The following is a 115,343-nucleotide window of genomic DNA, read 5'->3' as shown; positions in this document are numbered from 1 at the left end:
ACTTCTATAGTATATTCCGGGAAAACCGTTTCAGCGGCTCCGACAGAGTTCAGGATGCCAATCAAGTGACGGCCGCTTTGACCAATCGAATCCTCGATCCGCGAACGGGTCGTGAAAACATGAGGCTTAGCATCGGCGAAATTTTTTATTTCCGCGATAGGCTAGTGGAACTGGATAATATTGATCCTAGAACTGGCCTCCCAAGAGATCGCAATGATGCCGGTAATCCGCTTTTAGTCAACCAACAATCGACGACCAATAGTTTCGCTAATTTGATTGCCGAATTCAGTGCGCAATTGACCGAGCATTTGTCGCTGAGGACAACCGGGCAGTGGGATCATGCACAAAACGACCTAACCCGAGGCGAGGTGGTGTTGCGTTATACGAACAGGCCTGAGCAGTTGGTTAATTTAGGCTATCGTTTTCGCCAGGATTTAACGGAAGTGGCGGACTTCTCTTTTCGCTGGCCGATCTATGATAATTGGTATGCGGTTGGGCGATGGCAGTATTCAATGTTGTTTGATAGAACGGTGGAAAGCTTCGCTGGTTTTGAAAAAGAAAGTTGCTGCTGGCGTTTTAGAATCATTGGGCGGCGTTATATTAATAGTATTAATGTGTTTGCCGGCCAAGAGCCTACCGGTGAAGCGCAAACCGGCGTATTTGTTCAGTTGGAATTGAAAGGCTTAACGGCATTCGGCGACAGGCTGGATGAATTTTTCGAACGAAATATCTACGGCTATGTCAGACCGCAATAAATTGACTGATTGTTTACTATGAAAAAGCATTTTATCAGCGGCGTTTTGATCGCAGTAATCAGTATTTCCGTCCCGGTTTTTTCGCAGACACTGGATCGTATCGTTGCAATTGTCGAAGATGATGTGATTCTCGATGGCGAGTTGCAAGCGGAAGTCGATGTCATCGCGCAACGCATCAAAGCCAGTAACGCGGTAGTGCCGCCGTCGTATATTTTGCGCAAGCAAGTGCTTGAAAAATTGATTATCGAAAAGCTGCAGCGGCAGCTGGCAGAAAGGTCCGGCATCGCCTTGAATGATGAAATGTTGGCTAGTGCCGCGGCAGACATCGCGCGCAGAAATAATATGACGCCGGCAGAATTTCGTGTCGAACTGGAAAAACAGTCGATTTCTTATCGCAGTTTTTTGGAAAACCTGCGTAACGAAGTCATCATTAATCAGTTGCGGGGCAGAGAAATCGGCAGTCGCGTTAATGTTAGCGATCGGGAAGTCGAGCATTTTCTCGAAACCGAAAGTAAACTCGGCGGCGAAGCCACTCAATACCATTTAGGGCATATTCTGGTGGCCATTCCGGAAGGCGCTTCGTCGTCAGTGATACAGAAAGCCAAACAAAAAGCCGAGGAAATTATTCAGGATTTACGGGGCGGGCGGGATTTCGTGCAGGTGGCGATGAGTCGATCCGACAGCAGCGAAGCCTTGACCGGAGGCGATTTAGGTTGGCGCTCGATTAATCAGGTGCCCACTTTATTTGTCGATGAGGTCGGCGACCTGAAGCAGGGCGATGTTTCGGACCCGATTCGAAGTCCCAGCGGCTTCCATGTCATAAAAATGCTAGAGCTCAAAGGCGGCGATCAGCAGCATATTGTGACTAAGACGCATGTTCGTCACATACTGATCAAAACCAATGAGCTGATTGACGACGACGAAGCGAAAAAAAGACTGAATAACTTAAAGCGCAGAATTGCCGATGGCGATAGTTTCGATGCGCTGGCCAGAGCACATTCCGATGATAAAGGGTCCGCACTTAATGGTGGAAGTTTGGATTGGGTGGCGCCCGGTGCGTTGGTTCCCGAGTTCGAAAAGGCGATGAATGCATTGGCGATCGACGAAATTAGTAAACCGGTTCAAACGCAATTCGGTTGGCATCTGATACAGGTGCTCGGTAGAAAGCAGCAAGACGATAGTGAGGACTACAAAAAGGAACAAGTAAGAGAAGCGATTCGTAAACGTAAGATTGAAGAAGAAACCGAATTATGGCTGCGGCGTTTGCGCGATGAAGCTTATGTTGAGGTATTTCATGATAGGCTTTGATTCGATGAGGTTTGCTTTAAATTCACGTTTAGCACGATAATCGCAGGATTGGCATCGAGACCTGAATGAGACTTAAGGAAGACAGGATAATACAGTGTTTAAGGCGGGTTATCGAAACGCAAGCATTGCACGAAGAGCGACAAATGCTTCAGCAAATACTGGATGAATTAAACCTGGGGTTATTGGATTGCGCAGCTGCTTTGTTGCATCTGCAACAGCTTGAAGGCGGCATGCGAATGATGCCGGAAACGAATGTTTTGGATTCGTCTATTTCGGACATAGTTTCCGTTATACCCAAAATGGTTCGTTATCGGTTGTCGGTCGGTCATAAACATGGCGCGTCGAAAGAGATAATCAAAGATGTGTTGGTCGATGAATCCGGTGTCGAAAGGAAAATGATTCGCCTTGTCGATATACGAAACGAATTCACTATTGTGGAATTACCGGAAGGCATGCCGGAGGATATTTTTCAACATTTGAAAACGATTGAGATTCAACGGCAAAAACTGGATATCAAAAAAATAAACGCTAATTCAAACAAGAAAAGAGCGAATAATGCGCGTCGGCGAAAAAAGCGTATGTCTCGGTTAGATAGCAAGGACCCGGAAAAGCTTAAATGTAAAGAATTGGCTTAAGGGTTTTGTGAGTTACTCAGCAATTGCCGAGGAGCAAAAAATCTGTCCTGCCGCCGACACCTGCCAATCGAGTTACCGAGCCCTCCATAAAACAGGGAAGTTATACCTTTCGCACTTCAAATTTCGGCATTATCGCAGGAGGCCTTGGGGTGCTCGGTAAAGGCTTTGCCAGCATGGAGCTGGCATAGAGCCTACATGGACGTATTTACCCAGCACCTAAATTATCTATGTAATCAATCATGGCCAATAGGCTATGGTATTTAGGTGCTGGGTTTACGGCGTCCTTTGGCGGGCACCCCAAGGCCGAATTTTCATCTACGATGGGTATATTTACGACCAAACCCTTAATCGAGTTATAAATGATCATAGAGCGATAAATACTGTTTAGCGCTACTATTCCACGAAAAGTCTTTCTTCATGGCATTGGTTTGCAGTTGTGTCCAAATTTCCGGGACCCTATATAAAATCAACGCGCGTTTGATGGCTTCCAGAAGCGAACTGGGGGTCGATTCATTGAAGGTAATTCCGGTTGCCGTTTTGTTGTCAATCGTATGGGGTAGAGCATCGACTACCGTATCTGCAAGGCCGCCGGTTTTCCTTACGATCGGCAAAGTTCCATAGCGTTGACTATACATTTGGTTTAATCCGCAGGGCTCGAAGCGCGATGGCATCAAAAAAATATCGCTTCCCGCTTCTATCCAATGAGCCAATTGTTCATCGTAGCCGATAGTAATAGACATTTTTTCAGGGTAGGCTTCGGCAAAATTATATAAACGTTGTTCGAAGCTTTTGTTGCCGCTACCGAGTAAGACAAATTGTACTGGCATACTTAATAATTCCGGCAAGCATTCTAATAGCAAGTCGATACCTTTTTGTTCAACCAAACGGCTAATTAATCCGAAAATGGGAATGGACGGCTCGAGAGGCAGTGAGAGGCGTTCTTGTAATGCGGCCTTATTGGTTTGTTTGTGATGGAGCGTTTTATGGTTGTAGCGCTGGACGATATTGCTGTCGAATTCAGGATTCCAGTCATTGTCGGTTCCGTTGAGTATACCGCTTAGAAATTCCTTGCGATGGGTTAACAAGCCTTCTAGCCCGTAACCAAACTCGGATGATTGAATTTCTTTGGCATAGGTCGGACTTACCGTCGTTACTCGATCGGAACAAGCAATGCCGCCTTTTAAAAACGACATGTTGCCGTAATACTCAAGTGCATTTGGATTCCAAAGCTGTCTTGGAAGATTAAGCGCATTGTAGGTCGAATAAGGAAAAATCCCTTGATAGGCCATGTTATGAATCGTAAAAATGGTTGCCGGGCGATTGTATTCCAGCGTTAACAAGGCGGGAACCAGGCCGCTTTGCCAGTCGTTGCAGTGGACGATTTCCGGTTTCCAATCTAAGTAGGCTCTGTTCATCGCGACTTCCACGGTTATGCGGCAGAACAGCGAAAAGCGATCGGCACTGTTTGCCCAGGCATTACCGTATTCATCGTGATATGGATTGCCCGGGTAGTCAAAAAACTGGGGGCAATCGATCAGCCATACAATCACTTTCGAATCCGGCAAGCGGGTTTCGAGAATATTGACATCGCAATTATTGATTCTCAACGTACACCGATGTTGGACGTTTTCGGTTTTTTTTATAGCTTGATAGTTGGGTATGATGATACGGATATCTTGGCCTAGATCCGCCAAAGCCTTAGGTAAGCTGCTTGAAACATCTGCCAAGCCGCCGGTTTTTATTAAAGGATGTGCTTCACTGGTAACAAAAAGAATTCGTTTCATAATTAAATTTAATGGCAGTCAAAATTCGGTTCTAGGCATATCAAGGAATTAAGTTTATCGAGGTATATTTCACCAAAATAGTCGATTGAGGGTTTATTGGCTCACTGTCTGCTGTAGTAGAATCGTCCGGCTTTATTGAAGAATCAGTTTAAACCAGCTTTAAACAAATGTAGTGTCTACGGGATATGCTATTGAATCATAAGGATAAAAAAATGTACCGAAAATGGCTTTGTAATGCCGAAATATTAATTTTGTCATAATATTCAACAGCTTATGTTCGGCAGATGTTAAGGTTGGGTTAAGTTCATTTTTGGGGCTGCGGCAGCTCTATTTGGCGGATATTTTGCCCGTAGGTGCGCCTATCACGCATAAATATCGAAGCGAATTTTCTATAAGCTAGGCAAGTCGTCAGTTAATTTGCGATGCGCAACGGCACGCTGTGTTTTCTTTCTCAAACAGGACTCTATTTAGGGAGCAGAGTTGTTTATAACTTTCGTTTGCCGCGTCAAGATGATTCCGCCTAGCGGAGGTAAAGTCAAGTATATCGATTGTTGGTGTCCCATCCAAGGCTCCGGTTTCGAAAGTATCTCGCGGTTGCCGACGTTGCTGCCTTCATAATAGGCAGAGTCTGAATTAAAGATTTCAAAATAAACCCCTTCGGAAGGCACGCCGATATGATAGTTTTCTCTCACAATCGGTGTGAAATTAAGTATGATGATCAAATCATCATTGGTGCCTTTGCGGCGGTAGCTGATAACCGATTGTTCGACATCATGGCAATCGATCCAGTCAAAGCCGCTGTGATTGAAGTCGTATTGGTGAAGTGCGGGGTGGTTTTTATACAAATGATTAAGATCTTTGACCAAAGTTTGCAAGCCTTGGTGTTGAGGATGCTGAAGTAGATACCAATCTAAGGGTTGGTTGAAATTCCATTCGGTGCCTTGCCCGAACTCAGTGCCCATAAACAATAATTTTTTACCCGGGTAGGTAAACATCAAGGTATAAAGTAGGCGCAAATTCGCAAATTTACGCCATTCGTCTCCCGGCATTCTGTTGAGTAACGAGCCTTTGCCGTGAACGACTTCATCGTGAGAAAACGGGAGGACGAAATTTTCGGTAAAGGCATAAAGTAAGCCGAAGGTCAGTTGATCGTGGTGATAACGCCTGTGTATCGGGTCGCGGCTTATATAATCGAGAATGTCGTGCATCCAGCCCATGTTCCATTTCATCGAAAAACCGAGGCCTCCTGTCCAAGTCGGGCGGGTTACCTGAGGCCATGCGGTCGATTCTTCTGCCATCATGACCGTACCGGGGTGTTGTTCATGGGTTACGGTATTGAGTTCTCGCAAAAAAGCGATTGCCTCGAGATTTTCGTTGCCGCCATACATATTGGGAATCCAGTCGTTTTCATCGCGGGAATAATCCAAATAAAGCATTGATGCGACGGCGTCGACCCTAAGGCCGTCAAGGTGAAATTCTTCAAGCCAAAATATCGCGCTCGCCAGTAAGAAATTTTTAACTTCGTTGCGGCCGAAGTTAAAGATCAGGGTGCCCCAATCTCTATGCTCGCCTTTGCGGGGGTCTTCGTGCTCATAGAGCGCGCTACCGTCAAACCGAGCCAGTGCGAAAAAGTCCTTCGGAAAATGCGCGGGGACCCAGTCTAAAATAATGCCGATATTATTTTGATGGAAGAGGTCGATAAAGTACCTGAAATCGTCGGGCGTCCCATGCCGACTAGTCGGGGCGAAGTAACCCGTTGATTGGTAACCCCAAGACGCATCGAAAGGATGCTCTGTGATAGGCAATAATTCGATATGGGTAAAGCCCATGTCTTTGACGTATTGGATTAACTGTTTCGCGATCTCTCGGTAATTCAAGAAATTGCCGGCATCGTCCCGTTGCCACGAGCCTAAATGCACTTCGTAAATCGACATCGGTTCGTGTAGCCAGTCGCGGGTTTTGCGATAGGTCATCCATTTCGCATCTTGCCATTGATAGGCTTCTTCTTTGACGACGATCGAAGCGGTTTTAGGGCGATGCTCATATTGCTGGGCATAAGGATCTGTTTTAATTAAAATTTCTTGGCTTTGACGGTTCAGTATTTCGAATTTATATAAACAGCCCGCGTCGAGACTCGGAATAAAAAGCTCCCAGATCCCGCTGTTGCCTAGCACCCGCATTAAGTGACAGCGACCGTCCCAGCGGTTAAAATCGCCGACCACGCTAACGCGCGCCGCGTTCGGGGCCCAGACGGTAAATAATACGCCATCGATTCCGTCGATGTTGTGTCGATGCGCGCCAAGTTTTTGGTAGATATGCCAATGCTTGCCTTCGCCGAACAAATGACGATCGAATTCCGGCAATTGCTCGGGAAAGTCATAAGGGTCGTAATCGGTGTGTTGTTGGCCTTCTTTGTCGATCCAAGAAATTTGATAATGTTCTGGTAATTCGCCGGGCTGAGCGGTATATTCAAAAAAGTCAGTTTCTGCGAGTCGAAGTATTTCAGGGCCTTTCTCAGCAAAACGGACCGAATCGGCGTAAGGCAAATAGAGCCTTATTTTGGTCGGACTTACCTTGTTCAGGTTGTTATCGCTGAGTCGACCTAAAACGGAAAAAGGATCGTGATGTTTGGCTTCAATGATTTTGCATAAATCATCACACAGCGGCATATTGGATTGCTTTTTCACTTCGAAACGCCTCAATGTAGTAGAATGATTTTTATCGGAATGTTACCACCTAAGCAACAGATGTAATAGTCAATTCCAGAAGGGGATTAAAATGTCAGAGTCAATCAACCAACCTCAAGACAGGTTCGTCAGTCATCTAACTAGAAATACAATTGCCTTGATTCTTGCGGGCGGCCGCGGCTCACGGTTAAAAAATATGACTGATTGGCGCGCCAAACCGGCGGTTCCTTTTGGCGGAAAATTCAGGATTGTCGACTTTCCGCTATCCAATTGCATTAATTCCGGAATCCGGAAAATCGGCATTTTAACGCAATACAAAGCCGATTCTTTGATTCGACATATTCAACAAGGCTGGGGTTTTTTACGCGGCGAATTCGGTGAATATGTCGATTTGATGCCGGCTCAACAACGCCTCGAAACGTCTTGGTATGAGGGAACAGCCGATGCGGTTTATCAGAATATCGACATTCTTCGAACTCGCCGGCCGGAGTATGTTCTGATATTGGCCGGCGATCATATTTATAAAATGGATTACGGCGAAATGCTTGCCGATCATGTGGCCAATAATGCCGATTTGACCATTGGTTGCCTCGAGGTGACTCTAGAAGAGGCGACCGAGTTCGGAGTCATGGACGTCGATCAAAACCGACGGGTAAAAGCGTTTGTCGAAAAACCCGCCAATCCCCCATCGATGCCGGGTAAGCCGGATAAGGCTTTGGCTTCGATGGGTATTTATGTATTCAATGCGGCATTTTTATTCGAACAGTTGATCAAAGATGCCGATACCAAAGGCTCAAATCGGGATTTCGGCAAGGATATTATTCCTGCGGTTATCGAAAAATACAGGGTCAGTGCCTATCCGTTCCTGAATTTGCAAGGTGATCAAAGTTATTGGCGCGATGTGGGGACGATAGATGCCTACTGGGCGGCAAATATGGAATTAATCGGCGTCAAGCCCGATTTGAATTTATACGATAAAACCTGGCCGATTTGGACCTATCAAGAACAAACGCCGCCGGCAAAATTCGTCTTCGACGACGACAAAAGAAGAGGGCAGGCGGTCGATTCGATGGTATCCGGCGGTTGCGTTATTTCCGGCGCTAAGGTTAGGCACTCATTGTTATTTTCCAATGTCCGGGTTAATTCTTACACGACATTACAAGATGCCGTGGTGCTCCCTGAAGTTAATATTGCACGGCATTGCCGAATTACCAAGGCAATCATCGAGAAAGGTTGCGAAGTCCCTCAAGGCACGGTAATCGGTGAGAACATCGAGGACGATAAAAAAAGATTTCATGTCAGCCCGGGGGGAGTCGTATTGGTCACCCCGGATATGTTAGGACAGAGTAGGCACTATGTCAGATAAAAAACTGAAGCTGGTGATATGTTGGCACATGCATCAGCCAGAGTATCGTGATTTGCAAACCGGCGAATTTCAACTGCCTTGGACTTATTTGCACGTCATGAAAGATTATGTCGACATGATCGCTCACCTTGAAGCGGCGCCAGAAGCCAAAGCGGTCGTTAATTTTGCCCCGATCCTTCTAGAGCAAATCGAGGATTATGCGAGGCAAGTGGGTCGCTATCTGCATGATCGCATCTCATTTAAGGATCCGTTGTTGGCGGCACTGGTTGCTCCATCGATTCCCTCGGATCCCGATGCACGGCTAAAACTAGTCAAGGATTGCATGCGTGCCAATCGAGAGAGGCAGATCGGGAGATATCCGACTTTCCAGAAATTGGTCAAAATGGCCGAATGGATGGAGCAGAATCATGATGCGTTGAGTTATATGAATTCTCAGTTCATTAGCGATCTTCTGGCGTGGTATCACCTGGCTTGGATGGGCGAGAGTGTCAAACTGACTGATGTCAGAGTTAAGCGTTTGATCGCAAAAGGTTCAGGCTACACATTGCATGAACGGATCGAAATTGTCGAAGTCATCGGTGAGCAATTGTCCACAGCGATATGCCGATACAAGGCGTTGGCTAGAAAAGGACGTATCGAGCTTTCGGTAACGCCTTATGCGCATCCGATTATGCCTTTGTTAATCGATATTAAAAGTACATTGCAGGCAATGCCGGATGCTCCGCTTCCCGAACTGGATACTTATCCGGGGGGCGAGGAAAGAGTGAAATGGCATCTGAAACACGGTGTCGAAACCTTTAAGCGATTTTTCGGGTTCACCCCGAGAGGCTGCTGGCCATCAGAAGGGGCGGTTAGTACCGAGACATTGAAGATGCTCTCCGAGTTCGGGTTCGATTGGGCTGCGACCGGCGGTAACGTGTTGCATAACAGCTTGCGATTATCAGGTATCGATAGCGTGAGTCCGCATCATCCGTTTCGCGTTAGTGGAACCGGTATCCCTTGTTTTTTTAGGGACGATGGTTTATCGGATTTGATTGGATTTGAATATTCCAAATGGCATGCCGACGATGCGGTTGCCGATTTGGTCAATCATTTGGAGCAAATCCATAAGCATGATACTTCTACGGATAAGGTGGTATCAATTATCATGGATGGCGAAAATGCTTGGGAGTATTTTCCGCAAAACGGATATCACTTTCTCAGCGCGCTTTATAAACACTTGAGTCATCACTCCGAGATTCAGCTAACAACATTTTCCGAATGCCTCGACCAAGCCATTGAAATACAGTCGCTTCCGAATTTGATGGCTGGAAGTTGGGTATACGGAACTTTTTCTACCTGGATCGGCGATGTCGATAAAAACCGGGGTTGGGATATGTTGGGCGATGCCAAATGGGCGTTTGATAAAGTCGTGTCTACCGGGCGCTTGACCGAGGAACAGTTGGCTCTTGCCGAGCATCAGCTTGCCATTTGCGAGGGATCGGATTGGTTTTGGTGGTTCGGCGATTACAATCCGGGGGAAGCTGTAAGCAGTTTTGAAAAACAGTTTCGTTTGAATTTGAGTAATCTCTATCTGTTGTTAGGAGAAGATCCGCCGGCTTATCTGGCATTATCGTTCACTCAGGGATCCGGAGCTCCCGCCATGGGCGGTACGATGAGGCCGGGTATTGAAAACGTTTAGCCAGGGAAGTCGTTTGTGATTGATATTTTACATAGACGCCGTGCCGGAATTTTATTGCACATTACTTCACTCCCAGGCAATAGTGATAATGGTAATTTAGGGCCGGAAGCTTATCGGTTCGTCGACTTTCTAAACAGTGTCGGTGTAACGGTTTGGCAAACTTTGCCATTAAACATGCCTCACGATGATGGGTCTCCCTATCAGTGCATCTCCGCTCATGCAGGTAATACCGCTTTGATCGACTTGGATAAGTTGGTTGACAAAGGCTGGCTGAGCCGTGGCGAGCGTTGTCAAGAGTGTGGCGGCAGTCCGTCATTTGCAAGGGAGTGCTTACTCAATCACGCCTACTATGGCTTTAAGCTTCACGCGACCGAACACGAAAAAATCGAATTTACCAAATTTTGTATCGACAAAAAGTTTTGGTTGGATGATTACGCCTTATTTATCGCGCTGAGAAAAGAATTCAATAACCTTAGCTGGAATCAGTGGCCTGAACGGTATAAATCGCGCAATATTTCGGCGCTCAAAGAAGCTTCCAGACGCCTAAGCACTGAAATTGAAGCGATTAAATTCGAGCAATTCGTATTCTTTACACAGTGGCAAGAACTTAAAGATTATGCTGCGCGCCATGGTGTATTGTTGTTTGGCGATATTCCTATTTTCGTTTCTTACGACAGCGCCGATGTTTGGGTTCATCCGGAGGTGTTTAAACTGGATGAGCAGTTCGAAATGTCGGTAGTGGCGGGGGTACCGCCCGATTATTTTTCGGAAACGGGGCAGCGTTGGGGCAATCCGCATTACAACTGGTCATATCTTAAAAAAAATAGCTTCCATTGGTGGCTTGATCGAATCAAGACGCAAGTCGAAATGTTCGATATTATTCGTATCGATCATTTCAGGGGATTGGAGGCCGCCTGGGAAATTCCGGTGTCCGAACCCACGGCAATGAATGGTTGCTGGGTCAAGGCGCCGGGGCACGCCTTGTTAAAGACGATTTTCGATGCGTTTGGGCCTATTGCATTGGTAGCGGAAGATTTAGGCGTGATTACCGATAAAGTCGAAAAACTCAGGGACGATTTCTCTTTGCCGGGCATGAAAATTCTGCAATTCGCGTTTAGCGGCGGCCCAAGTAATCCTTATTTACCGGCCAATCTGGATAAAAATAGCGTTGTTTATACCGGCACGCACGATAACGATACTACCTTAGGATGGTACCGTCAGATCAGCGAGAAAGAGCAAGCTTATGTTTATGAATACTTAGGTCAGCCTGTCAGCTCGATGCCCTATACGCTAATACAAACCGCTTTAGCTTCGGTTGCGAATCTCGCTATCATTCCAATGCAGGATATTCTTGAGTTAGATACCGAACATCGCATGAATATTCCCGGTACGACCGAAGGGAATTGGCTGTGGCGTTTTACATGGGATCAATTATTACCATTGCACAGTCAGCGTTTGGCGCGTGCGATTAAACTTTACGGGCGAGATTAAACCGGTTGCAGTTTGCCTAAGATTTGTTCGGGTTTACCTTTTTAGCAAAATTAGCTGGCAAAAAGAGTATGCCCATCGTAGATTAAAATTCGGCGCCGGGGTGACCATTAAAGGACGCTGTGAACCTAGTACCTAAATTATCCTAGATGGTTAAGCATGGGCTATGGGCTATGGAATTTAGGTGCTGGGTGAATACGTCCATGTAAGCAAAGCCTTTGCCGATCACCCCGGTGCCTCCTTAAGCATCGCCGAAATTTTAGTGCAAAAGGTATAATTTAAATTGACACTTTAAGGCTTCAGTCAGGATAATCCTCTAATGATTCATGTCGATATGACGTTTACTTTTCAGTACTGCGGATGTGGCTAAAAGTTTTATGAAATCAGGAAATAATGAATGAGATATTGGCATTCCAGGCATAACCCTAAGCTCGCTCTATCGTCTCAAGAAATCCAACACATCAGTCAAACCATTAGTCATACCTATCATCCTTTGCAATTCAGTCAGGCTGAACCGCTTAATTTTCCTCCGCTCATTATTTTACCGATAGATCCCTATCATCTTCATGCCTATTGGCGTATTGCCGGCGTTACTCCTCTGCTGCAGGCGAAGAATAATCCGTTAATATTACGCTTGTTCTGGCAGCTTGATTGGACGGATAGTCAAGAGCATCAGCGTCCATGGTTTGATGCCGGCGAGGTATCCTCGTACGCCAATGCTAAAATTCAATTGCCGGTTGCCGGCGCAATTTATACGGCGGCGATTGGTCAATGCGACAGTAATGGAGACTTTATTGTATATGTTCGCTCGCTGCCTGTTAGTATGCCTTCTTCTGCGATGACGCCGGTGACCGAACTAACAAGGCCTTTAGTCTTTGATGAAGCCGATATTGACGCTAAAATTCGGCAAACATTAAGCGAGCCCGATGTCGAAGAAATCCCCTTTTCTCCGGCGTCTCCGATTCACTCGAGCCCAGCGGAACGATTTGAGCTTCATGATATGGATAGTTATTCGAGCGCCGGTATATCCTGCCTGCAGAATAGCAATAAAACTCACTTAGGAATATGCACAAAATAACTCTTACAAGTAATAGGCTTTGCGGCGGTTCGATGGCTCGCTTGACAGGATGTCGCAAGCCCATTCATGGGTGCTTGTGGGTAGCTCCATGCTGCCGAAACCCTCGCCAAGTATCTCCGACACCCTTTTTGATCCCCAAATTGGGAATTGCTAACCAAGCTCCCTTCCAACAGTTGTCGAAGTTATTTCATGCTCGTTCCTTAGGTACTTAAGATGGATAGGGGCGGTTTATGCATTGTATTACATGCCCATTTGCCTTACGTACATCATCCCGAGTATGAGCATTTTTTTGAAGAGCGCTGGTTATTCGAAGCGATAACCGAGTGTTATTTGCCGTTGCTTAACATGTGCGAGCGCTTGAATCGTGATCGTGTGCGATATCGACTGACACTGTCGTTATCGCCGACCTTGTTGACGATGTTGAATAATGAGTTATTGCAACAGCGCTATGTTCGCCATTTGCAAGGTTTAATCAGATTAGCCGAGCAGGAAATTTCCAGAACCCGCAAGCAAGCCGAATATCAGTATTTGGCTCGTTTATATCGACGTAATTTCAAGGCGGCATTGCAATGTTATCGGCAGGATTATGATTGTGATTTAGTTGCGGCTTTCAAAAAACAGGCTGAATTAGGCGGCCTGGAATTGATTACCTGCGCGGCTACCCACGGTTTTTTGCCGTTACTGAACGTTTCCGAAAGTGCGGTGCGCAATCAGATCAACATGGGCGTTGAAACCTTCAAACAGTGCTTCGGTTTTGTGCCTAAAGGATTTTGGTTGCCCGAATGCGGTTATTACCCTGGCTTGGAAATACAGCTTGACGAAGCCGGTCTGGGTTATTTTTTTGTGGATAGCCATGCTTTAACTCAAGCAAGACCGCAAGCTGAATGTGGCGTTTATGCGCCGATAGCCTGCGCCAACGGAGTCGCGGCTTTTGCCCGTGATCCCGAATCGTCGCGTCAAGTCTGGAGTGCGCAGGAAGGGTATCCAGGCGACGGCGACTATCGTGAATATCATTGCGATATCGGTTATGATTCCACTATTCCGGAGAGTTATCTCGCACCATATTTATTGGAAGAAACGATTCGCGTGCCCGTCGGCATCAAATATCAGCGAGTGACGGGAGGAGGTGGCCCGAAAGCGGCTTATCGGCCACGTCAAGCATTGATGAAAGCGAGGCAACATGCTCAAGACTTTTATTTGAAGCGACAACGACAGCTTGACGATCTGAGTTATCGGATGGGAAAAGCGCCGATTATTGTGGCCCCCTACGACGCAGAACTGTTCGGTCATTGGTGGTTTGAGGGGCCGCAATGGTTAGAATTTTTATTACGCCTAGTTGGCGGCAATAAGTCGGGAATGCAGTTGGTCAGTGGCAGCGATTATTTGTCGCGTTTTCAACACTTGCAAACCGCAACGCCTTCGGCATCGAGTTGGGGCGAACAGGGCTATTCCGGATACTGGCTCAATGAAACCAATGCTTGGATTTATCCCGTTTTACACAAATCGGCGATGTTGATGGAGGAGTTAGCCGAAGAGTTTCAACAAGTCCCCCGTTTGTCCTTGGAGGAGCGGGCTTTGAATCAGGCGGCACGGTCGTTATTATTGGCGCAGGCCTCGGATTGGCCGTTCATTATGAAGTCAGGGACGACCGTCGAGTACGCTAAAAAGCGTATTCTCGATCATTTGGCTCGCTTTAATTATCTGCAAGAAAGCGTTCGCACGCATACAATAAACGAACACTATTTGACGGCGTTAGAAGTGATGGATGATATTTTTCCGATGCTTGATTTTCGGACTTATAAAACACAACCGCGGACAACAGACTAAGCTAAGGATTCGGTCATAAGACTTCCCTAGTTTTTATGTAGGGTAGACTGGTTTGGTTGCTTGATAGGTGTCGATGGTGGGGCATCCTGTCAAGTGAGTTACCGAGCTCGCTACTCAGTTCATAGAGTCAGGAGGTTATTTGTCGCGAAATCCTAAGGGCGGCGGGAAAGTATATCTTTTAATTGGCATGATAGGTCTGATTTATGGCAAAGCAAACTACAACTAAAACCAGAAGCTCCACAAAAACAGCAACAACGAATAAGGCGTCCGAAAAGCCGACTACAGAGAATCAATCGGCGTTAACGCCTGAGGTGGAGGAGGAGCAGGCGAGTGCTGCTGCGTCGACGGTTAACGATGACCCTAAAGCCGAGTCTTTCAAAATGGAAAAGTCGACTCAGACAGATGATGCGCCGAAGCCTAATCTGTCTTCGGAATCCGAAACGGCAGCAAAATCTAAAACAGTTCCGAAAGCTAAAACGGCGCCGGAAGTTAAGTCTTCACCTAAAGCGCAGACTACAAAACCGGCTCAAGCAGAGCCTGTGAAAAAGGCCTCGTCAAAAACTGCAAATGCGGCAAAATCCCCTGTTAAGCCTAAGGCGAAAGCAGCTCCTAAAAACAAGCTTTCCGAAAAAACCAAGACTGTCTCTAGCGTCAATACGCCGACTCAAGCTAAGAAGGATGAAGAGAAGGCTAAAGCCGAAATAAAAGTTAAGGATTCTCCGAAAACTAAGTCTGCAGAAGAACTTAAGTCGGCGCCAATGCGTAATTCTGCGAACTCAAATTCTGATCAGCCGACTGAATCCGATCGGCAAAATAAAGCACCAGAAACAACAGCGCAGGAAAAGCCGAAAGCGGATTCGTTGTCGCCTGCGCCGGTTTTGCCTGTTGTTCCGCAAAACGAGATTGCGGCGGTAGAGAATGTTGCTTCGAAGGGGGCAGCGTCTAGTCAAGTTTCCGAAAAAGCCGCTCCTAAACAGTCCGGTACCGCCGGCGAAACCCAAGTCGAGACGTCTTCCAAGGGCGACGAATCTGTATACCGGGAGCCCAATACGGCATTTATCACACCTTTGCCCGAGGTTGCTCAGGCGACATCCATCAGTCCCGATGTGCCGTCGGAAAAGTTTCGGCGGCAACCCGATTATAGTAAGGCAGAGCCAATAGCGCCGCCCCCCGAGTCTTCGGTGCCGGAGCCCGTTGCCGACATGATGTCGCACCTCGAGCATGCGCCATACCACGACCAACCCGGTCCCGACTACCCGCATATGTTTGTCGTGCAGATTACTCCGGAATTGGCGCCCCTGGCGAAGGTCGGAGGTTTGGCGGATGTTGTGACCGGTTTAAGCCGCGAACTGGAATTGCGCGGACACAGTGTCGAGATTATTTTGCCCAAATACGATTGTATGCATTACGATCATATTTGGGGCTTATGCAAAACCTATGACGACCTTTGGGTGCCCTGGTATAACGGCCATATTCATTGTACGGTCTGGTTCGGTTTCGTTCATGGCCGTAAATGCTTTTTCATCGAGCCGCACTCTCCGGACAATTTCTTCAATCGTGGCACGATTTACGGCTTTAATGACGACGTGCTGCGCTACGCGTTCTTTTGCCGCGCCGCGTTGGAATTTCTTTGGAAATCCGGCAAACATCCCGATGTGATTCACTGCCACGACTGGCAAACGGCATTGGTGCCGGTGTTTTTATATGAGATCTATCAGAATTTAGGCTTCTGGCATCCGAGAGTATGTTTTACGATTCATAACTTCAAGCATCAAGGGTTGACGGGCGACTTCTTATTGAATGCGACGGGCCTGCATCGACCGGAGTATTATTTTCATCATGATCGCTTGTTGGATAATCGGATTCCGCATGCGTTGAATTTGATGAAAGGCGGTATAGTCTATTCCAACTTCGTTACGACGGTATCGCCGCGTTATGCCGGAGAAACCAAAGACGGCGGCCAAGGATTCGGTTTGGAACCGACCCTTCATGCGCATCATTATAAGTTCGGTGGTGTGGTCAACGGGATCGATTATGATGTCTGGAATCCCGAAATCGACCCGCATATCGCCGCTCCCTTTACTGTGGAAAAAGTAGACAATAAATATCTCAATAAACGGGCTTTACGCGATCGCTTGTTGCTAGCGGACAATGAAAAACCGATTATTGCTTTCGTCGGACGGCTCGATCCTCAGAAAGGGTTGGACTTGGTTCGTCATGCACTGTTTTATTCATTGAACCATCGGGCTCAGTTCGTGTTGCTAGGCTCAAGTCCCGAGCGGGATATCAATAGCTATTTCTGGGAGTTGAAGCGGCATTTAAACGAGAGTCCCGATTGCCATATCGAAGTCGGTTTCGACGAAGGCTTGGCGCATCTGATTTATGCCGGTGCGGATATGATTGTCGTGCCTAGCCTGTTCGAACCTTGCGGTCTAACCCAGTTGATTGCGATGAAATACGGCACGGTTCCGATTGTTCGCGAGGTCGGCGGTTTGGCCGATACGGTCTTCGACAAGGACCATGCTCATCACAAAGCCTTGCACGAGCGCAACGGCTATGTTTTTAGGGATTACAACAATGATGGGCTGGAGTCGGCATTGTCGCGCGCGATCGATTGTTATTATCAATTTCCGGATCATTTTCGGGAGTTGATGAAAAATGCAATGCGTTGCGATTACTCCTGGAAATATCCGGGACAACATTACCTGAATATCTATGATTATATTCGTAACAAATAAAGAGGCCGATTCATGAGGATGTACAACTTGTTCCCCCTGTTGGCAGGCCACTTCGGGCAGTGGGAGGCGCACTTGGAAAGGGCCGCGGCGATGCGGTTCGATTGGGTTTTTGTCAACCCGTTACAAAAAACCGGGGCGTCCGGCAGTCTATATTCTATTGCCGATTATTTTCAGTTAAACCCGCTGTTAGTCGATCCGAAATCCAAAAAGACCGCCGAGCAACAATTGCGGGCCTTGATTCAACAGGCTGAGAAAAAACACCGACTCCGCTTTATGACCGATTTGGTATTGAATCACTGTGCGATCGATTCGCCCTTGTTAAAACAGCACCCTGAATGGTTTGTTCGTGAGCATGGGCAGGTGCAGCGTCCTTTTTGTCTCGAAGACGGCGGCCATAAAGTGGTGTGGGAGGATTTAGCGCAACTCGATCATGGCCGCAGTCACGATAATGGGCTTTATGCCTATTATCGTAAAATCATCGAGTCATACATCGATCTGGGTTTTAAAGGCTTTCGTTGCGATGCCGCCTATCAATTATCGCCCGAACTTTGGCGGCAATTGATTACGGATACGAAACAAAAACATCCCGATGTGGTGTTTACCGCTGAAACGCTAGGCTGCAGCGCCGAGCGAACCAAGCAAACCGCGCAAGCCGGGTTTGATTATATTTTCAATAGTTCCAAATGGTGGGATTTCGAAAGTCCTTGGTTACCGGAACAGTATCAATTATTGCGCCAAGCCGCCCCGTCGATCAGTTTTCCCGAAAGCCACGATACGCCTCGATTATTTGCCGAAAGCAACGGCAATGCCGAAGCCCTAAAACAGCGTTACTTGTTTTCGGCCGTATTCAGCAGCGGCGTGATGATGCCGATGGGTTACGAATACGGTTTTAGCAAACCGCTGCATGTGGTGCATACGCGCCCCGAGGACTGGGAAAATACCGAGGTGGATTTGACCGAGTTTATTACTCAAGTCAACACCTTGAAAGCCGATTACCCTGTATTTCAAGAGGAGGGGCCTTTTAACCTAATCGGTTATCCGCAATCGCCGATACTCTTTTTCTGGAAAGCCAGCTTATCCGGACAACAAGAAGCTTTGATCTTGTTAAATAAAGACCCTTGGCAACGCCATGAGTTTTCGACGCCCGATCTATATCAATATGTTCAGTCGCGCGCGCCGTTTACCGATCTATCGCCGGAGTATCCGCTAGCTTATGTGCCGAGTCCCTATCATTTCGACTTATTGCCGGGTATGGTGCGGGTCATGGTCACTACACAGTAGACGGCTCGGTAAAAGTTAAGATTTTACAATTACAGGTGCCAGAATAACGACGCCGAATCAATGCTAAAACCAGGATAGCACATTAAAACAGGAGAGCGGGAACCGGGCTTGTCGAGGCAAGCTGAGCTATCCCCACCCGAATGATATACCTTTCGTACTTTTTTAAATTTCGGCATTAGCCTATGGAGGTGCCGGTGTGTTCGGCAAAGGCTTTGATAGCATGGATGCTATCATAGAGCCTACATGGACGTATTTACGGCGTCCTTTGACGGGCACCCCGGCACCGAAATTTGACAAGCAAGGGGTATAAATTCGCGGGCTTCCCGCAAAAGCAGATGAGTAAAACAAAACTATCCACAGAATTACAGAGTCTTGTCGATGCAAAATGCAGCGATCCCTTTGCCGTTTTAGGCCGTCATCCCAAGGATGATAAACAGGTTGTGGTACGGGCTTTTTTGCCCCATGCCGAAACCGTGGCCTTGGCCGAAGGAAACGTGCCATTGACTCGAATTGAAGGTACGGCTCTTTTCGAATGGCATGGCTTAGCATCACAAGTTCCTCCATGCTATCGGCTGATTTGGCGCGATCAAGACCATTACGAGCACATTGGTTACGATCCTTATTGTTACGGACCGCAATTACCGGATTACGATTTACATTTATTCAGTGAAGGTAAACATTGGCATGCTTACCGTTTGCTAGGCGCACGCGTACACGAAATCGAAAATGTCGCCGGCGTGCTGTTTTCCGTGTGGGCGCCTAATGCGGAGCGGGTCAGCGTAGTCGGCGATTTTAATCGCTGGGACGGCCGATGCCATCAAATGCGAGTGCATGGTAATGGGGTGTGGGAGCTTTTTATTCCAGGATTAGAGCCCGGCTTAGTTTATAAGTATGAAATTCGCGCGAAGAACGGCGATATTTTATTAAAGACAGATCCTTACGGTCGGTTTTATGAGGTTCGCCCGAATACGGCAAGCATTGTAACGGCAAACGATAAGTTTAATTGGCATGACCAAAAATGGTTGAAACAGCGTGAGAAGTTCGATTGGCAGCACAAGCCGATTAGCATTTACGAGGTGCATTTGGGGTCTTGGCAGCGAGGCTCCGAAGGCGAGTTGCTCAATTACCGGCAATTGGCGGTGGCCTTGGTGGAATATGCCAAAACTTTGGGGTTTACCCATCTTGAGTTATTGCCGGTTACTGAGCACCCCTATGATAAATCGTGGGGCTACCAAACGACGGGGTACTATGCACCAACTAGCCGATTCGGTAGCCCCGAAGATTTTCGCTGGTTTGTCGATTATTGTCATCAGCATGAGATCGGTGTTATTCTCGATTGGGTGCCGGCGCATTTTCCAAAAGATGCGCATGCGCTTGCATGGTTCGACGGCACATCGCTTTACGAGCATGAAGATCCAAGGCTCGGTGAACATCGTGATTGGTCGACATTGATCTTTAATTTCGGTCGCTATGAAGTTAAGAACTTTTTGATCTCGAGTGCGCTATTCTGGCTTGAGGAATACCATGTAGACGGTTTGCGAGTCGATGCGGTAGCGTCAATGTTGTATCTTGATTATTCCCGTGAGGAAGGCGAGTGGATACCCAATAAATACGGCGGCCGCGAAAATTTGGAGGCCATCGACTTTTTAAGATCATTGAACGAAATTACCCATCAGCAAGTTCCCGGCGTGTTGATCATGGCCGAAGAGTCAACCGCTTGGCCGCAAGTCACCAAGCCTCCGTATGTCGGTGGGTTGGGCTTCGATTTGAAGTGGAATATGGGCTGGATGAACGATACGTTGCGCTATATGGAAAAAGAGTCGATCTATCGCCAATACCATCAGGGAGAATTAACCTTTAGTCTGATTTACGCCTTTACGGAAAATTTTCTATTGCCGTTTTCTCACGATGAAGTGGTTCACGGCAAGCAATCGATGTTATATAAAATGCCTGGCGATGAGTGGCAGCGCTTTGCTAATTTGCGTTTGGTGTATTTTTATATGTTTACCCACCCCGGCAAAAAGTTGCTCTTCATGGGTTGTGAATTCGGTCAAGGACGCGAATGGGATAGCAGTCAAGTGCTTGACTGGTATGTGTTGGCCTATCCGATCCACCAAGGCTTGCAACATCTGGTTAAGACGCTGAATCACACCTATCAAAAGGAGACGGCTTTACACGCCAATGATTTTACCGATGCGGGATTTGAGTGGATTGATTGCCATGATGCCCATAACTCGGTGCTGATCTATATCCGCAAGGATCCGGAGACAGGCGCGTTTCTCATTGTGGCGTTGAATTTTACCCCGGTGCCTCGGGAGTATTATCACATTGGTGTACCGGCAGCCGGGCGTTATGATGAAATTCTTAACTCCGATGCGCAGGAATTCGGTGGCAGCGGGGTGATAAATTCACCGGACGGTATTTGGACTCAGGAACAAGCCTGGATGAATCGGCCTCACTCGCTCTATATCACTTTGCCGCCTTTAGGTGGGGTCGTCTTAAAACACAGTCAAACGGCACCCGGTCCGCAAGCGGTGTTAACGCCTCCCAAAAAGAATTAATCCTGAAAAAACCAGGCTAAATTCAAATGATTTAGCCTGGTGGATTTTATATCTGCATTTTGACTTTCGCGTCTAACTATAAAAGCCGAAAACTTGACCGCTCGAAGTGGAATAACATATCCGGCTGATTAGTTGGGAAGATAACGATTCATATTAGTCGTCATCTTTGCGGATTTTTTGTTTTGGAATCGGTAATAATGGGACTTGGTAGCCGGCGATAATTTTTTGAATGTCATCGAAATTTTCGTCAATGAGCCGGTTGAGCATTTCTTTTCGCGCCTTATCGCCGTATCGAACACCCATAGCTATCGAGAAATCGAATTTCATGCCCGGTGACGAGCTCATAGGGATGACAGTGAAGCTATCTTTGGGGTTTTGCGAGAGCACATGGCCCGCCATCGGCCCCCAGAGGACAGCCATATCAATTATTCCGGCTTTTAGATCCTTATTGATCTGCATAGCCACATTGTTTTCATTATCGCCGGTCATGGTTTGGTAAGGCACGCCTTGATCGAGTAAGCCCAACTTTTGCAGCCAAGCCGTACCCGGCCCCCTGTCGAACATCGCAATGCGTAACGATTCTTGACGCTGGAGCGGTATATCGTTTAATTGTTCCGCCGACTCGATATCGTTCCAGCCACGATTCTTGGCGATCAGTAAGACATAGGTCGAATGATAATAGGGGTTGGTTGTTAAAGTTCGATCGTAACCGGCCGGGACGCCTATGACGACATCGCATTTATATTCGTCTTCGGAATCGCCGACTGTTGCGGTCAGCGTGTTGCGGATAAAGCCTATGCGATTGGGAAACCAAGTGTACTCAAGGTCTTGCCCCAATTTCTTGGCGAATAATTCGGCAATTTTATTTTCGAAGCCATCGCCGTTTTTAGTGGAATACGGAGGATCCAACGGGTCTGCACAGACTCTGAATTTGTCTTCGGCATTGGCTGTGGAGGTTATGGCGGCACATAACAAAACGTTAAATAATAAAGTCCTGAGAGTCATTTTTTCTCCTGGTAGGTTCGAAACTAAGTCAGATAGTTTAATGTATCTGAGCCCTAAAGGCTAAGTTGCAACGCGGGCATCATCCTATAAAATGCATTTTATCCACGAAACACACGAAAATATCAGCAATTCCCAGTTTGAGCAGTTTCGCCGATTTTAAGGTGTGAGGTATGCCTATCGAGGAACGCCGTAAACCCTCCATGGGGGCTTGGCGCCAGCTCCCTGCTGCTGACTGACATCCTCGCCAAGCATAACCCCACACCCTTTTTGATCCCCAAATTGGGAATTGCTGCGAAAATATTTAAATAATTATATTTTCCAAGTTGCTCACCATATAGGTGATTCAAGAGAATTATTTAACCGTATGATTACTTTCGTGTATTTCGTGGACTGACTGCCGAATTTAGGATTATTGGGTTCCGGTTCTGTGGGGTGTGACGGTCAAAAAAAAACCCCGGTCGAAAATCGACCGGGGTTTGTTCCTATCTAAAAATCAGATATTTTCTTAATTAGGCAATGCAAATACAGTTAATGTGCCGCCCAATTTAGTGTAAGAGCTCAGACTTCTGTATGCGCCGACCGCTCCTAAACCTTCAGAGTTTGAAGAGTCAGATCCGTCGTCGAGTCCGGCCGCTATGCCGATACCGGCCCAGCCGCCAACGCCTGACAGTACGCCGACATATTGTTTCCCGTTGTATTCCCAAGTATTGACGTTACCGATGATACCGGAAGGCGTTTTAAATCTGTAAAGCTCTTTACCGGTCTTCGCGTCGACCGCTTTCAAGTAGCCTTCCAGAGTGCCGTAGAAAACGACACCGCCGGCAGTAGCCAACGAACCTGACCATACCGAGAATTGCTCTTTGTTAGACCAAATGATTTTACCGGTTGTAGCATCCCAAGCAGTGAATTGACCTAGGTTGTTAGAGCCGTCTTCTTTTCCTGTGATTGCATCTTTACCGGCTGGGAACATAGACAATGTCGCGCCAACATAAGGTTGGCCGGCAGTGTATTCAACCTCGAACGGTTCGTAGTCCATGCAAACGTGGTTGCCGGAAATGTAGAAATAACCGGTTTGCGGAGAGTAAGAGACAGGCTGTTGGTTTTTGCTTCCTAATGCAGCAGGGCAAACGCCTTGAGTGTTTTCGTCTTCACCGTTATATTCCGTGCTGTATTGAGAAACGACTTGCGGACGGCCGGATTTCATGTCGACATGAGTCGCCCAGTTAACCGCTTTGTCGAATTTTTCGGCAACCAACAATTCGCCGGTAACGCGATCCAGCGTGTAGCCGAAACCGTTACGGTCGAAGTGAACGGCGGTTTTGCGCAATTTGCCGTTGATTTTTTGATCGACTAGCGCGACTTCATTGATTCCGTCGTAATCCCATTCGTCATGCGGGGTCATTTGGTAAACCCATTTGACTTCGCCGGTGTCTGCGTCACGAGCCCACAATGACATCGACCATTTGTTGTCGCCAGGACGTTGTACAGGGTTCCAAGTCGAAGGGTTGCCCGATCCGTAATAGACCAGGTTCAACTCCGGATCATAGCTGTACCATCCCCAGGTGGTGCCGCCGCCGATTTTCCATTGGTCGCCTTCCCAAGTGCTGGTGCTCGAGTCTTTGCCGACCAGTTGAACTTTGCCGTCTTTCCAAGTTGTCGTTTTGCTTGAATTGATCAGAGTATCTGAATCGGGGCCCATGCTGTAGCCTTTCCAGTCCAACTCGCCGGTGCGGATGTTGTAAGCCGCCAAGAAGCCGCGCACGCCGAATTCACCGCCGGAGATGCCTGTGATGACTTTGTCTTTAACAACCAAAGGCGCTTGGGTGTTGGTCATGCCCAATTTAGGGTCGCCGTTTTGCACGCTCCATACGCGTTTACCGGTTTTTGCGTCCAATGCAGTCAAGACAGTATCGGATTGTTGCAAGAAGATTTTGCCGTCGCCGTAAGCCAGACCTCGGTTAACGGTATCGCAACACATCACAGGAATCGTGACGTCGGCGTCTTGTTGCGGAGTATATTCCCAAATGACCGCTTGAGACTTTTGGTCGATCGCATAAACGGTGTTAGGGAACGGAGTGTGAATATACATGACGTCATTGACAACTAGAGGGCCGCCTTCATGACCGCGCAGAACGCCGGTTGAAAAAGTCCATGCAGGTTGCAGGTTTTTGACGTTAGAAGTGTTGATTTGTTTGAGTTCGCTGTAACGGGTGCCGTGATAGTTACCGCCCCAAGTTGCCCAGTTCGCAGGGTTCTTGGTCAATTTTTCAACTTCGCTATTCGCTTGAGATACTGCAGGTACTGCAAGCAGGGCAGCGACAGTTGAGGCAATCAGCCAGCTTTTGACAGGCTTCTTCATATATTTCCTCCTGGTATCCTGTTACGCGACAGAATACGGGTTATGATTTTTAAGACTAATATTAGTTTTAAGTAATTTATGGGGCGACGATCATTCCCTCTACCGGAGAACTAACAAGTGCCGCGCCAGGTGTGTAAATTTAAGGATTTTTTCCTAAAAGTCAACTTTTAAGGCGGACGACAAGCCTTTAAATTACACTGTCGTTCGGGAATATAAGCTCAGGGTTCGGCTTATCGAGCTCATTGTATCAACAACCTTCTATTATGCAAATTTCCTACTTGCTTTCTGTTGTTTTGGTGTTTCTGACCGTTGCAATGGTGATTGCCGGATTGACCAAGCATTTGCGGTTGCCTTATACCGTTTTGTTAGTGTTAATGGGCTTGATGATTAATTTAACTAGCACGTTGACCGATCAAGTGGCCTTTGTGGGTGGGTTTCGATTGACTCATGAATTGGTGTTGTTTGTCTTTTTACCGGCATTGATTTTCGAATCCGCGATGAGTCTCGATGCGCGGGCCTTATTAAAAGATCTGGTTCCGGTTGTCGTGATGGCGATTCCGGGTATGTTGATTTCGGCATTTCTGGTTGGCCTTGGATTAGTGGTGTCGCTACAGCTCGATTGGCTTGTCGCGCTATTGTTCGGTGCACTGATTTCTGCAACGGATCCGGTCGCCGTGATTGCTTTGTTTAAGGAACTTGGTGTCAGTCGAAGGCTTGCTGTATTGGTAGAGGGCGAATCGTTATTCAACGATGCCACGGCGATCGTATTATTTAATATCGTACTCGGTTTTCTTTTGACCGGACAGTACGACTGGGCCGATTCGCTATCGGCAGTTCCGGCTTTTATTCGGGTGTTTGTCGGCGGCGCGGGAGTCGGTGTTTTCGGCGGCCTGCTATTTAGCGAATTGATAGTTAGGCTGGCTCAAAGCGGACGCAGTATTATTTTAGTATTTACGCTGATTATGGCTTATTCGGCGTTCATCGTTGCCGAGCGCATTTTCCATGTGTCGGGCGTCATGTCGGTGTTGGCTTCTGCGTTATGTTTTAAAATAGTCGGCTTGCCGAGGTTGTCGGGTGACATCGAGCATGTTGTCAAAGAATTTTGGGAAGTTATTGTTTTAATATTTAATTCGTTGCTGTTCATTATGATCGGCTTATCGGTGGATCTATTCTCGTTGCTCGGTAATTGGAACCCTGTTTTGTGGGCGGTAATGGCTGTGGCAATCGCGCGAGCCGTGAGTATTTATGCGTTCATGCCGTTTACGAACTATTTATTCGGGTTGCCTAAAATTTATCTTACTAGCCGGCATATCATGTGGTGGGGTGGTCTGAAGGGCGGTTTGGCAGTGGCGATTGCTTTCTCGATACCCGATACAGTGGCTGATAAACAATTATTGAAAGAGTTGACGCTAGGCGTTGTGATGGTGAGTATGCTGGTTAATGCATCTACGCTTAGGCCGCTGATGCATTGGTTGAAAATAGATCGCTTGAGCAATGAAGAGTGGCTCGAGTTACAGCAAGGCATGATTCAGCTTAAGTATTCGGTCGATGATGTTTTGCATAGCTTTGCTAATTTGCATTTACTTAACAGTGATATTCAAAATTCGGTTGTCTTCGATTTGCGCAAAAAATTGCCGTCGAGCGACAAGCCGATGTCCGAGGATCAGCAGTTAAAACAATTGCATTTGTTGGCATTGCAAGCCGAAACGGATGAGTTGGCGCGGTTGCACGATATCGGTCTGGTTAATTATTACACCTATTTTAATTTTCAGGATCTATTGAGAAAAGACCGGGCGAAAACGATAGAGGAGTTGTTGCTCATCGAATCCGCTAAAGATGAAAATAATCCGTTTTTGCGGTTTGAAATGTCGATGATCCACTTTTTAAGCAAATACGAGTGGACGCTCGGTTTGCTCATTAAATACCAAAGCGGCCGGTTTTCGAATCTCATTCGTCATGATATTGCCGGTGTATTGATGGCGCATGTCGCTTTGCAAAAACTTAAAACTGCCGACCCGAATTTATCCGGCGACAAATTAAATATCATTAAAAAAATATATCGGAACCGCTTGCATCGAAGGCAAGGACGTTTAAAGCGCTTCGGCGAATTATTTCCTGATTTTTATCGTCAATATGAAAACAGGCTGTTTCAAGAAGTGGCGCTGCTTTATTCGCATAAGCTAGTTGTTGAGGAATACGAACAAGGCAAATTGTCGGTTAAGGTCTTTCGGCGATTAGAACAGTGCTTATTCGATGCGCAAAAACAATTGCCGGCTATGACGGCAAGTTTGAGTCTGGCTAAACGAGATGATTGGTTTGATAGCGTCCCTTTGTTTTCCGGTTTGCCGAGGTTGGTAATCAAACGCTTAGCGGAGCAGGCGCGATATATTAGTTTCTTGCCTGGAGATACCTTGTTCAATGAAGGTGACAAAGGCGATTGTATTTATATATTAGTCAGCGGCAGCGTCAATGTATTCAAACAGGATGAGCAGGGGCAAAGCTTTCATGTCGCCGAATTACGTAAAGGCAGCTTTATCGGCGAGCATGCGTTATCAGCCAAGGCTGTCAGAACCGCGACGGTTAGAGCTAAAACGTATATTACCGTGCTGCGCTTGTCAGTCGAGCAGGTTGTTGAATTGTCGCAGCAAGCTCCCGATTTAGCCGGTCGATTACGGGACGCGGAATTTGGGTATTATGCTTGATAATGAAAGGTGAAAGAGGGGCGCTATTTGTTGGGATGTTAAATGGCTTCGAGGCGATGGCCTTGCTTGGTCCAGCATAGAACTTGTGCACTGTTTTTTTTCCAGTCGGGTAATACGAAGCGCTTCGCCTTTTGTCCGTCGATTTCGAATTCATGGATCGCCGGTCGGTGTGTGTGGCCGTGGATCAGTTGCAACACGCTGTGTTCGCGCATTATCTCGATAACGGTCTGTTGGTTGACGTCCATGATGTCTTGCGTTTTGCCGCGTTTGTGGAAATGGCTGCGCAAGCGGTACCAGCGGGCGGCGATTAGCCTTAGCCATAAAGGCTTGGAAAGTACACTTTGCTGCCACTCCGGGGTATGCGATTTTTCGCGGAATGCTTGATAAGGGAGGTCGTCGGTGCAGAGCAGGTCGCCGTGAGACAGCAAGGTCGGCGTTCCGAATAAATCGATCACGGCATAATCGCCGAGCAGATTCACGCCCGTTTCGTCGCAAAATCGTTGCCCGAGCAGGAAATCTCGATTGCCTTGCTGCAAATAGACTTGCGTGCAGGATGAGGTTAGTTGTTTGAGGTGCTTTCTGATTTTACCGTTCGGCGGCGTCGGATCGTCATCGCCTATCCAGGCATCGAATAGGTCGCCGAGAATGTAAACGGCTTCGGCGCGCGGCGCCTGACGTTCCAAATAAGATAGGAAACGCTTGGTGATTTCGGTTTTTTCAAGCGAGATATGCAAGTCTGAAATAAATTGGATTTCGCGGGGCATGGGCAAAAGACCGGCTTGTTGAATTGGGGGAAGGCGGGGTAGGGAATGGAGAACGGATGCGGCTAAGGACTTTGTAACAAAAAACTTCCCATTAAATTATTGTTCCCATGCTCTGCGTGGGAATGCATCCCGGGACGCTCTGCGTCCCCGATGACCGATTAAACAAGCAAAGGCCAACCCATGCACTTCCTAAAGTCTATCATGCAACCTAACTGTCGCAGTCGACGCACAGCGTCTAAAGCAGCGTTCCCACGCAGAGCACTCATCGTTATACATAAGTCAAAAATTACCTTTTCGCAATCTTAACCAACGAGACCTCAATACCATTTATTGTCACTTAACACTCGCGGATCACCTAGCGCTAGGCGATCCGCGTAGGGTACGCTGTGCGTACCATGGTAGTCCCGCAATGTTCATGTTTTGGTACGCGCAGCGTACCCTACAATTTATGTATAACGATGAGCACAAGGCATGGGAACGATAAGCTTGCGTGGGATGTCGACCGGCAGCATCCGTGTTCCATTGGCAAAAAAGTCTTATTCGACGATTTCGGCTTTTTCGATCACGATGTCGGTTTTCGGAACATCCTGATGCATGCCGCGGTTGCCGGTCGGTTGCTTGGCCATCGCATCGACCACGTCCATCCCCTCGATCACTTCGCCGAAAACGGCATAGCCCCAGCCGTTCGGAGTCGGACTAGTGTAATTCAAGAAGGAATTGTCCTTGTAATTGATGAAAAATTGCGCGGTTGCCGAATTCGGATCGGGCGTGCGAGCCATTGCCAACGTGCCGCGGTTGTTTTTTAAACCATTATCGGCTTCGTTTTTGATCGGTTCGCGAACGGCTTTTTGGTTGAAATCGGCGTCGAAGCCGCCGCCTTGGGCCATGAATCCCGGAATAATGCGGTGGAAGATCGTGCCGTTATAAAAGCCATCTTTAACGTAAGTCAGAAAGTTTTCGGATGAGATCGGCGCTTTTTCGTGATTCAATTGAATTGTGATTTCACCCAGTGTCGTGGTGAGTTTGACCTTATTTGCTTGTTCTGACATTGTATTTTCCTTTGCAAAAGAATGGGTTGTTGCTAGTAGCAGTATTGTAGCGGTAAAAAGAGTACGCATGGTTGATTCCCGTGAGTAACAAGTAACCAAGAATTCTATGTGTTTTTGTCTTGAAAGAGAAGTGCCGGCTTGGTACATTGCCCTGCTTTGTTGTTAACCCGCCTTATCTGTCATGTTGAAAATATATAACACTCTGACGCGCCAAAAAGAACTTTTTAAACCCCGTGTCGAAGGTAAGGCCGGTTTGTACGTCTGCGGTATGACGGTCTACGATTATTGTCATGTCGGGCATGCGCGTGTGATGGTCGTATTCGATGTCGTTTCGCGTTATTTGCGTTACTCGGGCTATAACCTGACCTATGTGCGCAATGTAACCGATATCGACGATAAAATCATTCAACGCGCACGAGACAACGGCGAAGATTTCCACGCCCTAACCGAGCGCTTCACCGAGGCGATGCATGAGGACGAGCGCGCGCTTTCAGTATTGCCTCCCGACATCGAGCCAAAAGCGACGCAATCAATTCCTGAAATCCTAGCAATGATCGAAAAGTTGATTGCGAATGGCTTAGCCTATGTCGGTTCTAACGGCGATGTATTTTATTCGGTCTCGAAATTTAGCAACTATGGCCGTTTGTCCGGCAAAAACCTTGCCGAGCTGCAAGCCGGCGAACGTGTCGAGATTGAGCAAGCCAAGCAAGATCCTCTGGATTTCGTGCTATGGAAAGCGGCCAAGTCCGGCGAGCCAGCTTGGGAATCGCCTTGGGGTCAGGGGCGTCCCGGCTGGCATATCGAGTGCTCGGCGATGTCGACCGGTTGCCTGGGTAATCATTTCGACATACACGGCGGCGGCATGGATCTGCAATTTCCGCATCACGAGAACGAAATCGCGCAATCGGAAGGCGCGACCGGCGAAAAGTTTGTCAATTACTGGATGCACAACGGCTTCGTGCGTATCAACGAAGAAAAAATGTCCAAATCGCTGGGTAACTTCTTTACCGTTCGCGAAGTATTGAAGCGCTACCGGCCGGAAGTCGTGCGCTTTTTCATCTTGACTAGCCACTACCGCAGTCCGCTAAATTATTCCAACGAACATCTGGACGAGGCGGCGGTCGCGTTGACCCGTCTGTATACCTCGTTACGTGGTATCGATGCCGGCGAGTTTGAAGTCGACGCCGATTACGAGGCGCGCTTTAAAGAAGCGATGGACGACGACTTCAATACGCCGGTCGCGTTGTCGGTGCTGTTCGATCTGGCTAGGGAACTCAATAAAGTTAAAGATTCCGATAAGCAAAGGGCGAGTCAATTGGCCGCCACTATACGGGCGCTGGGCGGTGTTCTGGGTATATTGCAAGACGATGCCGAGCGCTTTTTGAAAGAAGGCGATAACCAAACCGAAGGCTTGACGACCGAGCAAATCGAAACGTTGATACAGGCGCGAATCGACGCCAAAAAGAACAAGAATTGGGCGGAAGCCGATAAAATACGCGATCAATTGAAGCAACAAGGCGTGATACTCGAAGACGTTCCGGGCGGAGGCACTAACTGGCGTCGGGAGTAAACGTCGCCGAAGCGGCACGACTTTAATGACAAAATAAGCAAATCGATCCATGACCAATATCAAAGACAAATCGTTACAAACCTATCTCGATGAATTGGCCAGCAAGACGCCGACACCGGGCGGCGGCAGTGCCGCTGCGTTGATGGGCGCGCAAGCAACCGCGCTGGTTGGCATGGTGTGCAACTTGACGATAGGCAAGCCGAAATACGCCGAATTCGAAGCGGAAATGGGCGTACTATTGGACAGGTCCGAAGCGTTACGCGAACGGCTAACCGGCATGATCAAGGCCGACGTCGACGTCTTTGACCGGTTGATGGCCTGTTACGGCATGCCGAAAGAGACTGAACAACAAAAGGCGGTCCGATCCGAAGCCATACAGTCCGTATTGAAAGAAGCGACCGAAGTGCCGCTTGAATGCGCCCGAGCTTGCTTCGAAACGATCGAGCTATGCCGGATTGCCGCCGAAAAAGGCAATACCGGCGTCATTAGCGATGCGGGCGTCGCTGTCATGTCCGCTTACGCCGGTTTAAAAAGCGCGGCATTGAATGTCTATATCAATGTCGGTAGCTTGAAAGACAAGGAGTTTGCCGAACGTAAGACTCAGGAACTCGAATTGATTTTGGAAGGCACCGAACAAGCAGTCGATGATGTTTATCGCATTGTAAAAGAAAGGCTATAGAAACAAGCCGAACGCCGAGCGTTCGCCGTTATACACATCTCTTTGAGATAAGCTGTGCGTACCATGGCAGCCCCTCCAATATTAACCAAGCCCTCATGGTTTGATGTGGCTAGAAATTTGCTGTTTAACGGCATAAAGGTACGCGAAGCGTACCCTACAATTTATGTATACTCATCATAGATCAAAATTCGGCACCGGGATGTCCGTCAAAGGGCGCCGTGAATAACTCCCTGTAGGCTCTATGCCAGCTCCATGCTGGCCTCTCACCTAGCGTTAGGTGAGGGGCCGCACACCCCGGTGCCTCCTCAGTCAGGCGCTGCCGAAATTTGAAGTACGAAAGGTATATAACTATGAGCGCAGAGCGCGGGAACGATAATTGCCGGGGGACTGAATAGTTACCAATAACTTGTTATACGTTTGTATAGCGCTTTCGCTCACCAAAAAGGTTGGCGAGAATGTTTAAGGATTTAGTCGCAAATAACTTCCCTATTTTACGGAGGGTTCGGTAACTCGATTGGCAGGTGTCGGCGGTAGGTAGCGCTGCCGTTAAGCCCCCATGGACGGGGTCACGGCGTTCCTCGATAGATACATCCCATACCTTTTATTCTTAGACGGTTTTTCAATCAAAAGGGAGTAGGTTGAATTACTTTTTGAGTTTATTATTAAAGATTAAAAAAATCTATTGACGAAAGTCATGAGAGTCTTTATCATACGCAGCTCTTCACGGGTGGATAGTTAGACAAGATTCGAACTCATTCACGAAGGTCAATCGGGGTATAGCGCAGTTTGGTAGCGCGCCTGCTTTGGGAGCAGGATGTCGGGGGTTCGAATCCCTCTACCCCGACCATACTGCGCTTGTAGCTCAGCTGGATAGAGCATCGGCCTTCTAAGCCGAGGGTCGCAGGTTCGAGTCCTGCCAAGCGTGCCATCTCCTGTTGAAATACTTTTCTGTGGTGATCGTAGCTCAGTTGGTAGAGCCCCGGATTGTGATTCCGGTTGTCGCGGGTTCGAGCCCCGTCGTTCACCCCATCCAAATCTAACCCCTTCTCTCTCCCCTCCGCTTTCACATTGTCTACTGTGACACAAAACTGTGTCGACGTTGCGCCATTACAATGCCTTTCAAAGCCGGTTTTCTCGCTGTTAGCCTTATATCTGCGTTGTATCTAGATTTTATCGATCATCGTTTAGACGCCTTCTTTAGTTCTGCCGAAATTTAAAGTGCGAAAGCTATAATCTTGCGGTTGTCGAGGGTGCAGAATTTAGCCCTGCCTGGCGTCTATTGACAGTTCCCCCGCACCAAATTTTGATCTGTAAAGAGCAGTATATCGTTTTGGAGAAACAGGAGTTTTACTCATCTTCTTTCAACCGGTGCCCGCAATATTTACAATAGACGGCGTCGAAGTCGTGGCCGGTCGCGCCGCAATCGGGGCACGGTCTGTTGTCTATTCGGCTTTGCTTTTGGCTTTTCATCAGTTCCGCGCTGTAAATGCCAGTCGGCACGGCGATGATTCCGTAGCCCATGATCATGATAGTCGAGGCGAGTAATTGTCCTAATGCGGTTTGTGGCGAAATGTCGCCATAACCGACCGTGGTGATCGTGACGATGGCCCAGTAGACCGATCTGGGAATGCTTGTGAAACCGGCTTCGCTACCTTCGATGATATACATCAGAGCGCCGAATACCACGACCAGCGTCAAGACCGTATACAAAAATACCGCAATTTTTCGAAAGCTATTGTTTAGTGCAATCAGTAGAACGTTAGCTTCGCGCATGTATTCGGATAACTTCAATACTCTGAATATGCGCAGCAATCGTAAGATTCGCAATGTCAGCATATATCCGACGCCGGGAATCAGTAGTCCCAAATAAGTCGGCAGGATCGAGAGCAGATCGACGAAGCCGAAAAAACTACGTGCATACAGCAAGGGGCGGCGTACCGAAAGTAGGCGTAAAATATATTCGAGCGTGAATAACAGCGTAAAAAACCATTCCGATAAATAGAGCAGTTGTCGATATTGATTACGTATCGTTTCGACGCTATCGAGCATAACTGCGACGATGCTGAGTAAGATCATGATGATCAAAACAACGTCGAAAGCCTTTCCTGCTTTGGTTTCAGCGCCGAAAATGATCCGGTTCAAGGTTTGCCGCCAAGCCGAGGTAGGGCTTTCTTCATGGGGGCGAGGGCGTTTCGAAGGCGGTTGAATGGTCATGGCGGCGTTTTCGGGGTTTTAATAAATAAGAAGGCCTACTTTAGCCGCTAACGACAAGGCTATCGGTTGGAGAAAGAATTCGATTCGAATAGAAGGCGTTCGGACTTTATCTCGAAATAGCGGGCAAACAGCAAGATCAAAATACCGCTGATTGCCAGTAGATAACAATACTCTGCGAGGCTTTGCCGGGCTATCTTTTCGGTGTATTGAATCGGCTTGTTTTCCAGTCGTCCGATTTCGTCGATGACGTTTTGAAGGGCTTCCGGGTTTTGGGCTTCGAAAGCTTTATACGGAATGCCGATGCTTTGGAAAAACTGATGCAGAAAATATTCCGGCGAGGTGGTTTCGTTTGCATTGGCCGGCTTGCTATCGAGAGGGAGGCTTCTATCGTCGCGCAGATAAACCCAATACAGCATGACTTTGTATTGATGGAACAACTGGGCAAGCGTGCTTTGCGTTTCGAGATCGATGCGCGCGGCGCCGTCCGATACCAGTAAAATGACGCGCGATCCAGTCAACGGACGTTCCTGAAAATAGTCCAACGCCATCGCGAGACCCGGCGCGATGTTAGTGACGCCTCGGCCGCGCGACCGGGTCGCGTCGATCGCGGCCAGAGTCGCGGTTTTGTTTTGGGTCAACGGCATGACATGAATGGGCGCTGTGCTGAACGAAATCATGCCGAAAAAATCGTCTTTTCTGCGTGTAATGAAATCTCTGAGTAAGTCCCGGGCAATTGCGATCTTACTTTCTTTTGCCGCACCGCCGAAATAACGGCCGGCGAAGTTTTCGTTCATGCTCGCGCTTCGGTCGAGTAGGATGACGATTTCGGCGCCCTGGCCGAGTCGTTGCACGGTTTGCTCCTTGAGATAGGGCCCCGATAGCGCAATCAGCAACAACAGAATGACGCCGGCACCAATCAACTTCAATAGTGTAAACAACAAAAACGACAAAGGGTCGAACGGTAATATCGACAGGCTTGAGTAACGCAGTGCGGGTAAATGCTTACCGAAAAACGACAGTAAGGCCAGCGGTGAAAACAGCAATACCCACGGATGACTTAGCGCTAAATCCATCGATTACTCCTTTCGAGTTTCCGGTATAGCAAGCACAGTTTCTCGACTTGAGCCGGACTTATTGCCGATGATTCGCTAGCGGCATCGGCAAAGAAGAGTTGCCGCGAAATGGCGAATAAAGCTTCGGTCTTTTCTCGAACCGGTAAAAATTTCGGATGACGTTGAAAAAAGTCCGGCAATTGTCCGGCAAAGAGTGTTTCGCCGGCCAGTTCATTCAAGGCATGATGAAAGCATTGCAAGGCTTGTAAGCTGACCGCTCTCGATTGTGGCAACTTTTTGAGTTTTTTGATTTCCCGGCAGGCTTTGCCGAATGAGCCGCTGTAACGTTCGAGAAACGGGATTTTGCCGTAAAACCACACGATATAGAGCAATATAATCGAAGATACCCCGAGCAAATAAGTCAAGGCGCGGCGGTGCGAAGTCGTATCGATTAGGCGCGGCGGCGCTTCCGATTCGGGCTCGATGTCGCGATCCGCTTTGTTTTTTGGAATCAGCGGATGATAACTGAAAGTCCAAGGCGGAAGCGTTTCAATTTCGGGCTTGCCTCGGTGCATGAAGCGAATCGGCAATGGTGGGATCGTCAATTCCTCGGTGGCGCGCACGCTCTTGAAAACCTGATAGGTGATCGCAAGCGAGTAGTCTTTCCCCGATTTACTTGGTATTGATTCGATACTATAAAGTCTAAGCCATTCGTTGATCGGGCCAGGGGTCGGCAGAAAGCCGGATTCCAGTGTATAGAATAACGGTACCCCGATATGGGCCGTCAAGGTGATTTTGTCGCCAAGGCTGTAGCCGTAGTTGCGCGGCGTATCGAGTTCGATTTCAATGTTGGCCGCGTTTGCGGTTATGGCGCCCGATAAATACAGCAATAGCCATAAGTAAAAATGAGCTAAGGAACGAGCATGAAACAATTTAGACAACTGTTGGAAGGGGGGGCGGTGGCTCGATTGGCAGGTGTCGGCGGCAGGGATAGCGGCCGTCAAGCCTACACGGACGTATTCACGGCGTCCTGTCAAGCGAGTCACCGAACCTCCGCAAAGCCTGCTAATTGTAGAAGTTATTTTGTGCATATTCCTAGGTGTTTATTGTTCATAGAAATAATGGGTGAGCTGATCGGCCTGAAAGGTGTCGTCGAGAAAAAACGCTTGGCGGCCGTAGCGCATAAACAAATGCTTGAGCCGTTCTTGCCGGTCTTCGAATGTCGCGATGATTTTGCGTTTCAGCGTCGGACGCATCAGTAATTGCCGGTCTTTACCGGTTTCCGGGTCTGCCAGGCGTACCAGGCCCCATTCCGGCAGATTACGATACTCTTGGGGATACCATAATACGACCGGTATCACGTCGTGTTTCAACAGCGAATCGAAAATCTCGGCGGTTTCATGCAATGGAAAATGAAAGTCGGAGACTAGAAAAATCAAAGAGCGATGCCGAGGACAATGTTCGGCGATCGAGAGCAGGCTTCGGCAATGGCTGTCGTCGGGGTCGAATTGCCCGAGCCGGTCTACGAGTTCGGCGGCGCCGCCTTTATACCAGCGCGGCGGTAGATGAAAGTCCGGCAGTAAATCCTGTCCGCAGCCGAAAAAGCCGAAATGATCGCCGCTGCGATAGGCCGAATAAGCCGTCAATTCGGTAAACCGTGCCAAGGTTTTCATTTTGCCGTGAAAGCTCATCGATGCCGATAAGTCTGCAATGATGTTGACCGAAATCAAGCCGCGCTGGCGAAAAGTCCTGACCATGAATTGGCCGAACGGGTCGAGCAGACTGGCATGAATATCGATATTGTGCGCTTCGGGACGGGCAATCAACGGCGCATGCCCGTGAAACTCATGTTCGCCGCCGCTGTGTTTGCCGGCATGACGGCCAGGGTGCGCGCTCGCGGTGCGCCAAGGCAATTGATAATGAAATTCTTCGAGCATCGTCGGCTTGTGGTAGTAAGCGGTTAGTAGTGAGCGGTGAGCGGAAAGATAAATAATAAAATTCTTAGAACATCATCCGATTAAGTTTCGCGTACAAATGGACTTAAGCAAATTTTCTTAGGGTGCCGCTACTTGCTGAAGTATTTTTTGGCTGAGCTGTTCGGCGAGCTGTGTGCGTCTCAATTCGTAAGTCGGATTGAAAAACACCCGGTGCGCGATCGTTTCATGGAAAATTTCGCGGATGTCTTCCGGTAAGACGTGCGTACGGCCGTTTAGCCAAGCCGTCACGCGCGCCGCGCGCATCAGCATGCCGGCACCGCGTGCGCTGGCTCCCGCGAGGATTAGCCGGTCCATGTCGACGTTGTCCAATACAATCGAAAAGTCTTTCGGAAAGCGGGTCGCCTGCCAAAGTTGCAATGCATAATTTTGCAAGGTTTCGCTGGCTTGAATGTGATGCTGAATTTGCCGGCTGATATCGTTCAATTCACGGTAGGGGAGGATGCCCGGCTGTATTGTCTCGATCAATGCGTCGACATCGTAGAATCTCGGATTGAACATCAATTCGCGCTGCAGGGCCGGGTCTTCCGGTGTTTCGATTTTTAGCTCCATCATGAAGCGGTCGCGGGCCGCGGACGGTATTTCGAAGGTTTCGTCCTTTTCGACTCTGTTGCGGTCGGCGAAGACCTGTAAATGCGGGAAATAATGTTCGCGGTTGAACGCCGTGACCGATTTTTCGGCCATCACGCGCAGCAGCAATGAATGGACCTGGGGTCTAGCGCGGTTGACTTCGTTGAAGAAGAAGGTCGACAGCTCCTCTCCATGTTTTAATATCGGGCCGGGGTCGACCTGCGGTTTGCCGGCTTCATTGATGTAGGTGTGGTAGACCAGGTCGTTCGGCATTAGGTCGATCGTGCCTTCGATGCGTTCGTAGGCACCGCCGATGCCGCGTGCAACGGCTCTCAACAAGGTGGTTTTACCAACTCCGACATCGCCTTCGAGCATCGCATGGCCGCGCGCGAATATCGCGGTCGTGACGAGTCGTACCGGGCGTTCGAGTCCGATCACGGCTTTGTTGATTTCCTGTTCGAACAGTGCGGCGCGGTTATGCCAATCGGCTAGGTTTCGGTCGGTCATTGTGGTGTTTAGTTTAAGTGCTGTTGTTAGAATTAATTGGGCAAAGGTTAACCGGATATGGATTTTGAGTGAAGCTTTAGTTCCTTGGTAAGACGGAGTGCGCTGTCCTACACCTTTCGACCGTGGTCAAAACATATCGAAACGTTCGCGTCAGGAAGTGGAAAATAAAGCCATCAAAGCCTGTTTGTCAATGAATTGCTCCGGTCAATACCGAATTCTAACCGGTGCAATCGCAAAGAAGATAAGAAAACCGAAAAAAGAAACGATGGCCAACCATTTGGTGATGCCGTAAAGTTTGCGAATGCCCCGATTGGCTTTTTTGACGATTTCGAATTCCTCCAAGTAAACCGTTTCGCAGGCGCCGTTGCCGGTGTCGTTTCGGGTAATGCTGGTGCCGCGAAAGAAGTTATTGCTTTTGTTGGCATATTCGGCCAATACGCCCTTGAAACGGATATGATCGCCCGGCTCTGCGGACATCAGCGCTTTTTTGATGCGGTCGTCGTTGGTCAGTAAATGATTGTTCGACAGTGCGTTCATCTTGAATAAAGCCCCTGTCTCGTAGTCTTGCCAGGAAGCCCAGCATGTCCAGCTATCGTTATGAAACTTCATTTGCCGGTAAACGCCGGAACCGACATTTTTACCCCAGATCACGCATAAGTCGCGAAGGTTTATAAAATCATGCCAGCGTTTGTGGTGCCAGATGTTGGTGAAGGCATCGGCGTCGCTGTAACTGACGACGACGCCGTGTAGCTCATAGTCATACAAAGGCGTGATCGTATATTCCTGATCGTTGACTCGGCTCTTGAACGGCTCGGCCTTTATCTTGGCTTGAGCCGGTTCTTCGAGATAACCGAGATCGTAAAAATTCGGCTCCGGTAAATGGTCTTTTTTGAAATAAAGCAGGACTGTCAGTAATGCGCTGACGATGAAAACCCATTTGAATAGCTGCTCGAAAAAGGAACTGGTAGCCATGGTTCAGATTGGTCGTAAAAATTGAAATTATAGTCCAACCGTTAAAATGCCTGATATATAGAAGGGCTATTTTTTACTGCAACGGTTCCCATTCTAAAAGGCTTTCTTCAATAAGTCTCATTTAAACGATAGCGTTTGTTTATTGCGCACTCCAAGGCTTCTGTGTATGCTCCGTGCATGCAAATACAACTGATTACTATCGGCAATAAAATGCCGGCTTGGGTACAATCCGGTTATGATGAATACGCTAAGCGACTGCCGAGAGAGTGCGAATTGGTGCTCAAGGAGATTCCGCCGGGCAAGCGGGGTAAAAATAGCGATTCGGCCCGTATAGTCAAGGACGAAGGCGATAAAATGATCGCGGCAATCGCCAAAGACGCGCATGTCGTGACCTTGGACGTCCTCGGAATACCTTGGTCGACGCCGGAATTGTCGGTTGCCTTGAAACGATGGCTCGAAAGCGGGCGGAATGTCGCCTTATTTGTCGGCGGACCCGAAGGATTGTCCGATGATGCGAAACAATTGGCGCGCGAATCCTGGAGTCTGTCCAAGCTGACTTTTCCGCATCCATTGGTGCGTGTGATTGTTGCCGAACAGATTTATCGCGCCTGGAGTATTTTAAATAACCATCCCTATCATCGCGAATGAGTGTGCAAATCCTATTGGCTTCGGCGTCTCCGCGCCGTCAGGAACTGTTAACGCAAATCGGAGTCAGTTTTAAGGTGTTTCCGGTCGATATCGATGAGACGCCTTACTCAGGTGAGGCGCCTTTGTCTTATGTTCGACGTATCGCTGCCGAAAAATCGGCCGTAGCACTGGAGCGGAGTGGGGCAAGGCTGCCGATTCTGGCCGCTGATACGGCGGTGATCTTGGACGGACGGATTATGGGCAAGCCGAAGGATAAGGCCGATTGCCTGGCCATGCTTCGCATTTTGTCGGGACGGACGCATCAGGTCTTTAGCGCAATATCGCTCAGAGGCTTCGAACACTGGCAAGCCGTCAATGTTACCGAGGTCAGTTTTCGTGATATCAGCGAAGATGAAATCATCCGCTATTGGCATAGCGGCGAGCCAGTCGACAAGGCGGGTGCTTATGCGATTCAGGGTTTAGGCGGCGTGTTCGTCAAATCGATTACCGGCAGTTTTAGCGGCGTGGTTGGTTTGCCGCTGTTCGAGACGGCTGAACTTTTAGCGAAACAAGGGATAACGATTTTCAAATGAGTGAAGAAATTTTAATCAATGTCACGCCGCCGGAAACACGCGTTGCCGTCATCGAAAACGGAGTCTTGCAGGAACTGATTATCGAGCGTAGCCGACAACGCGGTTTGGTCGGTAATATCTATAAGGGTGAAGTCTGCCGAGTATTGCCCGGCATGCAAGCGGCTTTTGTCGATATTGGTTTGTCCAGGGCTGCCTTTTTGCACCTATCCGATTTATGCAGCAAGGATTTGGAAAAAAAAGGATCGGCGAATATCGAAAGCTATCTGCACGAGGGGCAACATATCGTCGTGCAAGTGACCAAGGACCCAATCGGCACTAAAGGCGCGCGATTAACCACCGAAATCTCGATTCCGTCGCGTTTTCAGGTTTATATGCCCTATGCCAATAATTGCGGTGTGTCTCAACGGATCGAATGCGATGCCGAGCGTGCTAGGCTCCGTGCTTGTCTTGAATCGTTTCGCGAAAAAAACCAATGTGGCGGATTTATTGCTCGTACGGCAGCCGAATGCGTCGAGGAAGCGGTTTTGTATTCCGATATGACTTTCCTGCTCAAGCTTTGGACGACAATTTCGGAAAGCATTAATAGCGCGCAACCGAAGCAGTTCATTCATAAGGACTTGCCGCTGAGTGTCAGAACGTTGAGGGATCTATACAAAGAAGGTATCGAGAGGGTGCGCGTCGATTCTAAGGAAACTTATCTCAAGCTGGTCGAATTCGCGAAGATTTTCGTGCCCGATATCGTCGATGTGATCGAGCATTATACCGGCGAGTGTCCGGTCTTCGATATTTACAGCGTCGAAGAGGAAATTCAGCGTGCGCTGGATCGTAAGGTCATGTTGAAATCAGGAGGACACTTGGTGTTCGATCAAACCGAGGCGATGACGACGGTCGATGTCAATACCGGCAGTTATGTCGGCGGGCGTAATCTTGAGGAGACGATTTTTAAGACCAATTTGGAGGCTGCTCAGACGATATCTCGCCAACTACGATTGCGAAATTTAGGTGGAATTATCATTATCGACTTCATCGATATGCAGAGCCATGAGCATCGCAAACAAGTCTTGCAAGCCTTGGAACGGCATTTGGAAAAGGATAATGCGAAGACCAAAATTACCGAGGTTTCTACGCTCGGTTTGGTCGAAATGACCCGTAAAAGGACTCGGGAAAGTCTCGAGCATATTTTGTGCGAACCCTGTTCGGCTTGCGGCGGGCGCGGTGTGTTGAAAACCGCCGAAACGGTATGTCTGGAGATATTTCGCGAGATTATTCGCGAGGTCAGGCAATACAAAGTTCGGAAGCTAATGGTACTGGCATCGAATGAAGTCGTCGAAATGTTGCTCGATGAGGAAGCCGATATGCTTGCGGAACTCGAGGCATTTTTGAATATTCAGATTAAGTTTAGGGCCGAGGGCGAATATAATCAGGAACAATATGACGTCGTGTTGTTATGATAGGCTGGTTAGCAGTTAGCAGTTAGCAGTTAGCAGTTAGCAGTTAGCAGTTAGCAGTGAATAGGGAATAGGGAATAGGGAATAGGGAATAGGGAATAGGAGGATTGTCCTGATGAATCGAATCATCGATCTTTTTAAATTGAGCCGTTTTTATACCCATCGTAGATCAAAATTCGGCACCAGGGTGCCCGTCAAAGGCCCATCCCCTCACCTAGCGTTAGGTAAGGGGCCGATCACCCTGGCGTCTCCTAAGGCGCTGCCGAAATTTGAAGTGCGAATGATATAAAATCGCATTAACGAGTTTTTAGCTAAGTGATTCATCACATTACGCGGGCCACGCGAATTCTGCTTTTTTGGTCTTTGATTGCTTCGGCATTAGGCTTGACGGCAGTCCGTGTATTAATGAGCGGGCTGGAAAGTTATAAGTTCGAATTAGAGCGAGAAATTGGGGCGCTGATCGATGCCCCGGTTCAAATCGGTCGAATAAAGACCGGTATGCGAGGCATCACGCCGACGTTAATGCTAAAAGATATCAATGTGTTGGATGAGGATGGCAAAAGCCTCTCGACGCCGGTTAATTTTGAAGAGATTCGCTTAAATATCAGTTTATGGCGTGTTCTTTGGACGCGAGAAATTTGGAGGGCATCATGGATATCGATTATCGGTGCCGATGTGTCGATACAGCGAAAACCGGATGGTAGTTTTACACTAGTCGGTTTACAAGCCGGCGGCGAGACCGATTATCCATTGTGGTTGCTGCAAGGAGGGAAATTTGAGCTGCTGCATAGCCGTATTGCTTGGCAAGATGAAATGCGTGGCGGCAAACCCATTCAATTCGAACGAGTCGATTTGGTGATCAATAACGACGGGAGTCGACATCAAATTCATTTGTTGGCGGGCTTACCCGAAAATTTAGGTCATACATTTCGCGTGTCGATGGAATTGAATGGCAATTTTTTCGAACCCGGTAAAATCGACGGCAAGGTGTATTTTGAAGGAACCGGGGTCGACGTGGCCGAGATTATGGCGGGCGAATCGCTATCGGATGTTAGTATTGAATCCGGGGTTGGCGATCTGAAGCTTTGGACGCATTGGCAAAAAAGTCAAATATCCGAAGCGGTCGCAGAGATTAATCTGTCGCGCGTGGCATTGCAGTTCAAGGAAAAGAATGCGTTAGTGCTGGATAGTCTTGAAACGCTCTTTAGGTGGCGCGATGATGGCCGAAGCTTGGCTCTGGATGTTGCTCGATTGGCTGTAGAAGATAATCGGCGGCCTTGGACCGACACGCAGTTCAGTTTGGCTGTTGAGCGAGATGCAGAAAGTGCGTTCAAGAGTTTGGCATTGTCGGCGCATCGTTTGGATTTGATGAATATTTCCGAGCTGATGGCTTGGCCAGGTTTATTGCCGGCTGAACAGGCGGAACGTTTGACGGCACTCAAGTTGTCCGGAAATGTGGAAGATTTTACGCTTTTTGTCGATATTGACAGTCAGCGCTTTGCCGCCGATGGTCTATTTTCCGATTTAGGATTTGCCGGGTTCGATTTCATTCCGGGATTTTCCGGTATAACCGGACATATCCGCGGCAATGACGAGCGAGGCATGGTGCAATTGACGACCGGTCAATCGCAGTTAGCGCCGAATGGAGTGTTTCGCCAAGCGCTATCGTTCGAACGTCTGCAAGGGCGATTCGACTGGCGGCAAACGCTCGATGCCTGGGTCGTTTCCAGCAAGCAAATAATGCTGGATATGTCGGACGTGTCAACGATTAGTCGCTTGTTTTTAACACTGCCAAAAAGCGAAGCCTCGCCAGTACTGGATTTACAAAGTACTTTTTCGGTTGCCGATCTTGGTCAGGTTAAAAATTACCTTCCGGTGGGAAGTATCGATCCCGATACTTTCTCTTGGTTAGACCGCGCGTTTATCTCAGGCAGTATTCCGCGAGGCGGATTGTTATTTTCCGGCGAGTTGGAGAGTTACCCCTTCGCCGAAAGTCAGGGCGTTTTCGAAGTCTTGTTCGATGTTTCCGATATGACGTTGAATTACGACCCGGAATGGCCGAATTTAACCAAAGTTGATGCGCAGGCGCTGTTTTATGGAGCGTCGCTCAAGGTCGACATCAAGAAAGCCGAAACTGCAAATTGCTCGATTAGGCAAGCCGAAATAACTATTCCGATGCTGAATGTTGAGCCCAATCTTTTGGTCAGCGGCGTCGCCGAGGGCAGTATTATTCACGCGTTGGATTTTCTACAGCAAACTCCGATCGGTTCACCGGTCGGTGCGTTGCGAACCGCAGTAACGCCTACCGGAAACACATCTGTTAAACTCGATCTCGATATCCCATTAGTGGGGCTGAAACCGGTTAAGGTCGATGGCGAAGCAACGTTCGATCATGCCTCGCTCGTTGTCCACTCATTCGATTTGCCGGTCGGCAATATCAAAGGGGTTTTAAGATTTAATGGACAGGGGCTTTTCGCCGACAATATACAGGCGGTCGCGTTGGGGAGCCCGATTCGAGTGAATATCGAAAGCGAACCGAAACAAACCACGATTAAAGTCGCGGGAGAAAGCGCCGTTGAGAATCTGAAAAATCAATTTAAGTTGCCATGGTGGGGGCTTGTTGAAGGCAATACCGATTACCGACTGGAATTGGTTTTACCGGCCGAAGACAATCGCACAACTCAAATGACGATCAATTCGGGTTTGAGGGGCTTGTCATTAATCTTACCCGACGGACTCGGAAAAGATAAAGACCAGTCGCGCCCCTTGTCGCTGGTTTTTGACTTGAGCGACGAGCGTTTGTTGCCGGTTAGATTAAATTACGATAATCAGCTGAATGCCGCATTTAAGATTGAGATAGCGGAGCAGGCATTGCATTCGGGGCATTTTCTGTTCGGGGTCGGTGTAGCGGATTATCCGGATGCTCCGGTTATTAAGCTAGAAGCGAATCGCGATAAAATGAATCTCGAAGAATGGCTAAGTTTTATCGATAGGGACGGTGTCGCAAAAGACGAGTCGATGCCTGTATACGAAATCAAAATAAGAACCAGTCAGCTAATAAATCAATTTATGGATTTGGGTAGGCTGGATTTAATGTTGACGCGCCGCGGCAATTTCTGGGTAGGTAAAATCGATAGTTCGGCGGCCAAGGGGAATTTGCGTATACCGGTTGACCGATCGGGCGAGGATAGCATACGGATGACCATGGAGTTTATCGATCTGACAGCGATGAGCCGCATTAAATTGGAAAGTGGTACCGATAACCTCATGGAAAAAGTACCGTTATTCGATATCGATAGCGAAAAAGTGATTTGGCGCTCAAGCGATATGGGGCGATTGGTGTTGCGAACCGTACGTATACCTCAAGGCTTGCATTTTCAGCGACTTACAATTTCCGATAGAAATGAAACAATGAACCTGACTGGGCGTTGGATCAATCAAGGATTTGGCTCAACAACTGAGTTAAAAGGTACTTTCGACGGTCGGCAGTTCGGTCGGTTGCTTAATGAATTAGGGCTATATGAAAGTATGAAAGAAACCCGTATTGCCGCAAAACTCGATCTAAAGTGGAACGCCGCTCCCTATCAATTTTCATTGGAGCGCTTGCGAGGTGAAGTGGATGTCGAGTTAAAGGACGGGAGATTGCTCAGTATAGAGCCTGGATTGGGTCGTGTATTGGGTATCATAGCGTTTTCACAGTGGGTTAAACGATTGCAATTGGATTTTCGCGATGTTTACGAGGAAGGGTTAACCTTCAATAGTATCAAGGGACGTATCCATTTAGCCGAGGGCATTGCCAGTACCTCAAATTTAGAAGTCGACGCCGTGCCGGCAAAAATAACGCTTTCCGGGAACGCCAATTTGAACGATAAAACGCTGGATCAACAAGTTCGGGTCGTGCCTAAAAGTTCCGATGCGGTTCCCATTGCTGGTACAATTGTCGGCCGTTTAGCCGGTTTGATTGCCAAGGCAGTGACGAAAGATTACCAGGAGGGCTTTTTTTTCGGGTCTCAATACCGAATCATAGGTTCTTGGGAAGAACCGCAGGTAATTCCTTTGCGTGAAGGCGACGGTTTGTTTAACAAAACCTGGCAAGGACTTACCGATTTTCCGTGGACGGAAAATAGCGATTAAGGATTTCGTGATATACGAGGAGTATAAAAACAGGGTAGTTATACCCATCGTAGATCAAAATTCGGCACCGGGTTGCTCGTCAAAGGACGTCGTGAATCCAGTCCCTTCTTAAGCATCGCCCAGGCTTGAAGTGCGAAAGGTATGTTTATGACCAAATCCTTTAAACTGCCGAATTTACTGAGAAAGTTCGCAGATTTGCATTCCTTATCTAATTTTTCGATATGCAAAACGCTGCTCTAAAAATGCTGGTTCCGAAGAAGGGGCGGTTGCTTGATCGACTGGCCTTCATGAACGTTAGGTTAATGTTCATAAGGGTCAGTATTGAACGAAAACATCAGCGCATCCTTATGCATTGAGCGATTCTAAATAAAAATTAAACTGAATAAAAATTAAAACAAGAGTCTTTAAATGAGTATATGTGCCGCCATACAAATGGCATCGAGTCCCAATGTGGGGGCGAATCTTTTAGAAGCCGAAAAATTGATAGGCGAAGCGGTAAATGCCGGAGCGAAATTGGTTGTATTGCCGGAAAACTTTGCCTTGATGGGGGAAAGCGAGACAGATAAGTTAACGATCAAGGAAGTCGACGGGAATGGTCCTATACAAGACTTTTTAGCGTCGACCGCACTCAAATACAAAGTTTGGGTTGTCGGTGGAACGATCCCCTTGGTCGGCGATAACGATAACAAAGTTAGAGCTGCCTGCTTGGTTTATAACGACCGTGGCGAGCGCGTTGCGCGTTATGACAAAATACATCTATTCGATGTCAGCGTACCCGATACCGAGGAAGAATACCGCGAATCGAATTCGATTGAGCCCGGACATGATCCGGTTGTTGTTGATACACCTTTCGGAAAGTTGGGGCTGTCGGTTTGCTATGATCTGCGCTTTCCCGAACTTTACCGTAATTTGGTGGCGAAAGGCGCCGAAATTTTGTTGGTGCCTTCGGCGTTTACCGCACAAACCGGTGCCGCGCATTGGGAGGTCCTATTGAGAGCGCGAGCGATTGAAAACTTATGTTATGTCATTGCACCGAATCAGGGTGGCTTTCATATTAACGGTCGTAAAACCTTTGGGCATTCGATGATAGTCGATCCGTGGGGAGTGGTTTTAGGTTGTCATAAGAATGGCGGCGGCTTCGTTTGCGCCGATATCGAACACGAACGCTTGGAAAAAGTTCGATTGTCTTTCCCCGCTTTACAGCATCGAAAAATTTAAATTTCGATTAGTTTTTGGTAAGCAGTCAGTGGTTAGCTGTGAACTGATAGGAATTATGTTCATCGCTTATCTTTCCCTCCGGCTTGGCGCTTAGAGAGAATATTCTTGAAAAATCAAATTTTAAGGTTACATTGCTTTAAATGTCATGAAGCCATCGAATAGAACCATCCTTAAATTTTGCGGGGTGTTGTTGTGGTCGGCGGTTCTGGCGAACTGTTCCGAAACTGAAGTCCGTTATCGGGACACCGGACATTTGGAGCGACCGCCGGAATTCGAGGGCGCATCGGGCGAGCAGAGTTTACAAAAATCGGTCGATCCTGTGTTGACAACGTTATCGATTCAACAAGGCTTAGGGGATAAAGTTGCGATCGAACAATCGGCGCTACGAACCAAGCTAATTATCAAAGAATCTTTTGAAAAAGCGTGGTTCATAATGGAGTTAGTCCTAAATCAGCAACGCATCGAAATTACCGATAGGGATCGCGATGCCGGTTATTACTATGTCCGCTTCGATCCCGACGAGAACGAGGCGAAAGGCATTTTGGGCTGGTTATTTAAAGACGACGATTATATCGAGCGAATTTATTCGTTGCAGTTATCCGAAGGTCAATCCGCGTCGGAAATTACTGCGGATATCGTGACTGAACAAGATGAAAAAAATCCGTCCATACCAGGTGCGTCAGAACCGCTCGAGGACATTAAAAAAGACGGGCCAGACCGGTTGCTGCAGATGCTCTATAAGAAATTGCGAGACGGCATACCGAAACATCAACGGCAATAATAGACAGTATGGAAATTTTAAATATAGCGAAACAAGCGATTCTTGCGCCGGCAGGCTTGCAGGAACAAGATATCGAGCGAGTCATGAGCAGTTTGCTCAGTGTTCCGGTCGATGCCGCCGATATCTATTTTCAATCCAGTCATTACGAATCCTGGGTTATGGAAAGCGGCATCATCAAAGAGGGCAGTCATAATATCGAACAAGGTGCCGGTGTGCGTGCCGTCGTCGGCGAGAAAACCGGATTCGCCTATAGCGATAAAATTGAATTGCCGGTCTTGCTCGAAGCGGCCGGTAATGTCAAAGCCATTGTCCGACAAGGACAAAATGCGCGTACGGCCATTTCCAAACAAGCCGCGTGGCCTCGATATTACCATTCTGTCAACCCACTCAAATCTTTAGCGGATCAGCAAAAAGTCGAACTGTTGCATAAAGTCGACCGAGAGACACGCAAGCTCGATAGCCGTATTGAAGAAGTGGTTATCAGCTTAGTCGGTCTTCATGAAAATGTTTTAGTCGCTAATCAAGACGGTACATTGGCTGCCGACATCCGTCCGTTGGTTCGTATGAACGTGAGTGTCATTGTCGAGGATAATGGACGCCGCGAACAGGGTAGCATGGGCGGCGGCGGGCGTTGCGATTACGGCATGTTCGTAGACCAGGATAAAGCACTGGAATACGGTCGAGAAGCGGTTCGGCAAGCGTTGGTTAATCTGGATGCCGTCGATGCGCCGGCCGGCAGCATGACTGTAGTCTTGGGATCGGGTTGGCCGGGCATCTTATTGCATGAAGCAATTGGGCATGGTCTGGAAGGCGATTTCAACCGCAAAGGGACATCGGCCTTTAGCGGACGAGTCGGCGAAAGGGTTGCATCCGATTTGTGTACCGTGGTCGATGACGGCACGCTCGAGGGACGTCGCGGCTCGTTGAGTATAGACGATGAAGGCACGCCTACCGAAAAAACTGTGTTGATTGAAAACGGCATATTGAAAGGCTACATGCAGGATAGATTGAATGCCAGATTGATGGGCGTATCCCCGACCGGTAACGGTCGGCGCGAATCTTACGCGCATTTGCCGATGCCGCGCATGACCAATACCTATATGTTGCCGGGGCCGCACGATCCTGAAGAGATTATCCGCTCGGTCAAAAAAGGTTTGTATGCAAAAAATTTCGGCGGCGGACAGGTCGATATCACTTCGGGAAAATTCGTGTTTTCAGCCAGCGAGGCTTATCTTATCGAGGACGGCCAGTTGACGCGACCTGTAAAAGGCGCCACGTTAATCGGCAACGGGCCGGATGTTCTGACTCGGGTGTCGATGGTCGGCACCGATTTGGAACTCGATAGCGGTGTCGGGACCTGCGGGAAGGATGGGCAAAGCGTTCCGGTCGGCGTCGGCCAGCCGACCTTGAAAGTCGACGCGTTGACGGTCGGCGGTACGAGTATCTGATGGTTAGTGAGCGGTAAGCAGTGAACGGTAAACAGTAAACAGTGAGCGGTAAGCAGATAGTAGGTCGCCCGCTTACCGCTCACTGCTTACCGTTGACTATATCGATTTAATTTTAAGTAGAGAATCATTTTGCAAAACCGGGAAGAAATCAGTCGATTGGAAAATTTGGTCCAAAGCATTTTAGATGAAGCGAAGCTGCAGGGCGCAACCGCTGCGGAAGCAGGTTTGAGTGTCGATAGCGGCTTGTCGGTGACCGCGCGTTTGGGTGATGTCGAAACGATAGAGCATCATCGCGATCAAGGCTTGGGCGTGACCGTTTATTTCGGACAGCGTAAAGGTTCTGCGAGTACCACCGATCTATCTAATGCTTCGATCAAGGAAACGGTGACCGCCGCATGCAGTTTCGCGCGCTATGGCAGCGAAGATCCTTATGCAGGATTACCCGAGCAAGACTGGCTTGCGACCGAATTTCCCGACTTAGATCTATTTCATCCTTGGTCTCTCGCTGCGGATCGTGCGATCGAGTTGGCGATAGCCTGCGAAGATGCCGCGCGTTCTTATTCAACCGAAATTACGAATTCGGAAGGCGCAACGGTCACCAGTCACCAAGGCATTCGGGTTTTGGGCAATAGTTTAGGTTTCTTGAAGGGTTCCGAATCGAGCCGTCACTCGATTAGTTGCGCAGTATTAGGACAACGCGGCGACAGTATGCAGCGCGATTATTGGTATAGCGTTGCCAGGAATCCTGACTTGCTCGAGGCGGTCGACTCCATCGGCAGAAAAGCAGCTGAAAGAACGGTTAGACGTTTGCAGGGGCGAGGCTTAAGCACGCGGCAATGTCCGGTTTTGTATTCGGCTGAAGTGGCTTCCAGTTTGTTCGGATCGCTAATCGGCGCAATTAGCGGCGGTAACTTATACCGTAAATCGTCGTTTTTACTCAATGCATTGGATACGCGGATATTTCCGGAATTCGTGCATATTCACGAACAACCTTATATGGTTGGTGCTCTCGGCAGTGCTGCTTTCGATGCCGAAGGCGTCAAAACTAGGGCTCGGGACATCGTTGCGGAAGGAATTTTAAAGGACTATGTGTTAAGTACTTATTCGGCGAAGAAACTCGGTCTTGCAAGCACGGGAAATGCCGGTGGCGTTCATAATCTGATCGTCGATAGCGGAAACGATGATTTTGCCGGCATGCTGAAAAAACTCGGCACCGGATTGCTTGTAACCGAATTGATGGGGCAGGGCGTTAAAATGGTGACTGGCGATTATTCGCGCGGCGCGGCCGGATTCTGGGTAGAGAACGGCGAAATTCAATACCCGGTCGAGGAAATTACGATTGCCGGAAATTTGAAAGATATGTTTAAAAATCTCGTCGCGGTCGGTAATGATGTCGATTATCGAGGCAACGTACGCACCGGTTCGGTTTTGATCGAGCGCATGTCGATCGCCGGGGAATAAGGCTTTCTATGAGTGGAGCGGTTATGATTGAAAATAGTGGATATACCTTTCGCACTTCAAATTTCGGCGATGCTTAAGGAGGCGCCGGGGTGATCATCGGTGCATAGAGTCTACCTGGACGTATTCACCCAGCACCTAAATTCCATAGCCCATTGGGAATGGTTAATAGCCTTAGATATTTAGGTGCGGAGCCTTTGGCGATCACCCCAATGCCGAATTTTGATCTACGATGGGTGTAATTCAAAATGCGGTAAAATCCCCTATTTTTTCAATCAAACCGATGGCTTCTAACGAAATTTTTAATCAAGATTGCAAGGATTGCGGACGCTTGGACGAATTTTTGTGCGAGGTGAAACGCAAGTATCCCGATTATCATGCCCGACCGGTTGCTCCGTTCGGTGACGAACAACCGAAATTGTTGGTGGTCGGGTTGGCGCCGGGCATGCATGGCGCGAATGCAACGGGGCGCCCGTTTACCGGCGATTATGCCGGAATCTTGTTGTACCAAGCGTTATACCAATTTGGTTACAGTAATCGCCCCATTTCAGAAGGCCGAAGGGATGGCTTGGTTTTAACCGCTTGCCGCATCACCAATGCCGTTAAATGCCTGCCACCGCAAAATAAACCGACCGGTTTGGAAATCAATACCTGCAATCGATATTTAAACGCCGAAATAGCGCAAATGCCTGAAGGAACGGTCATTCTGGCGCTGGGCAGTATCGCGCATCAGGCCGTCTTGAAAGCCTGTGGTTTAAAATTAAAAGATGCACCGTTCGGCCATAATCGCTTGCATCGTTTGCCTAATTCGCGATATCTGGTTGATTCTTATCATTCCAGCCGTTATAACGTGCAAACCAAGCGTTTGACCGAGGAAATGTTTCACGATGTTTTTCGCCGAATTGCCGGGTTGTTCGATCATTGAGTTTTGTTGTGCCTGTTGCCGAATTTGATGTAGCCGCCTTTTTGAAAACCCTGACCGGTCGGCCGGGGATTTATAAAATGCTGAATGAAAAAGGCGAAATCATTTATATAGGAAAGGCTAAAAACCTCAAGAACCGCGTGTCGAGTTACTTTCGGACGCAAACCGCATCGCCGAAACAGCAGGCGATGATTGCGCAGTTGGCGTCGATAGAAGTCATGGTAACCAACTCCGAAGGCGAAGCCTTGTTGCTCGAAAGCCAGTTGGTCAAACGTTTCATGCCCCGCTACAATATTTGTTTGCGGGACGATAAATCCTATCCTTATATCTTTATTTCCACCGAACAGGATTTTCCCCGGATTACTTTTCATCGAGGCGCGAAAAAGAAGAAGGGGCAATATTTTGGGCCTTATCCGAGCGCTGGCGCGGTCAAGGAAACACTGAAATTATTGCAAAAAATATTTCCGGTCCGGCAATGCGAAGATTCTTATTATCGCAATCGAACTCGCCCCTGTTTACAGCATCAGATTAAACGCTGCACCGCGCCGTGTGTCGATTTGATCGATACAAGCAATTATGCGGTCGATGTCGAAAATAGTATTTTGTTTTTGGAAGGCAACGGCGATTTATTGATTGGTCGTTTAATCGAAAAAATGGAAAATGCTTCGGCGGCCTTGGATTTTGAAAAAGCGGCGGGTTTTCGGGATCAAATTGCGCGTTTGCGATTGATTCTGGAAAAACATTTTGTGCATGGCGAGCGGGGCGATGTCGATATCGTTGCCTGCGCTACGCGAGCAGGCGTGGCATGCGTTCAGGTGTTTTTTATTCGCAAGGGCCAGAATCTCGGCAATAAGTTGTTTTTTCCGAAATTGTCCGATCAAGATGAGCCCGGCAAAATTTTGCAGGCGTTTATCGCACAATATTATCTCGACAAGACGGTGCCCTATGAATTGATCGTCAGTCACGAGCCGGAAGAAGTCGGCCTACTGGCTGAAGTTCTGGCCGCTTATGCCAAACATGCCGTTACAATTACGTCCAAGGTACGCGGTGAACGCCAAAAATGGCTGCAAATGACATCGACCAATGCCGAGTATTCGCTGCAAAGTAAATTGGCCGACCGGCAAGGTATTTATGCGCGTTTTTTGAGTCTTCAGGATGAATTGGGTTGCCGGGAATTGCCGAAGCGTCTCGAATGCTTCGATATTAGCCATACCCAGGGCGATCAAACCGTAGCCTCGTGTGTTGTGTTCGATAGGGAAGGGCCGGTAAAATCGGCTTATCGGCGTTTCAACATCGAGGGTGTGACGCCCGGCGACGATTATGCGGCAATTCATCAGGCGGTGACCCGGCGTTATAAACGGCTCAAGCAAGGCGAACATGAGGCTCCCGACATTTTGTTTATCGATGGCGGCAAAGGGCAAGTTGCCGAAGCGAAAAAGGCATTGGCGGATTTAGAGATAAACAATGTTATGATAGTCGGAGTTTCCAAAGGGCCGGATCGAAAAGCCGGTATGGAAAAACTACTGCTGACCGATCAGGTGGAGCCTTTGGATGTAACGCCCGGTGCGTCGGGGTTGTTGTTGATTCAGCATATTCGCGACGAAGCACACCGATTTGCAATTACCGGACACAGGCAGCGACGCGGTAAGACCAAAAAACAATCCGTTTTGGAGGATATTCCAGGGTTGGGACCGAAACGCCGACAATTATTATTAAAACAATTCGGTGGTTTGCAAGGCGTTGCCGGTGCCAGCGCGGATGCTTTAGCGAGTGTGGCAGGCATTAGTAAGGACTTGGCGCAACGAATTTACGAACAATTTCATAACCCAAATGGCCATTAAATTTAATCTTCCGACCTATCTGACTTTGCTGAGAATTGTTTTAATTCCGTTGCTTGCAGTGGTGTTTTATCTGCCTTGGGAATATGCCAACTTGGCTTCGACAAGCATTTTTATCTTGGCCGGTATCACTGATTGGTTGGATGGTTATTTAGCCCGTAAGATGAGCTTGGAAACGCCGTTCGGCGCTTTTTTGGATCCGGTTGCGGATAAATTGATGGTGGCGATCGTACTGGTTTTGATTGTACAACAAGACGGTTCGCCTTATTTAGCCTTACCTGCGGCGATTATTATCGGGCGCGAAATTACGATTGCATCGTTACGCGAATGGATGGCGGAATTGGGGCAGCGCGCTAAAGTCAAAGTTTCGCAACTGGGTAAATGGAAAACCACGGCGCAAATGACCGCGATAGGGTTTTTATTGTACGGACAGGATGTCGTCGGTATCCCCGTTAAGACATCCGGATATGTGTTGCTGTATCTGGCGGCGATATTGACGTTATGGTCGATGATTAACTATTTGAAAGCCGCGTGGAGTGTGTTTGGAGAAGGTTAAAAAAAATCTGTTCGCTATTAACGTAGCGGATCGAAACTAGAGTGTTGTAATAAACAACTGTTTGAGGTTTAATTTAAAACCTTATCTTCGTATGGGATATGATAATTCGAACAGCCGTCTTCGAAGTTTTTTGGCGATTTCTTGTTCGATAGCGGTTGTGGCGAATACATTATATGGCCTTAGCTTAACGACTGCCGGTTCCTGACGCAGTTTATCGCTGACTTTCCTTTAAGCGTCGAATGAGCTACATAGCCATGATAACCGCAAACATGGTCGATCGAAGTACACAGGTTTTTATGTAACGTTTCGGTGAGCAATATCGGGATTAATCAGCCTTGCCATGCTTCGCAGGTTCTCGAATGCATTGCCGAAACGATACGAATCATTAACTTTATAAAGGCAGCATAATGATATTGCTGTAAAAAGTGAAAATGGAAAAGGAAATAGAAAATAACAAAAATAAATTGGACACTCAGGATGAAATTCTCTTGGCGGCATTAAAGCTTTTCGCCGAGAAGGGGTATTTCAATACGTCTCTCGGTGATATTGCCGAAGCGGCCGGCATCAAGACCACCAGTGGCCTGTATCAATGTTTCAAAAACAAGCAAGCGATAGCCGAAGCCTTGTACGCGAATATCATCGATAGTCTGAGTATCTCGATCGATGATATTCGACGCCGAAATGCCAAACCTTCCGAGCAATTGCGCGAAGTCGTCGGCCTTTTGTTTAGGTTAACTCAGGAAGCGCCTGATGTGATGCAGTTCCTGTTAGTTATTAAGGTCCGCGAATTTTTGCCCGAGCAAAAGCCCTTCATGGAAACGCCGCCCTTCATCAAGATCATAAAAATCCTTCAGGCCGGTATTAAGGCTGAGGAAATCAAAAATATCGAGCCTATACTGGCTTATACCTTTTTTTTTGGGATCATCAATCAAACGCTACGTATAGCCTTGTCCGGCAGTCTTCCAAAGGATGTCGACGCGTATCAGTCGCAAGTTTGGCTTGCGGCTTGGAGCGTTATTTGTAAGAAATAGCATCCAAACTTCGGCATGGTTTCGTTGTCACTCGATAATGGCTTGGTAAGTGGTAAGTGGTAAGTGGTAAGTGGTACGCGGTAAGCTGGGAAAGGTGAAAGAGGAAAGATGAAAGATTCGATCGTCGACTGGCTTCGCTCTTTCTCCATTCTCCTTAAACGCCTAGCGCTTTCATTTACTGGGGTGGTTGCCAGGCTTTCATGAGTGTTACTGTGAAAGTTCTTGGGCGGCCAACACAATGGCCCGCAGCAGAATACCGCCCGCTCTCGCTGTTTCCTAAGCTCTGCTTGGGAAACGATTCCGCAAGCTCCGCTTGCCGTCACGGGAAGCAGAGCTTCCGAGACTGCCTTCCCAAGCCGAGCTTGGGAAGGAGCGAACCCGGCCACCGCCACGCACTTTCATTTGCCGGGGCGATGCTAGGCTTTCATGAACGTTACTGTGAAAGTTCGTAGATTTGGACTCATTATCTAATTTTTCGATATAAGAAGCTCGGCAGAGAAAATACCGGTTCCGAAGAGGGTGCGGTTGCTCGATCGACAGGCGTCGGCGGCAGGGACAGCCGCCGTCGAGCCTACATGGATGTATTCACCCAGCACCTAAATTCCATAGCCCTTTGGCTATGGTAACTATCGAGCATAATTTAGGTGCTGGGTTCACGGCGTCCTGTCGGGCGAGTGACCGTACCCTCAGCCACCGAGAACGTTCATTTGCCGGGGCGATGGCTAGACCTTCGTGGCCGTTAGGTTGAATGATTCTTCACGAATAAGGGCAATTAGTTAACCGGTTATTTTTCCGCTATGAATATAGCCCGTTTGGGTGCTGGGTGGCCTTCTAGCGTTAAGTTCCGGTCGTTCGGGTCGAGAAAATCCTTGAGAGATTTAAAATCCATCCAGTCGGTGCTACGTTGTTCTTCCGGGGTTGTTACCGTGACATCGACTAATCTAATGTTGCTGAAACCGCAGCGTTTCAGCCATCCCTGCAATGCTTCACAGCTGGGTATAAACCAAACATTGCGCATATGAGCATAGCGGTGCTCTGGCAGCAATACCTCATTCGGTCCGCCGTCGACGACCAGCGATTCGAGAATCAATTCGCCGCCGGATCTAAGGCAATCTTTTAACTCCAACAAATGATCGATCGGCGAGCGGCGATGATAGAGCACGCCCATGGAAAATACTGTGTCGAAAGCTTTTAAGCCGTTCGGTATTTGTTCGATGCCCATTGGCAACACGTAGTGCCGCGTGTCACCGGCCAGTTTTCTGATGAGGTGAAACTGCATTACATTTAACATCAACGGATCGATACCGACCACCAGGTCTGCGCCGGCACCGAGCATTCGCCAGCCATGATAGCCGTTCCCGCAACCTACATCGAGCACCAAACGCTTTTTTAGTGGACTGATATGGGCTTTCAATCGATTCCATTTCCAGTCGGAGCGCCATTCCGTATTAATAACAATGCCGAATAAGTCGTAAGGTCCTTTTCGCCAAGGGCTGAATGTTTTTAATACGGCTGTTAATTGCTCGCGGGAAATATCGCCTAAAGCGCTAGCAGTACCGATTTTGACGGTGTCTTCATTAAAAACGCGCTGCGAGAGAGATAGCTCAGGCAAGTCGCCTATGGTTTGGAGCCAGCGAGTCAACTGGCCGTGCCGAGTCGGGTTGAATGCCGACTGTAATTGTTCTGGCAGGATGTCGGCCCAAATGTCCGCGCCATGGTCCCTTAGTGTTTGGTAAAGTACTTGATAATCAATCATTTGAGAGCGATTATCGAGGCAAAATTGAAATATTGAAACCAGACTTCGGCGCTATTGAAGCCTGCTTTCAGTAAGCGTTGCCGGTGGCAAGCAAAAGTTTCGGGAATCAATACATTTTCCAATGCGGTCCGCTTTTGGCTGATTTCCAAGTCGCTGTATCCTTGCGTTTTTTTAAACGCGTGATGCATTTCGGTTTGCAATTGCTGTTGGCGAGGATCGTCGAATTTTAATTTTTCGGACAAAATCAAAATGCCGCCCGGTAATAGGGCCTGATAGATGTTGCGGAGAAAGTCGCTTCGGTCTTCAATAGGTATGAATTGTAGCGTGAAGTTCAAGACCACAACCGATGCGTTTTCCAGTCGTGTTTCGCGAATATCCTCGCAACGGGTTTCGACTTCGATTGGAGATGTGTCATTCGCCAATATTTTTTTAAAGCGGTCGATCATCGCCTCCGAATTATCCACGGCAACAATGCGGCAGTTTGGCGCTTCGATCTGATGACGCATTGCCAATGTTGCCGCACCGAGCGAGCAGCCTAGGTCATAGCAAAGGCTATTGGCTTGCGCGAAGCGCCCTGCCAACAAACCGATAGCCGATATAATGGAACGGTAACCGGGCACGGAGCGTTGAATCATGTCGGGAAATACGGCTGTTACCGCGGAGTCGAATTGGAAGCCCTCTAAGGACTCGACAGGGTGAGCGTATAGAGAATCTTTTTTAAAATTCATCCAGGGATTGGGTTAGTGCAGGCAAAAATATGAGTTGTTGCAGGGGTGTGGCGCGCTCTGTTGAGACGGAGCGCGCGTAGCGACGGTGCGATAATTTATGAATTATGCAGCGAGTTTTTGGACAAAGCTTCGGCATTTCTTGTTTTCAATGTTTCGATAACCGCTGACAACGAGCCGCTATTTCTGATTTCATTATTGAATGTCGTGCGGTAGTTAGTGACCAAGCTGACGCCTTCGATCAGGATGTCGTAAGCTTTCCATTTTTCTTTGATTAATACCATTCTGTAGTCTACAGCGATTGGCTGAATACCCGGTTGCAATATCTCTGTTTTAACGATGACTTTACTCGCATCCGATTCCATTTTTAAAGGTAAGAAGCGCACCGACCAGTCCTTGAATTCGACAAACGCGCGAGAATAAGTTCTGACCAACAGGTTTCGGAATTCATTATTGAATTGCGATCTTTCTTCCGGAGTGGCGTCCCGCCAGTATTTTCCGAGTACCAATGCCGAAATTCGATTAAAATCGACATGGGGGTAAATCGCCGATTCAACAAAATCCGTTATTTGTGCAAAATCCTTTGTAAATTCGGGATTTTGCATTTTTTCCTTTAGTTTGTCGGAAGCTTCGGCAATCGCTTGTTGGGGCAATAATAATTCGGCGGCAATGGCTTTGTTCAATGCGCTAATGCTTATAAAAAAGCTCAATATTGCCAACAGAAAAATGCGTAGGTATTGTGTCGTTTTCATAATGACCTCAAGTTCTTAGACTTATGTGCAAACACATGTCCGAGTCTTTTAGGGTTAAGGAAGACATGGTTTAGGGTATCGGAAGCGTGCTAATATTATCCGATTGATTTATATCTTGCAGAAAAACTATTTTGCAAGGTACGGCCCCCTTGCCGCACGGCAAACGAGATTAACCAAGACCTACGGACAAGATGACGCATAATACCACCAATTTCCCCTTAATACGCATGAGAAGAATGCGTTATCAATCTTTTTCACGTCGCTTGATGAGCGAAAACCGTTTATCCGTCGATGACTTGATCTATCCAATGTTTGTTATGGAAGGTAAGAATAACCGCGAAGCGGTGCTTTCGATGCCCGGCATAGAACGGCTTTCGTTGGATTTATTATTGAGGGAAGCCGGAGAAATATCGAGTCTCGGCATTCCGGCAATCGCTTTATTTCCGGTTATATCGCCCGATAAAAAATCCGACGATGCGTCCGAGGCTTTTAATCCGAACGGATTGGTTCAGCGAACTGTCAAAGCACTAAAGACGGCCTATCCGGAACTTGGCGTGATTACTGATATCGCACTGGATCCGTTTACCTCTCACGGCCAGGACGGGTTGATCGATAATAACGGCTATGTGATCAACGACGAAACGGTCGAGGTTTTGATCAAGCAAGCTTTGTCGCACGCCGAAGCGGGTGCCGATATCGTTGCGCCTTCGGATATGATGGACGGCCGGATTGGTTCGATCAGGCAGGCCTTGGAAAATCATGCTTACCGTAATACGCGTATTTTGGCGTATTCGGCTAAATATGCCTCGGCATTCTATGGCCCCTTCAGAGATGCCGTGGGCTCGGGCGCCAACCTCGGCAAAGGCAATAAATACAGTTATCAAATGGACCCGGCCAATACCGATGAGGCGTTGCGCGAAATCGAGTTGGACTTGCAGGAAGGGGCCGACATGATTATGGTCAAGCCCGGCATGCCTTATCTGGATATCGTACGCCGCGCGAAGGACCGCTTTGGCGTGCCGACTTTCGCCTATCAGGTCAGCGGCGAATATGCGATGTTGAAGGCGGCGTCATTAAATGGCTGGTTGGATGAGCGTCAAGTCGTGCTCGAATCGTTATTGGGCTTCAAGCGTGCCGGTTGCGATGCGGTGCTGACTTATTTTGCCAAGCAAGCCGCTATCTGGTTGCAAGAATAAATCAGGACGAAAAGTATTTTACCTTGACTGTTCGTAATGAAGAGCGCAATAGCAGTATTTTCGTGATCTTCAGTTTTTCATGGTAGTCGTTTTTTTTATACCTATCGTCGTAGATCAAAATTCGGCACCCCGGCGCCTCACTAAGGTACTGCCGAAATTTGAAGTGCGAAAGTTATAAAACCCAATTGCCTGCGTGTTTCTTAACAGACGGGTCTGTATTCTTAACTAAGCCAAACGGAGTGATCTCATGTCCGAAGATACGCTGTTTACAGAAAAACGAAAATTTCAGATCGAAGAAGGCATTCTGGTTTTGTTGCTGGCGCTTTCGATGACCGGTATCGGTATTACCGATTACTCTCCGGCCGACGGCTATGTCTATTGGTTGATCATGATCATTATTTTTGCGATCTCGGCAATGATTATCGCTTGGTTGCAATCGAAGCATAAAGCCAGCGACATCAAACATATCTTACGAGAGCAAACGCTGCATTGGGGCGTGTCGATGCTGATTGTCGCGGCAGCGTTTTCCATTCAGCAAACCGAAGTTTTCGATGAAAAAAGCGCCGGCATCGTCATTCTATTGATTTTGTCGCTGTCGACAATATTGGACGGTATCCGAATCGGTTGGCGTTTCAGTTTGGTCGGGATTTTTCTCGGCGTGTGCGCAGTCATGACATCATTTATGCAGCAGGCAATTTGGATAGAGCTGTTGACGGCAATAGGCATTGTGGCTATGACCATACTCTGGGAAGTTTGGCAATATAAAAGACATTTATAATGACGCAAATCGATCAATACGCCGTATTCGGTAGTCCCATAAAGCACAGTAAATCACCAACTATTCATCGAATTTTCGCCGAGCAAACCGGTCAAGAATTGGTTTATACCGCCCAAGAAGTAACGGCCGATCGTTTCGAATCGGCTGTTACGGAGTTCTTCCGCTTGGGTGGAAAGGGACTTAATTGTACCTTGCCGCTAAAGGAACTGGCATGGCAATTCGCCGATCGAAAAACCGAACGTGCGGAGTCGGCAAAAGCGGTCAATACGCTGGCGCTTCAGAGGGATGGTTCGATATTAGGCGATAACACGGACGGTATTGGTTTGGTAACCGATTTGGTCGTCAATCATAAGTTTACGCTGAATGGGAAAAAGCTATTGATTCTTGGTGCCGGAGGTGCGTCGCGCGGGATTCTTTCGCCGCTATTCGAGCAACAGCCGGCATGCATTGTGATTGCCAATCGGACGGCTTCTAAGGCCGTTAACTTGGCCGGTGAATTCGCTAGTCGAGGTGATGTTAACGGTTGCGGTTTTGACGAACTGGCCGGTTTGTCATTCGATGCGATCTTGAATGCGACCTCTGCCAGTTTGTCCAACGACCTTCCGCCGTTGCCGGAAGGTCTTTTGGCTTCGAATGGCGTTTGTTACGATCTCGCTTACGGTAGCGAGCCGACTGCTTTTGTTCGATGGGGCATCAGTCACGGTGCCGTTAGCAGTTTAGATGGCCTGGGCATGTTGGTCGAACAGGCGGCCGAAGCGTTTTTCATTTGGCGAGGCGTCAGGCCGGATACTGCGCCGGTTATTAAGTTATTGAATGGGGAAAGGTGAAAGATGAAAGGTGAAAGGTGAAAGGTGAAAGATGACCCCTTTGTTTAATATGACCTTAATGCATTAATTCAGCTCAAGTTTATCTTCCCACTCCACAATGTTTTACTAGCCTTTGGGAAAATCGATTGTTTCGGTAGCTCCCGGCCCGATAGCGAAGTTTTCAACAAATCAATGAGATAAATGAAATGGAAAGAATCAAGTATGGAATCATGTCGTTGCTGATGGTTATTGCCGTGATGCAAGGCGCTCATGCCGACGATAAGCCAATTGAACAGTTACGGGACTTTTTAAAAACGGCACATTCTTTGACCGCGGATTTCAGACAGGTCGCGATCGATGAAAGCGGACGCGCGCGGAAAGCCAGTGAAGGCGTGTTTTATTTGCGCAGGCCCGGTAAGTTTCGTTGGAATTATCTGAAACCTTTCACGCAAGAGATCATTTCCAATGCCGGTAAGGTTTGGTTTTACGATGAAGACCTGGAACAAGTGACGATCAAGAAGATGGATCAGTCGCTGGGTTCTACGCCGGCTTTATTGTTGAGCGGTGATATCGATTTAGAGGATAACTTTATTTTAGAAGGGCAAGGCTCCGATGAGGACATGACCTGGATTAAATTGTTGCCCAAAAACGAGGACAGCGGTTTCAAATATATTCTGATCGGACTGGATAAGGGCAAGCTTGGCGGTATGGAGCTCAGTGACAATTTCGGGCAATTAACGCGCATTTATTTTTCGAATCTTAAAATCAATACGCCGATCGATGACGGCGTATTCGATTTTATTCCGCCCGCCGGAGCCGATGTCTTTGAGGAATAAGAAGCGTGTTGCAACAAGCCCTAAGGCCTTTGGCTGAAAGAATGCGTCCTATGCGGCTGGACGACTATATCGGTCAGCAGCATATTATCAAGCCCGGTAAACCGCTCTATGAAGCGGTTGCATCGGGCCGCTTGCATTCGATGATTTTCTGGGGGCCGCCCGGTACCGGAAAGACCACGTTGGCACGAATAATATCGGTGCATTCCGATGCGCATTTCATCTCGATATCGGCGGTGTTGGCCGGCGTCAAGGATATCCGTGACGCCGTTGCCGAAGCAAAAAAAATTCGTGAAAGCGAAAATCGCCGCACGATCTTGTTTGTCGACGAAGTCCATCGTTTCAACAAATCTCAGCAAGATGCTTTCTTGCCGCATGTCGAAGACGGCACGGTATATTTTATTGGTGCGACCACCGAAAACCCGTCTTTCGCATTGAATAATGCATTATTATCGCGCGCACGCGTTTATGTTTTGAATGCCTTGCAAGCAGTTGACTTGGCGGCGGTTTTGGAAAAGGCGTTGACCGATCAGGAGCGCGGTTTAGGAGAGCAAGCCGTCGAAATGACCGACGATATCAAGCGACAGTTTGTTGATGCCGCCGACGGAGATGCTCGTAGATTGTTGAATTTATTAGAAATCGCGGCCGAGTTGGCGTCGGCGCACGGAAGCGGAAAAATCGACGAGATTGTTACCGGCGAAGTGCTGAGCGGCGGCGTGCGTCGTTTCGATAAGCAAGGTGAAGAATTTTATAATCAGATTTCGGCCTTGCATAAATCGGTGAGAGGCAGTTCCCCCGATGCTTCGTTGTATTGGTTGTGCCGCATGATCGACGGCGGTTGCGACCTGGCTTATTTGGCTCGGCGCATCGTGAGGATTGCATCCGAAGATATCGGCAATGCCGACCCGAGAGCCTTGCCGGTTGCGATTAGTGCTTGGGAGGCGCAAGAAAGGCTCGGCAGTCCCGAAGGCGAATTGGCGTTGGCACATGCAGTGGTTTATTTGGCCTGCGCGCCGAAAAGCAATGCCGTTTATATGGCATACAATGCAGCGATGCGCGATGCTCGAAATAGCGGAAGTCTCGGCGTGCCGGTGCATTTACGCAATGCGCCGACGGCATTGATGAAGTCGTTAGATTACGGAAAAGAGTACCGCTATGCGCATGATGAGCCCGATGCTTATGCCGCCGGCGAAAATTATTTTCCGGACGAAATGATCGGAACCCGTTATTACGAGCCGGTTAATCGAGGACTTGAAATTAAAATCGCAGAAAAATTAAAACATTTACGAAATTTAGATAAAATGGCCGTTTCAGGAAGGAATCAATCGGCTAGTCGCGGATGACGTTTTTATAATTTGAAAAATAAAACAGATACGACTGATAAACACGGAAAAACAGTTCGTTTTTAGCAAAGAAACTTTGCTGGCGCGTACGAAATATTTGAGTCGCTATGGAGTGCGATACGCAAATGCAAACAATAGAGCCCCGCGTCAATCCGTCTAATCGACGTCATCCGTATTCCATTCATTAAGCTTGCTTTTGTTGAGCAGTAACAATAATTCATATATACCATCATGGATCTAAAATTTCTTGACTTCGAACAACCCATCGCCGAATTAGAAGCGAAGATTAGAGAACTTCGTCGTGTCGAGTTTGATAACGATATTAATATTTCCGACGCGCTCGAGCAGCTCGAAAACAAAAGTAAATTATTGACCGAATCTATTTTTGCCGAATTGAGCGATTGGCAGATTTCGCAACTCTCGAGGCATCCCGGGCGTCCTTATACGCTCGATTATATCGATTTGATGTTTACCGATTTTCATGAATTGCACGGTGATCGGGCTTACGCCGACGATCCTGCAATCGTGTGCGGTTTGGCTCGGCTGGAAGGACAGCCGGTCATGATCATCGGTCATCAAAAAGGCCGCGACACGAAAGAAAAGATTTATCGTAATTTCGGTATGCCAAGGCCGGAAGGTTACCGTAAGGCGTTGAGAGTCATGAAGATGGCCGAGCGTTTTGGTTTGCCGATCATTTGTTTGATCGATACGCCGGGCGCTTATCCGGGAATTGGGGCAGAGGAACGTGGACAAAGCGAGGCGATTGCTCGAAATTTGTTTGAAATGGCGCGATTAAAGACCCCGATTATTTGTACTGTTATCGGCGAAGGCGGGTCCGGCGGCGCGTTGGCGATCGGTGTCGGAGACCGTTTGTTGATGTTGGAATACAGCACTTATTCTGTGATCTCGCCGGAAGGTTGTGCATCGATTCTGTGGAAAAGTGCGGAAAAGTCGCAATTGGCGGCCGAAGCGATGGGCATCACTTCCGACCGTATTCGCGAACAAGGCTTTCTCGATGAAATGGTGCGTGAGCCGGTGGGCGGCGCGCATCGAGACTTTCAAACGACGGCAATGCATTTGCGTGAGGCGTTGTTACGCCATTTGGAGCAGTTAAGGAACGAGCCGGTCGAACAATTACTGGCACATCGCTACCAACGAATCATGAATTTCGGCGCTTATATTGAAGAACCGGGTAAATAACCGCTTTTATCTTGATGGCTTTGAGATACCGTCGGCAAACTATACTCATCGTAGATCAAAATACCGGGGGGCCGTCAAAGGACGCCGTGAACCCAGCACCTAAATTCCTAGGTCTTTGGCAATGCTTCAAAATCATGGCTTATTTAGGTGCTGGGTGAATACGTCCCTGTAGGCTCTATGCCAGCACCCATGCTGGTCCCTCACCTAGCGTTAGGTGAGGGATCGAACACCCCCGGTGCCTCCTTAGGCACTGCCGAAATTTGAAGTACGAAAGGTATATTAAAGTAATTTCACCATGAAGGTTATAAGGCAATGATCAAAAAATCGATCGCTTAAGTCTTCTCGTTCTTTAAGGTAATTTCATTTATTTCGATCATTTTCCCGGTTCGGTGAGTCAGGAAATCAGATTGCAGCAACGCGTTTCCGAATAAAATTTTATTGAGATTGTTAATGAGTGCTCCGCATATAGGATTTATTAGTTTGGGTTGCCCTAAAGCCTTGGTCGACAGCGAACGGATATTAACCAAGCTTCGATCCGAAGGCTATGAAGTGTCTCCGAGCTACAAGGAAGCCGATTTGGTAGTCGTCAATACCTGCGGCTTTATCGACGCAGCGGTCGAAGAATCGTTGGATAGCATTGGCGAAGCATTGGCCGAAAATGGGCGAGTCATTGTAACCGGCTGTCTTGGGGCCAGAGAGGACGAGATCAGAGCCAGACACCCGCAGGTATTGAAAATTACCGGCGCGCATGCGCTGGAAGAAGTCGTTGCGGCAGTCCATGAGCATTTGCCGCCGATACACGATCCGTTTACCAGTCTTGTGCCGCCGCAAGGGATTAAATTGACGCCCAAGCATTATGCTTATTTGAAAATTTCCGAAGGCTGCAATCACCGTTGCACCTTTTGCATCATCCCGTCGATGCGTGGAGATTTGGTCAGCCGTCCTATCAACGAAGTCATGTTCGAAGCCGAACGCTTGGCAAATGCCGGGGTTAAGGAATTACTCATCGTCTCACAGGATACCAGTGCCTACGGGCTCGACCTGAAATACCGGACAGGACAATGGCGAGGCAGGGAGATTCGGACTCGTTTTTATGAATTGTCGGAAGCGTTGGGAGATTTAGGTATCTGGATCAGAATGCATTATGTGTATCCCTATCCGCATGTCGACGAAGTTATCCCGTTGATGGCTGACGGTAAAATTCTGCCTTATCTGGATATTCCGTTTCAGCATGCAGATAGTCGCATACTGAAGTTAATGAAGCGGCCGGCGGCTGCCGAAAACAATTTAGAACGCATTAATGCCTGGCGGAAAATCTGCCCGGATATTACGATTCGCAGTACCTTCATAGTCGGTTTCCCTGGCGAAACCGAGCAAGAATTCGAGCAATTATTACAGTTTTTAACTGACGCGCAGTTAGATCGGGTGGGTTGTTTCGCGTATTCGCCGGTTAAAGGCGCGGTGGCCAACGACTTATCGGGTCAGCTTCCTGAGGCGATTAAACAAGAAAGATTAGCTCGGTTCATGGAGCATCAGGCCCAAATTAGTGCTGCGAAATTGCGTAGGCGGATCGGGCGCGTCGAGACCGTTATTATCGATGAAGTCGTAGAAGAAGGTGCGGTTGCGCGAAGCAAAGCGGATGCGCCGGAAATCGATGGACAAGTTTTTATCGACGGCGCGGTACATCTAAAAGTCGGTGATTTTGCAGCGGTGGAAATGGAGGAATCGGACGAGCATGATTTTTGGGCGCGCTTAATATAATTGGGTGAGCCGGTTTTTAATGATTCATACGGTGTTTTTATCGAAAAGTTGATTAGTGTCACATCGTTTTTTTTAACAGTATCAAATTATTGGCTTTTTAGTACTGACGTACAATGGTTTTTGTTCTTAAAACGCATACAATGGATCGCAGTTGAAATAACAATAATGGACGGAGGTGTTATGCAATATAAAACCAGCAGATGTAAAGTATTGTTAGCTGCAATGGGTGTAATCCTGCTTTCTTTTGCAGGGCTGGGAGTTTCGTCGGCGAGTGAGGCGGTAATTATTACTCAAGCTAACGGGCAGTGGTCGTTGGCCGGGTGGTATGGTTTCAGCGTGATTTTGGCATTGATCGGCTTTATTGCCGCAAAATCGAAAAATTGATTTTCCATTTCGCAGGCGTTCTGTTGAACGCCTGCACTTTCTACTAAAGCAATTATAGTAATTGCTTCTTATATCTTTATTATTCACACCCTCCTATCGTTTTCACGCTCTAGCGATTGCCGTTATACACATCTCTTTGAAACACGCTGTCGGCTGTCCAGCGCGACGGCAACATCACGCACTCGCCGGAACTTTGTAGGGTAACGCTGCGCGTACCATGGCGACCATGAGTTTACTCCATAATCTGATCAAGCTGGCGCTTCTTAAACTTCATCGAACCCGGCTTAAAACACTCATGACGACCGTAGAGGGCGGCTTGAAAAGTATCTCGGTGTCGCTGACGGACTTAGGGCGAGCACTTCCCGGGCCCCGGCCTATCACAAACACAAAATCAAGCGCATCGACCATTTCCTCGGCAATCCCACTTTCTCGAGCGCAAATGCTGTTTATCAACTGGTGGACGTCGTGTTATGCAAGCTGGCAGGTTGATTAAAGATACCGGTTGAGGCGACCATCGGCCAATTAGAAACCCTTAATCATCGGTTACGCGCACGCATCTGGCGTAAAACGCAACGCGCCGGTGTCAGCCGGTATTGACCGGAAAATATAGGCGTGGAATCGCATGCCAAGCAACTATCCTGTACTGACTTAACGTCTGTTTCGCCCTCATTTTTTGGGCTTTCAGGATTTAGGTGCTATATAATTTGTTCATGGCCAGACCCTATTAGAATCGAATTTTTAGGAGCGTTCTATTATGTGACTTCCTGTGGTGTCCGCCGTCAAAACATTTTTACCTTTCGTACTTCAAATTTCGGCAGCGCCTAAGGAGGCACCGGGGGCTCGATCCCTCACCTAACGCTAGGTGAGGTGACCAGCATGGATGCTGGCACAGAGCCTACCGGGATGTATTCACCCAGCACCTAAATTCCATAGCCCATTGGCTATGGTTTACTACCTTGGATAATTTAGGTGCTGGGTTCACGGCGTCCTTTGACGAGTACCCCGGCGCAGAATTTTGATCTGCGATGGATATATGAAGATGATGAAGACAGGGTTCAATATCTTGATGTTTTGAAGCGTGTTGTAGAGGATTTTAAGTGGGTTTGTCATGCTTATTGTTTGATGACTAACCATTATCTATTCGGTTATAAAAACGCCTGGCGCCAATTTTTTGTCAACAGATAGCGGATTTTTTTTGAGCTACGTTTTACAACCGTCGGTAAAATTAGCAGGGCAGTTGGATCCGCGAAGCTATGAATGTTGACCTGCCCCTTATTCCGAAACCCAATGCTACAGACAGGCGATAGGCATGTTAAGATCTTTGAGCTCCGCTGCCGTAACAAAATTTTGCGCCCCAAAATTACGATCGAACATCGCGCCTCGTTCCATTTTGTTAGGTAGGCTAAATTCACTCATCCAAAATCGCCGTGTAGCCCTAGTACAAGCTCCTGCCGGCTTTGGAAAAAGTACATTACTAGCCCAATACTACGCTCAAATAAGAAGTCGTCCTCTTACGGAAACGATTTGGTTATCATTAGACGAAGATGACAATGACCCCAATAGGCTTTTCATTTCCCTAGTTTTGGCGATACGCAATATTCAGCTAACGTGGTCGGAAGAACCTCACATATTGGTTTCCCGCATGGACAATGCCCACGGGATTAGGGTCGCTGTCAATGGGCTAGTGAATGCGGTATCTACCTATCAAGGACAACATTTGGTACTGATTATGGACGACTTGCACCGTGTTAATGACAAGGGTGCTTTGAATCTACTGGACAACCTAATCAATCAATTACCGGTTAACTGTACATTCATTATTGGTTCAAGAACTCCGCCGAATTTATCTTTGCCCCGTTGGCGAGCAAATGGAGAGCTGGGAGAATTATTGGCAACCGATCTGCAATTTGATGAGCTCGACGCGTTAGCTTTCGGTGCCTCATTATTTGGAAAACCAATTTCTGAAGAGTTAGCACGGCAGGCATTAAAACACACTAAAGGCTGGGCAGCTGGCCTTAATTTAGTGTTTTCCGCAGCTTTTAATCAAGCCAAATTGGATTTCACTGTGAACAGAGCAAACCGACATCTGTTCGACTACTTTGCAGCGGAAGTATTGGCGGATTTGCCCTCAGAACTGCGTGAATTTTTATTACATTGCTCTATTCTCCCCGAACTCGACCCGCAACGATGTAAGGCTGTCACCGGCCTCAACGATACTCAATTTATACTGAATGAATTGTATCGGCGTAATTTGTTTTTGACTGCCTTAGATGACATGGCGCCTATCCTAAAGCTTCACGATCTTTTTCGTGATTACCTCAAATGCGAACTGGAGTTACGTTACCCAGGACTGAAGGAAGATCTGCATGCCAAAGCCGCAGTAGCCGAACCGGTTTTGCCCCTCGCCATCATGCACTGGCTTAAGGCAAAGCGATGGGATGAAGCCGTCACCTTGATTCAGAGCTGCTCGGCATCGTTGATGGCCGAAGGCGGTTATGCGTTACTGGAACGCTGGCTCAATCAGCTACCCGAACACATACAAAATGACCGGCCGGAAGTGGCGCAATTAAAAGGAATATGCAAGTGGGCGCGTTATGACTTTTTAGGTATGCGCGCGCCCTTGGAACTGGCCTGTGCGGGTTATCGCCGCCAAGGCGATACGGCCAGTTTAGCGTACACATTATTTATGCTAAGCCGCAGCCTGCATTCCGTCGGCGATCTAAAAAGCTGTAGCCGAGTGTTGCAAGAGGTCAATACCCTCAAAACCGAATTAGACCTACAAATGTCCGCTGCTCTCCATTCAGTGGGCGCCTTGCAGGCTTTGGCGATCGGTTGGCCAACACATGTGGCGCCGCACCTTGAAGCCATGGTAGCCGCCGCCGAACAAGACCTTGCCAACTTGTTTCCGGCCATCAGCGATGCTTTCAATAGTTTTTATTATGGCATGCCCAATACGCTAAAGCCCTTACGCCATCTACGAATGTTATGCTCCGCTTGGTGCGAATGGCAAAACGTGCATTGGATGGTAGAAGCCATGGCCAATACCGCATGGCCGGAATTCTGGTACGGTGATTACACAACAACGATGCAGGCCATGGAAAGGCAATCTCGCTTCCAGCAACGGATGGCGGCAGTCCCCGCTCTTTGGTTGGATTTTCATCAGCTCAACAGTCGGGTATTAGCCGCAAAAGGCGATTTCGAACAGGCGGTAGCGGCAGAACACAGCAACCTGCAAATCGTGGGCTCCGACGAATTTGGCGCGACGGCACGGGCATGGCGCAGACCTATCTTATTCAATTTGGCCTGTGTCTATTGGATGGCGCAAAACCAACAAGGCTTAGCCGAATTGATGCCGCATATGCAGCTTAAACGGCAACCGGAAGAATGGCCTTTCGTTGCCACCGGTCTGGCATTAGTCAAAGGCCGGCATGCCTTATTGTCAGGAAATTTACCTGAAGCCGAAATAGAACTGGTGCGCGCACAAAAGCTTTACCGGCATTGGCGCTATCCGGGCTTCATCGGCAATCCGTCAATCAGCTTGGCCTATTTACGGGTTGTCCAAGGTCAACTGGAAACCGCCTGGACCGAATTCAAGCCAGTGCTTGAGGAAGCCATCAATGAAGATAGCATTGGCCCGTTGTTGATGGAGCCACGCCGGTTGCTCACCGAATTGTTCGCACTAATCCCGCCGGACGAGCAGGCACGTTACCTTGATATACAGCACAGACTCGAAGGCTGGCAGCAGACATCGCCGTCATACAGCGCCAACCTGAACGAAAAAACACCGCACAACTTATCTGAACGGGAACTGGAAGTGCTTGAAAGGATAGCCGCCGGCGACTGCAACAAGCAAATTGCCAAAATTTTCAATCTAAGTCCCCACACCGTGAAACGCCACGTTTCCAATATCCTCAACAAACTAGACCTTTCAACCCGCGGGCAGGCTGCCGCCTGGTGGCGGGAACATATCGGCCGCACTGATTAACTCGGCACAACTTCTCCGTCGTCAACAGCACTAAATCGGGTCTAATGGCCCATTTTTTTATGGCGTATGGCTCTTTTGGGCCATGCCTCGCCCATCTTTCAAGTATAAACTCGACACAGCGTTGGTTGGGATATTAGAAATATACATCCATTCACACCATCAAGGTCTAAACCCGTAAGGCAATGGATTCGCCGATAAGCAGGCCGTAAGGTTCAATCGAGGAGCGACAATAGGCAAAGCTGTATTTGTACGAAATACGGGGTCAATATAAGCTCCCTGATACGTCTAAGCTGTAAGAACAGCTCAAATATCAATGAGGAGGAGAGGGATGATGAAGAAAATAGCGATGTTATTAGGCTTGCCTTTCTTAATGACAGGTTGTGCAAGTACAATCGAATCTTTCTATAACAGGCAGGTCGTAGAAGATCAGCTTATGCCTGATGATACGGGTGCACAAGAAATTGGCACTCTTGCTGTCACGGCACAGCGCAGATTGGTTGTCGGGAACCTAAAAACAGGAAATTTCTGTTCGGAGCCCCCACAGGAAGTGGCGGATTCAATAACCACAGCAATAGCTACCGCATTAAAAGCAAACATTTCTGCGGATAAGACTGCTAATGCAGAACTTGCTAGTAACTTTGCAAGGCATGTAAATCAACTTTACAAACGAGCACATACTGTGCAGCTCTTTAGGGATGCCTCTTATCATTTGTGCGTAAATTCTGTAAATAGTGCGAATGGAGACAATGGCTCTTATGAGTCATACAGGGCCGATATAACAAGCATGGTAACGAATATACTGCCGTACTTGGAGAAAGAGGTCGAGGCATACTATGAAGTAGAAAAAGTACGAGCTGAAAATCCACCTTCAGTTTCTCAGGAAACGATAATTTGTGATTCAAGCTCCAGCCTTGATAAGAAGATCGATGGTAGTGAAAATAAACTATCAACCACTATAAATTGCCGTCCGCTCTCTCAGAAACAAGAAGACAGCGGCACAAATGGTATTGATTTGTAAATACAACTAACAATGGCATAAACTCGCCCCTCCCGAAAAAAACAAAAAAGGCGTCGAATTTATTAAGTTCGTTTTTTTAACGTGTCCAGTTTTGGCTTTTAAGCTTGGTTAAGCCGAAAACCTATTACACACCGTCAACACCGAAGGCTACTAGGCCATTGTCCTACACGGTTACTTATAATACTTTTAAGTGGTGGATTTTTATGAATCGGCTTTATAAGTTTATAACTGTATTTTCAATGCTAATATTCACTAATATCATTACAATTACAAATGTAGAAGCTGCAATTATAAAGACTTTAAAAAACTACAGTTATTTAGAAGGCGTTTCCGGATATGATAATTTTTACTTTATGGATTTAAATAATAACGATTTAGATAATATTTCAAAAACACAATTAAACAGTCTAAACATAAATGATGTTATATTTAATATAAATCTTAAGGATGATTACGATTTTGAAGTGCATAATAGCGAAAATTATCATAGTGAATACGCGCTTATAAACAAATATAACAATGGAAGTTATTATCTAAACTATGAGTATGAATACCATTACATGTATTCTCCATGGGAGGAGCTACATATCAGGCCATTTGGGCAAGTAAATAACGAATGGTCAATATTTGGCTACTACTTCGACGATGGATGGAAAGTTTATCAACCTTTAACAAGGACTTCTAACGACGTTACTTGTACTTCCCGTAAGTTCATCCTTGTTAATCCAGAAGCAATAGGAAATAATGCTGGTTACTGGGTTTGTACTGATGGATATGGATTGGAAACCTGGACAGAAGTATGGTGGTATAAATATGTAACTATTCAGCCCCCCATTACAAAAAACATCCAATCAGTCATTAAAAAACTGTATTTTTAAGCCGCCAAGACGTATTCTGTGCGCCATGCAACTGAGCGATCATGACCTAAACCAACTGGATGAAGACAAGCTTCTTGACTTGCCGGAAGAGGATTTGCGTCGCCTTTCGATTCGCTTGCTCAACGATCTCAAGGAAGCACGCGAGCGCTTGAAGCAAAACTCGCGTAATAGCTCCCGGCCACCCAGTAGTGAAGCACCGTGGGATAAGGCGAACGATACAGCCAGTGATACCGATGCTATAGACGCTGGCGAAGACACGCCGGACCAGGAAACAGATAACACCTCACCCGAGCCACCTGCTAAAGAATCCAAACAAGATTCTCAAACCGACTCGTCTCAAGCTTCGGATAATGTGCGTAAACCTGGTAAACAGCCCGGCGCGCAAGGTTTCGGCAGACAGCAAGTCCTGCCAGTGACTGACTATCAAGATCATCGTCCCGAGCTTTGCGCGTGTTGCGGTACTGTGTTCACGGCAAGTCAGCAAAAAGCGTATACCGCTTTTGATACCGTTGACCTCACCTGGGCTGACGCGAACGATCCGGGCTTGAGATTGATCACGACGCGGCATAGCTATTATGAAACGACGTGTCACTGCGGCCATGTGACGCGAGACGAACCGTATCGTCACGTGACCCACGGCAGTTTGCCGAACGTCGTGTGCAGCGAATGGCGCCTGGTCGGGCCGGGTTTGGCCGCCTTGATTGTGTGTCTGGCCTATCGCATTCGGCTATCCCGAGAACGCATCCGCGAATTCTTGCAGGATTGGTTAGGGTTAAGTCTCAGTGTCGGCACCATCAACAACACCCTGCATGAAAGCGGCGCGGCGGCGCTGCCGATCGAAGACGAACTCATTGAGGCGGTGGTCAATAGTCAATTACTGCATGTCGATGAAACGTCCTGGATGGAACTGACGACCTTCTTATGGCTGTGGGTGTTCAGTACGGATAGCGTGACCGCTTACTGGATTGCCTACCGCAGCGCTGAATTGCTCGAGAACCTCTTGGGCGCGGATTACTTGGGCTGGCTCATGAGCGATGGCTACCAAGCCTATCGCAGATACCCGAATCGTGTGCGCTGCTGGGCGCATCTGCTGCGCAAAGCCCAAGGACTGGAAGAGAGTTTCGACCCTGTGGCCCGCCAGTTCGGCAAACACACACTGGCGTTGCTGAATACGCTGATGAACGCGATTCGAGAGACCCGTGTCGACCCACCCGACAAACCGTTGACGGAAACCTTTCAAGAAGCACTGGCGCTCTATCTAGCGCTATGCGAAAGCCTGCGCGAAGCAACGCATAAAAAGACGCGTGAGCTGGCCGGTGAAATGCTCAATGATTGGGATGCGATCTTTCAGGTCGTTGCGTCCTATCATTTGCCGTTGACCAACAACGAAGCCGAGCGGGCACTGCGGCACTGGGTGATTTTGAGACGCATCAGCTATGGCACGCGCACCGAGCAAGGCTCGCGGGTATTCGCCATTTTAATAAGCGTGATCGAAACCTGCCGTAAAAGACAGCAATCCCCTTGGCTTTATTTGGCTGTAGTCATTGATCATCAGCGGACCGGGCGGCCGATTCCAAAATTGCCTCCAGTGGCCTGGGGGTCTGAATAGTTACATAAATATGGTTATACTGTTGACGGCATATATACCTATAAACTAAGCGAAAGCTTAATTGATAGTCTTTTACTACGTGGTTATTGGTGGATGGATCTAGATGTTATGGGTGATGATCTAAGCATATTTGATTATAGTCTTACCATATATACTGATAATGATCATTATTCATCAACTTTATCACTCACAAACCCAATTAGTTACTCAACAGTACCCTTACACACAGATACAAATACTGAAAACACCAGTGGAGATGGAGCTTCTGTCCCAGAGCCGAGTACTTTTTTGCTGCTAGGAGCAGGACTAATCGGGTTAACCAGTGCTTCTCGTAATAAATTAAATTTTGGCCACAACTCGTAACCCGTAAGGTTAATTCGCGATAGCAATCCGCCATCAATCGAAGAAATGATACTGAACCCCACAGTTGGCTCTGCTGAGCGAGATTTTTTACAATGCAAATTTGCGATTTTTCCACTCTTGTTTGGCGTTTTGCTCCGCTTACACTCCGCGAAAACGCCCTATTGGGCGGGAGACATGGTAAATTTGCCATGATCATTAATACCTTTAAAAACAAAGAAATACATCAACTCCCGGATAACATTTGAAAACTGCAGACACCAATTGCTTAAATCGATTAAAATCAAATGGATAGAATTTTCATGTAACCCAAAAAACGCTGATTTTTCATGATTTTGGGGGTTAGCACAAATTTACCGTGGGCCCGGGAGATAGGTGTCGTCGCTAAAACGCAGAAATTATCTGTTTAGCACTTGATGTTTTGGCGTTATTCACATAGTTCTTGCACAAGTGTTTTTCAAATTATATTTTTTAAAGAAATTTCAAGGTCGATGCCATGAGAAAATCATTGAAACTAACCTGTCTTTTTTTCCTTACACTATTTTCTTTTAGCTCTAATGCAAGCTTACTTTCAAACCCCGGATTCGAGTCGGGTCTTACTTACTGGGAAAGTTCAGGAGGTGCGGCAATTCGCTCCAACGATGATCCATCGGCTTATGAGGGTCAAAACTATTTATATGGTTTCGATACCCCACTGTTTAGTGTATGGCAAGATGTCGATCTGATTAATAAAGGTTTTTTGCCATCAGAAATCGATTCAGGCAATTTCATAGTCGAGCTTGGCGGCTGGCAAAGCGGCTGGCATTCTCAGCAGGACTCCGGGCAAATCCATGTTCGCTTTTTTGATACCACAATGTCTCAAATTGGCACGACTGCTTTGCCAAGCTTCTACTCAAATAATACCTGGGAAGAACAGTCTGGTTTAACGAATCTGCTTGCAGGGACAAGATTTATTCGTTACGAATTTATTGGTACCCGAGTTGGCAGCGGATCAAATAACGATGCCTATTTAGATGCTGCTTATTTGAATGTTGCAGCAATTCCAGTTCCCGCTGCAGTTTGGCTATTTGGTTCTGGTTTGGTTGGGCTTATTGGAATAAGAGGAAAGCTACCGCCAAACGGCGGATCAGTCCATAGCGCGTGCTAACCCGAAACCCGTAAGGCGGATTCGCGTTAGCAATCCGCTATTAATCGAAGAAATGGTACTGAATCCCATGGTTGGCTCTGCTGGCCGAGATTTTTACAATTAAAATTGCGGTAGTTCCACTCTTGTTTGGCGTTTTGCTCCGCTTACACTCCGCGAAAACGCCCTACTGGGCTGTAATTCCGGAGGTTAAAGACCGTAAAGATCATATTTCAAAAACCATCGAACGGTTGAATTCAACCGATTGCCCAAACGTACAGCTTGACGCAGTTCAGAAAATTGCTTAAAAATGCTTTTCCTAACGGATTTGGTCGCCAGGCTGGGAAGCCCCAAAGCCCCGAAAGAGTTCGCCTTTGCGAATAGCTGTGAATGCATATTCTGGCCCAACCTGAACACCGATTCAGATTGCCGGAATCTTTCCTAACGCATTGTTTTTTAAACCTGAGTATCCTACATGGACGTATTTACGGCGTCCTGTCAAGCGAGTAATCGTACCCTCTTCAATGCTCAGTGTATCGGAAAGCAATCATTGACTATTTCCTAAATGGCTTATTTAGTAGGAAAGATAACCGTTTCAACTGCTAACGCGAACATAGCCCAAAGTAATCCTTCAACCTAAAAAGAGGAGTTGAATGACTTCATGAATTGTTGAGGCCCAATAAAATCAACTTCTACAGAGATTTAAATCCAACTGCGGAGTAGTTACTTTTGGGTGAATCTTCGATGTTGTTTTTGTTTAACCAGGACAGTTACTTACATAACTTTTTCTCGATTTTTGGCTTGTTGAATTCACTGTCTTTCGCTGAAAATCTTGGAAACGGAGCGCTAGCGAAGTGAAGATTTTTAGTCCCCGATAGCCGTAGCGCCGGGTGTTTTGCCGGAGTCTGCGCGACTAGCGCAGGCGGAGGCAAAATACAAGGCATCGCGACACGGCGTCAAGCCATTTGTGGGAGTGCTACGGAGCCGCATCGAGTTTACGAGGATGTGGCGTAGTGGCACGGACGCAGGGCGAATCGGGGCCGCCGAAGGCATTAGCAGTCGCGTAATTTTTGCTGATTTTTCAAGCAGGATGCCCGGAAAAATCTTTCGCAAAAATAGCGACTCCCCTGTGAGCTCAATGTCTTCAACCGGTTACCGGGTTAATCGTGGTTTCGACAGGCTAATGGGTGAATCGTATCGTACGCTATTGACTTAGCGGCTCATCTGAATCAGCTCAATATCCTTTTTCAGCAATTCATTCACGAATGTGGAGAGATCGACGCCTTTGGCATTGGCTAACGCTGCGAGGGTGTTTTGCACGCTGGTCTCCGGGTGAATCGGCTGTTGCAGTTGCGCGTTTTTACGGTATAAGCTTTCGAGTGTGCCTCCGGAAAAGTCGATTTCCTTCGGCTTGTCGTCGTGTATCTGTGTTGACATCATTTTCTCCTTATCTGGGTTCGTTCTCATATTGTTGATGTTTCCAGCGAGTTGCTTCAATTGCCGAGATCAGACGGATTTTTGCCGTAGATGTCTATCATTCGATAGGGTATGGGTCCCGCCAATATTAACTCAAGCCTATATGGTTAATCTGGGTAGGGTTTCGGACCTTAGGCACACGTAGCGTACCCTACAATTTATGTATAACAATGAGCACAGAGCTTGGGAATGCAGCCTGAGATGCTTTAGCGTCTCGTAACGCTGGAGCGGTACTCAGGCATTCCCACGCAGAGCACTCATCGTTATACATAAGTCAAGAATTACCGTTTTGCAATCTTAGCCAATGAGGCCTCGATACCATTTTTTGTCGCCCAACGTTCCCGACTTCGAAATCGCGATCTGGGGATCGCTCCCACAGAGCACATCCGGCCCCTTGTGGGAGCGACGCCTTCGTCGTCCCTCACCTAATGCTAGGTGAGGGAAAGCCACTGATGTTCAATATCCGCAGATTTATCAAACAGCACCGCTTCCAAGTATACGGCGACCTCTGTTTAGCAAATTTACCGATACTTGTGTATAACGGCGAGCGCAGAGCATGGGAACGAGAATGCCTTGGGACTGAATACATATACAGGCGCAGTTCAAAAACGCAGAATAGTTTTCTTATTTGTTGTTCACAGACTATCCTATGCGACGAAAAACTGTGTAATATGCCGGCTTGAATATAATTAATAAAATTGACGATGAACATGAGGATAATTAGCGTTTCATGAAAATTGCATTGCTTTCCAGAAATCCTAAGTTGTATTCCACGCGGAGACTGATAGAAGCGGCGGAAGCAAGGGGCCATCAAATTGAAGTTATCGACGTGTTGCGCTGTTATATGGAAATTACGTCGACAAAACCGGGCATTCATTATAAAGGTACGGTATTGGAGGGATTCGATGCGGTGATTCCTAGAATCGGCGCGTCGGTAACATTTTATGGTACAGCGGTGCTTCGTCAGTTTGAAATGATGGGGACTTATCCGCTCAATGAATCGGTTGCGATTTCAAGGTCTAGGGACAAGCTGCGTTCATTGCAATTATTATCCCGCAAAGGTATCGGTTTGCCGGTGACCGGTTTTGCACATAAACCGGACGATATCGAAGATTTGATCAAAATGGTCGGCGGGGCTCCGGTCGTTATTAAGCTTCTCGAAGGGACTCAGGGCATTGGCGTCGTATTGGCCGAAACGAAAAAAGCGGCGGAAAGCGTTATCGAAGCTTTTATGGGCTTGAAAGCCGATATTTTGGTTCAGGAGTTCATCAAGGAAGCTGCCGGCGCCGATATCCGTTGTTTCGTAATCGGCGATAAAGTCGTAGCGACGATGAAACGACAAGGTGGCGAGGGCGAGTTTCGTTCGAATCTACATCGAGGCGGGACTTCATCGTTAGTTCGGATTACGCCGGAAGAGCGCTCGATCGCGGTTCGCGCGGCCAAGACGATGGGATTGAATGTCGCGGGCGTCGATATGTTGCGTTCGAATCATGGACCTGTCGTGATGGAAGTTAACTCCTCGCCGGGGTTGGAAGGCATCGAAACGGCAACAGGCAAAGACATTGCAGGCATGATTATCAGTTTTATCGAAAAGGATAGCCTCGGCAAATCCACTCGGACCAAAGGTAAGGGCTGACATGGCGGAATTGTTCATCGGCGGCCAGAAAATTAAAGCCGGCGAACGCAGAACGCTGGATATACCGCTGCCGAATCTTTATACACATACCGTTGTTCCCATGACGGTACATGTGATTAACGGCCGGCAAAGCGGTCCAAAGATTTTTGTTTGCGCGGCGATACACGGCGACGAGATCAATGGCATCGAAATCATTCGCCGTTTGTTGCAATCGCCGGCGTTGCGGAGTATCAAAGGCACTTTGATTGCGGTACCGATCGTCAATATCTATGGCTTTGTTCGGCACTCGCGCTATTTACCCGACCGCCGCGACTTGAATCGAGTTTTTCCCGGATCCGATAAAGGCTCCTTGGCCGGTAGGTTGGCATCGCTTTTTTTTCATGAAATTGTCGAGCAATGCACGCATGGTATCGATTTGCATACCGGAGCAATTCATCGCGATAATTTACCGCAAATTCGTGCCGATTTGAATGAAGGCGAAGAGACCGAGACTTTAGCGAGGGCATTTGCCGCTCCGGTTATTTTAAATTCGGATGTGCGGGATGGTTCGTTACGGGCTATCGCCGCGGAACATAAAATTCCATTATTGGTATACGAAGCCGGCGAAGCCTTACGCTATGACGAACTGTCGATCAGAATCGGGCTGCGCGGCATCATCCGCGTAATGAGGCAATTAGGCATGATTCGCCAAGAAACAGCCAAGCGAAAAAGCAGACTTCCGGAACCTGTCATTGCGCGTTCGAGCTATTGGGCTAGATCTTCTAAAAGCGGCTTGTTAAGGGCGATGGTCTCGTTGGGTGCTAAAGTCAATAAAGGCGAAACGCTCGGTGCGGTTAGCGATCCGTTTTATCTTGAAGACGATAATATTACCGCTCAAAATTCCGGCATTATTATCGGCAAGACTAATCTGCCGATTGTTACCGAAGGCGAAGCGTTGTTTCATATAGCCAGATTCGGTAAAGCCGACAATGCCGCCGACGTCGTTGAGCAATATCAGCATGAATTCGATCCGATGAATGAAGCTTATGAGTGGTCTGAAGCTCCGATTGTTTAAATTTGGAAAATGTCATAATTAAGAAGATCGATTTTAGCGCTTTGATGAAACAAGCTAAGTTGATCAACAAGGGGGGTATTTCAAGTGATACCAATATATTATTGTATTACAACCATTTCTTTCGCCGGAAGAAAACCAACAAGCCAACTGCTGTAGCGATGCTAATCGACCAGAATACCGGATAAGACCATGCCCACTTTAGTTCCGGCATGTAGTCGAAATTCATGCCGTAAACGCCGGCCAGAAAGGTTAGCGGTATAAAAATCGTCGCAAAAACGGTCAACACCTTCATGACTTCATTCATTTTATTGCTGAGACTGGACAAATAGATTTCCAGCAATCCGGCGATCAAATCCCGGTAAGTGTCCAGTCCCTCGGCGACGCGAATCGTATGGTCGTAAACGTCGCGCAGATATACCTTGGTCGTATCGCGTATTAGGTCGGATTCCGAACGAAGTAGGCCGTTCAAAACCTCTCTAAGCGGTGAAACCGCTCGTCGAACGAAAATCATGCCTCGTTTCAACTTTTGAATCGTATTCAGCATATCGGGCGAGGGCGAAAGAAGCAATTGATCTTCGAGGTCTTCGACAATTTCATCCAGGCTGTCTTCGATCAAAAAATAGTGATCCACGACCAAGTCGATGATGCTGTAACTCAAATAATCCGCCCCCTGACTACGAAACCTTCCCCGGCTGTTTTGTATTCTGCGGATTATCGGGTGTAACAGATCCGACTCCGATTCTTCAAAGGTCAAGATAAAATTACTGCCGAGTATTAAGCTGAACTGTTCGTTATCGAAAGTCAGAGATTCCGCGTCGAATCGTATGACCCGGAGCACGATGAAAATAATATTGTCGAACTCCTCTACTTTAGGCCGTTGATGGGTATTGGCGATGTCTTCCAATACCAGTTGATGAATAGTGAACTCTTTCCCCAGTTGTTCGATCAACTCGACGTCGTGCAGACCGGTGATGCTGAACCATGAAACGGTGGGTTTGTCTTTCGGCGGAATCAATTCCGAAACGGTCTTGATCTCTTGTTCGATCAAGATGTCTTTACTGAATTCGATCAGTTTGATTTTGCCGGCCGTTTCCAGTCTTTCGCCGACATGGATGACGCTGCCCGGCGCAAGACCGAATTTTTCGGAAGAACTGCTTAACGAGAGGGGCTGGGTCATCGGCTATCGAGAGGATTCATCATGCGTTGTCTAAAGATTTCGTGACAAATAGCTTCCTGGAATCATGAGCTTTCTAGCGGGTTCGGTAACTCGCTTGACAGGACGCCGTAAATACATCCTTGTAGGCTTGGCGGCGGCTTTCCTTGCCGCCGACACCTGTCAATCGAGTTACCGAACCAGCCTACCCTAAATCAAAAAATAGGGAAGTTATTTATAACCAAATCCTAAATTAAAACTCAATGGTTTGTCCGACTTCGGGAAGCGAAGCGTCCCAGCCGGTACGGTGAAAACACGTGCGTAACGAATGCGAGGCGTTGAGTTCGCCGTGGATCAAATACAGCCGGGGCTTGGGTTCTTTGAACGCCGAGGCCCAGCGGAGCAGCTGGCTTTGGTCGGCATGCGCGCTTAAGCCGCCGAGCGTATGAATCGTGGCTTGCACATGGATTTTACTGCCTAGGATCTTCAAGTCTTTCTGACCTTCGACTAAGGTTCTCCCCAGGGTACCTTGAGCCTGAAAGCCGACGAACACGACATGCGCATCGCGACGCCAGAGGTTGTATTTCAGATGATGGCGGATGCGTCCGCCGGTACACATGCCGCTGCCGGCTATGATGATGCTGCCGCCTGCGATGCGGTTGATCGCCATCGAGTCTTCAGTCGATTCTGAATAGACCAGATTCGGCAGCCAAGTTTGCCAGCCGTCTTTGCGCTTGGCGATGTGTTTGAATTCGGGGTCGTCATCGTTGAACAAATGGCTATGATCGTCGTAAATTTTGCTGGCTTCGATCGCCATCGGGCTGTCCAGAAAGACCTGTTGTTGTGGCAACGCGCCTTCCCGATAAAGTTTACCGAGCCAATAAATCAAGTCTTGGGTTCGTCCGACCGCGAATGACGGAATGATCACATTGCCGCCGTTGCCTTGAGCCGCGATGAGTATTTCGCGTAATTCGTCGAGCGTCGTATCTAATGGTTTGTGATCACGATCGCCATAAGTCGATTCCAATAACAGGATATCCGCCTTGGTGAGTTGTTCCGGGTCATACAATAAAGGCGAATGCCGATTACCGAGATCGCCGGAAAATACCAAGGTTTTTTGCTGCGGGCCGTTGTTTGATTTCAATTCTACAATCGCGGATCCGAGAATGTGTCCGGCATCATGAAAGGTGACCGACAAGCCAGGTACTATTTCAGTGGGTTCGCGATAGGCGGTAGGCTTGCGAAGTTGCAGCAGAGCTTCGACATCTTCGAGCGTATAGAGCGGTTCGAGCAATTTTTTTCCGGAACGTTGGCGCCGTTTGTTTTCCCATTCAGTATCGCGCAACTGCAGTAAGGCTGCGTCTTTGAGTAATAGGTCGAGCAGATGAAAGCTGCCTTCGGTCAGAAAAAGATCGCCTCTGAAACCGTCTTTATAAAGTTGCGGCAGACGTCCTGAGTGATCCAGATGGGCATGCGACAACACGACCGCGTCGATGTCCGACGGTTTGAACGGGAATCGGGATCGGTTTTGTTTGTCGGCTGCTTTGCCGCCTTGAAATATGCCGCAATCGATCAAAATGCGCTTATTGTTCGATTCCAAGAGATAACAGGAGCCAGTCACCTGGCCGGTGGCGCCGAGAAAAGTGAGTTTATTCATAGCCTGCTCTGTATGGGACGATTATAGTCGGGATGGTCTAGGCTGAATCGGTGGACAGTTTGAGCAGTCCACCGGCTGGTGTTTTCGATTATTTCTTAATACGATCAATGATACGTTGATAGGCTTCGGTCAGTTCATCGGCAATGACTTTGGTCGCCGATATTAATTCCTCGGTTGTTTCCTTGGTATCGTCTTTGATTTCCTCGGCTTTGTGTTTTAATTCGGTCCATTTTTTTTCGGCATGCTCCCATTCGTCTTTCGCTTCCTTACCGGCAAGATTTAATTGAACAGCGATTTCATCGCGTTGTTGTTTGATTTTGTCGGACAGGCTTTCCAGGTCTTTTAAAAGGTCCATAATATTCTCCTCGTTGAGTAATGCGGTACTGTTTTGTCGTTATGTTTAACATGAGTTGCTCGGGCTGGTCGTGAGCATTGCTGAGTATAATCCAATTATTCGGCAGTTTGAGAAGGAATTTTGAAAGAGGAAAGGGGAAAAAGTGAAAGGTAAAAGAGGAAAGCTGCGTAGCCCGGATGGAGCGTAGTGCAATCCGGGGAGGTTCGAAGCCACGCCTTTTCCGTACTCCGCTATGAGGCATTCGGGTTATATGTGTTTACAGCGGGATGCGTATGGGGTGGAATCGGAAAAAATCCTAATGACTAGCAGGAAGTTTGCTCAGTGCCGATACTTAGCATTGGCCGATAATAAGCGATTTAATTTTTGCTTATTACCGACTATGAAACAGTTACTGATTATTCTATTCAATTTCCTAATTTTTCCTGCGGCCGCCTTGGCGCACGGACCGACACCGCAAAAAGCCAAAGAGAGTATTACCATCGAGGCGCCGGCGGACAAAGTTTGGGACGCGGTCAAGCAATTCGGTTCGATTGCCGATTGGCATGACGATGTCCAAAAAAGCGAGGGCGACGACAAGCATGAATCGGGTGGCAAACGCACGCTGACTTTTACCGACGGCGAACAACTCGTCGACGAGCTCGATTATTATAGCGACGAAAACCGGGAATACAGTTACCGCTTGAACAAGGAAAACGTCAAAGCGTTGCCGGTCAGTTCTTATTCGATTGAATTGCAGGTGACGCCAGGAGGGAACGATAGCAGTAGCCTCGTGACTTTGAAAAGCCGTTTTTATCGAGGTGACACCGGTAACACGCCGCCGGAACATCTAAGCGACGAAGCGGCGGTTAAGGCGATGACGCAGTATTTCAAAAACGGCCTGGCCAGCCTGAAAAAACACGTAGAGAACTGAGATTTAGAAGGCCGCTCACACGGCATTACGGAGCAGGAATACTATCGGATTTTTATTTCAGGGTATCAGCGTTTGTATATTCATCTCGTGTAAGCATTCAGTCCCACGGCCATTCTCGTTCCCATGCTCTGCGCTCATCTTTATACACAAGTACCGGTAAAGGTGCTGAACAGAGGTTATCGAATACCTGGGAACGGTACTGTTTGAAAAATCAGTGGATATTGAAAGTCAATGGCTTTCCCTCACCTAGCATTAGGTGAGGGACGACGAAGACGTTGCTCCCACAAAGGGTCGGATGCTCTGTGGGAGCGATCCCCAGATCGCGATTTCGAGGCCGAGAGTGTTAAGTGACAATAAATGGTATCGAGGCCACATTGGCTAAGATTGCAAAAGGATAATTTATGACTTATGTATAACGATGAGTGCTCTGCGTGGGAATGCCTGAGTATCGCTCCAGCGGTACGAGACGCTAGAGCGTCTCGGGCTGCATTCCCACGCTGGAGCGTGGGAACGATAGGGGGTGTGAATAATTACCATCTCGTAGATCAAAATTCGGTGCCGGTCTCCGTCAAAGAACGCCGTGAACCCAGCACTTAAATTATCTAAGGGAGCGAACCATAGCCAATGGCTTATGGAATTTAGGTGCTGAGTGAATACTTTCATGTAGTCTTGACGGCAGCTATTCCTGCCGCCGACACCTGTCAATCGAGTTACCGAACCTGCCTCCTTTGCATTTAAAATAGGGAAGTTATTTATGACCGAACCCTAAGGCGTATGTTCGCTCGAGTAGAGGTATTATTCGTTGATGTACTTTAGGTGATGTTTTTGAACCCGGTAACGCAAGGTTTCCCGGGTTGCTTTCAATAACCTTGCCGCCGCCGTTACGTTCATACCGGAGCGGTTCAGAGCCTCCTCGATGATTCGCTTTTCGATGTCTTGTAGAGACAGGCTGCCGTCCAGCGGAATGAATATGCCGTCTTCGCGTATGCTGGATTTCGTTGACGGTAAATTAGGCAATTGCAGCCAATGCTCGGGGAATACCTCACTATCGGAAAGCAGTACGCAACGTTCGATGACGTTATGCAATTCCCGGATATTGCCGGGCCAATCATAGGCTTCAAGCTTTCGCCAGACGCTTTCAGGGACGATGGCAAGGTTTTTTCCGGTTCGGGCATTGCCTTCGGCGATGAATTGCCAAACCAGTTCGCGCAGGTCTTCCTTCCGTTCGCGCAAGGGCGGAATATGCAAATTGACGACATTCAGACGATGATACAAGTCGCGTCTGAAATTGCCTTTTTCAACGCTTTCCAGCAAGTCCCGGTTGGTTGCGGCGACAATTTGTAAATCGACGCTGATTTCCCGCTCGCCGCCGACACGGCGAAATTTAAATTCTTCGACCGCTTTTAACAGTTTGCCTTGTAAATCGAGATCTAACTCTCCGATCTCGTCCAGAAACAAGGTGCCGCTGTTGGCTTGTTCGAGCAGGCCGTGGCGGCGTTTTTTAGCGCCGGTAAAAGCACCGGCTTCATGGCCGAATAGTTCCGATTCCAGCAGATCCTTTGGGATGGCTGCGCAGTTCAACTCGATCAACGGACCTTGTGCGCGTAGCCCCGAATAATGCAGCAAGCGAGTTACTAATCCTTTTCCTGATCCGGTTTCTCCGGTGATGACCAAACTGGAAAACCGCACTTTAGCCAATTGGCCGATCATCTCCTTAAGCGTTTGAATTTGAGGGCTTGAACCGATCAGTGCGTCGATCGAATAACGGTTGTGCTTGAGGTCGGTTTCCTGGAATAAACGTCGCTGGGCTCTGGCGCTTCGGGCGGCGCCTTCGACCAACATATTCAAACGGTCCAGGTCGCAAGGTTTTTCAAGAAAGTCGTAAGCGCCGAGGCGTAAGGCTTTGACCGAATCGGCTACGGTGCCGTATCCGGTTAGAAACAGCCACTCGGAATGAGCGATGTTCTGACGAACTTTTTCCAGAAAATCCAACGCATTGCCGTCGGGAAGATTCATATCCGATAACACGACTAGTGGTTCTAGGGCCAAGTCGATCAACTGATGCTCTGCTTTTGCAAGAGTGTCTGCAACCACCGCGTTCCAGGCTTGTTTGTTGAAAAATCGGGCCAGTTCGTTCCCGAGCAGTGCTTCGTCTTCGATAATCAGCAGATTGTTATTGTGCATGGTTCAGACCGGACAAGTTAATGAAGCGCAAGCGTGACCTTGCTCGTCGTTGCTTAAGGTCAAGTCCCCGCCCAACGATTTCGCAAACCGGCGCACCATCGACAATCCCAAACCGGTGCCTTGTTCATGCGTGCTGGCGAAAGGGCGTATTCCTTGCGTCAATAATTGTTCGGAAAATCCGGGGCCGGTATCTCGCACCTGAATGACCAGTTGACTGTCCTTGACGAATGCATTGACGGTAATCGTGCCGCCGGCATTGGATAATTCTTGACAGGCGTTGATCAACAAATTGAGCAAGGCCTGGCGAAGTTCCGTTTCCGGCAGCAAGGGCTTGATGCCGGTTTGTATGTTTAGGCGAAAGACTATGTTGTCAGCCGTTTGATATTTGATTAGCATCAATAATTCGTTGATGACGATTTCGAGGTCGACCCGTTTGGGCGTTTCCGGCGAATGTTTGGCTAAAGACAGTAGTTCGTTTAGTCGTTGAGTGATACGGTAGGCTTCATTAGCGACCAGTTGCAATCGCTCGGATAAGTCGGGATTCGTGCATTCGTTTTGAATGTTGCGCAATGCGGCTTGTATGCCGGCCAACGGATTTCGCAGTTCATGGGCAGTGCTGGCGGCTAGTTCGCCTACGACGGCTAATCGTTCGGATCGAGCGAGACTTCGGCTTTGTTCGAGCAAGGTATGGGTTGCATTGCGAATTTCTTGCTCTAGCAGTTGCCTGTGGTTTGCATGCTCGAGTTCTAATTCGGCAAGGCGAATGATCAAGCGGTTATAGTTGCTAAACAGCGATTGCAATGCCGGCTCGATATTCTGATCGTCGATCGGCTGAGGTTCGCCGTCCGCTAATAGCGACAGCAACTCTTTCAAGGCCTCCAAAGGCGCCAGAATTTTTCTACGTAAAAACCGTAAGTCGAGAACAAGCAAAGTTAAAAAAACCACGGCGGGAAAGATGATTGCGAAATTCAATTCCCATTCGCTGTCGGAATAGACTTGACTCAGCAATTGTTTTTCTTCGCGGATTTGTTGATTGAAAAAGCCCCCGGCAAGCTTAAGCGTGTCCATCAAGTCCTGACGATATTGACCGGGATTTGCATTTGACAGTCTTTTGCTTATTTCGATCAGCTCCAGCGTTTCGGGCGCGCCTGGATATTGTTGTTCAAGGTCGGCGATGATGCTATTCAACAGTTTGGGATCATGTCGAGCCGATGGTGAAGAGTGTGCAATATTATCCAATTGATGCAGATACAGTTCGAAGATTTTTTGTTGTAGTTGATGTCCGTAGGAAATATCTTCTTTAATGATATTGATTCGGTGCAAGTTGCGCCAAGTGATGCCGCCGAGAGCGATCAACTCGATCATGATGAACAGTCCCAACGTCGCCCCGATGATCGCAATCGGGCGGTATAAAATTTTGTTCATTCGTTTTCCCGACAATCTTGTTTAAAGGAAGCATTATAAAGTTGATAGCGGCATTGTCCGAAGCCTGGATGTATTGAGGCATGAATAACTGACGTCCAATCCAATAAACCATGGTTGATCGACTTAATGGTTGTAATGAATGTCGTCGCGTTGACCTCGCTGCATTGTCATGAATCTCAAAGTTTATCGTGTTAAACCTTTTACCGGTCAAATTTCGTCGCCCGGGGCGTCAATGGGAGTCGTTGACCCAGCACCACTTTAAATAGGTGATGAAATTTGATTGTGATAGGAGTAACACATTTTATATGCCAAGTCTGAATTGGATGATTCGGGGCGGAGTTGTTGAGCCATGGATAATTTTTCCGAATAAAGCCGTGCTGGTTTCATGCCTGGATGTTTCCTAATTATTTGAGTGCCGGTTGAAATGCACCGTTTTGATCGGTTGAAATGAACCAAATTATAAGCATGGGTATCAACCGAGTGTTTTATGGTGTGTTAAGTTCTGAGCGATTCAACGGATTATCATAATTGGCATTTGTATTGCTTTATGTTGATTGTTGAAGATTAACACCGCAAAGGATTCATCATGAGTACATCCATTCGGGCTGCCACGCCTAAGACAGGTATTCCGGGGCTTATTGAAAATTGGCGCAGTGATTTACCGGCCGGTTTCCTGGTGTTTTTGATTGCATTGCCGCTTAGTCTCGGCATAGCGATGGCTTCGGGTTTTCCGCCGATGGCGGGCATCATTAGCGCAATTGTCGGCGGCGTCGTGGTTTCCAGATTGAACGGCTCCTTTGTGACAATTAACGGTCCTGCGGCCGGTTTAATCGTCGTACTTGTCGACGCGGTACAATCGTTAGGACAGGGTGATGCTATGGCGGGCTATCGTTATACCTTGGCCGCAATCGTCATAGCAAGTGTGTTACAGGTATTGTTAGGGCTATTCAAGGCTGGCAAGCTCAGTGCTTTTTTTCCGATATCGGTCGTGCATGGCATGTTGGCTGCGATCGGCATCATTATCATGGGCAAACAAATACATACGCTGTTGGGTGTAAAGCCTGAGGCCGAATCGTTGTTGGGTGCCATTGCTGAAATCCCGAATTCTTTGGTCAATCTGAATCCGGAAGTGGCGTTCATTGGTTTTTCAGGACTGCTGTTACTCGTTGCCTGTACCTTTTTTAAAAAGCCCGCATTGAAAATGATTCCAGCCCCTCTTTTGGTCGTTTTGACCGGGCTGGGGTTGGGGCAATATTTCGATTTGGATCATGTACACCGCTACCTGTTTTTGCCTGAAACAGAGATTCTGCCGCATCATGTGTTTACGATCGGCCCCGCTTTTCTGGTCGCGGTTCCGGAAAATTTTTGGTCCGGATTTTATTTTCCCGATTTTTCGAAAATCGCAACGATTGAATTCTGGATCTCCGTCGTAGCCATCTGTCTGGTTGGGAGTTTGGAAAGCTTGCTGAGCGCCGCCGCGGTCGATAAGTTGGATGTTTATAAGCGAAATTCCAAATTGAATAAGGATTTAACAGCGGTCGGAATCGGCAACCTGATTTGCGGTTTGATCGGCGGTTTACCGATGATCACCGAAATCGTGCGCAGTTCGGCCAATGTCAATAATGGCGCGAAAACCGGTTGGGCTAATTTTTTTCATGGCTTGTTTCTATTGATTTTCGTCGCACTGTTCCCGAAACTGATCCATGAAATTCCGTTGGCTTCGTTGGCGGCACTGTTGGTCTATACCGGCTCTCGTTTGGCTTCGCCGAAGGAGTTTGCCAAGACGATTTCGATCGGCTGGGACAATTTCGCCGTTTTCGCGGCGACTATTGTCGGCGTGTTGGCAACCGACTTGCTGATCGGCGTCGCGATCGGTATTACCGTGGAATTGCTTATTCATATCGCTCGCGGATTGAAAATACGTCAAATATTGTCGTCTGCTTATCATGTGCGGCGGACAAACGAAAATACCTATCATATCGAGGTCAGTGGTGCCGCGGTTTTTTCGAATATCATCGGATTGAAAAGCTTGGCAGTCGGTTTGCCGGAACGAAAAACCGTTTATTTCGATCTCTCCGAGTCGGAATTGATCGATCATACCGTGATGGAGTTCATTCATCATTTTGCCGAGGAGTACAATCAGGCCGACGGACAATGCAAAATCGTCGGTTTGGAATATCACCGGCCTTATTCGAATCATCGTTTGGCAGCGCGCCGAAAAGTGATTTAATGAAAGCGGGTTACCGGTTCGATAAGTTTTGTCGCTCTATTAATCGCACCCGAAAAGGAGTGCTTGCCATGCTTTTTGTCCCTATCCGTCCAAATCCTTGCGATGATCAAGGCGCTGCATGCCGATGACCTTATTCTTCGCATTACTATCGGTCTTAATGGCTCTACTGTCGGCAGTCAGTTCATGGGCTTACAGCCGTCGAGCTCTTGTCGAATATTTACTGAACCGTATTTTTGCTTTCGATTCTTCACGGCTCGTCAAGGTGGCGTTATTTTTAGAGCCCGACTACTATGCGCGCGCGATGCGGATTGTGCCGTTTTGCTTGCTGGGCGTTTCCGGCGCCTTGGCGGTTTTGACCGGATTATTGCAATTGCTGGGCGCCGATTCGGCAGCGATGATTTTACCGTTCGGTCTGCCCGGCTTGTCTTGGCATGTCAGGCTCGATGCCTTGTCGGGCTTTTTTTTCCTGGTATTGGGAATGCCGCTGATTGCTGTCAGTCTGTTCGGCCCGGGATATGTCCGGGAGTTCGAGCATAAAAAATCATTGGCGGTGTTAGGGTTTTTTACCGGTTTGTTTGTCGCCGGCATGGAAATGGTCCTGCTCGCCGACGATACCTTCTTTTTTATGATCGCCTGGGAGCTGATGTCGGTTGCCAGTTATTTTCTGGTCGCTTTTCAACATGAACAACCGGAAAGCCGCCGCGCTTCGTTTTTGTATTTGCTGATGGCCGAGATCGGCGCATTGTGCATTATCTTGGGCTTCGGCGTATTGGTGACTTTTGCCGAAGGTTTCAGCTTCGGGCATATCCGAGGCGTCGCTCTGACGCCATTATGGGCGTCGGTTGCTTTTGCTCTGGGTCTGGCCGGTTTCGGGATGAAAGCCGGCTTGATGCCGCTGCACGCCTGGTTGCCCGAGGCGCACCCGGCGGCGCCGTCGCATATTTCGGCGTTGATGAGCGGCGTGATGTTGAAAATAGCGGTCTACGGCTTTATCCGTTATAGCTTCGATTTGTTGCCGCAAGTCTATTGGCAATGGGGCGTGATCGTCATGGCGTTAGGCGCGGTTTCAGCCGTGCTGGGGATTCTTTATGCCTTACAGCAACAACAATTGAAACGTTTGCTGGCTTATTCGTCGGTGGAGAATATCGGCATTATTTTTTTGAGCATAGGACTTGCGCTGGTCTTTTTCAGTACCGGCCAATCGCAATCCGGTGCGTTGGCATTGCTCGCAGCGTTGCTGCACAGCTTCAATCATGCGCAGTTTAAAACGTTGTTGTTTTTGGGGGCCGGCGCGATTTTGCATCAAACGCACGAAACCAGCTTGGAAAAGATGGGCGGACTGATCCGACGCATGCCCAAAACGGCCGCTTTGTTTTTAGCCGGAACGTTGAGTATCGCCTCGCTGCCGCCGCTTAACGGTTTCGTTTCCGAATGGCTGACCTTCCAAGCCGCGCTGCAAGCCAATCAGTTGCAAAGCGGCGTGCTGCGCAGTTTCGTTCCGACCGCGGCGGCGATGCTGGCGTTGACCGGCGCGCTGAGCGCAGCCTGTTTCGTCAAGGTCTACGGCATCGCCTTCTTGGGTTTGCCGCGCTCGCCGCATATCGCGCATGCCCGCGAATTGACCGATCGCGGCATGCTGGCCGGTCTTGCCCTGCCTGCGGCGCTATGCATCGTCGTTGGCATTTTTCCGGTGCCGTTGATCGACGGACTGCGCCGCGTGATAGAAAATCTGACCGGTGCAGTGCTGGCGAATATCACCGCTGCCGGTTGGTTATGGCTGACGCCGGCCGGCGCCGAAACAGCATCGTATTCGCCGGGTTTGGTACTTGCGGCATTTCTTGCGGCCGGCGCATTGGGCTATGTTCTGCTCTATCGGATTCGAGCTGTCGAATCGCGCCGCGCGGAACCGTGGGATTGCGGCTACGGCGGACTGAATGCCGGCATGCAATACACCTCCGGCGCGTTTAGCATGCCGATCCGGCGCATCTTCGACCCGGTTTACGATTTAAGGGAAACGCTGAACCAGGAAACCGGCGATTCGGCGGGTTGGCGAGTGACCGCCATTCGTTATCAGTTTCAAGCGGACGACAAGTTCGTCCGCTTTCTTTACACGCCGATCGGGCGCTCGGTCACGCAGTCGGCGTACCGTCTCGGCAGAATTCAGACCGGCAGCATCCGAACGTATCTGGCTTATTCGTTCGCGACCTTGTTGTTTTTACTTTGGGTGGTGAGTTGATATGGCTTGGTTAATGGCAATCGGGCAGCCCCTGCTTTTTATCTTGATCGCACCGCTTTTGACCGGTTGGATCAAGTTCGTCAAATGCCGGCTGCAAAACCGCAAGGCTCCGTCGCTGCTGCAGCCCTATCGCGATTTGCGCAAGCTATGGGTCAAGGAGACGATCCTGCCCGAGACGGCGTCGTGGATTTTCAGTGCGGCGCCGGTGATCGTGTTCGCGGCGATCCTATTGGCAGCGGCCATCGTACCGCTGGTCGCCGTGAACCTGCCGACCGCCCGGATTGCCGATGTCTTCGTGATGGTCGGATTTTTCGCATTGGCCCGTACTTTTTTGGTGTTGGCAGGCATGGATATCGGCACTGCGTTCGGAGGCATGGGCGCCTCGCGCGAAATGACGATTTCGTCGATGGCGGAGCCGGCGATGCTGATGGTGGTATTCACGCTGGCGATGAGCGCTCAAACCACCAATTTGTCGTTGGCGATGCAATACGTGCTGGACAGCGGCTTGGTGCTGCGGCCTTCGTTCGTCTTCGCCTTGGCTGCATTGATGCTGGTCGCGATCGCCGAAACCGGACGGATTCCGATCGATAATCCGGCCACCCATCTCGAGTTGACGATGATTCATGAAGCGATGATTCTCGAATACAGCGGGCGATCCTTGGCGCTGATGGAATGGGCGAGTCAAATCAAGCTGATGTTGTACGGCGTTTTGATTGCCAATATGTTCTTCCCTTGGCATATAGCCACCGATTTCAGTCTCGAAGCCTTGGCCGAAGGTCTGCTGGCGATCGTTCTGAAGCTGGCCGCGTTGTCGGTGTTGTTGGCGTTTTCGGAAACGCTGCTCGCGAAAATGCGCATCTTCAGAGTGCAGGAATTTTTGAGCTTCGCCTATTTGCTCAGCGTGCTAGGCATGCTCAGCCATATCATTCTCGAGGTGTATTATGGTTAATTCGCTCAGCGTTTATCAGCAAGCCGTGATGCTAATGGCGGCGCTGATTACGCTGACGTCTTTTTTGATGCTGGGTCAATCGCGCCTGCTCAGGCTGGTCGGCGTGTTCGCGGTGCAGGGCTTGCTGTTGTCGGCGAGCACCGCGCTGGTCGCGTATTCGATGGCGTTGCCGCATCTTTATATCTCCGCGGCGTTGAGCTTGGTGATTAAGGGCTTGTTGATTCCGGCCATGCTGTTTCGGCTGATCATGCGCATGAATCTGCACCGGGAAATGGACACCGTCGAGCATCCGGCGAGGGTCATGATCGGCGGCGCATCGCTGGTCGTGTTCAGTTATTACGTATGCCTGCCGATCGTTAAATTGTCCACGCTGATCACGCTCAACACGATTTCGGTCAGTCTCGCGGTCGTGTTGTTGGGCATGCTGCTGATGATCACTCGCCGCCATGCGGTCGCGCAGGTCGTCGGTTTCATGTCGATAGAAAACGGCTTATTCTTTGCCGCGGTCGTATCGACGCTGGGCATGCCGATGGTCGTCGAACTGGGCATTGCCTTCGACGTGCTGGTCGCGGCGGTCATTTTCGGCGTGTTCTTTTTTCAAATCCGCTCCAGCATCGATTCGCTGGATGTTGACCGGCTCAGCCAGTTGAGCGAGGTGGAGGAATGATCGCGGTCTATTTGATTCTGCTGATTCCTTTTTCCGGTTCGGTGATTCTGGCCCTGCAAAACGACCCCGACCGCAGTCGCCGCTATAACACGGGCTTCAATGCCTTGAGCCTGTTCTGCTCTATTTGGTTGGCGGTCGAAGTATTGCTCAAGGGCCCGCTGTTGTCCTCGGGCAAACAGTTCTATATCGACTCGTTCAATGTGTATCTGGTGGTGCTGACTGCGTTCGTCGGTCTGACGACGGCACTGTTTTCCGGGGCTTACATGCAACATGAATGGGAAGCCGGAAAAATCACTCCCAGGCGTCTGCGTTTTTATTATTCCGCCTATCAAGCCTTCATGTTTACGATGTTTCTGGTCTTGACGACCAATAACATGGGGCTTTTGTGGGTCGCGATGGAGGGCGCGACGCTGGCGACGGTGCTGTTGGTCAGTTTGTACCGGACGCCTGAAGCGGTCGAAGCGGCCTGGAAGTATTTCATCCTATGCGGGGTCGGTATCGCGCAGGCCTTATTCGGAACGATCTTGCTGTATTTCGCGGCGGAACAGGTCGAAGGTATCCGTCCCGACGAAGCCTTGTTATGGACGACTTTGCATGAGAATGCAGCCTTGCTGAATCCGGGCGTGATGAGCATCGCGTTCGTGTTTCTGTTGATCGGCTACGGCACCAAAATGGGTTTGGTGCCGTTGCACAATTGGTTGCCGGACGCGCATTCCGAAGGTCCTACGCCGATGTCGGCCATTTTGTCCGGGCTTTTGTTAAACGACGCCTTGTATGCCGTAGTCAGAAGTAAGATGCTGGTCGATCAGTCGTTGGCTTCGCACTTGCCCGGTTATCTGATGATGGGTTTCGGTCTGCTGTCGTTTCTGGTGGCCGCGTTGTTGCTGCATCACCAAAAAGACATCAAGCGCCTGTTCAGTTATTCCTCGATCGAGCACATGGGGCTGATGACCTTCGCGTTCGGCATCGGAACGCCGTGGGCCGTGTTTGCCGGGTTGTTTCACATGACCACGCATTCCTTGACCAAGTCCGCTATTTTCGTGACAGTCGGTCATGCGTCGCAGCTCGCCGGCACGCAACGCATCGACAAGATTCGGGGGCTTATCAATACCCAACCGGCCGTCGGTTGGGGATTATTGATCGGCACGCTCGCGATAGCCGGCTTTCCGCCGTTCGGCGTGTTCGCGAGCGAATTTTTGGTGTTGATCGCGACGATGCGGGATTATCCGTGGCTGACGCCCTTGTTGTTGATCGGTATCGGTATCGCTTTCGCCGGCTTGTTCCGGCATCTGCAGCCTATGGTATTCGGTCCTTTGCCGGAAGGCCGCCAGGCCATTCAAGCCAACATGACGCCGGTCGTGCTGCATTTGCTGCTGGTGTTGTGGTTGGGGATCAGTCTGCCGTTCTTTTTGGGCAACTGGTTCAATCAGGCGACGCAATTGATCGCCGGGAGTCTGCCGTTATGACCGAAACGACAAAGCCAAACGGCGCTTGGGACGTTTTCATGAGCGAATTGAATGCGCTAGCCGAGGATCAAGCCGATCGCCGGGCCTTATCCGGAGTCGACATGCTGATGCTGGCTCCGGAAAACTGGGGGAAGTCCGCGCAAATCGCCCGGAGTCACGATGCCCGCTGGGCCGGTGTCTGGGCCGACGATCTGTCCGGGCGTTTCAGAGTCGATTGTTGTTTCGAATGCCAAGGCCGCTACTTGATACTGCGGACCGCCGTTGCCGCGGAGCATCCGGAATTGCCTTCGCATGCGCCTTTCTATCCTGCCGCCGACCGCGCGGAACGGCATGTCCGGGATATGTTCGGGATACGTTTCATCGGCCATCCTTTGCAGGAACAGCGTTGGACCCGGCATTTAGCCTGGGCCGATGACGAATTTCCGCTGCGCAAGGATTTTCCTGCGCAAGGTTTTCCGCAAGCCTCGACGCCGCCGGACAAGGATTATCCGTTTCTCAAGGCGGAGGGTCCCAGCGTCTATGAAATACCTGTCGGCCCGATTCATGCCGGCATCATCGAGCCCGGTCATTTTCGGTTTCAGGCCGTCGGCGAAACCGTGCTGCATTTGGAAGAGCGCTTGGGTTATGTTCATAAAGGCATCGAAAAAATCGCCGAAGGCCGAGATCCGGTTTCGTTGGCCAAACTGGCCGGCCGAATATCCGGAGACACCACGGCCTCGCACGCCTGGGCCGCCTGCCGCGCGATGGAAGCGGCCGCAGGTTTGAGTTGTTCCGAACGCGCCGACTACATGCGAGGCATTTTGGCCGAACGCGAAAGGGTGATCAATCATCTGGGAGACATGGCCTCGATGTGCAACGATGTCGGCTTTGCGTTCGGTTATTACCAGTTCGGACGCCTGCGGGAACTGTGGCTAAGAGACAACCGGACGCTGTTCGCTCACCGTCTGATGATGGATTGCATCGTGCCGGGCGGCGTCGCAGTAGACCTCAAGTTCGACGACTGCGCCGCGATGAAAGAGACGATTGCAACGCTCCGCGCTGAACTAAGCGGGCTGATCAAAATCATCGACGCGAACTCCTCGCTCGAAGACCGCTTTTTGGCGGCGGGCGTGCTTTCGCCGGCGCAGGCTAAGGTCTTGGGCGCGCTGGGTTTTGTCGGTAGGGCCAGCGGTCAGGTCTTCGATGTGCGCAAGGCGCCGGGCTATCCGCCCTACGACAGTTTGGATTTTACCGTGCCGGTCGAAACGGACGGCGATGTCGCGGCGCGGTTTTGGCTGCGGTACAAGGAATTGCGTGCCGCTTGCCGTTTGCTGGAACAAATGCTCGAACAAATACCGGAAGGCGCCGTTCTCGCGGATTGGCGGACGCCCGAAGCGGGTGCCGAAGGCTTTGCCGCCGTGGAGGGTTGGCGCGGCGAGATTTTGTGTTATGTCCGATTTGACGAGGGGAACCGGATCGCCCGCTATTATCCTCGCGACCCGAGCCAAATCAATTGGCCGGCGTTGGAAAAAATTCAGATCGGCAACATCGTTCCGGACTTTCCGGTCTGCAATAAATCGGTGAACGGTTCCTATTCCGGACAGGATTTATAAGGAGTATTTATGTTACGGCTCTATCTTAAAGCATTGAGTACCGGCGTTTTGACCGAACCGGTTCGGTACATCGACAAAGACCGGTTCCTGGAAGCCGTCGGTCAGGAATTGAAAACCGCGATAGAGCGCAAATTCAGTCGAAGCCTGGCGATAAGGCACATCGATGCGGGTTCTTGCAACGGCTGCGAATTGGAAATTCATGCATTGAACAACGTTTATTACGATATCGAGCGTTTCGGCATTCATTTTGTCGCGTCTCCGCGCCATGCCGATGTGCTATTGGTGACAGGACCCGTTTCCCGGCACATGCAAGCCGCGCTGCTTCGTGCTTATGATGCGACGCCGGCGCCTAAATGGGTTATCGCGTCGGGCGATTGCGCCGCTTGCGGCGGCGAGTTCGGCGTCTCCTACGCCAGTTGCGGCGCCGTAAAAAACGTCCTGCCGGTCGATGCGACGATCGCCGGATGCCCGCCGTCCCCGCTGCAATTGATGCAAGGATTGTTAAACATTCTTAAAATATTATAATTATTGTGGAAATAGAAGTTAAACATATTATTAACTTGCTATTTTTCGTGGTTTGTCAAAATCATTTTAAATTATTCATATGAAATTATCGGTAGTCGTACCCGTATTCAACGAAGCGGACAATATATTGCCGCTCCTGCAAGAGATCGAAGCCGCGATGGTCCAAGTCGCCGCGGAAAATTATGAAATTATCTTCGTCGACGACGGCAGTCGGGACGAAACGCCGATAGTGCTCGAAAAAGCGCTATCGGCATTCAAAGCGCTACGCGTGATACGTCACCGTCGAAGCTGCGGACAAAGCACCGCACTCTATACCGGGATTCGCGCGGCCGTTTATCCGTGGGTCGCGACGTTGGACGGAGACGGACAGAACGATCCGACCGATATTCTGCATTTGCACCAAGTGTTCAAACACCAATTGCAAAATTTACCCGAGTTATGGATGGTGGCCGGATGGCGTAACCGTCGCCGGGACTCAGGCTGGCGAAAATTCACGTCGAAACTGGCTAACACCGTTAGAGATGGCTTGCTTGGCGATAAAACACCGGATACCGGCTGCGGCTTGAAACTGTTTTTACGAGATAAATATTTGTTATTGCCCTATTTCGACCACATGCACCGTTTTTTACCGGCATTGATTCTAAGGGCCGGCGGACAAGTGGTGTCCGAGCCGGTCAACCACCGGCCGAGGCTGAAGGGGCGTTCCAAGTACGGGACCTTGGACCGTTTATGGGTGGGAATCGTCGATTTGTTCGGCGTTATCTGGCTGCAGCATCGCGCCAGATTGCCTGAAATAAAGGAGATTTACCGTGGATCATGAAACACTGTGGCTGTCTGTCGGTCTGTTGGGGCAAGCGTTATTTTCGGCGCGTTTTTTCGTGCAGTGGTTGCAAAGTGAACGGCAGAAAAAAAGCGTGTTTCCGGTGGCGTTTTGGTATTTCAGCATCGGCGGCGGAATCACGCTGTTGACTTATGCGATACACAAGGAAGATCCGGTTTTCATCATCGGCCAGGCAAGCGGGCTATTCATTTATTTGCGCAATTTATATTTTGTCGTGTACGAAAGAAAATTAGCAGTGTAGTTGTTTAGATTGTGTTGAATTAAGCCGAAACAGCATTGACGGACATATTTGGCTGAGTTTTCGTTATCGACCAATCCGGCCCACAAAAATAAGCTTCTTTCTTAAACCCGGCGTCGTCCCCAACCTTCACAATTGACCGATGTATTCTCTACTTTCAACACGCCAGTGGCTTGTTTGGCTTTGGCTGATTTTAACGAGCGCCAGTTTGATCGATCGCCCGTTGTTTCCTATCGACGAAACCCGTTATGTCGGCGTTGCTTGGGAAATGTGGTCGCGCAACGATTTTCTGGTGCCCTATCTGAATGGCGAGCCTTACAGTCACAAGCCGCCTTTGTTGTTTTGGCTGATGCAGATGACTTGGGTCTTGTTCGGTGTCAATGAATGGTCGGCGCGCTTGGTGGCGCCGTTGTTTTCGTTGGCTTCGGTTTTTCTACTTCGATCATTGGCCGGAGCGTTGTGGCCGGAGCGCTCGAATCTTGCCGGAAGCGCCCCGTTCATCATGCTGGGTTTTGCTTTTTGGATGATCTACGGCACATTGACGATGTTCGATGTGCTGTTGGTGTTTTTTGTCCTGCTCGCCCTTCGGAGTCTTTGGCATAATGCGAATAAAAGACCTAGCGCCGGTCGTTGGGTTCTTTTCGGCTTGGCGATCGGCGGAGGCATACTGAGCAAGGGACCGGTAGTTTTATTGCATACACTGCCCCCGGCATTATTGGCTCCTTGGTGGGTCGGGCGCGATACGCGAACGATCAATTGGCTCCACTGGTATCTCGGCATTTTATTGGGCATTTCGGTTGGCGCCTTGCTTGCGTTGTCTTGGGCGGTTCCTGCTGGTTCCGCCGGAGGCGAGATTTATCGCGAAGCGATTTTGTTCGGGCAAACATCGGGCCGACTGATCAAATCATTCGCTCATCGGCACGCATGGTGGTGGTATCTGGCATTTTCGCCGGCCTTGCTCTTTCCTTGGTGTTTTTGGCCGCCGCTTTGGCGAAATCTGAACACGCTCTCCTTTCGGGATCACGGTATCCGTTTTTGTCTGAGCTGGCTGCTGCCCGTTTTCATCGCCCTGTCATTAGTCAGTGGCAAACAGTTGCATTATTTGCTGCCGTTGGTTCCGGTTGTAGCTTTGTTGATCTCCAGGGTTGCGGACAATGCCGGATTCGATGAATGGCGAGGATCGCAGCAGGTATTCGTCGTGGCGATCGCGCTCGTTGCCGTGGTCTTGATTGCTCTACCGATAGTCAACGACTATTTCAGTTGGAAAAAACAATGGGCGGATTATTCCACGGTTTGGGGCATGCTCTTGTTGCTAGCGGCTATCGGTTTATGGTTTTGTAGGATCGATTCCATAGCGGAGTCCGCATTCTATTTGAACGTGGGGACTTTAGTGACGATCGTGATACTGTCGTTGAGCGTGCTCGATATTCGTTCAGAACGCTTCGATGTTAGGGAGGCCGCGCAACAAACCTCGGATCTTTTCAAGCAAAATAGCGAAGTCGCTTACTTGGGTACTTACCACGGCCAATATAATTTTTATGGCCGTTTGGAGGCCGGATTGATCAGTACGATCGATCCGATGCATTGGGCAAAGATGCATCCTGATGGCTATTTAGTGATAACTTTCAAGACCAAACAAGCATTGCCCGATTCTCTGTTTATCTATCATCATCCGTTCCGAGGTCGGATAATGGCGATCGTATCGAATAAAATGTTAACGGAATTCCCACACAGAGAATGGGAACGATAGGCTTGTGTAGGATGTGCGCAAAGCGTGAGAGCCATTTAGGAAAGTTAGTTTGTATCGTATCCAAAACGTCTTCGTTGTCTTCAATGCATCAAACCGGCCTGGTCGGTTTGAAGAGCAAAGTTAAAGAACAAGCCATTCGCCCGGAGTTAAGTGTCCGGGCGATTTAAAGATAAGCAACTAGAAAGTCTTGGTTTTTCTCGATAAATTCAACAACGCTATGCCGCTGAGGAATAACCACAGTGCGGACGGCAAAGGTACGGTATCTCCTGAAGCAAAATTTTGTGTCCAATAGGCATAATAGGGTGCCCCTTGAGTGGAATCGAAAACCAAGCCTACGCCAAGATCGGTAAACCAATCCACCAAAATATTTTCACGATGTCCCGAACTGCCCATCCAGCCGCCGCCGTCTTCTCCTTTGAAGACGTCCCAAGCGTCCCAAGTCGAATTGTTCCAGCCGTTACCTACGTCAGTCCATGAATTGAAAGCTTGTAAACCGTTATTGGTAGAGAAAAGACTCAATTCATTTAAATCGGCCGAGCCGTACATAACCAGTCGCGCCGATTCTTGTGCCGGTAGCATGGTTAATTGGCCCTCGGAAAAGGTTACTCCGTATCCTGCTGCAATGTTTTCTCCCCAGCCGCCGCCCGGTTGATTCCAGTTATAACCGGTCGATAGCATTCTTTGGCCGGCATTGCTGTTATCGGAGCCGGTATGGCTGAAGAAATTATTGGCGGACATGTCGTGCGAGTGAGTTAACGCGGCGTCATGCAGTCTGCTGTCCGCAGTCAAATCATCCAAACCGTTTAAATTACGCTGCAAATTGACAAGAAAAAATACTTCCTGTTCGGGGGCAGACCAGAAATTAAAATTTGCCGCATGAATCGTCGGTACTGTTAAGAATCCCAAAAAAAGGGTTACGAGCTTAAATTTCAGGTTTTTCATAAGGTGTCTGGATTTGAGTTGTGATGATTGGATGAAAATGTTGGTAATTGAAAATTTAGCACTATTTATGAGGGGACAAGCGCTCTTCAATGTGAATTAATGTTTTAGTCTTTGACAGTGCTAGATAAAATAGAGTGTGGTTTGGACTATAACTTAAAAATGATTAATTTAATATTACAGGACCGAATAAAACCAAAGTTTCCTGAATAAGGTTAAGTGTTAGAGAAATTGTAATTGTTGATTTAGAATTCTGTCAAATTAAGTTTGCTTCGGCGTTTTGGATTAATGCGCTAGATTGTCTATGATGCCGTGCCGGCTAGCGAGTAGGGTCATCTCGGCGACCGATTTGACGCCGAGTTTGTCCTTGATCGCCGTACCATGGTTGCACACCGTCTTGTAGCTCAAACAGAGTTTCTCAGCCGCTTTGCGGGTTGTATAGCCTTTGGCCAATAAGCAAAACACGTCGAATTCGCGTGGCGACAGTTGTCTGATTTGTTCCGATTCGTCTTTTTCGGAGGCGATGTTGAAGGCCAACTGTTGGGCTAATTCGGGTTCGACAAAACTGCCGCCGCCGGCGATTTGGCAGACTGCCGCGACTAGCGTCTCGGGAACGCTGTTTTTAGTGATGAACCCTTTTGCACCGGCCTTGATCGCGCGGGTTACATAGACCAATTCATTGTGGATGCTAAACACCAAGATTTTGCAATTCGGATCGCGCGCTATCAGGCGTCTTATGCTTTCGAAACCGCCGATGCCGGGCATCGACAAGTCCATCACGACAATATTCGGTTGATACTGAGTGTAGAGTTGGCAAGCGGTTTCGCCCTTGTCGGCTTCGTAAATATCGCCGATTCTATTCGACAGTGAAAGGTAGGTTTTGTAACCGGCCCTAACCACGGCATGGTCGTCCACCAGCAGTACATCGATCTTATCCGACACGTTGTTACTTCTCCATACAATTAAATCGGGAATAATGTCGGATATTTAACGGTAAAGCCATGGGAGCTTTTCCCGAAATAAAGATGCGGGACAATTTCCCGGTTCTTTCTTAGCGCTTTTCCCGAGTTCTAGGTGCCGTATTCCGTAACGTTGCATACCGCTCCTTCCGTATGATTACCGTCCGTGCGCTGCCCTCTATGAATGATTCGTTATGCGCCTTGATCACGCTAAGCCGGTTGTAATAACAAACACCGCGATTATTAGAGGGCCGCGCCGACATTATGCGATAAATCAATCTGGAGGAATTATGCAACACCATAAAAAACGCGAACTCTGGGGCGCGGCGGCATTAGTGTCGAGTGTCTTGCTGGCCGCGTCACAGCCGGCGCAGGCCAATCAAGCGTTAGATAAGTTGTCTAAACAAAATACCAATTGGGTCATGCAGACCAAGGATTACAGCTCGACTCACTATAGCGAGTTGTACGATATTAATATTACGAATGTACAAAACCTGAAGCCGGCCTGGTCATTTTCAACCGGCGTTCTAAACGGTCATGAAGGCGGGCCTCTGGTCGTTGACGGCATTATGTACGTGCACTCACCCTATCCAAACAATGTATTCGCAATCGATCTGAATAACCCCGATAAAATTCTGTGGCAATTCAAACCGAAGCAAAACCCGGCCGCACGCGCGGTGGCTTGTTGCGACGTTGTCAACCGCGGCTTGGCTTATGCGCCGCAAGGCAAGGATTATCCGGCGACTATCTTTTTAAATCAATTGGACGGCCATGTCGTCGCATTGAATGCGAAAACCGGCGAACTGCTATGGAAAATGGAAAACTCCGACATCGCGATGGGCTCGACGCTGACTGTGGCGCCGTTCGTCGCCGAGGATAAAGTCATCGTCGGCACTTCCGGCGCCGAATTAGGGGTTCGCGGATACGCGACCGCCTACAACATCAAAGACGGCAAGCAAGCCTGGCGTGTCTATGCGACCGGTCCCGACGAAGACATCAAGCTGTCGAAAGACTTCAACAAGGCCAATCCGCATTACGGGCAGTTCGGTCTGGGGCTGAAAACCTGGGAAGGAGACGCGTGGAAGATCGGCGGAGGTACGAACTGGGGTTGGTATGCCTACGATCCTGACTTGAGAATGCTGTACTACGGATCGGGTAACCCGGCGCCGTGGAACGAAACAATGCGTCCCGGCGACAACAAATGGACTATGACGATCTGGGGCCGCGATATCGAGACCGGGGAAGCGAAATTCGGCTATCAAAAAACGCCTCACGACGAATGGGATTATGCCGGCGTCAATTACATGGGGCTGTCCGAGCAGAAGGTCAACGGTAAGATGACCAAGTTGCTGACCCATCCGGACCGCAACGGCATCGTCTATACGCTAAACCGTGAAAACGGCGACCTGGTCAACGCGTTCAAGATCGACAACACCGTCAACTGGGTCAAGCATGTCGATTTGAAAACCGGCCTGCCGGTGCGTGATCCGGAATATTCGACACGCATGGACCACGAAGCGAAAGGCATTTGTCCTTCGGCGATGGGCTACCACAACCAAGGCATCGAGTCCTACGACCCGAACAAGCAATTGTTCTTCATGGGTGTGAATCATATCTGCATGGACTGGGAACCGTTCATGCTGCCTTATCGGGCCGGCCAATTCTTCGTCGGAGCGACGTTGAACATGTATCCGGGACCGAAAGGCACGCTAGGTCAAGTCAAGGCGATGAACGCGGTGACCGGCGAGTTCGAATGGGAGGTTCAGGAAAAATTCGCGGTTTGGGGCGGTACGACCGCAACAGCCGGTGACTTGGTCTTCTATGGCACGTTGGACGGCTACATCAAGGCCTTGAACTCGAAAACCGGCGAAGAACTATGGAAATTCAAGCTGCCTTCCGGCGTGATCGGTCACCCGATTACTTATAAACACGAAGGTAAGCAATATGTCGCGATTTACTATGGAGTCGGCGGTTGGCCCGGTGTCGGGTTGGTCTTCGATCTGAAAGACCCGTCGGCCGGTTTAGGCGCGGTCGGTGCGTTCAAGGAGTTGGCGCATCACACCCAAATGGGCGGCGGCGTGATGGTATTCTCGTTGTAATAAATGAGGCATGAATGTCGGGCTACGTCTCTCACCTAACGCTAGGCGAGGACTAGCCCGGCCTACATAAAGAGGGCTAAATGAAACAATTGAATGACATTTTGACTGCGTTGGCTATTGGCTTGGCTGTGTCGGCTTCGGCTCATGCAAGCGAAGAGCCTCTGAAAGTGTGTAATGCTGAAAACGAAATGCCTTATGCGAACAAAAAAGGCGAAGGCTTCGAAAATAAGATCGCACAAGTCGTCGGCGAGGCGCTCGGGCGGCCGATCGAATATGTCAATTGGACCGATGCGCGCTATTTCGTACGCGATTATTTGGATAAAGGTTTGTGCGATGTTGTGATCGGCATGGATACCGGCGACCCGCGCGTGCTGACGACCAAGCCATATTATCGGTCGGGTTATGTTTTCATCACTCGGGCGAAGGACGGTTTGGATCTTCATGGCTGGGACAGCAATGCATTGATGAATGCCGAGCGCATCGCCTTCATTCCGGGCACCCCGGCCGAAGTGATGATGCGCAAGATTGGACGCTACAACGACCAATTCAACTACATGCATGAACTAGTCGGCTTCAAGTCGCGCCGGAACCAATATGTAAAATACGATCCGGCGAAGCTGGTCGGCGAAGTCACCTCTGGTAATGCCGAAGTCGCGGTGTTGTGGGGGCCTTCCGCTGCTCGCTATGTCAAGGAATCCGCGACGCCTCTGACGATGGCGGTCATTCCGGACAATAACGTCCGCGCCGACGGCGAGAAAGTCGGCTTTCACTACAGCACCTCAATGGGCGTGCGCAAGGAAGATACTAAATTGCTCGAACAGTTGAATCAGGCGCTGGCCGAGCGCCGTCAAGACATCGATCAAATATTGAGCGCCGAGGGCATACCACTTGTTTCGGAACCCGCACAGGCGTTGGCATCAAAATAAACAGGAAAAGATAACAATGAAATTAACACGACTACTGGCCGGTATTTTGGCCGGAACGGCTTTGATAAGCACTGCGGCCCATGCCGAAATTACCTTGCGTAATGCGATTACCGGCGAACAGCTGGATATGAGCTTCGCTAAAAAAGGCGGCGATACCGAAGCGTTCAAGCAGTTCATGCAAGACGGAAAGAATCCTTATAACGGTAACGAAGAAGTGATTGCTGAAGGGGAAAGTCTTTATATGACCGGTTGTTCAGGTTGTCACGGCCATGAAGCTGAGGGCAAGCTAGGCCCGGCTTTGGCCGACGACTACTGGACTTATCCGAGCGGAGAGACCGATAAGGGCTTGTTCGAAATTTTGTTCGGCGGCGCGCAAGGCATGATGGGGCCGCAATATGTCAACTTCAATACCGATGAAATGCTGAAAATTATGGCGTTCATTCGCAGCATCTACACCGGCGATACTAGTAAAGCCAAATGGCTTAAATAAACAGCGAGGTTAACACGATGAAAAAAACTTTATTGCTCAGTGCCGCAGGTTTCGCGGTTGCTTTGTCGTCTTCCGTCATGGCTTACGACGGAACTAACTGCAAGGAACCCGGCGTTTGTTGGGAGCCGAAGCCGGGTTTTCCCGAAAAGGTAGCGGGTAGTAAATACGACCCGAAACACGATCCTAATGAACTGAATAAGCAAGCGCAGTCGATTAAGGAAATGGAAGCTCGCAATAAGAAACGAACGGAGCATCTTTCTAAAACCGGCAGGTTTGTTTATGACGTAGAAGAAATCAATTAAAACTGTATCCCGTTTCCGCTTGCCACCAGCCGTATGGCATGTGGAAACGCATACCGTGCTGAGTGGTCGGTATGATTTTCCCCTTGGAAACCGAAGGCCTGATTTTGCCGCCGGTTTCATTCGTGATCTTTGAAGACTAATATGACTTCGCCCCAGAAGGCTGCAGGCTGGATGGGGCCTTTTTTATCTCTGCCATGACAGACAAATTACTGAACGATTGGCGCGAAAAGGCGCTGCAATTCGAGCAACAAATCAACCGAGTCGTGATCGGCCAGCAAGAAGCGGTTCGAAATATCGTGATCGCGGTATTCGCGCGCGGGCACGTCTTGCTCGAAGGCAATGTCGGGGTCGGCAAGACCACCTTGCTGCGCGCGGTCGCGCAAGGGCTCGGTGGGCAGTATCAACGCATCGAGGGTACGATCGATTTGATGCCGGCCGATCTGATTTATTACACGTATTTAAACAGTGACGGCAAGCCTTGCGTCGACCCGGGGCCGTTGTTGAAACAAGGCGAGCAACTCTCGACCTTCTTTTTTAACGAAATTAACCGCGCCCGACCACAGGTACACTCGCTGCTACTGCGCGTAATGGCAGAGCGTAGCGTCGGCGCATTCAATCGGGAATATCTTTTCCCGCATATTCAAGTATTCGCGGACCGTAACCGCGTCGAAAAAGAAGAAACCTTCGAATTGCCGGCCGCCGCGCGCGACCGCTTTTTAATGGAAATCGGCATCGAGACGCCGAATGACGATACCGTCTTGGATGATCTGATGTTCAACCCACGCTTTCACGATGTCGATGCCTTGGTCGGCGAAATCGATAGCAGCCTAATCCCTTATTATCAACTCAACGAATGGGCCGTTCAGATTCAACAAACGATCGAACCGAGTCCTGCATTGCGGCGATACGCGCTCGATCTATGGAAGGCCGCTGCCGAGCCCGGCCGATACGGGATCAGGCTAAGCGATGTCGATATGTCTCAATTGATACAGGCGGGCGCCAGCCCTCGGGGCATGAGTTATCTGATACGCGCCGCGAAAGTCCGCGCCTGGCTCGAGAGTCGCACGGTATTGCTGCCCGAGGATGTCCAAGCGGTTTATCGGGTGACGATGGCGCACCGCATTTTTCTGAATCCGATCATGGCCTATCGCAAAGACGAGCTGATGCCCGAGTTGATCGACGGGATTTTGGAGGCGATTGCCGCGCCTTGAGGTTTGATAGCAGTAAGCGGTGAATTCCTCGTTCCCACGCTCCAGCGTGGGAATGCATACCGGTCTGACCGAAGCAGCCAAGGTATGGGTTTCCATGGAGGACCGTGGGAACCAGAAAAAAAACATTGGAACCGGGAACCGGAAAAACAATAAACAAGTTAACTAAGCAATCCAATGAATTATAAAAAATGGATCGAATCGGCTGTGCCGAAGGCCGGCTTCAGTCATCTAGTGGAAATGTATTTGACTTGGTCCGGCGTGGGCTTTGCCGGAGCGCTGATCGCCAGCGCGCTCGATCATTATTCGGCGGTGCCTTATGCCGCGTACTTCACCGGCGCCGTGAACGATGCGGTTGGCTACCGTTTTTGGGTGCTCTTGGCCGATATCGGCTTGTTGTTTTTTTGTTTCAGCCTGCCGTTTCTCTTCATGACGCGCTATTTCCGCTCCGTCGCTAAAGTTGCCGGACCCTTACAGCGGCTTACCTACACGTTTTTCGTCGTAGCCTTCGACGAGGGCGCATTGATGATCGGCATCTTATTCGCGAATTTGCTGCATGCTTCCGATAAAACCGCCTTGCTGGCGAGCAAATCGTTTTTATTCAGCGATGTCGGCTTTTTTACGATTCTAGTGCTGATCGTTTTGAATTCGGCGCTCTGGATGTTGGGCGAGTCCATTTTCAACCGTGAAGATAAAAGTTTTTCGGGCGTCGTACAAATGCTGATGACTGCGCCGGTCAAATACACTGCCCCGGGCTATTGTTGTTTCACCGGTATCGCGGTTTATCTGATCGTGAGTCAATGAGATGGCGTTAGCGATAGAGACTTTCCACTACCGTTTGGCGCATCCGGGGTATTGCGCGATTCCCGGCGCTCACCCCGGGCAAATGGTCGGCAGCGGACAGTTATTCAAGCGGCATGAGTTGTTGTTGGCAAGTCCCGATCCGAGGCGTTTGGATTTACGGGCCAGCCTGCTCGACCCGTTCAATAATTACCGGGTCAAGGTCTTTCAACAGCACAGCAAAATCGACGTGTTCGTGATCGCCGATCTGTCCGCGTCGATGTCCATTCCGGGCGAGTCCTCGAAATTACAAATCGCGGCCGATTTTTTACTGTCCTCCGCACAATCGGCTTTTGAATCCGGCGACAATTTCGGTTTCATCGGCTGCGGACATGGTATCGAAAAAAAATGGCTGTTTCCGAAAGGCTTGCGCATGGGCCGCGTGCAGGAATTGGCTCGGGATTTGTCTCGCGTTCGAAACGGGCAGGGCGGCAACGGCCTGTTTCATGTAGAGCCTTATTTGCCGCTGCGGCGGTCCTTGATCTTTCTGCTATCAGATTTTCATTTCGATCTGAATCGATTGTCGCGCCTTGCCGGTCTCTTCGGTAGGCATGCCGTCGTTCCGCTCGTGTTGTGGGATCCGTCCGAATATGCCGACTTGCCGGAGTGGGGCATCGTCAAGTTTCAGGACAGTGAAAACAAGCGCACCCGGACCTTGCTCATGCGTCCCGGATTGAAGCGGAAAATCATCGAAGCTTTCGAGCAGCGCAGAGGCAGGTTACGGCATTGGTTCAGATCCAAGGGTGCGGAGCCATTGTTCATTGAGGGTCGTTACGAGGCTTCGGCATTGACGAATTATTTTCTGCAGAGAGGGGTGTGAGAGGTGAAAGATGAAAGGTGAAAGGTGAAAGGTGAAAGGGGCATAAAGGCGTCGACCCCCACAGGGGTCTGATGCTCTGTGGGAGCGATCCCCTGATCACGATGTCATTGCCGAGAACGTTACTGTGAAAGTTCGTAGATTTGGACTCTTTATCTAATTTTTCGATATGCAAAAGCTCAGCAACGAAAATGCCGGTTCCGAAGAGAGTGCGGTTGCTCGACCGACAGGCGTCGGCGGCAGGGTCAGCCGCCGTCGAGCCTACAAGGACGTATTCACGGCGTCCTGTCGGGTGAGTGACCGCACCCTCCCTAATCTGAATTTTTATTTGTTGGGGCGATGGCCGGGCCTTCATGAGCGCTAGGTGACAATTAATGGTATCGAGGTCATATTGGCTAAGTTTACAAGAGGTTATTTAAAGCAATGAATTACGATGAGCGCTCCGTCTGGGAAGGCATGCTGAGGTTAATGTTGTTACTGGGAGTCTTGATCAGCGGTTGTTCCGGATCGCTGCAACAATCGGTCAGTCGTTTCGAGTTTTTAACGCCGAAGCCGTTCGGTTATGTCATCGGCGATGAAATCGCTCATCGTATCGTCATCGATACACGCGCCGGCATCGAATTGAACAACAATACATTGCCGAAGCCAGGAGAATTGAACCGGTGGTTAACGGTCAACCAGGTCGAGAATTCGCAAAGCAAGATCGCTCAAGGCGTGCGCCATGTCATCGATATCCGTTATCAGGTTTTTTATGCGCCGCTCGAAGTCAAGATGCTGGCGATTCCGGGGTTTTCGGTGCAATTCAAACAAGGTGCGCAAACGATAGATCAAGACGTGCCGGATTGGCATTTCACGATTTCGCCGTTACGCGAATTGGCGGTCCGGAAAGACGAAGGCGGTGAATATATGCGTCCGGATGTGCCGCCTGGCGGCCTGTCGAATGACGATACCGTATGGCGACTGTTTGCGAGTCTATTTATTGTCGCGCTGAGCGCGCTTTATCTGAGCTATCTTTACGGATATCTTCCGGGCTTGCCGAGACGCGGTATTTTCAAGCGGGCCCAGCGGCAATTGTCGCGTTTGCCTGAACGGGATCTCGCAACGGCCTTGAGTGTGGTTCACCATGCACTTAACACATTGAACCGCAAACCTTTGTTTCAACACAAGCTTAATGAGTTTTATCGAAACCAACCCGATTATCGTAAATTAGCCGGTCAGTTGAATGATTTTTTTGAAGTGTCCAATCGTTATTTTTTCGCCGGTTACGGCGACATCGGGCGGGATGACTTCGACAAGATAGAACGTCTATGCCGCTTATGCCGTGAAGTCGAGCGAGGCGGCCGGTGACTGATATCGCTTTCGAAGCGCCCTGGGCCTTGGTCGGGTTGTTGTTGATCGTGTTTCCATTGCTCAAGACCGGCGCGGCGCCGTCGGCCTATTCATGGCTCGCGATCGTACCTGCCGACTGGCTGTCCGGTTTGTTGGTTTTGCTCTTACGTGTCATCGGAATGTCGACCATCGCCGCACTATCGCTCGGGCTGTCAGGCGTGTATTTGAAGGAACAAAAAGTCGAGCGCATCGGGCGAGGTGCGCATATCGTGTTGTTGCTCGACCGAAGCCGCAGCATGGACGATACGTTTGCCGGCAGGGCGCCGGACGGTTCGAATGAATCGAAATCGGCAACGGCCCGGCGCTTGTTGACCGAGTTCGTCGAAAAACGCAAGCATGACCGCATCGGCGTTACGGCTTTCAGTACCTCGCCGTTGTTCGTGATGCCGCTGACCGAAAACAAACAGGCCGTGCAGGCGGCGATTGCAGCGACGTCTGCGCCGGCTTTGGCTTACACCAACATCAGCAAAGGATTGAGTCTGGCAGCGTCATTTTTCGAACAACAGCCGTTGACCGGCTCCCGTATTTTATTGTTGATTTCGGATGGTGCGGCGGCGATCGACCCCGACAGCGAGCAGGCCTTGAGACAGTTGATCAAGCAGCAGCAAATCCGCTTGTATTGGGTGTTTTTGCGTACCGAAAACAGCCCCGGCATATTCGATGTGCCCGAAGATTCTCGAAACGATAACAGCGATGCGATGCCGGAGCGTTATCTACATTTGTTTTTTAAAAGTCTCAATGTGCCGTATCAGGCTTACGAAGCCGAAAATCCCGATGCGGTGCAAAAGGCGATAGCCGATATCGATACCCTGGAAAACCGGCCGTTGCATTATTTCGAACGGATTCCGAAGCAGGATTTATCCGGATTATGTTATCGCTGGGCCATCATTTTATTGTTGTTGCTATTGGCTTTGAAAAGTTGCGAGGTAAGAAGATGAAGGTGTCGTTACGGCAAGGTGTGGGTTGGTCGCTGTTTGCCGCCGCTTGTCTGTCGGTCATTGTCCAGCTCTGGACTTTAAATCGGATCGAACGCGAAAACGCATGGATAGCAAAATTGTTGTCGGGTCATGATATCGCCATCGAAAAGGTGATCGGCGCACAGCCCGAGGTACGCCTGGCCCGCGCGATTTATCTGAGACAAATGCACCGTTACGACGAGGCGTTAGCGACCTTGAATTTGATTATCGACCAGGGCGGGCCGGAACTGCAAACCAAAACCCGTTATAACCTCGGTAATTTGTATCTGGCGCAAGCGGTCGAGCAAACCGAGGCGTTAAATTTCAATGAAGCTTTACCGCTGGCCGGACTTGCCAAGCAAACCTATCGTCAGGCCCTGGTCTTGAATAGCGGCTTTTGGGATGCGAAATACAATCTCGAAGTCGCCATGCGGCTATTGCCCGAAATGAACCGCGTTAACATCGGCGATGACGAGCCCGAAAACAAAAAGTCGAAGTTATGGACGACGGTACCGGGATTTCCACGCGGTTTGCCTTGAGTTGGTTAGCAGTTAGCGGCGAGTGGATGGTTGTGAAAGGGGTAAGGAGCAAGGGAAAGGGACAAGGGGCAAGGGAAATAGCCTGTATTCGCTCGTTCCCAAGCTCTTTGCTTGGGAATGCAGTACAAGAAGCTCTTGCTTCTCGAAATCGGTAAGCAAGAGCTTGCATGAAGGCTTTCCCAAACCGGAGTATCGGAAACAGCGAAGGGTTAGTACTGACAAACCAAAAGTACCAATAAAGAGACTATGTATTCACGACAAATCTTCAAGGATTACCGTTTTTGGTGCCTGGCTGCGGCAGGCATTGCGCTTGCCGTGTTGTTCATCCATCCCCGCGAACAACGCAAAAGCCCGGTTTTTGATTTGACATTCTTTATCGATATCACGCGTAGTATGAATGTCGAGGATTACCAGGTAGACGGCCAAGCGGTGAGCCGTTTAGAGTTCGTTAAACAAAGCTTGCGCGACTTGTTGCTGAAGTTGCCGTGCGAATCGAAAGTCGGATTGGGCGTTTTTACCGAGCGGCGCTCGACGGTTTTGTTTGAGCCGGTCGAGGTGTGTTCGGGGTTTGCCGAGATCGATGCCGCGATTGCAGCGTTGGATTGGCGCATGGCCTGGGCCGCCGACAGTCGAATTGCCAAAGGGTTGTTGAATACCTTGGAAATGCGCCGAGATAGCGGCAGCCGTTTGGTGTTCATGACCGACGGCCAAGAAGCGCCGCCGGTCAATCCGCGTTATCGGGCCGATTTTTCGGGCATTAAGAGTGCAATAAACGGTTTGCTGGTCGGTGTAGGCGGCATGGAGCCGGCGCCGATACCGAAATACAACAGTCGGGGCGAGCGGGAGGGGTTTTATAAGGCCGATGATGTGCCGCATCGTTCGACTTTCGGTCTGTCCAACTTGAATCCTGAAGAAATCGAGGGCTACAACGCCCGCAATGCTCCCTTCGGTAGCGAAGCTGTGGCTGGTAACGAGCACCTGAGTTATTTGCATGAAGCCTATTTGCAACAGCTAAGTGCAGAAGCCGGTTTGCACTACCATCGGTTGGCCGGTAACGAGCTACTTTTCGAAGCCTTGCGGGGCGGCGATTTGGCCGAACAAAAACAAGTCGAGAACGATGTGCGTTGGCGCGCGGCGCTTGCCGCATTGGTTTTGTTGTTGGCGGTGTTTGTTTGAAGGCGGTTGGTCGCCGCCATTAAGTCATGCTGACTTTAGGCTTTAATGTGCCTTAAAAGCCTGCCATTGATAATGTGTGGCCATGACGGATAAAGGTTTTCCGTTAACTTAATGGTAGTGAGGCGGTAGGTTGGTGAGAAACAGTTGGGTGCGTTTCGATGACCGGTATCGGCACATCCTTGTGCGCAGATGTTTGTCGATAGCGAGGCTTACTCGGCCTTATCGCTGTCATCCGGTTTGACTTCTTCGATTACCTTCGATGTGGATTCCTTCAGGCTATCAAGGGCGGGTTGGGCTGCTTCCTTGGCTTTTTCGGCGGCATCTTCCATGGCTTCTTTGGTCGCATCGACCGCCTCAGAAGCGCTTTCGGCAGCTGATTCAGCCGATTCTTTTACTTCCTCGACGGCTTGAGACCTTGTCTCGTCGGCTTTTTCCAATGCTTCTTTCGTTTTCTCTTGCGCCGCTTCTGCGGCTTCTTTGGTGATTTCCTTTACGGATTCGGCGGCTTCGGAAACGGATTTTTTGATCGGTTTGGTCGAGGTGTCGGGTTTTTCGACTTTTGCCGTATCGTCGGAATTACCACAACCAGTTATAGCGATAAGGGTCGTTAAAATAAGTAAGGGTTTGGTTTTCATAATGCGCTCCTATCGTGTGTTAGAGGGCAGCCGCATACAGCAGAGTTATGTTGAATGCGAGTGAAGTTTGATTCTAACGTAATCAATGGCGCAATGCATGGATTAGAATTTATTAATTTTGAATTTTTGGGGTTAGTTGAGTGTTGTCGTCTATGCAAAGCAATGGAGAATTTCGGGCAGCGAACGATATAAAATTTGATTCGCCGCCCGAAGAGTCGCTTAGAAAGTAATGATTTCTTCGCCTTCGCTGACCAGCACGATGTCGGCCGGACGTAGCGAGAAAATGCCGACCGTGATGACGCCTGGAATGTTGTTTATAGTTTTTTCTAAATCGCTTGGGTCGACGATGTTCAGGTTATGCACATCGAGAATATGGCCGCTGTTGTCGGTCACGCAGTTTTCACGCCAGACCGGTTGGCCGCCCAGTTTGACTATTTCTCTAGCGACGTAACTTCTTGCCATTGGAATGACTTCCACCGGTAGCGGGAATTTGCCGAGCACGTCGACGCGTTTGGAGCCGTCCGCTATGCAAACGAATTGCTTACTGGCGCCGGCGATGATTTTTTCGCGGGTCAGTGCGGCGCCGCCGCCTTTGATCAATTTCTTATTCGGATCGATTTCATCCGCGCCGTCCACATAGACCTCGAGCGTGCCGACATCATTCAAATCCAGTACCGGAATGCCCATTTTTTTTAGGTGAGCCGTGGTAGCTTCGGAGCTGGATACTGCGCCTTCGATGCCCGATTTCATTTCGGCCAGGCCATTAATGAAGTGAAATACGGTCGACCCGGTTCCGACGCCGACAATCGAAACGCCTTTAACGTAATCTAGGGCCGCGTAAGCTACTTTTTGTTTGAGTTCGTCTTGTGTCATAGTTTTTTATTTTCAGGTTAGTAGTTATTGTTAATGTGTGATAATAACGCATCTAATTCGAGAGCTCATCCGTTTTTTAAGTATGTTAAGCCAGTATATCGAAAAAATATTAAGGGCCTGCGTCTACGATGTCGCGGAAGAAACGCCGTTGGATTATGCGCCGAACTTGTCTAGGCGCCTCAGAAACGATGTTTATTTGAAACGTGAGGATTTGCAGCCGGTCTTTTCGTTTAAATTGCGCGGCGCTTACAACAAGATTGCGACGTTAAACGAGAAAGCTAAGGCTAATGGCGTGATCGCGGCATCGGCCGGCAATCATGCGCAAGGCGTGGCTCTGTCGGCGCAGATGCTTGGTATCGATGCGTTGATCGTGATGCCGCAAACGACGCCCGAAATTAAGGTTAACTCGGTGCGCACACGGGGCGCCCAAATCGTCTTGTTCGGCGATTCCTATGACGAAGCTTATGGGCGGGCACGAGAAATCGCCGCCGAGAAAAATATGGCATTCATTCATCCGTATGACGATATCGATGTTATTGCCGGGCAGGGTACGATCGGAATGGAGATTTTACGGCAGAAAACCGGTGTGCTCGATGCGGTGTTCGTACCGGTCGGCGGTGGCGGTTTGTTTGCGGGCATTGCGGCCTATATCAAATTCGTACGCCCCGAGGTCAAGCTGATCGGTGTCGAGCCGGACGATGCCGATTGTTTGAATCAGGCTTTGAAAGCGAACGAGCGGGTTGTGCTTAAGCAGGTCGGTCTGTTTACCGATGGTGTCGCGGTCAAGCAGATCGGCGAAGAGCCGTTTCGGGTCTTGCGGCATACGGTCGATGAGGTTGTTACGGTCAATACCGATGAAATTTGCGCGGCGATCAAGGATATTTTCGACGATACTCGTTCGGTTGCCGAGCCTGCCGGTGCGCTGGCCTTGGCTGGCTTGAAAAAATATGTCGAAATCCGAAAAATCGTCGATCAAACGCTGATCGCGATTGAAAGCGGCGCGAATATTAATTTCGATCGTTTGCGCTATGTTGCCGAACGAGCTCAGGTCGGCGAGCATCGAGAGATTTTGTTGGCTGTCGAAATTCCTGAAGTGCCTGGTAGTTTTTTGCGTTTTTGTAAAATGCTCGGCAGTCGTAATGTCACAGAATTTAATTACCGTTATTTTGATGCAAAGAAAGCCAATGTATTCGTCGGTCTTTCGACGAGCGGCGACGATTTCGATAAAACGGATTTAATTAGTTGTCTCGAAGCTAAAGGTTTTTTTGTCGTCGACATGACTGCGAACGATTTGGCTAAGGAGCATATTCGCTATATGGTTGGCGGTCATGCGCCGCGTGCGCTGAATGAAGTGGTCTATAGTTTGCAATTTCCTGAGCGTCCTGGTGCCTTGTTGAAGTTTTTAACGGCTTTGGGCGATCTTTGGAATATCAGTTTGTTTCATTACCGCAATCATGGCGCGGCTTTCGGGCGGGTGTTGATCGGGTTGCAAATGCCCAATACCGAGCGCTACGTGTTCGAGGCGTGCCTGGATCGTTTAGGATTCGAGTATGCGGAACAAACCGCAAACCCCGCTTATGATTTGTTTGCCGGCGGCGGGGAGCAGAAATAGTGAAAGGTGAAAGGTGAAAGGTGAAAGGTGAAAGGTGAAAGGTGAAAGGTGA

The 115,343-nt window shown here is 48.9% G+C and carries 93 protein-coding genes and 3 tRNA genes (1 of these 96 running past the window's edge); 71 read left to right on the top strand and 25 right to left on the bottom strand.

All coding sequences use genetic code 11. The features are described 5' to 3' along the window. From ACRJJO_RS04415 to ACRJJO_RS04405, 3 genes are all read left to right on the top strand, one after another. Positions 1–755, top strand: partial view of an LPS-assembly protein LptD gene (locus ACRJJO_RS04415; protein ID WP_431064698.1) — the 3' end only. The gene continues 1,927 nt to the left of window position 1, outside the view; the window shows 755 of its 2,682 coding nt (coding positions 1,928–2,682); the start codon falls outside the window, past its left edge; the stop codon is at positions 753–755. A gap of 18 nt (positions 756–773) precedes the next feature. After that, positions 774–2,063 carry a peptidylprolyl isomerase gene (locus ACRJJO_RS04410; RefSeq protein ID WP_431064697.1) on the top strand — a complete coding sequence of 430 codons (1,290 nt, stop codon included), beginning with the start codon at positions 774–776 and terminating at the stop codon, positions 2,061–2,063. A 65-nt stretch (positions 2,064–2,128) separates the two neighbouring features. Next, complete coding sequence (locus ACRJJO_RS04405; RefSeq protein WP_431064696.1) at positions 2,129–2,698, top strand: DbpA RNA binding domain-containing protein; 570 nt, start codon at positions 2,129–2,131, stop codon at positions 2,696–2,698. A 353-nt stretch (positions 2,699–3,051) separates the two neighbouring features. Here ACRJJO_RS04405 and glgA (ACRJJO_RS04400) read toward each other — a convergent pair whose 3' ends face one another. Beyond that, positions 3,052–4,482: a glycogen synthase GlgA gene (glgA, locus tag ACRJJO_RS04400; protein ID WP_431064695.1), complete on the bottom strand. Its 1,431-nt coding sequence runs from the start codon at positions 4,480–4,482 to the stop codon at positions 3,052–3,054. A gap of 467 nt (positions 4,483–4,949) precedes the next feature. After that, positions 4,950–7,169 carry a 1,4-alpha-glucan branching protein GlgB gene (gene glgB, locus ACRJJO_RS04395; RefSeq protein WP_431064694.1) on the bottom strand — a complete coding sequence of 740 codons (2,220 nt, stop codon included), beginning with the start codon at positions 7,167–7,169 and terminating at the stop codon, positions 4,950–4,952. Between the two features lie 91 nt (positions 7,170–7,260). On the opposite strand from glgB (ACRJJO_RS04395), the gene glgC reads away from it, so the two are divergent. From glgC to glgB (ACRJJO_RS04355), 8 genes are all read left to right on the top strand, one after another. Then, positions 7,261–8,535 (top strand): glucose-1-phosphate adenylyltransferase, encoded by a 1,275-nt coding sequence (gene glgC / locus ACRJJO_RS04390; protein WP_404359764.1) that lies wholly within the window; start codon positions 7,261–7,263, stop codon positions 8,533–8,535. Further along, positions 8,525–10,216, top strand: coding sequence for a glycoside hydrolase (locus tag ACRJJO_RS04385; protein ID WP_404359766.1), 1,692 nt, complete (start codon positions 8,525–8,527; stop codon positions 10,214–10,216). Before glgC ends, ACRJJO_RS04385 begins: the two co-directional genes overlap by 11 nt. Before the next feature lie 15 nt (positions 10,217–10,231). Continuing rightward, a complete protein-coding gene (malQ, locus tag ACRJJO_RS04380) occupies positions 10,232–11,707 on the top strand; it encodes a 4-alpha-glucanotransferase (protein ID WP_431064693.1) in 1,476 nt (491 codons plus the stop codon). A gap of 394 nt (positions 11,708–12,101) precedes the next feature. After that, entirely contained in the window at positions 12,102–12,782 is a 681-nt protein-coding gene (locus ACRJJO_RS04375) for a DUF4912 domain-containing protein (protein ID WP_431064692.1), read from the top strand. A 213-nt stretch (positions 12,783–12,995) separates the two neighbouring features. Continuing rightward, on the top strand, positions 12,996–14,609 hold the full coding sequence (locus ACRJJO_RS04370; protein WP_431064691.1) for a glycoside hydrolase family 57 protein: 1,614 nt from the start codon (positions 12,996–12,998) through the stop codon (positions 14,607–14,609). Positions 14,610–14,812: 203 nt separating this feature from the next. After that, entirely contained in the window at positions 14,813–17,347 is a 2,535-nt protein-coding gene (glgA, locus tag ACRJJO_RS04365) for a glycogen synthase GlgA (protein ID WP_431064690.1), read from the top strand. 12 nt (positions 17,348–17,359) lie between these two features. Then, positions 17,360–18,628 (top strand): alpha-amylase family glycosyl hydrolase, encoded by a 1,269-nt coding sequence (locus ACRJJO_RS04360; protein WP_431064689.1) that lies wholly within the window; start codon positions 17,360–17,362, stop codon positions 18,626–18,628. A gap of 335 nt (positions 18,629–18,963) precedes the next feature. After that, the gene (glgB, locus tag ACRJJO_RS04355) at positions 18,964–21,189 is read left to right on the top strand and encodes a 1,4-alpha-glucan branching protein GlgB (RefSeq protein ID WP_431064688.1); all 2,226 of its coding nucleotides are present in this window, start codon (positions 18,964–18,966) and stop codon (positions 21,187–21,189) included. Positions 21,190–21,342: 153 nt separating this feature from the next. On the opposite strand, the gene ACRJJO_RS04350 is transcribed toward glgB (ACRJJO_RS04355), so the two are convergent. Continuing rightward, positions 21,343–22,194, bottom strand: coding sequence for a quinoprotein dehydrogenase-associated putative ABC transporter substrate-binding protein (locus tag ACRJJO_RS04350; RefSeq protein ID WP_431064687.1), 852 nt, complete (start codon positions 22,192–22,194; stop codon positions 21,343–21,345). A 505-nt stretch (positions 22,195–22,699) separates the two neighbouring features. Beyond that, positions 22,700–24,553: a methanol/ethanol family PQQ-dependent dehydrogenase gene (locus ACRJJO_RS04345; RefSeq protein WP_431064686.1), complete on the bottom strand. Its 1,854-nt coding sequence runs from the start codon at positions 24,551–24,553 to the stop codon at positions 22,700–22,702. Positions 24,554–24,816: 263 nt separating this feature from the next. On the opposite strand from ACRJJO_RS04345, the gene ACRJJO_RS04340 reads away from it, so the two are divergent. Next, complete coding sequence (locus ACRJJO_RS04340) at positions 24,817–27,255, top strand: cation:proton antiporter (RefSeq protein ID WP_431064685.1); 2,439 nt, start codon at positions 24,817–24,819, stop codon at positions 27,253–27,255. Between the two features lie 38 nt (positions 27,256–27,293). On the opposite strand, the gene lpxH is transcribed toward ACRJJO_RS04340, so the two are convergent. After that, complete coding sequence (gene lpxH, locus ACRJJO_RS04335) at positions 27,294–28,019, bottom strand: UDP-2,3-diacylglucosamine diphosphatase (protein WP_431064684.1); 726 nt, start codon at positions 28,017–28,019, stop codon at positions 27,294–27,296. A gap of 536 nt (positions 28,020–28,555) precedes the next feature. Further along, positions 28,556–29,068: a peptidylprolyl isomerase gene (locus tag ACRJJO_RS04330; RefSeq protein ID WP_431064683.1), complete on the bottom strand. Its 513-nt coding sequence runs from the start codon at positions 29,066–29,068 to the stop codon at positions 28,556–28,558. A 181-nt stretch (positions 29,069–29,249) separates the two neighbouring features. On the opposite strand from ACRJJO_RS04330, the gene cysS reads away from it, so the two are divergent. From cysS to ACRJJO_RS04305, 5 genes are all read left to right on the top strand, one after another. Beyond that, positions 29,250–30,638 carry a cysteine--tRNA ligase gene (gene cysS, locus ACRJJO_RS04325; RefSeq protein WP_431064682.1) on the top strand — a complete coding sequence of 463 codons (1,389 nt, stop codon included), beginning with the start codon at positions 29,250–29,252 and terminating at the stop codon, positions 30,636–30,638. Between the two features lie 49 nt (positions 30,639–30,687). Beyond that, on the top strand, positions 30,688–31,317 hold the full coding sequence (fchA, locus tag ACRJJO_RS04320) for a methenyltetrahydrofolate cyclohydrolase (RefSeq protein WP_431064681.1): 630 nt from the start codon (positions 30,688–30,690) through the stop codon (positions 31,315–31,317). Positions 31,318–32,087: 770 nt separating this feature from the next. After that, positions 32,088–32,164: transfer RNA gene (locus ACRJJO_RS04315), tRNA-Pro, on the top strand. 4 nt (positions 32,165–32,168) lie between these two features. Further along, positions 32,169–32,245, top strand: a tRNA-Arg gene (locus tag ACRJJO_RS04310). Between the two features lie 25 nt (positions 32,246–32,270). Further along, positions 32,271–32,346, top strand: a tRNA-His gene (locus ACRJJO_RS04305). 318 nt (positions 32,347–32,664) lie between these two features. Here the strand turns inward: ACRJJO_RS04305 and ACRJJO_RS04300 are convergent. From ACRJJO_RS04300 to ACRJJO_RS04275, 6 genes are all read right to left on the bottom strand, one after another. Next, entirely contained in the window at positions 32,665–33,531 is an 867-nt protein-coding gene (locus ACRJJO_RS04300; RefSeq protein WP_431064680.1) for an ion transporter, read from the bottom strand. A 59-nt stretch (positions 33,532–33,590) separates the two neighbouring features. Continuing rightward, positions 33,591–34,604: a vWA domain-containing protein gene (locus ACRJJO_RS04295; protein ID WP_431064679.1), complete on the bottom strand. Its 1,014-nt coding sequence runs from the start codon at positions 34,602–34,604 to the stop codon at positions 33,591–33,593. Continuing rightward, on the bottom strand, positions 34,595–35,674 hold the full coding sequence (locus ACRJJO_RS04290; RefSeq protein ID WP_431064678.1) for a hypothetical protein: 1,080 nt from the start codon (positions 35,672–35,674) through the stop codon (positions 34,595–34,597). Before ACRJJO_RS04290 ends, ACRJJO_RS04295 begins: the two co-directional genes overlap by 10 nt. A 12-nt stretch (positions 35,675–35,686) precedes the next feature. After that, positions 35,687–36,520 carry a DUF58 domain-containing protein gene (locus ACRJJO_RS04285; RefSeq protein WP_431064677.1) on the bottom strand — a complete coding sequence of 278 codons (834 nt, stop codon included), beginning with the start codon at positions 36,518–36,520 and terminating at the stop codon, positions 35,687–35,689. Between the two features lie 117 nt (positions 36,521–36,637). Continuing rightward, complete coding sequence (locus ACRJJO_RS04280) at positions 36,638–37,654, bottom strand: AAA family ATPase (RefSeq protein WP_431064676.1); 1,017 nt, start codon at positions 37,652–37,654, stop codon at positions 36,638–36,640. Positions 37,655–37,858: 204 nt separating this feature from the next. Further along, on the bottom strand, positions 37,859–38,626 hold the full coding sequence (locus tag ACRJJO_RS04275; RefSeq protein ID WP_431064675.1) for a hypothetical protein: 768 nt from the start codon (positions 38,624–38,626) through the stop codon (positions 37,859–37,861). Between the two features lie 177 nt (positions 38,627–38,803). On the opposite strand from ACRJJO_RS04275, the gene rlmH reads away from it, so the two are divergent. The 13 genes from rlmH (at position 38,804) to ACRJJO_RS04210 (ending at position 54,680) form a co-directional block, all read left to right on the top strand. Next, a complete protein-coding gene (gene rlmH, locus ACRJJO_RS04270) occupies positions 38,804–39,274 on the top strand; it encodes a 23S rRNA (pseudouridine(1915)-N(3))-methyltransferase RlmH (RefSeq protein WP_431064674.1) in 471 nt (156 codons plus the stop codon). After that, positions 39,271–39,846 carry a Maf family protein gene (locus ACRJJO_RS04265; protein ID WP_431064673.1) on the top strand — a complete coding sequence of 192 codons (576 nt, stop codon included), beginning with the start codon at positions 39,271–39,273 and terminating at the stop codon, positions 39,844–39,846. Before rlmH ends, ACRJJO_RS04265 begins: the two co-directional genes overlap by 4 nt. Beyond that, positions 39,843–41,297, top strand: coding sequence for a ribonuclease G (gene rng, locus ACRJJO_RS04260; RefSeq protein ID WP_431064672.1), 1,455 nt, complete (start codon positions 39,843–39,845; stop codon positions 41,295–41,297). The genes ACRJJO_RS04265 and rng overlap by 4 nt, the downstream gene beginning before the upstream one ends. Before the next feature lie 112 nt (positions 41,298–41,409). Further along, complete coding sequence (locus ACRJJO_RS04255; RefSeq protein WP_431064671.1) at positions 41,410–41,583, top strand: hypothetical protein; 174 nt, start codon at positions 41,410–41,412, stop codon at positions 41,581–41,583. Positions 41,584–41,609: 26 nt separating this feature from the next. Continuing rightward, entirely contained in the window at positions 41,610–45,428 is a 3,819-nt protein-coding gene (locus ACRJJO_RS04250; protein WP_431064670.1) for a YhdP family protein, read from the top strand. A gap of 408 nt (positions 45,429–45,836) precedes the next feature. After that, the gene (locus ACRJJO_RS04245) at positions 45,837–46,646 is read left to right on the top strand and encodes a carbon-nitrogen hydrolase family protein (protein ID WP_431064669.1); all 810 of its coding nucleotides are present in this window, start codon (positions 45,837–45,839) and stop codon (positions 46,644–46,646) included. A 145-nt stretch (positions 46,647–46,791) separates the two neighbouring features. Beyond that, a complete protein-coding gene (gene bamC, locus ACRJJO_RS04240) occupies positions 46,792–47,427 on the top strand; it encodes an outer membrane protein assembly factor BamC (RefSeq protein ID WP_431064668.1) in 636 nt (211 codons plus the stop codon). 8 nt (positions 47,428–47,435) lie between these two features. Further along, a complete protein-coding gene (tldD, locus tag ACRJJO_RS04235; protein WP_404359824.1) occupies positions 47,436–48,875 on the top strand; it encodes a metalloprotease TldD in 1,440 nt (479 codons plus the stop codon). Between the two features lie 129 nt (positions 48,876–49,004). Then, the gene (gene pmbA, locus ACRJJO_RS04230) at positions 49,005–50,336 is read left to right on the top strand and encodes a metalloprotease PmbA (protein ID WP_431064667.1); all 1,332 of its coding nucleotides are present in this window, start codon (positions 49,005–49,007) and stop codon (positions 50,334–50,336) included. A gap of 280 nt (positions 50,337–50,616) precedes the next feature. Then, a complete protein-coding gene (locus ACRJJO_RS04225; protein WP_431064666.1) occupies positions 50,617–51,258 on the top strand; it encodes a uracil-DNA glycosylase in 642 nt (213 codons plus the stop codon). 8 nt (positions 51,259–51,266) lie between these two features. Continuing rightward, positions 51,267–53,096 carry an excinuclease ABC subunit UvrC gene (gene uvrC, locus ACRJJO_RS04220; protein WP_431064665.1) on the top strand — a complete coding sequence of 610 codons (1,830 nt, stop codon included), beginning with the start codon at positions 51,267–51,269 and terminating at the stop codon, positions 53,094–53,096. Next, on the top strand, positions 53,086–53,649 hold the full coding sequence (pgsA, locus tag ACRJJO_RS04215; protein WP_404359831.1) for a CDP-diacylglycerol--glycerol-3-phosphate 3-phosphatidyltransferase: 564 nt from the start codon (positions 53,086–53,088) through the stop codon (positions 53,647–53,649). The genes uvrC and pgsA overlap by 11 nt, the downstream gene beginning before the upstream one ends. 431 nt (positions 53,650–54,080) lie before the next feature. Beyond that, positions 54,081–54,680 carry a TetR/AcrR family transcriptional regulator gene (locus tag ACRJJO_RS04210; RefSeq protein WP_404359832.1) on the top strand — a complete coding sequence of 200 codons (600 nt, stop codon included), beginning with the start codon at positions 54,081–54,083 and terminating at the stop codon, positions 54,678–54,680. 784 nt (positions 54,681–55,464) lie between these two features. Here the strand turns inward: ACRJJO_RS04210 and cmoB are convergent. From cmoB to ACRJJO_RS04195, 3 genes are all read right to left on the bottom strand, one after another. After that, entirely contained in the window at positions 55,465–56,436 is a 972-nt protein-coding gene (gene cmoB / locus ACRJJO_RS04205; protein WP_431064664.1) for a tRNA 5-methoxyuridine(34)/uridine 5-oxyacetic acid(34) synthase CmoB, read from the bottom strand. Further along, on the bottom strand, positions 56,433–57,164 hold the full coding sequence (gene cmoA, locus ACRJJO_RS04200; protein WP_431064663.1) for a carboxy-S-adenosyl-L-methionine synthase CmoA: 732 nt from the start codon (positions 57,162–57,164) through the stop codon (positions 56,433–56,435). Before cmoA ends, cmoB begins: the two co-directional genes overlap by 4 nt. A 95-nt stretch (positions 57,165–57,259) precedes the next feature. After that, positions 57,260–57,913 (bottom strand): MlaC/ttg2D family ABC transporter substrate-binding protein, encoded by a 654-nt coding sequence (locus tag ACRJJO_RS04195; protein ID WP_431064662.1) that lies wholly within the window; start codon positions 57,911–57,913, stop codon positions 57,260–57,262. Between the two features lie 191 nt (positions 57,914–58,104). On the opposite strand from ACRJJO_RS04195, the gene hemB reads away from it, so the two are divergent. From hemB to ACRJJO_RS04125, 14 genes are all read left to right on the top strand, one after another. Continuing rightward, complete coding sequence (gene hemB / locus ACRJJO_RS04190) at positions 58,105–59,109, top strand: porphobilinogen synthase (protein ID WP_431064661.1); 1,005 nt, start codon at positions 58,105–58,107, stop codon at positions 59,107–59,109. A 247-nt stretch (positions 59,110–59,356) separates the two neighbouring features. Continuing rightward, positions 59,357–59,887, top strand: a complete 531-nt coding sequence (locus tag ACRJJO_RS04185; RefSeq protein ID WP_431064660.1) for a hypothetical protein — start codon at positions 59,357–59,359, stop codon at positions 59,885–59,887. Continuing rightward, entirely contained in the window at positions 59,887–60,714 is an 828-nt protein-coding gene (aroE, locus tag ACRJJO_RS04180) for a shikimate dehydrogenase (protein ID WP_431064659.1), read from the top strand. Before ACRJJO_RS04185 ends, aroE begins: the two co-directional genes overlap by 1 nt. Before the next feature lie 185 nt (positions 60,715–60,899). Further along, a complete protein-coding gene (gene lolA / locus ACRJJO_RS04175) occupies positions 60,900–61,529 on the top strand; it encodes an outer membrane lipoprotein chaperone LolA (protein WP_431064658.1) in 630 nt (209 codons plus the stop codon). Between the two features lie 41 nt (positions 61,530–61,570). Continuing rightward, positions 61,571–62,869, top strand: coding sequence for a replication-associated recombination protein A (locus ACRJJO_RS04170; RefSeq protein ID WP_431064724.1), 1,299 nt, complete (start codon positions 61,571–61,573; stop codon positions 62,867–62,869). 231 nt (positions 62,870–63,100) lie between these two features. Continuing rightward, a complete protein-coding gene (gene accA, locus ACRJJO_RS04165) occupies positions 63,101–64,069 on the top strand; it encodes an acetyl-CoA carboxylase carboxyl transferase subunit alpha (protein WP_017842193.1) in 969 nt (322 codons plus the stop codon). A gap of 450 nt (positions 64,070–64,519) precedes the next feature. Next, positions 64,520–65,830, top strand: a complete 1,311-nt coding sequence (rimO, locus tag ACRJJO_RS04160; protein ID WP_431064657.1) for a 30S ribosomal protein S12 methylthiotransferase RimO — start codon at positions 64,520–64,522, stop codon at positions 65,828–65,830. After that, entirely contained in the window at positions 65,831–66,214 is a 384-nt protein-coding gene (locus ACRJJO_RS04155) for a hypothetical protein (RefSeq protein WP_431064656.1), read from the top strand. Positions 66,215–67,943: 1,729 nt separating this feature from the next. Further along, a complete protein-coding gene (locus ACRJJO_RS04150; RefSeq protein WP_431064655.1) occupies positions 67,944–70,199 on the top strand; it encodes a LuxR C-terminal-related transcriptional regulator in 2,256 nt (751 codons plus the stop codon). A gap of 331 nt (positions 70,200–70,530) precedes the next feature. Beyond that, positions 70,531–71,217 carry a hypothetical protein gene (locus tag ACRJJO_RS04145; RefSeq protein ID WP_431064654.1) on the top strand — a complete coding sequence of 229 codons (687 nt, stop codon included), beginning with the start codon at positions 70,531–70,533 and terminating at the stop codon, positions 71,215–71,217. 239 nt (positions 71,218–71,456) lie between these two features. Continuing rightward, the gene (locus ACRJJO_RS04140) at positions 71,457–72,095 is read left to right on the top strand and encodes a hypothetical protein (protein ID WP_431064653.1); all 639 of its coding nucleotides are present in this window, start codon (positions 71,457–71,459) and stop codon (positions 72,093–72,095) included. 25 nt (positions 72,096–72,120) lie between these two features. Next, positions 72,121–73,704, top strand: coding sequence for an IS66 family transposase (gene tnpC / locus ACRJJO_RS04135; protein ID WP_431064652.1), 1,584 nt, complete (start codon positions 72,121–72,123; stop codon positions 73,702–73,704). A 93-nt stretch (positions 73,705–73,797) separates the two neighbouring features. Then, positions 73,798–74,067: a PEP-CTERM sorting domain-containing protein gene (locus ACRJJO_RS04130; RefSeq protein WP_431064651.1), complete on the top strand. Its 270-nt coding sequence runs from the start codon at positions 73,798–73,800 to the stop codon at positions 74,065–74,067. A gap of 493 nt (positions 74,068–74,560) precedes the next feature. Next, positions 74,561–75,211 carry a hypothetical protein gene (locus tag ACRJJO_RS04125; RefSeq protein ID WP_431064650.1) on the top strand — a complete coding sequence of 217 codons (651 nt, stop codon included), beginning with the start codon at positions 74,561–74,563 and terminating at the stop codon, positions 75,209–75,211. A 1,188-nt stretch (positions 75,212–76,399) separates the two neighbouring features. Here the strand turns inward: ACRJJO_RS04125 and ACRJJO_RS04120 are convergent. After that, positions 76,400–76,624, bottom strand: a complete 225-nt coding sequence (locus ACRJJO_RS04120; protein ID WP_431064649.1) for a hypothetical protein — start codon at positions 76,622–76,624, stop codon at positions 76,400–76,402. A gap of 769 nt (positions 76,625–77,393) precedes the next feature. Between ACRJJO_RS04120 and rimK the strand changes: the two genes are divergently transcribed. Both rimK and ACRJJO_RS04110 read left to right on the top strand, forming a co-directional pair. Beyond that, entirely contained in the window at positions 77,394–78,299 is a 906-nt protein-coding gene (rimK, locus tag ACRJJO_RS04115) for a 30S ribosomal protein S6--L-glutamate ligase (RefSeq protein WP_431064648.1), read from the top strand. A 1-nt stretch (position 78,300) separates the two neighbouring features. Continuing rightward, entirely contained in the window at positions 78,301–79,353 is a 1,053-nt protein-coding gene (locus tag ACRJJO_RS04110) for a succinylglutamate desuccinylase/aspartoacylase family protein (RefSeq protein WP_431064647.1), read from the top strand. A 106-nt stretch (positions 79,354–79,459) separates the two neighbouring features. Here the strand turns inward: ACRJJO_RS04110 and corA are convergent, their stop codons facing one another. After that, positions 79,460–80,530 (bottom strand): magnesium/cobalt transporter CorA, encoded by a 1,071-nt coding sequence (gene corA / locus ACRJJO_RS04105; protein WP_431064646.1) that lies wholly within the window; start codon positions 80,528–80,530, stop codon positions 79,460–79,462. A 64-nt stretch (positions 80,531–80,594) separates the two neighbouring features. On the opposite strand from corA, the gene ACRJJO_RS04100 reads away from it, so the two are divergent. Further along, a complete protein-coding gene (locus ACRJJO_RS04100) occupies positions 80,595–80,720 on the top strand; it encodes a hypothetical protein (protein WP_431064645.1) in 126 nt (41 codons plus the stop codon). 39 nt (positions 80,721–80,759) lie between these two features. Here ACRJJO_RS04100 and ACRJJO_RS04095 read toward each other — a convergent pair whose 3' ends face one another. Beyond that, positions 80,760–82,163, bottom strand: a complete 1,404-nt coding sequence (locus tag ACRJJO_RS04095) for an MBL fold metallo-hydrolase RNA specificity domain-containing protein (protein WP_431064644.1) — start codon at positions 82,161–82,163, stop codon at positions 80,760–80,762. Between the two features lie 88 nt (positions 82,164–82,251). Next, positions 82,252–82,518, bottom strand: coding sequence for a hypothetical protein (locus tag ACRJJO_RS04090; protein WP_341326399.1), 267 nt, complete (start codon positions 82,516–82,518; stop codon positions 82,252–82,254). Positions 82,519–82,897: 379 nt separating this feature from the next. Here ACRJJO_RS04090 and ACRJJO_RS04085 point away from each other — a divergent pair, with 379 nt between their 5' ends. Then, positions 82,898–83,428 (top strand): SRPBCC family protein, encoded by a 531-nt coding sequence (locus ACRJJO_RS04085; RefSeq protein ID WP_431064643.1) that lies wholly within the window; start codon positions 82,898–82,900, stop codon positions 83,426–83,428. A 795-nt stretch (positions 83,429–84,223) separates the two neighbouring features. On the opposite strand, the gene ACRJJO_RS04080 is transcribed toward ACRJJO_RS04085, so the two are convergent. Together ACRJJO_RS04080 and ACRJJO_RS04075 are read right to left on the bottom strand one after the other, a co-directional pair. Beyond that, positions 84,224–85,612 carry a sigma-54-dependent transcriptional regulator gene (locus ACRJJO_RS04080; RefSeq protein ID WP_431064642.1) on the bottom strand — a complete coding sequence of 463 codons (1,389 nt, stop codon included), beginning with the start codon at positions 85,610–85,612 and terminating at the stop codon, positions 84,224–84,226. A gap of 3 nt (positions 85,613–85,615) precedes the next feature. Continuing rightward, positions 85,616–87,037 carry a sensor histidine kinase gene (locus tag ACRJJO_RS04075; RefSeq protein WP_431064641.1) on the bottom strand — a complete coding sequence of 474 codons (1,422 nt, stop codon included), beginning with the start codon at positions 87,035–87,037 and terminating at the stop codon, positions 85,616–85,618. Positions 87,038–87,623: 586 nt separating this feature from the next. Between ACRJJO_RS04075 and ACRJJO_RS04070 the strand changes: the two genes are divergently transcribed. From ACRJJO_RS04070 to ACRJJO_RS04025, 10 genes are all read left to right on the top strand, one after another. Continuing rightward, positions 87,624–89,267: a SulP family inorganic anion transporter gene (locus tag ACRJJO_RS04070; RefSeq protein WP_431064640.1), complete on the top strand. Its 1,644-nt coding sequence runs from the start codon at positions 87,624–87,626 to the stop codon at positions 89,265–89,267. 124 nt (positions 89,268–89,391) lie between these two features. After that, entirely contained in the window at positions 89,392–91,503 is a 2,112-nt protein-coding gene (gene hyfB, locus ACRJJO_RS04065; protein ID WP_431064639.1) for a hydrogenase 4 subunit B, read from the top strand. 1 nt (position 91,504) lies between these two features. Next, entirely contained in the window at positions 91,505–92,452 is a 948-nt protein-coding gene (locus tag ACRJJO_RS04060) for a respiratory chain complex I subunit 1 family protein (RefSeq protein ID WP_431064638.1), read from the top strand. Beyond that, entirely contained in the window at positions 92,445–93,119 is a 675-nt protein-coding gene (locus ACRJJO_RS04055) for a formate hydrogenlyase (RefSeq protein ID WP_431064637.1), read from the top strand. The genes ACRJJO_RS04060 and ACRJJO_RS04055 overlap by 8 nt, the downstream gene beginning before the upstream one ends. Continuing rightward, a complete protein-coding gene (locus ACRJJO_RS04050) occupies positions 93,116–94,585 on the top strand; it encodes a hydrogenase 4 subunit F (RefSeq protein WP_431064636.1) in 1,470 nt (489 codons plus the stop codon). The genes ACRJJO_RS04055 and ACRJJO_RS04050 overlap by 4 nt, the downstream gene beginning before the upstream one ends. Then, positions 94,582–96,177 carry an NADH-quinone oxidoreductase subunit C gene (locus ACRJJO_RS04045; RefSeq protein ID WP_431064635.1) on the top strand — a complete coding sequence of 532 codons (1,596 nt, stop codon included), beginning with the start codon at positions 94,582–94,584 and terminating at the stop codon, positions 96,175–96,177. The genes ACRJJO_RS04050 and ACRJJO_RS04045 overlap by 4 nt, the downstream gene beginning before the upstream one ends. 9 nt (positions 96,178–96,186) lie before the next feature. Then, entirely contained in the window at positions 96,187–96,702 is a 516-nt protein-coding gene (locus ACRJJO_RS04040; protein WP_431064634.1) for an NADH-quinone oxidoreductase subunit B family protein, read from the top strand. Positions 96,703–96,781: 79 nt separating this feature from the next. Continuing rightward, on the top strand, positions 96,782–97,522 hold the full coding sequence (locus ACRJJO_RS04035; RefSeq protein ID WP_431064633.1) for a glycosyltransferase family 2 protein: 741 nt from the start codon (positions 96,782–96,784) through the stop codon (positions 97,520–97,522). Further along, positions 97,512–97,784, top strand: coding sequence for a lipid-A-disaccharide synthase N-terminal domain-containing protein (locus ACRJJO_RS04030; protein ID WP_431064632.1), 273 nt, complete (start codon positions 97,512–97,514; stop codon positions 97,782–97,784). The genes ACRJJO_RS04035 and ACRJJO_RS04030 overlap by 11 nt, the downstream gene beginning before the upstream one ends. A 139-nt stretch (positions 97,785–97,923) precedes the next feature. Continuing rightward, positions 97,924–99,531 (top strand): ArnT family glycosyltransferase, encoded by a 1,608-nt coding sequence (locus ACRJJO_RS04025; RefSeq protein WP_431064631.1) that lies wholly within the window; start codon positions 97,924–97,926, stop codon positions 99,529–99,531. Between the two features lie 177 nt (positions 99,532–99,708). Here ACRJJO_RS04025 and ACRJJO_RS04020 read toward each other — a convergent pair whose 3' ends face one another. Together ACRJJO_RS04020 and ACRJJO_RS04015 are read right to left on the bottom strand one after the other, a co-directional pair. After that, a complete protein-coding gene (locus ACRJJO_RS04020) occupies positions 99,709–100,473 on the bottom strand; it encodes a CAP domain-containing protein (RefSeq protein ID WP_431064630.1) in 765 nt (254 codons plus the stop codon). Positions 100,474–100,755: 282 nt separating this feature from the next. After that, a complete protein-coding gene (locus tag ACRJJO_RS04015) occupies positions 100,756–101,412 on the bottom strand; it encodes a response regulator (RefSeq protein ID WP_431064629.1) in 657 nt (218 codons plus the stop codon). 307 nt (positions 101,413–101,719) lie between these two features. Between ACRJJO_RS04015 and ACRJJO_RS04010 the strand changes: the two genes are divergently transcribed. The 12 genes from ACRJJO_RS04010 (at position 101,720) to ACRJJO_RS03955 (ending at position 112,171) form a co-directional block, all read left to right on the top strand. Next, positions 101,720–103,528: a methanol/ethanol family PQQ-dependent dehydrogenase gene (locus ACRJJO_RS04010; RefSeq protein ID WP_341326386.1), complete on the top strand. Its 1,809-nt coding sequence runs from the start codon at positions 101,720–101,722 to the stop codon at positions 103,526–103,528. Positions 103,529–103,608: 80 nt separating this feature from the next. Continuing rightward, complete coding sequence (moxJ, locus tag ACRJJO_RS04005; protein WP_431064628.1) at positions 103,609–104,454, top strand: methanol oxidation system protein MoxJ; 846 nt, start codon at positions 103,609–103,611, stop codon at positions 104,452–104,454. Positions 104,455–104,470: 16 nt separating this feature from the next. Then, positions 104,471–104,944, top strand: a complete 474-nt coding sequence (moxG, locus tag ACRJJO_RS04000) for a cytochrome c(L), periplasmic (RefSeq protein ID WP_431064627.1) — start codon at positions 104,471–104,473, stop codon at positions 104,942–104,944. A 17-nt stretch (positions 104,945–104,961) separates the two neighbouring features. Then, entirely contained in the window at positions 104,962–105,246 is a 285-nt protein-coding gene (locus tag ACRJJO_RS03995; protein ID WP_341326384.1) for a methanol dehydrogenase [cytochrome c] subunit, read from the top strand. A 194-nt stretch (positions 105,247–105,440) separates the two neighbouring features. Continuing rightward, a complete protein-coding gene (locus tag ACRJJO_RS03990; protein WP_431064626.1) occupies positions 105,441–106,457 on the top strand; it encodes an AAA family ATPase in 1,017 nt (338 codons plus the stop codon). A gap of 174 nt (positions 106,458–106,631) precedes the next feature. After that, on the top strand, positions 106,632–107,258 hold the full coding sequence (locus ACRJJO_RS03985) for an MxaP protein (protein WP_431064625.1): 627 nt from the start codon (positions 106,632–106,634) through the stop codon (positions 107,256–107,258). A 1-nt stretch (position 107,259) separates the two neighbouring features. After that, positions 107,260–108,114, top strand: coding sequence for a DUF58 domain-containing protein (locus tag ACRJJO_RS03980; RefSeq protein WP_431064624.1), 855 nt, complete (start codon positions 107,260–107,262; stop codon positions 108,112–108,114). Positions 108,115–108,280: 166 nt separating this feature from the next. Beyond that, positions 108,281–108,475 (top strand): hypothetical protein, encoded by a 195-nt coding sequence (locus tag ACRJJO_RS03975; protein ID WP_431064623.1) that lies wholly within the window; start codon positions 108,281–108,283, stop codon positions 108,473–108,475. 59 nt (positions 108,476–108,534) lie between these two features. Continuing rightward, on the top strand, positions 108,535–109,458 hold the full coding sequence (locus ACRJJO_RS03970) for a nonribosomal peptide synthetase MxaA (RefSeq protein ID WP_431064622.1): 924 nt from the start codon (positions 108,535–108,537) through the stop codon (positions 109,456–109,458). Next, entirely contained in the window at positions 109,455–110,438 is a 984-nt protein-coding gene (locus ACRJJO_RS03965; protein WP_431064621.1) for a vWA domain-containing protein, read from the top strand. The genes ACRJJO_RS03970 and ACRJJO_RS03965 overlap by 4 nt, the downstream gene beginning before the upstream one ends. Next, a complete protein-coding gene (locus ACRJJO_RS03960; protein WP_431064620.1) occupies positions 110,435–110,995 on the top strand; it encodes an MxaK protein in 561 nt (186 codons plus the stop codon). Before ACRJJO_RS03965 ends, ACRJJO_RS03960 begins: the two co-directional genes overlap by 4 nt. Positions 110,996–111,241: 246 nt before the next feature. After that, positions 111,242–112,171 carry a vWA domain-containing protein gene (locus ACRJJO_RS03955; RefSeq protein ID WP_431064619.1) on the top strand — a complete coding sequence of 310 codons (930 nt, stop codon included), beginning with the start codon at positions 111,242–111,244 and terminating at the stop codon, positions 112,169–112,171. Between the two features lie 209 nt (positions 112,172–112,380). On the opposite strand, the gene ACRJJO_RS03950 is transcribed toward ACRJJO_RS03955, so the two are convergent. Both ACRJJO_RS03950 and rpiA read right to left on the bottom strand, forming a co-directional pair. After that, entirely contained in the window at positions 112,381–112,806 is a 426-nt protein-coding gene (locus ACRJJO_RS03950; RefSeq protein ID WP_431064618.1) for a hypothetical protein, read from the bottom strand. A 219-nt stretch (positions 112,807–113,025) separates the two neighbouring features. Next, positions 113,026–113,679, bottom strand: coding sequence for a ribose-5-phosphate isomerase RpiA (rpiA, locus tag ACRJJO_RS03945; protein WP_431064617.1), 654 nt, complete (start codon positions 113,677–113,679; stop codon positions 113,026–113,028). Between the two features lie 82 nt (positions 113,680–113,761). On the opposite strand from rpiA, the gene ilvA reads away from it, so the two are divergent. After that, complete coding sequence (gene ilvA / locus ACRJJO_RS03940) at positions 113,762–115,291, top strand: threonine ammonia-lyase, biosynthetic (RefSeq protein WP_431064616.1); 1,530 nt, start codon at positions 113,762–113,764, stop codon at positions 115,289–115,291. Positions 115,292–115,343: the final 52 nt, after the last annotated feature.

Origin of the sequence: Methylotuvimicrobium sp. (genome assembly GCF_050611805.1) — a bacterium.
GTDB lineage: Bacteria > Pseudomonadota > Gammaproteobacteria > Methylococcales > Methylomonadaceae > Methylotuvimicrobium.
Note: the sequence above shows the minus strand (reverse complement) of the source record. Positions and strands in the feature narration are given on the sequence as shown.

What these genes read in the sequence shown, in the direction of transcription:
- ACRJJO_RS04410 (WP_431064697.1), top strand. Translation starts at nt 774, where the DNA reads ATGAAAAAGCATTTTATCAGCGGCGTTTTGATCGCAGTAATCAGTATT.
- ACRJJO_RS04405 (WP_431064696.1), top strand. Translation starts at nt 2,129, where the DNA reads ATGAGACTTAAGGAAGACAGGATAATACAGTGTTTAAGGCGGGTTATC.
- glgA (WP_431064695.1), bottom strand. Translation starts at nt 4,482, where the DNA reads ATGAAACGAATTCTTTTTGTTACCAGTGAAGCACATCCTTTAATAAAA.
- glgC (WP_404359764.1), top strand. Translation starts at nt 7,261, where the DNA reads ATGTCAGAGTCAATCAACCAACCTCAAGACAGGTTCGTCAGTCATCTA.
- ACRJJO_RS04385 (WP_404359766.1), top strand. Translation starts at nt 8,525, where the DNA reads ATGTCAGATAAAAAACTGAAGCTGGTGATATGTTGGCACATGCATCAG.
- ACRJJO_RS04375 (WP_431064692.1), top strand. Translation starts at nt 12,102, where the DNA reads ATGAGATATTGGCATTCCAGGCATAACCCTAAGCTCGCTCTATCGTCT.
- ACRJJO_RS04370 (WP_431064691.1), top strand. Translation starts at nt 12,996, where the DNA reads ATGGATAGGGGCGGTTTATGCATTGTATTACATGCCCATTTGCCTTAC.
- glgA (WP_431064690.1), top strand. Translation starts at nt 14,813, where the DNA reads ATGGCAAAGCAAACTACAACTAAAACCAGAAGCTCCACAAAAACAGCA.
- ACRJJO_RS04360 (WP_431064689.1), top strand. Translation starts at nt 17,360, where the DNA reads ATGAGGATGTACAACTTGTTCCCCCTGTTGGCAGGCCACTTCGGGCAG.
- glgB (WP_431064688.1), top strand. Translation starts at nt 18,964, where the DNA reads ATGAGTAAAACAAAACTATCCACAGAATTACAGAGTCTTGTCGATGCA.
- ACRJJO_RS04350 (WP_431064687.1), bottom strand. Translation starts at nt 22,194, where the DNA reads ATGACTCTCAGGACTTTATTATTTAACGTTTTGTTATGTGCCGCCATA.
- ACRJJO_RS04345 (WP_431064686.1), bottom strand. Translation starts at nt 24,553, where the DNA reads ATGAAGAAGCCTGTCAAAAGCTGGCTGATTGCCTCAACTGTCGCTGCC.
- ACRJJO_RS04340 (WP_431064685.1), top strand. Translation starts at nt 24,817, where the DNA reads ATGCAAATTTCCTACTTGCTTTCTGTTGTTTTGGTGTTTCTGACCGTT.
- lpxH (WP_431064684.1), bottom strand. Translation starts at nt 28,019, where the DNA reads ATGCCCCGCGAAATCCAATTTATTTCAGACTTGCATATCTCGCTTGAA.
- ACRJJO_RS04330 (WP_431064683.1), bottom strand. Translation starts at nt 29,068, where the DNA reads ATGTCAGAACAAGCAAATAAGGTCAAACTCACCACGACACTGGGTGAA.
- cysS (WP_431064682.1), top strand. Translation starts at nt 29,250, where the DNA reads ATGTTGAAAATATATAACACTCTGACGCGCCAAAAAGAACTTTTTAAA.
- fchA (WP_431064681.1), top strand. Translation starts at nt 30,688, where the DNA reads ATGACCAATATCAAAGACAAATCGTTACAAACCTATCTCGATGAATTG.
- ACRJJO_RS04300 (WP_431064680.1), bottom strand. Translation starts at nt 33,531, where the DNA reads ATGACCATTCAACCGCCTTCGAAACGCCCTCGCCCCCATGAAGAAAGC.
- ACRJJO_RS04295 (WP_431064679.1), bottom strand. Translation starts at nt 34,604, where the DNA reads ATGGATTTAGCGCTAAGTCATCCGTGGGTATTGCTGTTTTCACCGCTG.
- ACRJJO_RS04290 (WP_431064678.1), bottom strand. Translation starts at nt 35,674, where the DNA reads ATGCACAAAATAACTTCTACAATTAGCAGGCTTTGCGGAGGTTCGGTG.
- ACRJJO_RS04285 (WP_431064677.1), bottom strand. Translation starts at nt 36,520, where the DNA reads ATGCTCGAAGAATTTCATTATCAATTGCCTTGGCGCACCGCGAGCGCG.
- ACRJJO_RS04280 (WP_431064676.1), bottom strand. Translation starts at nt 37,654, where the DNA reads ATGACCGACCGAAACCTAGCCGATTGGCATAACCGCGCCGCACTGTTC.
- ACRJJO_RS04275 (WP_431064675.1), bottom strand. Translation starts at nt 38,626, where the DNA reads ATGGCTACCAGTTCCTTTTTCGAGCAGCTATTCAAATGGGTTTTCATC.
- rlmH (WP_431064674.1), top strand. Translation starts at nt 38,804, where the DNA reads ATGCAAATACAACTGATTACTATCGGCAATAAAATGCCGGCTTGGGTA.
- ACRJJO_RS04265 (WP_431064673.1), top strand. Translation starts at nt 39,271, where the DNA reads ATGAGTGTGCAAATCCTATTGGCTTCGGCGTCTCCGCGCCGTCAGGAA.
- rng (WP_431064672.1), top strand. Translation starts at nt 39,843, where the DNA reads ATGAGTGAAGAAATTTTAATCAATGTCACGCCGCCGGAAACACGCGTT.
- ACRJJO_RS04255 (WP_431064671.1), top strand. Translation starts at nt 41,410, where the DNA reads ATGAATCGAATCATCGATCTTTTTAAATTGAGCCGTTTTTATACCCAT.
- ACRJJO_RS04245 (WP_431064669.1), top strand. Translation starts at nt 45,837, where the DNA reads ATGAGTATATGTGCCGCCATACAAATGGCATCGAGTCCCAATGTGGGG.
- bamC (WP_431064668.1), top strand. Translation starts at nt 46,792, where the DNA reads ATGAAGCCATCGAATAGAACCATCCTTAAATTTTGCGGGGTGTTGTTG.
- tldD (WP_404359824.1), top strand. Translation starts at nt 47,436, where the DNA reads ATGGAAATTTTAAATATAGCGAAACAAGCGATTCTTGCGCCGGCAGGC.
- ACRJJO_RS04225 (WP_431064666.1), top strand. Translation starts at nt 50,617, where the DNA reads ATGGCTTCTAACGAAATTTTTAATCAAGATTGCAAGGATTGCGGACGC.
- pgsA (WP_404359831.1), top strand. Translation starts at nt 53,086, where the DNA reads ATGGCCATTAAATTTAATCTTCCGACCTATCTGACTTTGCTGAGAATT.
- ACRJJO_RS04210 (WP_404359832.1), top strand. Translation starts at nt 54,081, where the DNA reads ATGGAAAAGGAAATAGAAAATAACAAAAATAAATTGGACACTCAGGAT.
- cmoB (WP_431064664.1), bottom strand. Translation starts at nt 56,436, where the DNA reads ATGATTGATTATCAAGTACTTTACCAAACACTAAGGGACCATGGCGCG.
- cmoA (WP_431064663.1), bottom strand. Translation starts at nt 57,164, where the DNA reads ATGAATTTTAAAAAAGATTCTCTATACGCTCACCCTGTCGAGTCCTTA.
- ACRJJO_RS04195 (WP_431064662.1), bottom strand. Translation starts at nt 57,913, where the DNA reads ATGAAAACGACACAATACCTACGCATTTTTCTGTTGGCAATATTGAGC.
- hemB (WP_431064661.1), top strand. Translation starts at nt 58,105, where the DNA reads ATGACGCATAATACCACCAATTTCCCCTTAATACGCATGAGAAGAATG.
- ACRJJO_RS04185 (WP_431064660.1), top strand. Translation starts at nt 59,357, where the DNA reads ATGTCCGAAGATACGCTGTTTACAGAAAAACGAAAATTTCAGATCGAA.
- aroE (WP_431064659.1), top strand. Translation starts at nt 59,887, where the DNA reads ATGACGCAAATCGATCAATACGCCGTATTCGGTAGTCCCATAAAGCAC.
- lolA (WP_431064658.1), top strand. Translation starts at nt 60,900, where the DNA reads ATGGAAAGAATCAAGTATGGAATCATGTCGTTGCTGATGGTTATTGCC.
- ACRJJO_RS04170 (WP_431064724.1), top strand. Translation starts at nt 61,571, where the DNA reads ATGCGTCCTATGCGGCTGGACGACTATATCGGTCAGCAGCATATTATC.
- accA (WP_017842193.1), top strand. Translation starts at nt 63,101, where the DNA reads ATGGATCTAAAATTTCTTGACTTCGAACAACCCATCGCCGAATTAGAA.
- rimO (WP_431064657.1), top strand. Translation starts at nt 64,520, where the DNA reads ATGAGTGCTCCGCATATAGGATTTATTAGTTTGGGTTGCCCTAAAGCC.
- ACRJJO_RS04150 (WP_431064655.1), top strand. Translation starts at nt 67,944, where the DNA reads ATGGACGACTTGCACCGTGTTAATGACAAGGGTGCTTTGAATCTACTG.
- ACRJJO_RS04145 (WP_431064654.1), top strand. Translation starts at nt 70,531, where the DNA reads ATGAAGAAAATAGCGATGTTATTAGGCTTGCCTTTCTTAATGACAGGT.
- ACRJJO_RS04140 (WP_431064653.1), top strand. Translation starts at nt 71,457, where the DNA reads ATGCTAATATTCACTAATATCATTACAATTACAAATGTAGAAGCTGCA.
- tnpC (WP_431064652.1), top strand. Translation starts at nt 72,121, where the DNA reads ATGCAACTGAGCGATCATGACCTAAACCAACTGGATGAAGACAAGCTT.
- ACRJJO_RS04130 (WP_431064651.1), top strand. Translation starts at nt 73,798, where the DNA reads ATGGATCTAGATGTTATGGGTGATGATCTAAGCATATTTGATTATAGT.
- ACRJJO_RS04125 (WP_431064650.1), top strand. Translation starts at nt 74,561, where the DNA reads ATGAGAAAATCATTGAAACTAACCTGTCTTTTTTTCCTTACACTATTT.
- ACRJJO_RS04120 (WP_431064649.1), bottom strand. Translation starts at nt 76,624, where the DNA reads ATGTCAACACAGATACACGACGACAAGCCGAAGGAAATCGACTTTTCC.
- rimK (WP_431064648.1), top strand. Translation starts at nt 77,394, where the DNA reads ATGAAAATTGCATTGCTTTCCAGAAATCCTAAGTTGTATTCCACGCGG.
- ACRJJO_RS04110 (WP_431064647.1), top strand. Translation starts at nt 78,301, where the DNA reads ATGGCGGAATTGTTCATCGGCGGCCAGAAAATTAAAGCCGGCGAACGC.
- corA (WP_431064646.1), bottom strand. Translation starts at nt 80,530, where the DNA reads ATGACCCAGCCCCTCTCGTTAAGCAGTTCTTCCGAAAAATTCGGTCTT.
- ACRJJO_RS04100 (WP_431064645.1), top strand. Translation starts at nt 80,595, where the DNA reads ATGAGCTTTCTAGCGGGTTCGGTAACTCGCTTGACAGGACGCCGTAAA.
- ACRJJO_RS04095 (WP_431064644.1), bottom strand. Translation starts at nt 82,163, where the DNA reads ATGAATAAACTCACTTTTCTCGGCGCCACCGGCCAGGTGACTGGCTCC.
- ACRJJO_RS04090 (WP_341326399.1), bottom strand. Translation starts at nt 82,518, where the DNA reads ATGGACCTTTTAAAAGACCTGGAAAGCCTGTCCGACAAAATCAAACAA.
- ACRJJO_RS04085 (WP_431064643.1), top strand. Translation starts at nt 82,898, where the DNA reads ATGAAACAGTTACTGATTATTCTATTCAATTTCCTAATTTTTCCTGCG.
- ACRJJO_RS04080 (WP_431064642.1), bottom strand. Translation starts at nt 85,612, where the DNA reads ATGCACAATAACAATCTGCTGATTATCGAAGACGAAGCACTGCTCGGG.
- ACRJJO_RS04075 (WP_431064641.1), bottom strand. Translation starts at nt 87,037, where the DNA reads ATGAACAAAATTTTATACCGCCCGATTGCGATCATCGGGGCGACGTTG.
- ACRJJO_RS04070 (WP_431064640.1), top strand. Translation starts at nt 87,624, where the DNA reads ATGAGTACATCCATTCGGGCTGCCACGCCTAAGACAGGTATTCCGGGG.
- hyfB (WP_431064639.1), top strand. Translation starts at nt 89,392, where the DNA reads ATGACCTTATTCTTCGCATTACTATCGGTCTTAATGGCTCTACTGTCG.
- ACRJJO_RS04060 (WP_431064638.1), top strand. Translation starts at nt 91,505, where the DNA reads ATGGCTTGGTTAATGGCAATCGGGCAGCCCCTGCTTTTTATCTTGATC.
- ACRJJO_RS04055 (WP_431064637.1), top strand. Translation starts at nt 92,445, where the DNA reads ATGGTTAATTCGCTCAGCGTTTATCAGCAAGCCGTGATGCTAATGGCG.
- ACRJJO_RS04050 (WP_431064636.1), top strand. Translation starts at nt 93,116, where the DNA reads ATGATCGCGGTCTATTTGATTCTGCTGATTCCTTTTTCCGGTTCGGTG.
- ACRJJO_RS04045 (WP_431064635.1), top strand. Translation starts at nt 94,582, where the DNA reads ATGACCGAAACGACAAAGCCAAACGGCGCTTGGGACGTTTTCATGAGC.
- ACRJJO_RS04040 (WP_431064634.1), top strand. Translation starts at nt 96,187, where the DNA reads ATGTTACGGCTCTATCTTAAAGCATTGAGTACCGGCGTTTTGACCGAA.
- ACRJJO_RS04035 (WP_431064633.1), top strand. Translation starts at nt 96,782, where the DNA reads ATGAAATTATCGGTAGTCGTACCCGTATTCAACGAAGCGGACAATATA.
- ACRJJO_RS04025 (WP_431064631.1), top strand. Translation starts at nt 97,924, where the DNA reads ATGTATTCTCTACTTTCAACACGCCAGTGGCTTGTTTGGCTTTGGCTG.
- ACRJJO_RS04020 (WP_431064630.1), bottom strand. Translation starts at nt 100,473, where the DNA reads ATGAAAAACCTGAAATTTAAGCTCGTAACCCTTTTTTTGGGATTCTTA.
- ACRJJO_RS04010 (WP_341326386.1), top strand. Translation starts at nt 101,720, where the DNA reads ATGCAACACCATAAAAAACGCGAACTCTGGGGCGCGGCGGCATTAGTG.
- moxJ (WP_431064628.1), top strand. Translation starts at nt 103,609, where the DNA reads ATGAAACAATTGAATGACATTTTGACTGCGTTGGCTATTGGCTTGGCT.
- moxG (WP_431064627.1), top strand. Translation starts at nt 104,471, where the DNA reads ATGAAATTAACACGACTACTGGCCGGTATTTTGGCCGGAACGGCTTTG.
- ACRJJO_RS03995 (WP_341326384.1), top strand. Translation starts at nt 104,962, where the DNA reads ATGAAAAAAACTTTATTGCTCAGTGCCGCAGGTTTCGCGGTTGCTTTG.
- ACRJJO_RS03990 (WP_431064626.1), top strand. Translation starts at nt 105,441, where the DNA reads ATGACAGACAAATTACTGAACGATTGGCGCGAAAAGGCGCTGCAATTC.
- ACRJJO_RS03985 (WP_431064625.1), top strand. Translation starts at nt 106,632, where the DNA reads ATGAATTATAAAAAATGGATCGAATCGGCTGTGCCGAAGGCCGGCTTC.
- ACRJJO_RS03980 (WP_431064624.1), top strand. Translation starts at nt 107,260, where the DNA reads ATGGCGTTAGCGATAGAGACTTTCCACTACCGTTTGGCGCATCCGGGG.
- ACRJJO_RS03975 (WP_431064623.1), top strand. Translation starts at nt 108,281, where the DNA reads ATGCAAAAGCTCAGCAACGAAAATGCCGGTTCCGAAGAGAGTGCGGTT.
- ACRJJO_RS03970 (WP_431064622.1), top strand. Translation starts at nt 108,535, where the DNA reads ATGAATTACGATGAGCGCTCCGTCTGGGAAGGCATGCTGAGGTTAATG.
- ACRJJO_RS03960 (WP_431064620.1), top strand. Translation starts at nt 110,435, where the DNA reads ATGAAGGTGTCGTTACGGCAAGGTGTGGGTTGGTCGCTGTTTGCCGCC.
- ACRJJO_RS03955 (WP_431064619.1), top strand. Translation starts at nt 111,242, where the DNA reads ATGTATTCACGACAAATCTTCAAGGATTACCGTTTTTGGTGCCTGGCT.
- ACRJJO_RS03950 (WP_431064618.1), bottom strand. Translation starts at nt 112,806, where the DNA reads ATGAAAACCAAACCCTTACTTATTTTAACGACCCTTATCGCTATAACT.
- rpiA (WP_431064617.1), bottom strand. Translation starts at nt 113,679, where the DNA reads ATGACACAAGACGAACTCAAACAAAAAGTAGCTTACGCGGCCCTAGAT.
- ilvA (WP_431064616.1), top strand. Translation starts at nt 113,762, where the DNA reads ATGTTAAGCCAGTATATCGAAAAAATATTAAGGGCCTGCGTCTACGAT.